Annotated in this window: 112 protein-coding genes and 2 pseudogenes (1 of these 114 only partly in view); 45 read left to right on the plus strand and 69 right to left on the minus strand. The window is 62.4% G+C overall.

Annotated features, from left to right (window positions below; all coding sequences use genetic code 11):
• Positions 1-266: 266 nt before the first annotated feature.
• A complete protein-coding gene (locus tag GGD53_RS20780; RefSeq protein ID WP_184458756.1) occupies positions 267-788 on the minus strand; it encodes an Lrp/AsnC family transcriptional regulator in 522 nt (173 codons plus the stop codon).
• A gap of 97 nt (positions 789-885) precedes the next feature.
• On the opposite strand from GGD53_RS20780, the gene GGD53_RS20785 reads away from it, so the two are divergent.
• Positions 886-1788 carry a DMT family transporter gene (locus GGD53_RS20785; protein WP_184458757.1) on the plus strand — a complete coding sequence of 301 codons (903 nt, stop codon included), beginning with the start codon at positions 886-888 and terminating at the stop codon, positions 1786-1788.
• A gap of 75 nt (positions 1789-1863) precedes the next feature.
• On the opposite strand, the gene GGD53_RS20790 is transcribed toward GGD53_RS20785, so the two are convergent.
• Both GGD53_RS20790 and GGD53_RS20795 read right to left on the minus strand, forming a co-directional pair.
• A complete protein-coding gene (locus tag GGD53_RS20790) occupies positions 1864-2478 on the minus strand; it encodes a L,D-transpeptidase (RefSeq protein WP_184458758.1) in 615 nt (204 codons plus the stop codon).
• A gap of 135 nt (positions 2479-2613) precedes the next feature.
• Positions 2614-4278: an electron transfer flavoprotein-ubiquinone oxidoreductase gene (locus tag GGD53_RS20795; protein ID WP_184458759.1), complete on the minus strand. Its 1665-nt coding sequence runs from the start codon at positions 4276-4278 to the stop codon at positions 2614-2616.
• Between the two features lie 242 nt (positions 4279-4520).
• Between GGD53_RS20795 and GGD53_RS20800 the strand changes: the two genes are divergently transcribed.
• Complete coding sequence (locus GGD53_RS20800) at positions 4521-5309, plus strand: SDR family oxidoreductase (protein WP_184458760.1); 789 nt, start codon at positions 4521-4523, stop codon at positions 5307-5309.
• A gap of 6 nt (positions 5310-5315) precedes the next feature.
• Here the strand turns inward: GGD53_RS20800 and GGD53_RS20805 are convergent, their stop codons facing one another.
• The gene (locus GGD53_RS20805; protein ID WP_184458761.1) at positions 5316-6197 is read right to left on the minus strand and encodes a phosphotransferase family protein; all 882 of its coding nucleotides are present in this window, start codon (positions 6195-6197) and stop codon (positions 5316-5318) included.
• Between the two features lie 276 nt (positions 6198-6473).
• On the opposite strand from GGD53_RS20805, the gene GGD53_RS20810 reads away from it, so the two are divergent.
• From GGD53_RS20810 to GGD53_RS20835, 6 genes are all read left to right on the plus strand, one after another.
• On the plus strand, positions 6474-7781 hold the full coding sequence (locus tag GGD53_RS20810; RefSeq protein ID WP_184458762.1) for an efflux RND transporter periplasmic adaptor subunit: 1308 nt from the start codon (positions 6474-6476) through the stop codon (positions 7779-7781).
• On the plus strand, positions 7778-10897 hold the full coding sequence (locus GGD53_RS20815; protein WP_184458763.1) for an efflux RND transporter permease subunit: 3120 nt from the start codon (positions 7778-7780) through the stop codon (positions 10895-10897). The genes GGD53_RS20810 and GGD53_RS20815 overlap by 4 nt, the downstream gene beginning before the upstream one ends.
• Positions 10898-11104: 207 nt before the next feature.
• Entirely contained in the window at positions 11105-12397 is a 1293-nt protein-coding gene (locus tag GGD53_RS20820; RefSeq protein WP_184458764.1) for an Hsp70 family protein, read from the plus strand.
• 68 nt (positions 12398-12465) lie between these two features.
• On the plus strand, positions 12466-13359 hold the full coding sequence (locus GGD53_RS20825) for a uracil-DNA glycosylase (RefSeq protein ID WP_184458765.1): 894 nt from the start codon (positions 12466-12468) through the stop codon (positions 13357-13359).
• A 132-nt stretch (positions 13360-13491) separates the two neighbouring features.
• On the plus strand, positions 13492-13683 hold the full coding sequence (locus GGD53_RS20830; protein WP_184458766.1) for a hypothetical protein: 192 nt from the start codon (positions 13492-13494) through the stop codon (positions 13681-13683).
• Positions 13684-13782: 99 nt separating this feature from the next.
• Entirely contained in the window at positions 13783-13941 is a 159-nt protein-coding gene (locus GGD53_RS20835; protein WP_184458767.1) for a hypothetical protein, read from the plus strand.
• Here GGD53_RS20835 and GGD53_RS20840 read toward each other — a convergent pair whose 3' ends face one another.
• Positions 13942-14814, minus strand: a complete 873-nt coding sequence (locus tag GGD53_RS20840; RefSeq protein ID WP_184458768.1) for a hypothetical protein — start codon at positions 14812-14814, stop codon at positions 13942-13944.
• Between the two features lie 227 nt (positions 14815-15041).
• Positions 15042-15980, minus strand: a complete 939-nt coding sequence (locus tag GGD53_RS20845) for a DMT family transporter (protein ID WP_184458769.1) — start codon at positions 15978-15980, stop codon at positions 15042-15044.
• 355 nt (positions 15981-16335) lie between these two features.
• On the opposite strand from GGD53_RS20845, the gene pepN reads away from it, so the two are divergent.
• Positions 16336-18984, plus strand: coding sequence for an aminopeptidase N (gene pepN, locus GGD53_RS20850; protein ID WP_184458770.1), 2649 nt, complete (start codon positions 16336-16338; stop codon positions 18982-18984).
• Positions 18985-19175: 191 nt separating this feature from the next.
• Positions 19176-21479, plus strand: coding sequence for a PAS domain-containing sensor histidine kinase (locus tag GGD53_RS20855; protein ID WP_184458771.1), 2304 nt, complete (start codon positions 19176-19178; stop codon positions 21477-21479).
• Here the strand turns inward: GGD53_RS20855 and GGD53_RS20860 are convergent.
• From GGD53_RS20860 to GGD53_RS20920, 13 genes are all read right to left on the minus strand, one after another.
• The gene (locus tag GGD53_RS20860; RefSeq protein ID WP_184458772.1) at positions 21476-24433 is read right to left on the minus strand and encodes a bifunctional [glutamine synthetase] adenylyltransferase/[glutamine synthetase]-adenylyl-L-tyrosine phosphorylase; all 2958 of its coding nucleotides are present in this window, start codon (positions 24431-24433) and stop codon (positions 21476-21478) included. The two genes, GGD53_RS20855 and GGD53_RS20860, sit on opposite strands and share 4 nt — an antisense overlap.
• 130 nt (positions 24434-24563) lie before the next feature.
• On the minus strand, positions 24564-25976 hold the full coding sequence (locus GGD53_RS20865; protein ID WP_184458773.1) for a sensor histidine kinase: 1413 nt from the start codon (positions 25974-25976) through the stop codon (positions 24564-24566).
• Entirely contained in the window at positions 25973-26728 is a 756-nt protein-coding gene (locus GGD53_RS20870; RefSeq protein ID WP_425350133.1) for a response regulator transcription factor, read from the minus strand. Before GGD53_RS20870 ends, GGD53_RS20865 begins: the two co-directional genes overlap by 4 nt.
• Positions 26729-26795: 67 nt before the next feature.
• Complete coding sequence (locus GGD53_RS20875) at positions 26796-28397, minus strand: Do family serine endopeptidase (RefSeq protein WP_184458774.1); 1602 nt, start codon at positions 28395-28397, stop codon at positions 26796-26798.
• A gap of 178 nt (positions 28398-28575) precedes the next feature.
• On the minus strand, positions 28576-29037 hold the full coding sequence (locus tag GGD53_RS20880) for a cytochrome c-type biogenesis protein (RefSeq protein ID WP_184458775.1): 462 nt from the start codon (positions 29035-29037) through the stop codon (positions 28576-28578).
• 179 nt (positions 29038-29216) lie between these two features.
• The gene (locus tag GGD53_RS20885; protein WP_184458776.1) at positions 29217-31211 is read right to left on the minus strand and encodes a heme lyase CcmF/NrfE family subunit; all 1995 of its coding nucleotides are present in this window, start codon (positions 31209-31211) and stop codon (positions 29217-29219) included.
• Positions 31208-31690 (minus strand): cytochrome c maturation protein CcmE, encoded by a 483-nt coding sequence (gene ccmE / locus GGD53_RS20890; protein ID WP_184458777.1) that lies wholly within the window; start codon positions 31688-31690, stop codon positions 31208-31210. The genes GGD53_RS20885 and ccmE overlap by 4 nt, the downstream gene beginning before the upstream one ends.
• Positions 31687-32817: a c-type cytochrome biogenesis protein CcmI gene (gene ccmI / locus GGD53_RS20895; protein WP_184458778.1), complete on the minus strand. Its 1131-nt coding sequence runs from the start codon at positions 32815-32817 to the stop codon at positions 31687-31689. Before ccmI ends, ccmE begins: the two co-directional genes overlap by 4 nt.
• Positions 32818-32913: 96 nt before the next feature.
• On the minus strand, positions 32914-33339 hold the full coding sequence (locus GGD53_RS20900; protein WP_184458779.1) for a hypothetical protein: 426 nt from the start codon (positions 33337-33339) through the stop codon (positions 32914-32916).
• Positions 33340-33457: 118 nt separating this feature from the next.
• On the minus strand, positions 33458-34861 hold the full coding sequence (locus GGD53_RS20905; protein WP_183840761.1) for a sensor histidine kinase: 1404 nt from the start codon (positions 34859-34861) through the stop codon (positions 33458-33460).
• On the minus strand, positions 34851-35522 hold the full coding sequence (locus GGD53_RS20910) for a response regulator transcription factor (RefSeq protein WP_085777499.1): 672 nt from the start codon (positions 35520-35522) through the stop codon (positions 34851-34853). Before GGD53_RS20910 ends, GGD53_RS20905 begins: the two co-directional genes overlap by 11 nt.
• Before the next feature lie 53 nt (positions 35523-35575).
• The gene (locus GGD53_RS20915; protein ID WP_184458780.1) at positions 35576-35824 is read right to left on the minus strand and encodes a hypothetical protein; all 249 of its coding nucleotides are present in this window, start codon (positions 35822-35824) and stop codon (positions 35576-35578) included.
• 3 nt (positions 35825-35827) lie between these two features.
• Complete coding sequence (locus GGD53_RS20920; protein ID WP_184458781.1) at positions 35828-36220, minus strand: hypothetical protein; 393 nt, start codon at positions 36218-36220, stop codon at positions 35828-35830.
• Positions 36221-36248: 28 nt separating this feature from the next.
• On the opposite strand from GGD53_RS20920, the gene GGD53_RS20925 reads away from it, so the two are divergent.
• Complete coding sequence (locus tag GGD53_RS20925; RefSeq protein ID WP_432443135.1) at positions 36249-37511, plus strand: MFS transporter; 1263 nt, start codon at positions 36249-36251, stop codon at positions 37509-37511.
• 109 nt (positions 37512-37620) lie between these two features.
• Here GGD53_RS20925 and GGD53_RS20930 read toward each other — a convergent pair whose 3' ends face one another.
• Positions 37621-37959, minus strand: coding sequence for a Dabb family protein (locus GGD53_RS20930; protein WP_184458782.1), 339 nt, complete (start codon positions 37957-37959; stop codon positions 37621-37623).
• Between the two features lie 13 nt (positions 37960-37972).
• Positions 37973-38667 (minus strand): annotated as a pseudogene (locus GGD53_RS20935) (hypothetical protein).
• Positions 38668-38824: 157 nt separating this feature from the next.
• Between GGD53_RS20935 and GGD53_RS20940 the strand changes: the two are divergent.
• Positions 38825-38986 carry a hypothetical protein gene (locus GGD53_RS20940; RefSeq protein WP_184458784.1) on the plus strand — a complete coding sequence of 54 codons (162 nt, stop codon included), beginning with the start codon at positions 38825-38827 and terminating at the stop codon, positions 38984-38986.
• 9 nt (positions 38987-38995) lie between these two features.
• On the opposite strand, the gene GGD53_RS20945 is transcribed toward GGD53_RS20940, so the two are convergent.
• The 4 genes from GGD53_RS20945 to GGD53_RS20960 all read right to left on the minus strand — a co-directional run bounded on the left by GGD53_RS20945 (position 38996) and on the right by GGD53_RS20960 (position 41718).
• The gene (locus GGD53_RS20945) at positions 38996-39556 is read right to left on the minus strand and encodes a TetR family transcriptional regulator (protein ID WP_184458785.1); all 561 of its coding nucleotides are present in this window, start codon (positions 39554-39556) and stop codon (positions 38996-38998) included.
• A gap of 20 nt (positions 39557-39576) precedes the next feature.
• Positions 39577-40038, minus strand: a complete 462-nt coding sequence (locus GGD53_RS20950) for a DUF1348 family protein (RefSeq protein WP_184458786.1) — start codon at positions 40036-40038, stop codon at positions 39577-39579.
• A gap of 77 nt (positions 40039-40115) precedes the next feature.
• Complete coding sequence (locus GGD53_RS20955) at positions 40116-41048, minus strand: pyridoxamine 5'-phosphate oxidase family protein (RefSeq protein ID WP_184458787.1); 933 nt, start codon at positions 41046-41048, stop codon at positions 40116-40118.
• Positions 41049-41106: 58 nt separating this feature from the next.
• Positions 41107-41718 carry a glutathione S-transferase family protein gene (locus tag GGD53_RS20960; protein WP_184458788.1) on the minus strand — a complete coding sequence of 204 codons (612 nt, stop codon included), beginning with the start codon at positions 41716-41718 and terminating at the stop codon, positions 41107-41109.
• A 132-nt stretch (positions 41719-41850) separates the two neighbouring features.
• Between GGD53_RS20960 and GGD53_RS20965 the strand changes: the two genes are divergently transcribed.
• The gene (locus tag GGD53_RS20965; RefSeq protein WP_184458789.1) at positions 41851-42744 is read left to right on the plus strand and encodes a LysR family transcriptional regulator; all 894 of its coding nucleotides are present in this window, start codon (positions 41851-41853) and stop codon (positions 42742-42744) included.
• A gap of 2 nt (positions 42745-42746) precedes the next feature.
• On the opposite strand, the gene GGD53_RS20970 is transcribed toward GGD53_RS20965, so the two are convergent.
• On the minus strand, positions 42747-43115 hold the full coding sequence (locus GGD53_RS20970; protein WP_064801332.1) for a DUF983 domain-containing protein: 369 nt from the start codon (positions 43113-43115) through the stop codon (positions 42747-42749).
• Between the two features lie 198 nt (positions 43116-43313).
• On the minus strand, positions 43314-44717 hold the full coding sequence (locus tag GGD53_RS20975; RefSeq protein WP_184458790.1) for a PLP-dependent aminotransferase family protein: 1404 nt from the start codon (positions 44715-44717) through the stop codon (positions 43314-43316).
• Positions 44718-44932: 215 nt separating this feature from the next.
• Between GGD53_RS20975 and GGD53_RS20980 the strand changes: the two genes are divergently transcribed.
• The 4 genes from GGD53_RS20980 to GGD53_RS20995 all read left to right on the plus strand — a co-directional run bounded on the left by GGD53_RS20980 (position 44933) and on the right by GGD53_RS20995 (position 47105).
• Positions 44933-45838 carry a S1C family serine protease gene (locus tag GGD53_RS20980; RefSeq protein ID WP_064806038.1) on the plus strand — a complete coding sequence of 302 codons (906 nt, stop codon included), beginning with the start codon at positions 44933-44935 and terminating at the stop codon, positions 45836-45838.
• Between the two features lie 162 nt (positions 45839-46000).
• A complete protein-coding gene (locus tag GGD53_RS20985) occupies positions 46001-46381 on the plus strand; it encodes a VOC family protein (RefSeq protein ID WP_184458791.1) in 381 nt (126 codons plus the stop codon).
• Between the two features lie 202 nt (positions 46382-46583).
• Entirely contained in the window at positions 46584-46901 is a 318-nt protein-coding gene (locus GGD53_RS20990) for a hypothetical protein (protein ID WP_184458792.1), read from the plus strand.
• Between the two features lie 39 nt (positions 46902-46940).
• Complete coding sequence (locus GGD53_RS20995) at positions 46941-47105, plus strand: hypothetical protein (protein ID WP_176439425.1); 165 nt, start codon at positions 46941-46943, stop codon at positions 47103-47105.
• Here GGD53_RS20995 and GGD53_RS21000 read toward each other — a convergent pair.
• Positions 47096-48010 carry an SDR family oxidoreductase gene (locus GGD53_RS21000; protein ID WP_184458793.1) on the minus strand — a complete coding sequence of 305 codons (915 nt, stop codon included), beginning with the start codon at positions 48008-48010 and terminating at the stop codon, positions 47096-47098. The genes GGD53_RS20995 and GGD53_RS21000 overlap by 10 nt on opposite strands.
• 106 nt (positions 48011-48116) lie before the next feature.
• Between GGD53_RS21000 and GGD53_RS21005 the strand changes: the two genes are divergently transcribed.
• Entirely contained in the window at positions 48117-48677 is a 561-nt protein-coding gene (locus GGD53_RS21005) for a TetR family transcriptional regulator (protein WP_184458886.1), read from the plus strand.
• Between the two features lie 7 nt (positions 48678-48684).
• Here GGD53_RS21005 and GGD53_RS21010 read toward each other — a convergent pair whose 3' ends face one another.
• Entirely contained in the window at positions 48685-49161 is a 477-nt protein-coding gene (locus GGD53_RS21010) for a YcgN family cysteine cluster protein (protein WP_184458794.1), read from the minus strand.
• 194 nt (positions 49162-49355) lie between these two features.
• Here GGD53_RS21010 and GGD53_RS21015 point away from each other — a divergent pair, with 194 nt between their 5' ends.
• From GGD53_RS21015 to GGD53_RS21030, 4 genes are all read left to right on the plus strand, one after another.
• A complete protein-coding gene (locus tag GGD53_RS21015; protein ID WP_184458795.1) occupies positions 49356-51542 on the plus strand; it encodes a PBP1A family penicillin-binding protein in 2187 nt (728 codons plus the stop codon).
• A gap of 217 nt (positions 51543-51759) precedes the next feature.
• Entirely contained in the window at positions 51760-52698 is a 939-nt protein-coding gene (locus GGD53_RS21020) for an IS110 family transposase (protein WP_184458796.1), read from the plus strand.
• Positions 52699-52991: 293 nt separating this feature from the next.
• Complete coding sequence (locus GGD53_RS21025) at positions 52992-53579, plus strand: DUF1214 domain-containing protein (RefSeq protein WP_184458797.1); 588 nt, start codon at positions 52992-52994, stop codon at positions 53577-53579.
• On the plus strand, positions 53572-54123 hold the full coding sequence (locus GGD53_RS21030) for a DUF1254 domain-containing protein (protein ID WP_184458798.1): 552 nt from the start codon (positions 53572-53574) through the stop codon (positions 54121-54123). Before GGD53_RS21025 ends, GGD53_RS21030 begins: the two co-directional genes overlap by 8 nt.
• Before the next feature lie 52 nt (positions 54124-54175).
• Here the strand turns inward: GGD53_RS21030 and GGD53_RS21035 are convergent, their stop codons facing one another.
• Positions 54176-54343 (minus strand): hypothetical protein, encoded by a 168-nt coding sequence (locus tag GGD53_RS21035; protein WP_184458799.1) that lies wholly within the window; start codon positions 54341-54343, stop codon positions 54176-54178.
• Between the two features lie 352 nt (positions 54344-54695).
• Complete coding sequence (locus GGD53_RS21040; RefSeq protein WP_184458800.1) at positions 54696-55076, minus strand: hypothetical protein; 381 nt, start codon at positions 55074-55076, stop codon at positions 54696-54698.
• 108 nt (positions 55077-55184) lie between these two features.
• Between GGD53_RS21040 and GGD53_RS21045 the strand changes: the two genes are divergently transcribed.
• A complete protein-coding gene (locus tag GGD53_RS21045; RefSeq protein WP_184458801.1) occupies positions 55185-56234 on the plus strand; it encodes a hypothetical protein in 1050 nt (349 codons plus the stop codon).
• A gap of 19 nt (positions 56235-56253) precedes the next feature.
• Here GGD53_RS21045 and GGD53_RS21050 read toward each other — a convergent pair whose 3' ends face one another.
• The 4 genes from GGD53_RS21050 to GGD53_RS21065 all read right to left on the minus strand — a co-directional run bounded on the left by GGD53_RS21050 (position 56254) and on the right by GGD53_RS21065 (position 60708).
• Positions 56254-56598 carry a DUF1491 family protein gene (locus tag GGD53_RS21050; RefSeq protein ID WP_184458802.1) on the minus strand — a complete coding sequence of 115 codons (345 nt, stop codon included), beginning with the start codon at positions 56596-56598 and terminating at the stop codon, positions 56254-56256.
• Between the two features lie 57 nt (positions 56599-56655).
• A complete protein-coding gene (locus GGD53_RS21055) occupies positions 56656-58104 on the minus strand; it encodes a methyl-accepting chemotaxis protein (RefSeq protein WP_184458803.1) in 1449 nt (482 codons plus the stop codon).
• Between the two features lie 134 nt (positions 58105-58238).
• Entirely contained in the window at positions 58239-59195 is a 957-nt protein-coding gene (locus GGD53_RS21060; RefSeq protein ID WP_184458804.1) for a peptidoglycan-binding domain-containing protein, read from the minus strand.
• Entirely contained in the window at positions 59167-60708 is a 1542-nt protein-coding gene (locus GGD53_RS21065) for a sensor histidine kinase (protein WP_348647444.1), read from the minus strand. The genes GGD53_RS21060 and GGD53_RS21065 overlap by 29 nt, the downstream gene beginning before the upstream one ends.
• Positions 60709-61159: 451 nt before the next feature.
• Here GGD53_RS21065 and GGD53_RS21070 point away from each other — a divergent pair, with 451 nt between their 5' ends.
• Positions 61160-61648 carry a DUF5330 domain-containing protein gene (locus GGD53_RS21070; RefSeq protein WP_184458805.1) on the plus strand — a complete coding sequence of 163 codons (489 nt, stop codon included), beginning with the start codon at positions 61160-61162 and terminating at the stop codon, positions 61646-61648.
• A gap of 497 nt (positions 61649-62145) precedes the next feature.
• Entirely contained in the window at positions 62146-62568 is a 423-nt protein-coding gene (locus GGD53_RS21075; protein WP_184458806.1) for a SufE family protein, read from the plus strand.
• A 377-nt stretch (positions 62569-62945) separates the two neighbouring features.
• Here the strand turns inward: GGD53_RS21075 and GGD53_RS21080 are convergent, their stop codons facing one another.
• Together GGD53_RS21080 and GGD53_RS21085 are read right to left on the minus strand one after the other, a co-directional pair.
• Positions 62946-63377, minus strand: a complete 432-nt coding sequence (locus tag GGD53_RS21080; protein ID WP_010060045.1) for a MucR family transcriptional regulator — start codon at positions 63375-63377, stop codon at positions 62946-62948.
• A gap of 457 nt (positions 63378-63834) precedes the next feature.
• Positions 63835-64050 (minus strand): hypothetical protein, encoded by a 216-nt coding sequence (locus GGD53_RS21085; RefSeq protein ID WP_184458807.1) that lies wholly within the window; start codon positions 64048-64050, stop codon positions 63835-63837.
• 187 nt (positions 64051-64237) lie between these two features.
• Here GGD53_RS21085 and msrB point away from each other — a divergent pair, with 187 nt between their 5' ends.
• Entirely contained in the window at positions 64238-64648 is a 411-nt protein-coding gene (msrB, locus tag GGD53_RS21090) for a peptide-methionine (R)-S-oxide reductase MsrB (RefSeq protein WP_184458808.1), read from the plus strand.
• A gap of 179 nt (positions 64649-64827) precedes the next feature.
• On the opposite strand, the gene GGD53_RS21095 is transcribed toward msrB, so the two are convergent.
• The 4 genes from GGD53_RS21095 to GGD53_RS21110 all read right to left on the minus strand — a co-directional run bounded on the left by GGD53_RS21095 (position 64828) and on the right by GGD53_RS21110 (position 66548).
• Complete coding sequence (locus tag GGD53_RS21095; RefSeq protein ID WP_184458809.1) at positions 64828-65193, minus strand: SPW repeat protein; 366 nt, start codon at positions 65191-65193, stop codon at positions 64828-64830.
• Between the two features lie 16 nt (positions 65194-65209).
• On the minus strand, positions 65210-65455 hold the full coding sequence (locus GGD53_RS21100; protein ID WP_184458810.1) for a hypothetical protein: 246 nt from the start codon (positions 65453-65455) through the stop codon (positions 65210-65212).
• A 64-nt stretch (positions 65456-65519) separates the two neighbouring features.
• The gene (locus GGD53_RS21105) at positions 65520-66029 is read right to left on the minus strand and encodes an Hsp20/alpha crystallin family protein (RefSeq protein WP_184458811.1); all 510 of its coding nucleotides are present in this window, start codon (positions 66027-66029) and stop codon (positions 65520-65522) included.
• A 42-nt stretch (positions 66030-66071) separates the two neighbouring features.
• A complete protein-coding gene (locus tag GGD53_RS21110) occupies positions 66072-66548 on the minus strand; it encodes an Hsp20 family protein (RefSeq protein WP_064801297.1) in 477 nt (158 codons plus the stop codon).
• 214 nt (positions 66549-66762) lie between these two features.
• On the opposite strand from GGD53_RS21110, the gene GGD53_RS21115 reads away from it, so the two are divergent.
• Positions 66763-66984 carry a hypothetical protein gene (locus GGD53_RS21115; protein ID WP_184458812.1) on the plus strand — a complete coding sequence of 74 codons (222 nt, stop codon included), beginning with the start codon at positions 66763-66765 and terminating at the stop codon, positions 66982-66984.
• Between the two features lie 38 nt (positions 66985-67022).
• On the opposite strand, the gene GGD53_RS21120 is transcribed toward GGD53_RS21115, so the two are convergent.
• The 5 genes from GGD53_RS21120 to groES form a co-directional block, all read right to left on the minus strand.
• On the minus strand, positions 67023-69233 hold the full coding sequence (locus GGD53_RS21120) for an amylo-alpha-1,6-glucosidase (protein WP_184458813.1): 2211 nt from the start codon (positions 69231-69233) through the stop codon (positions 67023-67025).
• A 14-nt stretch (positions 69234-69247) separates the two neighbouring features.
• Complete coding sequence (locus GGD53_RS21125; protein WP_184458814.1) at positions 69248-70342, minus strand: glycosyltransferase family 4 protein; 1095 nt, start codon at positions 70340-70342, stop codon at positions 69248-69250.
• An 84-nt stretch (positions 70343-70426) separates the two neighbouring features.
• Positions 70427-70849 (minus strand): hypothetical protein, encoded by a 423-nt coding sequence (locus GGD53_RS31475; RefSeq protein WP_210303294.1) that lies wholly within the window; start codon positions 70847-70849, stop codon positions 70427-70429.
• A gap of 93 nt (positions 70850-70942) precedes the next feature.
• On the minus strand, positions 70943-72571 hold the full coding sequence (gene groL, locus GGD53_RS21130; RefSeq protein WP_184458815.1) for a chaperonin GroEL: 1629 nt from the start codon (positions 72569-72571) through the stop codon (positions 70943-70945).
• A 50-nt stretch (positions 72572-72621) separates the two neighbouring features.
• A complete protein-coding gene (groES, locus tag GGD53_RS21135; RefSeq protein ID WP_184458816.1) occupies positions 72622-72936 on the minus strand; it encodes a co-chaperone GroES in 315 nt (104 codons plus the stop codon).
• A 279-nt stretch (positions 72937-73215) separates the two neighbouring features.
• On the opposite strand from groES, the gene GGD53_RS21140 reads away from it, so the two are divergent.
• On the plus strand, positions 73216-73488 hold the full coding sequence (locus GGD53_RS21140) for an usg protein (protein ID WP_184458817.1): 273 nt from the start codon (positions 73216-73218) through the stop codon (positions 73486-73488).
• 66 nt (positions 73489-73554) lie between these two features.
• On the opposite strand, the gene GGD53_RS21145 is transcribed toward GGD53_RS21140, so the two are convergent.
• The 4 genes from GGD53_RS21145 to GGD53_RS21160 all read right to left on the minus strand — a co-directional run bounded on the left by GGD53_RS21145 (position 73555) and on the right by GGD53_RS21160 (position 76280).
• Positions 73555-74256 carry a pentapeptide repeat-containing protein gene (locus GGD53_RS21145; protein WP_184458818.1) on the minus strand — a complete coding sequence of 234 codons (702 nt, stop codon included), beginning with the start codon at positions 74254-74256 and terminating at the stop codon, positions 73555-73557.
• A gap of 174 nt (positions 74257-74430) precedes the next feature.
• Positions 74431-74982: a GNAT family N-acetyltransferase gene (locus GGD53_RS21150; protein WP_184458819.1), complete on the minus strand. Its 552-nt coding sequence runs from the start codon at positions 74980-74982 to the stop codon at positions 74431-74433.
• A 76-nt stretch (positions 74983-75058) separates the two neighbouring features.
• The gene (gene trhA / locus GGD53_RS21155) at positions 75059-75727 is read right to left on the minus strand and encodes a PAQR family membrane homeostasis protein TrhA (RefSeq protein ID WP_184458820.1); all 669 of its coding nucleotides are present in this window, start codon (positions 75725-75727) and stop codon (positions 75059-75061) included.
• A 133-nt stretch (positions 75728-75860) separates the two neighbouring features.
• Complete coding sequence (locus GGD53_RS21160) at positions 75861-76280, minus strand: universal stress protein (protein WP_184458821.1); 420 nt, start codon at positions 76278-76280, stop codon at positions 75861-75863.
• Between the two features lie 279 nt (positions 76281-76559).
• Between GGD53_RS21160 and GGD53_RS21165 the strand changes: the two genes are divergently transcribed.
• Positions 76560-77420 (plus strand): VOC family protein, encoded by an 861-nt coding sequence (locus GGD53_RS21165; protein WP_246717846.1) that lies wholly within the window; start codon positions 76560-76562, stop codon positions 77418-77420.
• A 7-nt stretch (positions 77421-77427) separates the two neighbouring features.
• Here the strand turns inward: GGD53_RS21165 and GGD53_RS21170 are convergent, their stop codons facing one another.
• On the minus strand, positions 77428-77811 hold the full coding sequence (locus GGD53_RS21170) for a hypothetical protein (RefSeq protein ID WP_184458823.1): 384 nt from the start codon (positions 77809-77811) through the stop codon (positions 77428-77430).
• 214 nt (positions 77812-78025) lie between these two features.
• Between GGD53_RS21170 and GGD53_RS21175 the strand changes: the two genes are divergently transcribed.
• Together GGD53_RS21175 and GGD53_RS21180 are read left to right on the plus strand one after the other, a co-directional pair.
• Entirely contained in the window at positions 78026-79192 is a 1167-nt protein-coding gene (locus tag GGD53_RS21175) for an AI-2E family transporter (RefSeq protein ID WP_184458824.1), read from the plus strand.
• Positions 79193-79210: 18 nt separating this feature from the next.
• Positions 79211-80503 (plus strand): FAD-dependent oxidoreductase, encoded by a 1293-nt coding sequence (locus GGD53_RS21180; RefSeq protein WP_184458825.1) that lies wholly within the window; start codon positions 79211-79213, stop codon positions 80501-80503.
• 54 nt (positions 80504-80557) lie between these two features.
• On the opposite strand, the gene GGD53_RS21185 is transcribed toward GGD53_RS21180, so the two are convergent.
• Together GGD53_RS21185 and GGD53_RS21190 are read right to left on the minus strand one after the other, a co-directional pair.
• Positions 80558-81343, minus strand: coding sequence for a polysaccharide deacetylase family protein (locus tag GGD53_RS21185; protein ID WP_184458826.1), 786 nt, complete (start codon positions 81341-81343; stop codon positions 80558-80560).
• A gap of 101 nt (positions 81344-81444) precedes the next feature.
• Positions 81445-81834: a DUF930 domain-containing protein gene (locus tag GGD53_RS21190; RefSeq protein WP_184458827.1), complete on the minus strand. Its 390-nt coding sequence runs from the start codon at positions 81832-81834 to the stop codon at positions 81445-81447.
• Positions 81835-82076: 242 nt separating this feature from the next.
• Here GGD53_RS21190 and GGD53_RS21195 point away from each other — a divergent pair, with 242 nt between their 5' ends.
• Positions 82077-84185, plus strand: coding sequence for a S9 family peptidase (locus GGD53_RS21195; RefSeq protein ID WP_184458828.1), 2109 nt, complete (start codon positions 82077-82079; stop codon positions 84183-84185).
• A gap of 36 nt (positions 84186-84221) precedes the next feature.
• Positions 84222-84746, plus strand: a complete 525-nt coding sequence (locus GGD53_RS21200; protein WP_184458829.1) for a DUF1697 domain-containing protein — start codon at positions 84222-84224, stop codon at positions 84744-84746.
• 85 nt (positions 84747-84831) lie between these two features.
• Here GGD53_RS21200 and GGD53_RS21205 read toward each other — a convergent pair whose 3' ends face one another.
• Positions 84832-86277: an MFS transporter gene (locus GGD53_RS21205; RefSeq protein WP_184458830.1), complete on the minus strand. Its 1446-nt coding sequence runs from the start codon at positions 86275-86277 to the stop codon at positions 84832-84834.
• 260 nt (positions 86278-86537) lie between these two features.
• Here GGD53_RS21205 and GGD53_RS21210 point away from each other — a divergent pair, with 260 nt between their 5' ends.
• Both GGD53_RS21210 and GGD53_RS21215 read left to right on the plus strand, forming a co-directional pair.
• Positions 86538-88040, plus strand: coding sequence for a protein adenylyltransferase SelO (locus GGD53_RS21210; protein ID WP_184458831.1), 1503 nt, complete (start codon positions 86538-86540; stop codon positions 88038-88040).
• 139 nt (positions 88041-88179) lie between these two features.
• Positions 88180-90519, plus strand: a complete 2340-nt coding sequence (locus GGD53_RS21215) for a glucose/quinate/shikimate family membrane-bound PQQ-dependent dehydrogenase (protein WP_184458832.1) — start codon at positions 88180-88182, stop codon at positions 90517-90519.
• 210 nt (positions 90520-90729) lie between these two features.
• On the opposite strand, the gene bla is transcribed toward GGD53_RS21215, so the two are convergent.
• From bla to dmeR, 3 genes are all read right to left on the minus strand, one after another.
• The gene (bla, locus tag GGD53_RS21220; RefSeq protein WP_184458833.1) at positions 90730-91635 is read right to left on the minus strand and encodes a class A beta-lactamase; all 906 of its coding nucleotides are present in this window, start codon (positions 91633-91635) and stop codon (positions 90730-90732) included.
• Positions 91636-91785: 150 nt separating this feature from the next.
• Entirely contained in the window at positions 91786-92823 is a 1038-nt protein-coding gene (gene dmeF / locus GGD53_RS21225; protein ID WP_184458834.1) for a CDF family Co(II)/Ni(II) efflux transporter DmeF, read from the minus strand.
• 19 nt (positions 92824-92842) lie between these two features.
• Complete coding sequence (dmeR, locus tag GGD53_RS21230) at positions 92843-93115, minus strand: Ni(II)/Co(II)-sensing transcriptional repressor DmeR (protein ID WP_184458835.1); 273 nt, start codon at positions 93113-93115, stop codon at positions 92843-92845.
• A 278-nt stretch (positions 93116-93393) separates the two neighbouring features.
• Between dmeR and GGD53_RS21235 the strand changes: the two genes are divergently transcribed.
• Together GGD53_RS21235 and GGD53_RS21240 are read left to right on the plus strand one after the other, a co-directional pair.
• Positions 93394-93888, plus strand: coding sequence for a GNAT family N-acetyltransferase (locus GGD53_RS21235; RefSeq protein ID WP_184458836.1), 495 nt, complete (start codon positions 93394-93396; stop codon positions 93886-93888).
• Positions 93889-93930: 42 nt separating this feature from the next.
• Positions 93931-94560, plus strand: a complete 630-nt coding sequence (locus GGD53_RS21240; RefSeq protein ID WP_184458837.1) for a glutathione S-transferase family protein — start codon at positions 93931-93933, stop codon at positions 94558-94560.
• A 24-nt stretch (positions 94561-94584) separates the two neighbouring features.
• Here GGD53_RS21240 and GGD53_RS21245 read toward each other — a convergent pair whose 3' ends face one another.
• The 3 genes from GGD53_RS21245 to GGD53_RS21255 form a co-directional block, all read right to left on the minus strand.
• Positions 94585-95499 carry a c-type cytochrome gene (locus tag GGD53_RS21245; RefSeq protein WP_184458838.1) on the minus strand — a complete coding sequence of 305 codons (915 nt, stop codon included), beginning with the start codon at positions 95497-95499 and terminating at the stop codon, positions 94585-94587.
• A gap of 86 nt (positions 95500-95585) precedes the next feature.
• Positions 95586-96026: a c-type cytochrome gene (locus GGD53_RS21250; RefSeq protein WP_184458839.1), complete on the minus strand. Its 441-nt coding sequence runs from the start codon at positions 96024-96026 to the stop codon at positions 95586-95588.
• A gap of 129 nt (positions 96027-96155) precedes the next feature.
• Complete coding sequence (locus GGD53_RS21255; RefSeq protein ID WP_184458840.1) at positions 96156-96791, minus strand: LysE family translocator; 636 nt, start codon at positions 96789-96791, stop codon at positions 96156-96158.
• A 129-nt stretch (positions 96792-96920) separates the two neighbouring features.
• On the opposite strand from GGD53_RS21255, the gene GGD53_RS21260 reads away from it, so the two are divergent.
• Entirely contained in the window at positions 96921-97613 is a 693-nt protein-coding gene (locus GGD53_RS21260; protein WP_184458841.1) for a helix-turn-helix transcriptional regulator, read from the plus strand.
• Between the two features lie 259 nt (positions 97614-97872).
• Here GGD53_RS21260 and GGD53_RS21265 read toward each other — a convergent pair.
• Both GGD53_RS21265 and GGD53_RS21270 read right to left on the minus strand, forming a co-directional pair.
• A pseudogene (locus GGD53_RS21265) lies at positions 97873-98715 on the minus strand (metallophosphoesterase); the annotation flags it as partial.
• Positions 98716-98817: 102 nt separating this feature from the next.
• Positions 98818-99420 carry a superoxide dismutase gene (locus GGD53_RS21270; RefSeq protein ID WP_085777444.1) on the minus strand — a complete coding sequence of 201 codons (603 nt, stop codon included), beginning with the start codon at positions 99418-99420 and terminating at the stop codon, positions 98818-98820.
• Positions 99421-99634: 214 nt separating this feature from the next.
• Between GGD53_RS21270 and GGD53_RS21275 the strand changes: the two genes are divergently transcribed.
• From GGD53_RS21275 to GGD53_RS21285, 3 genes are all read left to right on the plus strand, one after another.
• On the plus strand, positions 99635-99961 hold the full coding sequence (locus GGD53_RS21275) for a hypothetical protein (protein WP_184458843.1): 327 nt from the start codon (positions 99635-99637) through the stop codon (positions 99959-99961).
• Between the two features lie 198 nt (positions 99962-100159).
• The gene (locus GGD53_RS21280) at positions 100160-100813 is read left to right on the plus strand and encodes a class I SAM-dependent methyltransferase (protein ID WP_184458844.1); all 654 of its coding nucleotides are present in this window, start codon (positions 100160-100162) and stop codon (positions 100811-100813) included.
• 59 nt (positions 100814-100872) lie between these two features.
• The gene (locus GGD53_RS21285; RefSeq protein ID WP_184458845.1) at positions 100873-101604 is read left to right on the plus strand and encodes a sulfite exporter TauE/SafE family protein; all 732 of its coding nucleotides are present in this window, start codon (positions 100873-100875) and stop codon (positions 101602-101604) included.
• Between the two features lie 15 nt (positions 101605-101619).
• Here GGD53_RS21285 and GGD53_RS21290 read toward each other — a convergent pair whose 3' ends face one another.
• Positions 101620-101961, minus strand: coding sequence for a nuclear transport factor 2 family protein (locus GGD53_RS21290; RefSeq protein ID WP_184458846.1), 342 nt, complete (start codon positions 101959-101961; stop codon positions 101620-101622).
• Positions 101962-102069: 108 nt separating this feature from the next.
• On the opposite strand from GGD53_RS21290, the gene GGD53_RS21295 reads away from it, so the two are divergent.
• Entirely contained in the window at positions 102070-103332 is a 1263-nt protein-coding gene (locus tag GGD53_RS21295; RefSeq protein ID WP_184458847.1) for a multidrug efflux MFS transporter, read from the plus strand.
• Here the strand turns inward: GGD53_RS21295 and GGD53_RS21300 are convergent.
• Positions 103294-103911 carry a TetR/AcrR family transcriptional regulator gene (locus tag GGD53_RS21300; protein ID WP_184458848.1) on the minus strand — a complete coding sequence of 206 codons (618 nt, stop codon included), beginning with the start codon at positions 103909-103911 and terminating at the stop codon, positions 103294-103296. The genes GGD53_RS21295 and GGD53_RS21300 overlap by 39 nt on opposite strands.
• A 116-nt stretch (positions 103912-104027) precedes the next feature.
• Here GGD53_RS21300 and GGD53_RS21305 point away from each other — a divergent pair, with 116 nt between their 5' ends.
• The gene (locus GGD53_RS21305; protein ID WP_184458849.1) at positions 104028-104699 is read left to right on the plus strand and encodes a glutathione S-transferase N-terminal domain-containing protein; all 672 of its coding nucleotides are present in this window, start codon (positions 104028-104030) and stop codon (positions 104697-104699) included.
• 12 nt (positions 104700-104711) lie between these two features.
• Here GGD53_RS21305 and nadE read toward each other — a convergent pair whose 3' ends face one another.
• From nadE to GGD53_RS21325, 4 genes are all read right to left on the minus strand, one after another.
• Positions 104712-105545, minus strand: coding sequence for an ammonia-dependent NAD(+) synthetase (gene nadE / locus GGD53_RS21310; RefSeq protein WP_184458850.1), 834 nt, complete (start codon positions 105543-105545; stop codon positions 104712-104714).
• Between the two features lie 267 nt (positions 105546-105812).
• Positions 105813-107018: an adenylate/guanylate cyclase domain-containing protein gene (locus GGD53_RS21315; protein WP_184458851.1), complete on the minus strand. Its 1206-nt coding sequence runs from the start codon at positions 107016-107018 to the stop codon at positions 105813-105815.
• A gap of 20 nt (positions 107019-107038) precedes the next feature.
• Complete coding sequence (locus GGD53_RS21320) at positions 107039-108658, minus strand: DHA2 family efflux MFS transporter permease subunit (protein ID WP_184458852.1); 1620 nt, start codon at positions 108656-108658, stop codon at positions 107039-107041.
• Positions 108659-108777: 119 nt separating this feature from the next.
• Positions 108778-110010, minus strand: coding sequence for an HlyD family secretion protein (locus tag GGD53_RS21325; protein ID WP_184458853.1), 1233 nt, complete (start codon positions 110008-110010; stop codon positions 108778-108780).
• 135 nt (positions 110011-110145) lie between these two features.
• On the opposite strand from GGD53_RS21325, the gene GGD53_RS21330 reads away from it, so the two are divergent.
• Positions 110146-111048, plus strand: a complete 903-nt coding sequence (locus GGD53_RS21330) for a LysR family transcriptional regulator (RefSeq protein ID WP_184458854.1) — start codon at positions 110146-110148, stop codon at positions 111046-111048.
• Positions 111049-111082: 34 nt separating this feature from the next.
• On the opposite strand, the gene GGD53_RS21335 is transcribed toward GGD53_RS21330, so the two are convergent.
• The gene (locus GGD53_RS21335) at positions 111083-112471 is read right to left on the minus strand and encodes a tetratricopeptide repeat protein (RefSeq protein WP_184458855.1); all 1389 of its coding nucleotides are present in this window, start codon (positions 112469-112471) and stop codon (positions 111083-111085) included.
• An 86-nt stretch (positions 112472-112557) separates the two neighbouring features.
• Between GGD53_RS21335 and GGD53_RS21340 the strand changes: the two genes are divergently transcribed.
• Positions 112558-112680 carry the beginning of a nickel-binding protein gene (locus GGD53_RS21340; RefSeq protein WP_184458856.1) on the plus strand. 153 nt of this gene lie beyond the right edge of the window, so the window shows 123 of its 276 coding nt (coding positions 1-123); its start codon is at positions 112558-112560; its stop codon lies beyond the right edge, outside the window.

The raw sequence follows: 112680 nt of genomic DNA on the forward strand, positions 1-112680 counted from the left end.
GGCCGATGAGGCCTAAAGCAGCACACACGACAGAATGAAAACTGTCAGGTATCATCCCGGTCCAAAATGTCGACCATCAACCCGGTCGTTCACGGCTAAGACCCCTCCCCAACCCCTCCCCACAAGGGGGAGGGACTTAAACTGCCGCACCCGCATTCCAAATATCTGCCTTTCGGGAGGAGCGAGACGGTGCCCCAGGTTAGTCCCTCCCCCTTGTGGGGAGGGGTTGGGGAGGGGTTTTACCAGCCGAGAAAAAGCATTGGAGATCATCTTCCCTCGGGCAGCTTCAACGGCCCATGCGTCTTGATGCTGCGGATGGCGAAGTTCGAGCGAATGTCGCTGACGTTCGGCAAGGTCAGCAGCGTTTCTGTCAAGAGCCGCTCATAGGCAGCGAGATCCTCCACCACCACTTCGGCCAGGAAGTCGGCCGTACCTGAGATCAGAAAGCAGGAGACGATCTCGGGAATGGCGAGCAGCGCCTTCTGTTGCGCCTCGGAATTTTCGCGGCTGTGATGCACCACCTTGAATTCGACGAAGACCGTCAGGCCGAGACCGACCTCCTTGCGGTCAATATCGGCGGTGTAGCCGCGGATGATGCCCGAACGTTCGAGATTGCGGATACGGCGCAGGCAGGGCGACGGCGAGAGGTTCACCTTCTCGGCGATCTCGACATTGGTGGCGCGGGCATCCTCCTGCAGGCATTTCAGGATGGCAATATCGAATTTATCGAGATTTGGCATTTTCGGAATTTCCATCAGCATGATTTGGCAGAAGATTGCGTGTATCATGATTTTCAAGCCACAGATAGCAAGGACATGCCCCTGCTTCCGGCGCTAATCTCTTCCTCAACCGGACAGGATCCGGATGGAGGAAAGGATTGGAACGATGAGCACGATCGCATTTTCAAACGACAAATCACCATCTCAGAGCCTCGGTTATGCCGCCGGCACCATCACCGTACTGATCTGGGCGACCTGGTTTCTGGCGACCCGCCACAGCGCCGCGACCTCACTCGGCTCGATCGATATCGGCCTCATCCGCTTCGGCATCCCGGCGCTGGCACTTTCGCCCGTCTGGCTTCGCATCGGTCTGCTGCCGAAAGGCGTGCCGCTCCATCTGCTGGCGATCATGGTCGCCGGCTGCGGCGCAGTCTTCTTTCTGGTGACGACGCTTGCCATCCACTCCACACCGGCCGCATCCTCCGGCATCCTGCTCGGCGGCTCCATGCCGCTTGCCACCGCATTGATCGGCATTCTCTTGTTTCGGGAGCGGCCGGATGCCACGCGCATTGCCGGGCTGGCCGCCATCGTCGGCGGCGTGATGATCCTGCTCGCCCGCAGCCTTGCCGATGCCTCCCTGCCCTGGACAAGTTTTGTCATGCTGCCGGCTGGCGCCGTTCTCTGGGCAAGCTACACCCATGCCTTCCGCCGCTCGGGGCTGACGGCCATTCAGGCGAGCGCGCTGATTGCCGCCTGGTCCTTCCTGATCATGGCCGTGCTCGCCCTCGTCTTCGGCATCTCGCTGCCGCAGGCCCCGCTTGCCGAAATCGGCCTGCAGGTGTTGAGCCAGGGCATTCTGTCAGGCCTCGTCGCCATGGTCGCCTATGGCACGGCGGTCCGCATCCTCGGCGGAACCCAGGCCGCCGCCTTTACCGCATTGACGCCTGTTCTTGCGACGCTCGGCGGCGGTTTCCTGCTTGGCGAAACGATCGGTCTTGCCGAAATCAGTGCCGCAGTGATCACCGGCATCGGTGTCGCACTTTCGACGGGGATTGCCGCGCGACGCTGACCATCAGCCGCGACCGACAATATGAAGCCGCCGACAGCCATTGCTGCGGCGGCTTTTCAGTGTGCTCTCGGTCGTTCAGGCCTGGATGACGACGACCCTGGCGCCGACCTCGACGCGGCTATAGAGGTCGATCACATCGTGATTCATCATGCGGATACAGCCGCTCGACATGGCAAGGCCGATCGATTCCGGCTGATTGGTGCCATGAATGCGGAAATGCGTGTCGTTACCGCCGCGATAGAGATACATCGCCCGCGCCCCGAGCGGGTTGTTCAGGCCCCCCGGCATGCCGCCGGCAAGCCTGCGATAGCGTTCCTCGCGGCGCTGCATGTTTTCCGTCGGCGTCCAGCTCGGCCACTCGGCCTTGCGCCCGATATAGGCGTTGCCGGCAAATGCCAGTCCCTCGCGACCGACACCGACGCCGTATCGCATCGCCCTGCCGTCGCCGAGGACGTAGTAGGCGCGACGCGCCGGCGTGTCGATGACGATCGTGCCCGGCGCATGCGCGCTTTCATAGGCGACTTCCTGGCGGCGAAGTTCCGGCTTGATCTTGTCGATCGGCACCTGCCTCAGCGGAAACTTTTCATCCGGGAGCGCGGCATAATTCGTCTGGCTGTTCAAGCCGGTCGAGGAGCAGCCGGCGACAAAAAGCGGCAGAGCGATCAGAAAACCCCGGCGGGAGATCGTCATGAATGTGTCCTTAGTGCGTCAACAAGATGTCGCAAGCTAAGGAATTTATGGTTAACGAACGGCTAACGGCCGCCGTCGAAAGGCGATCACGAAGACGTCACCGGTCGAAATCACCGCCGATGTCGGCGATGCGCCTCACATATTCGGATAGACCGGCCCCTCGCCGCCCTGCGGCGGTACCCAGTTGATGTTCTGGTTGGGGTCCTTGATGTCGCAGGTCTTGCAGTGCACGCAGTTCTGGGCGTTGATGACGAAGGTCTTGTCGCCATCCTTCTCCACCCATTCGTAGACGCCGGCCGGACAGTAGCGCGTCGACGGGCCGGCATAGATGCCGAGCTCGGAACTCTTCTGCAGCGCCATGTCCTTGACCTGCAGATGCACCGGCTGATCCTCCTCGTGATTGGTGTTCGACAGGAACACCGAGGACAGACGGTCGAAGGTCAGGACGCCATCCGGTTTCGGATAAGCGATCGGCTTGTGGTTTGCGGCCGGCTCCAGCGACTGCGCATCCGTCTTGCCATGCTTCAGCGTGCCGAAGAAGGAGAAGCCGAACAGCGTGTTCACCCACATATCGAGACCGCCGAGCGCCACGCCGACGGCAGTGCCGAACTTCGACCACAGCGGCTTGACGTTTCGCACCCGCTTCAGGTCGCGGCCGATGTCGGTGGCGCGCCATTCATTCTCGATCTCGACCACCTCGTCATGGCTGCGGCCCGATGCAATCGCCGCCGCCAGCTTCTCAGCCGCCAGCATGCCCGACAGCACCGCATTGTGGCTGCCCTTGATGCGCGGCACGTTGACGAGACCGGCCGAACAGCCGATCAGAGCCCCGCCGGGGAAGGAAAGCTTCGGCACCGACTGATAGCCGCCCTCGGTGATCGCGCGCGCGCCATAGGACAGCCGCTTGCCGCCCTCGAAAGTTCCGCGGATCGCCGGATGGGTCTTGAAGCGCTGGAACTCCTCGAAGGGGTAGAGATAGGGGTTATTGTAGTTCAGGTGGACAACGAAGCCGACGGCCACCAGATTGTCTTCGAGGTGATAGAGGAAGGAGCCGCCGCCGGTTTTCATGCCGAGCGGCCAGCCGAAGGAATGCTGCACCAGACCGGGCTTGTGATTCTCCGGCTTGACCTGCCAGAGCTCCTTGATGCCGATGCCGAACTTCTGCGGCTCGCGGTCCTTCTGCAGATCGAACTTGGCGATCAGTTGCTTGGCGAGTGAACCGCGCACCCCTTCGCCGATCAGCGTGTATTTGCCGCGCAGCTCCATGCCGCGGGTATAGTTCGGGCCGGGCTCGCCATTCTTCTCGATGCCCATGTCGCCGGTGGCAACGCCGATCACCGCGCCTTTGTCATCGTACAGCACTTCGACGGCAGCAAAACCCGGATAGATCTCGACGCCGAGTTCCTCGGCCTTCGTCGCCAGCCAGCGACAGACATTGCCGAGCGAGACGATGTAGTTGCCGTGATTGTTCATCAAGGGCGGCATCAGCACATTCGGCAGACGGATCGAGCCGGCGGGACCGAGGACAAGGAAGTGATCTGCCGTCACCTCCGTCTTGAACGGATGGTCGGCATCCTTGCGCCAGCCCGGCAGCAGCCTGTCGATGCCAATAGGATCGACGACGGCGCCGGAGAGGATATGGGCGCCGACCTCGGCCCCCTTCTCCAGCACCACGACGGACAGTTCCGGATTGACCTGCTTCAGCCGGATCGCCGCCGCCAGACCGGCAGGACCGGCGCCGACGATTACAACGTCGAATTCCATGCTCTCGCGTTCGGGCAGCTCAGTCGTCTCGGTCATTCATTCGTCTCCGCTTGGCCAGTGGCCATCATCCCATGGCACTGTCTTGTCAAAACCGCGAAGCATTGTCGAGCCGGGATGCGACAGCCAATCCTCAATTCGCACAAAGACATTTCAGCCGATGCGAGACTTACAACAACGTTTACGTTAACGTCAATTGTGAAACCCGCGAGACCACGGCCCTCCCTTTCCTTTTTCGTCGCCCGCGCCTTATACATCCCTCGAAGACATCGGAGGAAATCATGGATCTCGGTATCAAGGGCAAACGGGCGCTCGTTCTCGCCTCCTCGCGCGGGCTTGGCCTCGGCATCGCCACAGCACTCGCGCGCGAAGGCGCAAACGTGCTGCTTTGCGGACGCAGTGGCGAACAGCTGGAGGCCAATTGCGCGGCGATCAACAGCGAAGGCAATGGCCGGGCCGACTGGATCTGGGCCGATCTTGGCGATGAGCGCTTCGTCGAGACGGCAACGACGGCGGTGAAGGAGAAGTTCGGCGGCATCGACATCCTCGTCAACAATACCGGCGGACCAACCCCCGGCACGACGGAGGAGATGACGGCCGAAAAGCTCGAAACCTATTTCCTTTCCATGGTCGCGCGGGTGATCACCCTCACCAATGCGCTGCTGTCTGATATGAAGGCGCAAGGCTGGGGCCGCATCCTGACGGTCGCCTCATCAGGCGTGATCGAACCGATCGCCAATCTGGCGCTGTCGAACACGCTGCGCCCGGCGCTTGCCGGCTGGAGCAAGACGCTTGCCTCCGAAGTGGCGAGCTTCGGCATCACCACCAACCTGCTTCTGCCGGGCAGCATCCTGACGAGGCGGCTCGACGACCTCGACGGCGCCGCGGCAAAGCGGACGGGCAAAAGCCTCGAGGAAATTCGCGCCGACAAGGAGGCGCGCATTCCCGTCGGCCGCTATGGCAGGGTCGAGGAATTTGCCGCAACGGCCGCCTTCCTGTGCAGCCAGCCGGCAAGCTACATTACCGGCTCGCTGATCCGCTGCGACGGCGGCGCCGCACGGTCCGTCTGAAGCCGCTCAGGCCGCACGGGCCGCCGCGGCGGCCCAGGTCGCCGCGCTCCGGATCATCTGTTCGACATTGGCCGGATCGTCGGCAAGTTCGGCCAGTTCGGAAAGCCGATGGAAGCCCGTCAGAATCGCAATGCGCCGCCGGTCAAGCCTGCGTCCGGTCAGGATTTCATAGGCCGAGACAATGCGCGCGGTCAGATCGGGCGAGATGAAGTTCGAATAGATGAACTCCTGATGCAACGGACCGAAACCTGAATCGGCGAAATCGTAAATGCCGTTCAGCCTGCGTTGCCGATAGTCGAAGGCCATGTTCCAGCCGTGGCCGTCGAAGAAGCCGTAGACGTTGCCGTAGGGATCCGGCGGCAAGGCTTCGAAATCCGAGACGACGGCCTCGGCAAAGCGCTTGATATCGGGCGGCAGCAGCGGCAAAGCCTTCGTCCGCACTGCCTCCGGCGATTGCCATGGCTGGATTGCTTCGGCGCCGGCCGACCGTAGGCGATCGGCATCGAGCGCGTGCAGTTCGGCGTAGAAACGCGCGAGGTCCTCCGCCAGGTGCTGGCGGTCGCCCTGCCCGAGCGCATCGTAATCTTCGGCAATGAGATGTTCTCCCTCGAGCTTGGCGTGGCTGGAGAAGATCGGCGGCCCGTCGTGAATGCGCATGTCGGGTACCGCCATCGACAGCGAGGGTCGAACGATATCGAGCAAGGCGGCTTCCTTCACGAGCGCTCTTTCGGCGCCGAGATGGCGGGGAAACTTGAAGATCAGCGTGTCGTCGACGTCGACCGCCATCGAATCCCAGCCCTTTGCCGCGAGCTTGAAAACGGAGGCCGTCAGTTCCGGAAATACACTTGTGATGAGAGAGCGAAATTCGCTGACGTTCAACTCTGTCATGACGACCTGCCTTTTCTGTTTTCACCTGTTCTTTGGGTGCAGCCGAGCAGCATCGGCCCGTCGGGAACCGCCGGCGTGCAGCCGCCGAAGCCGCGCCACGTGGCACCCGCACTATATTAGTATAATTTGAATATTACGGAATATTCATTACAAAAATTTAAGCCGTTATAACCACTTAGTGATCGCGACACCGGAATTATGTCTTTTTTGCGCCGCAATATAAGCGGCTCAATCAAAGCATAAATTTGCACCCTTGCTCAAACCCCGGTCTCACCCATGAAGAAATTTTGGATCACCGTCAGCTTTGTCGCAATCGCCGCGGTCGGCGTTTGGCAATTCGGGAATCTGGTCCCTTATGCCGCGCGCATTCCCTACCTCTCCGAGCTCATCAAGCAGCCGGCCGGCGGCAATGGGGGCAGCAGGCAGGCACAGGGCGATCAGACGCAGGCCAATCAGGCCGAGAATGGCGGGCAACACCAGGGTGGCGGGCGCAGACGCGGCGGCGGTCCAACTGTCGTCAAAACAGTCGCTGCGGTGAAAACGACGCTGCCGACGGATGTCACCGCGTCCGGCTGGGCCGATGCCGACGACAATACGACCATGGCCGCACAGGAACAGGGCCTGATCGTCAGCATCAATGCGCAGGACGGAGCCACCGTCAAAGCCGGCGACCTGATCGCCAAGCTGGACGACCGGACGGCGAAGGCGGCGGTCGACAAGGACAATGCGATGATCGTCCGGGATACGGCGACGCTTTCGGAAGCGGAGACGGCGCTGGTTCGCGCACAGGACCTGTTCGACCAGAAGGCCGGCACCCAGCAGAGCCTCGACCAGGCAAGAGCTGCCCGCGACACCGCCGCGGCCACGGTCGAGGCCGACAAGGCCACCCTCGCCTCGGATCAAGTCATCCTCGAGAATACGGATATCCGGGCGCCCTTCGACGGCCGGCTCGGCGATATTGCCGTCAGCAAGGGCGCCTTCCTCAATGCCGGCTCGGCAATCGTCACCATCGCGAAATACGATCCGATCTATGTGAAATTTCACCTGCAGGAACGTTATCTGCGCGTCCTGAAGAAGGCGCTGGCAGTCGGTCCGGTCGAAGTCAGCACAGTTCCCGCTTCCACCAAAGGGCAAGTCCGCAAGGGCGAAATCAGCTTCTACGACAACACGGTCGACACCGCCTCGGGCACGATCTTAGCCAAGGCAAAGTTCGAGAATGCCTCCGGTGCGCTCTGGCCCGGCCAATCGGTCAATATCATCGCGCATTTCAACAACGACCAACAGCAGGTGGTGGTGCCTACGGTTGCCGTCAGTCCCGGCCCGGACGGTTTCTTCGCCTTTGTCGTCAAGGACGGCAAATCGCATCTGACGCCGGTCACCGTCGCCCGCGCCAATGGCGGCTTCACCGCTATCGAATCGGGTCTTCAGCCGGGCGACCATGTCGTCATCGAAGGCCAGGGCCAGCTCAGCGACCAGCAGGCGATCAACGAGCAATTCGACGAAAAGACGCTTGATGTCGCCGCCGCCGAAGAGCCTCGGCAACCGCAGCAGTCCGAGACGATCGCGGTGGGAGCTCAGCAATGATCCCGAATTTCTGTATCCAGCGCCCCGTCGCGACGACGCTGCTTGCCATCGGCGTCATTCTGGCAGGCCTTGCCGGCTACCGGCTCGTGCCGGTTGCAGCCCTGCCGCAGGTTGATTTTCCGACGATCAACGTTTCGGCCCAGCTGAGCGGCGCCTCGCCGCAGACCATGGCGACCTCGGTTGCCACGCCGCTGATCAAGCAGTTCGAGACCATTCCCGGGATCAGCGAAATCAGCGCCTCGAGCTCGCTCGGCAGCACCAGCATCGTGCTGCAGTTCGACCTCAACCGCGATATCGACGCGGCTGCTGCCGACGTGCAGGCGGCGATCTCGCACGCGACGCGGCAGCTGCCCGACAACCTGACGACACCACCGAGCTATCGCAAGACCAACCCGGCCGATGCGCCTGTGATGCTGCTCTCCGTGCAGAGCAACACCATGCCGCGCAGCAAGCTCGACGAGATCGCCGAGGACATCATCTCGCCGTCGCTTTCCACCCTCCCCGGCGTCGCCCAGGTCAGCGTTTACGGCGCGCAGACCTATGCCGTGCGTGTCGAGGTCGACCCCAACAAACTGCTCACCCGCAGCATCGGCATCGATACCGTCAACAAGGCGCTCTCTGCCGCCAACAGCCAGCAGCCAGTCGGCACGCTGCAGAACAATTCGCAGAGCATGACCATCACCGCGAATACGCAACGCACCAATGCCGACCAATTCCGGTCACTCGTCATCGCCAATCCGAACGGAGCGCCGATCCATCTGGGCGATGTCGCCGATGTGGAGGATGGGGTCGAGAACCAGTATACCGGCAGCTGGTATGACGGCCAGCGCGGCATCATCCTCGCCATTCAGCGTCAACCCGATGCCAATACGGTCGATGTCGTCGATGCGATCAACGCCAAGCTGCCGCAGCTGCACGCCGAAATTCCGGCCTCGGTGACGACCGTGGTCATGAACGACGCCGCAAAACCCATTCGCGCCGCCATTGCCGACGTGAAGTTCACACTGTTCCTGACGATCGGCCTCGTCGTTCTCGTCATCTACCTCTTCACCGGCCATGCGACCGCGACGATCATTCCGGGACTTGCCGTTCCGCTGTCGCTGATCTCGACCTTCGGGATGATGTATGTGCTCGGCTACAGCATCGACAATATCTCGCTGTTGGGGCTGACGCTCGCGGTGGGTCTGGTGGTGGACGATGCGATCGTCATGCTCGAGAACATCCTGCGCCACGTCGAAGAAGGCATGCCGGTACGCGAAGCGGCGATCAAGGGGGCGGGCGAAGTCAGCTACACCATCATTTCCATGTCGGTTTCGCTAATCGCCGTCTTCATCCCGATCCTGCTGATGGGCGGCGTCGTCGGCCGCGTGTTCAACGAATTCGGCATGGTCGTTGCCATCGCCATCATATCGTCGGCGATCGTCTCGCTGACGGTGACGCCGATGCTCGGCTCGCGCCTGTCGAACAATCACGGCCGCCCGCCGCTCCTCATTCGCTTCTTCGATGCCGGCTTCGAGCGGACGCTCAACGGCTACGACAGGGCAGTCGGCTGGTGCCTACGCCATCGTCTGACGATCCTCGGCGTCTTCCTGGGCTCCGTCGCACTGACGTTCTATTTCTTCATGACGCTGCCGACGAGCTTCTTCCCGCAGGAGGATATCGGTCGCCTGTCGATCAGCACGCAGGCCCGGCAGGACATTTCCTATTCCGCCATGGAGGCGCTGCAGCAGCAGGCGGCAGCCGTCGTCAAGGCGAACCCGGCGGTCAACCACGTGATGTCGACGATCGGCGGCAACCCGAACAAACCGCAGAACAACGGCTCGATGTTCGTCGAACTCAAGGACAAGAAGGAGCGTCCGCCGCTTGACCAGACGCTGCGCGAGCTGCGCACCGCGATCAACAAGATCCCCGGATTGCAGGCGTTCGTGACGCCGAACCAGAGCCTGCGCTTCGGCGGCCGCCAGACCGCCAGCCAATATCAGCTGGTCATCCAAGCGCTGAGCGCCGACCAGACCAACCTCTGGGCCGGCAAGATCCAGGCGGCGATGCGTGGTGACCGCGGGCTGTTCACCGATGTGACATCGGATGCCCAGAACAACGCCCTGCAGGCCAATATCGTCATCGATACCGAGCGGGCAGCCGCTTACGGCATCGACAATGATACGCTGCGCACGACACTGCAGGAATCCTTCAGCGGATATGCGGCGGCGGAAATCCAGTCGACCGGCGACAGCTACGACGTCATCGTCGAATACGACACCAGCAAACCCTGGGACGATCAGAAGCTGTCGGAGATCCGCGTCGCCTCCTCCAATGGCAGCCTGGTGCCGCTATCGAACTTCGCCCATGTGCAACGCACCACCGGCCCCGTGACCATCAACCAGACCGGCCAGCTCGTCTCGACCACCGTTTCCTTCAACCTGCCGGAAGGCGTCTCGCTCAGCGACGCGACGGCGGCGATCGACCAGATCAAGGAGGAGATCAGCCTACCGGCCGATGTCTTCACCTCCTATGGCGGCACGGCGGAGATCTTCCAGCAGTCGCAGGGCAATACGCCCTATCTGATCCTGGCGGCCATTCTGACCATCTATGTCGTGCTCGGCGTGCTCTATGAAAGCTTCATCCATCCGCTCACCATCCTCTCCGGCCTGCCGGCGGCGGCCTTCGGTGCGCTGCTGGCGCTTAAGATCATGGGCTTCGACCTGTCGATCATCGCCCTCATCGGCCTGCTGATGCTGATCGGCATCGTCAAGAAGAACGCGATCATGATGATCGACGTGGCGGTGGAGACCATGCGCACAACGGGCGAAAAGGCGACGGCGGCGATCCACGAAGCCTGCGTGCGGCGCTTCCGGCCGATCATGATGACGACCTTCTGCGCCCTGCTCGGCGCCCTGCCGATCGCGCTCGGCACCGGCGCCAGCTCGGAGCTGCGCCAGCCGCTCGGTATCGCCGTGGTCGGCGGCCTCGTCGTGTCGCAGCTGCTGACGCTGTTCATCACTCCTGTCATCTTCGTCGAGATGGACCGGTTCGGCCATTTCCTCGGCCGGCTGATGGGCCAGAAGAAGGTCGAGGAGCCGGTGCTGCAGGAGACAAGGGCGCTGGCCGCCGAGTAAGGCGTTCTGACGATACCGGGCCTTGCCTGTCCGCTTCTTGCCCCCCGAGCGGCGAAGAAGCGGACGCGGCAACGCGTCTCGGTCTTCAATCCACTTGAATGTGTCACGCCCCTGTGGCATCAACCGCCCTCCTTGATCCGGGCGTCCTTACGCCCTTGCGGAGCGCTGCTCCGTCTCCAGCAACAATCGGCATGAAGAGGTGCGGGCATGGCTCAGGCGCTGGGTTTCGACTTCGGCACGACGAATACGGTTCTCGCCTTTGCTGATGGCGGAGCAACGGGTTCGATGACGTTCACAAGCGCGGCCGGGACGACCGACAGCATGCGGACGGCGCTCTCCTTCATGAAGGACGCCCAGCTCGGCGCCTCGGCGCTGAAAGTGGAGGCGGGCCATGCGGCGATCCGGCAATTCATCGACAATCCCGGCGAATGCCGGTTCCTGCAGTCGATCAAGACCTTTGCGGCAAGCGCACTGTTCCAGGGCACGCTGATCTTCGCCAAGCGGCACAATTTCGAGGACCTGATGGAGATCTTCGTGCGGCGCCTGCGCAGCTATGCCGGCGACAGCTGGCCGTCTCACGTCAGCCGCATCGTCACCGGCCGGCCGGTGCATTTCGCCGGCGCCAGCCCCGATCCGGCGCTCGCGACCGAACGTTACAACGAGGCGCTGTCGCGCTTCGGCTTCCCCGAAATCCACTATGTCTACGAGCCGGTCGCCGCCGCCTTCTATTTCGCGCAGAACCTGAAGCAGGATGCGACGGTGCTGGTTGCCGATTTCGGCGGCGGCACGACCGACTATTCGCTGATCCGCTTCGAAACCGTCGCCGGCAGGCTGACGGCAACGCCGATCGGCCATTCCGGCGTCGGCGTCGCCGGCGATCATTTCGACTATCGGATGATCGACAACATCGTTGCGCCGCTGATCGGGAAAGGAAGCCATTTCAAGAGCTTCGACAAGATTCTCGAAGTGCCGTCCAACTACTATTCCAGCTTCGGCCGCTGGAACCAGCTGTCGATCTTCAAGACCACCCGCGAATTCGAGGATCTGAAGAAACTGGTGCGAACCAGCCTGGAGCCGGAAAAGCTCGAAATCTTCATCGACCTCATCGACCATGACGAAGGCTATCCGCTCTACCAGGCGGTGTCGGCGACGAAGATGGCGCTCTCGGCTGCCGACGAGGCGCTTTTCGACTTCGCGCCGCTCGGCCGCGGCGGACAGCGCAGCATCAAGCGCCGCGACTTCGAAGGCTGGATCGCCGAGGATCTCGCCCGCATCGAAGGCGCGCTCGACGAGGTGCTCGTCAAGACCGAGACGAAGCCTGCTGAGATCGACAAGGTGTTCCTGACCGGCGGCACCTCCTTCGTGCCGGCGGTGCGCCGCATTTTCACCGAGCGCTTCGAGCGCGACCGGATCGAAAGCGGCGGCGAGCTGCTGTCGATCGCCCACGGACTGGCGCTGATCGGCGAACGTGACGACATCGCGCAATGGACTGTGCAATAAAGCCGGCAAGCGCGGCCAATGTGCCGCCCGCCCTTTCAATGCCACGATCTCTTCGCTAGATTTGCCGCATGATCTCCGCCAACGACCTTTCCCCCGCCGAGCTTGCAGCGCTTCTGCATTTCCATGCGGATGCCGGCGTGGAATGGCTGCTGGAAGAAGAGGCGGTCGACCGCTTCGCCGAATTCGAGGCGATGAAGGCTGCGCGCCGTCCGCCCGCGCAAACGCAGCAGGAACCATCTCCCGCTGAGCAACGTCCGTCGCCTGGGCAGCGCCAGACATCGCCTCGTCCGAGTGCAGCAGCACGTCCAGCCCCGGCCTCCGGGCCGCAGCCGGCGATCCCGGACGGCGAGGCCGTGCAGCAGGCGCGTTTCGTCGCCGAAGCCGCGCGGTCGCTCAGCGAGCTGAAGACCGCGATCGAAGCCTTCAACGGCTGCAATCTCAAGCACAGCGCCCGTTCGACCATCTTTGCCAGCGGCAAGGCCGAAAGCGGCATCATGGTCATCGGCTCGGCACCGAGCGCCGAAGACGATCGGGAGGGCACGCCGTTCTCGGGGAAATCCGGCCAGCTGTTCGACAAGATGCTGGCGGCGATCGGGCTTGACCGTTCCAGCGTCCTGCTGACGCAGGTCATTCCCTGGCGGCCGCCCGGCAACCGTCCGGCGTCGCCGGCCGAAATGGATATCTGCCGACCCTTCATCGAGCGGCAGATTGCGCTCGCCGAACCGCAGGCGATCCTGCTGCTCGGCAATTTCGCGGCGCGGTTCTTCTTCGGAGAAAACGATACAATCCACGGGCTGCGCGGCCGCTGGAGAGAAATTGCCGTCGCCGGGCGCGTCATCCCCGCCATCGCCAGCCTGCATCCTCAGGATCTGTTAACCGCACCGGTCAACAAGCGGCTGGCCTGGAACGACCTGCTGGTCTTTCAAGCTAAGCTTAATGCACTCTCCTTGCTTAGAAATTAGCCGAAGTTAAATAATTCATGAAGTGTTCCATGCGTTTTTCGCATGGCTGCATCGCGTCACGATGCATTGCAGAATCGATGTTGCACTGCAATATAAAGGCGTGTCTTGGGAGGAATTACAGGAACCAAGGCCATGAACAAGCGATTTCGTCCTATCCATTGCGGGTTTGAAACCCTTCGCCTCGCCGGCGACCAGATTCGTTCCTCGCACGGCTATAGCCGTTTCGGCTTTGCCGCGAACGAGCAGATGGTTGCCCGCGGCACCGGCATCAACGGCCGCACGGCGCGTCCGAACGCGATTTTTTCCGACTTCCAGCAATATTGAGCGGCAGGTGCTGCAGCCCCGTGCGTCTTTTCGGAGGCGCAAGGGCTCCGATTTAAAGAATCGTGCAGCTGCCTGCCCTTCATGTCAGAGTAAGCCACCATGTCGACGATCCTGCTATCGCTTCTGCGCAACATCGAAACCTTCGAACATATCCGCGTCGCGGTCTGCGCCGCGCGGGAATATGAGCGCGAGCTGTCGGTCAGGCCTGCCGATTCCGCCTCGGATCTTGGCGCGGGTGCAGCGGCGATCGTTCTCTGATCAGACTGCCATCTCTTCGATCCGGGCTTTCGCCCATTCGAAGGCTTCGTCGACATAGGCGAACTTGACGGCCTGCCAGGCGCAATATTCTTCGACAAAATCCCGCGATATCCAGAGCCGCGTCTTGCGCGGCTCGTCACGCCAGCCGACGCAGCCGCGCTGCGCCGCCTTTGCCAAGAGCCTCTGCAGGTGCGTGCGCGACATCATGAAATCGGCGGCGAGCGCGCGGGTTTCGACGCGGCCGACGACAAACCTGTCGGACTCGGTGTTCTCGATATCCATTCGGCTGATGAAGTTGTCGACGACGAGGCCGCCGGCTTCCGTCCAGAGAAACTGTGCCACCTGCTCCGGCGGCTCCCGCCAGGCGGCATCTTCCAGGCAATGGCGGGCAATGCGCGGCTGAACGAGCTTCATCAATGCTGGATTTGCCTGGAAAAAGGTCGCCCTTTCGCCGCCATCGAGCAGGTCGAGAGCGGCCAGATTGGCGTGGATCCAGCCAAACATCGCCTGGTGGCTGACATTGGCCGGTTCGAAATGTCGTGGCCGGCGCCGCTCGTCACCAGGCGTGTGGGTGATGAAGCGGTAGGTATAGAGTTCTTCGATGAAGGCGAGCACGGTGTTACGGCTCGCCACCTTGTGTGCGGTGATGCGACCGGTCAGCCGAACGGCGGTGAAACCCGACGTCGGGTCGCGCGGATCATATTCCAGGTGAAGCGCATAGGCGGTCTGAGTCAGGAGCCAGCGCTGATGGGAGGCGAGCAGTCGCGCCAAACGCGGACCGGCGTCGAACATGCCGCGCGTCTGCCCAGCCAGAAAGCGGATGCTCATCAAAAAGGAGCAGTTCCCCGCCAATTGCTCCGCCGTGAACGCCATTATGCTTTTCTCCATCTCCGCTCGCAGGCCAGCGTTCGGAGCAGTAATATCGAAGCCGCAAACCGGCTCATTCAGACATGCATAGCATTGAATAAATGATAGTTTCTCATGTTCAACAATCACATTCCGCAGGTCGACGCCATCCCAAGAATTCGCCATTCTTTTCGCTCACCGGAAGCAAGCCGCGCACGACGGCAATCTCTGCGTTAAATAGGCCGGTCGGAACCTCAGGCTTGCGGCGTCGTCGCCTTGCGCGCCTCTCGCTGTTCGATGCCCAGCTGATGCTCGCGATAAATGATGAAGATACCGGCAGCAACGACGATGACGGTACCGATCAGCATGGTGACGGTCGGCACATCGCCGAACACGAAGTAGCCGACGATACCGCCGAGCAGGATCGAGGTATATTCGAACGGCGCGATGGTGGAGACATCGGCATGGCGGTAGCTTTCCGTCAGCAGAATCTGGGCAACGCCACCGCAAAAGCCGGCAGCGACCAGATAAAGCGCCGACGACCATGGCAGGACGAGCCAGCCGAAAGGAAGGGAAGCCAGCGAGAAGACCGACGCGGTGAGCGAAAAATACAAAACGATCGTCGCAGTCTTCTCCTCCTCGACGAGACGACGCACCTGGATCATCGCCATGCCGCCGAGAACGGCCGAGAGCAGCACGCAAAGCGCGCCGAGGGCCTGTTCGGCTTGCATGCCGCCGTCGCGCAACAGCGTCAGTTTCGGCCAGGAGACGATAGCGACACCGACGATGCCGACGAGGACGGCGCTCCAGCGATAGATGCGCACGGTCTCGCCGAGAAAAACCGCAGCGAAGATAACGGCGACGAGCGGCAAGGCGTAGCCGAGCGCGATCGCCTCCGGCAGCGGCAGATGCAGCAGTCCGTAAAAACCGAAAGCCATCGACAGGATGCCGATCGTGCCGCGCTTCAGGTGGCCGACCGGGTTGGCGGTGTGGAAGGCGGCGCGCAGCTGGCCGATATAGGCGAGATAGGCCATGATCGGGAAGAGCGCGAAGAAGGACCTGCAGAAGGTGACCTGGCCCGGCGGGATATCCGGGCCGGCCAGCTTGATGAAGGTCTGCATGGCCAGGAAGACCACGACCGACGAGACTTTCAGCGCAATGCCTCTCATCGGGTTTCTGAGAACCGAGTGCATGATCCTGGCTCTGATGCTGACTTAACAGGACGGGGAGACGCGTCCGACTCGGGGACGCGGCGAGTGACGTCTGTCATCGTAGCTAAAGAAAATCGAGATGGGCGAAAATTTATCGCTTTTCGCATCCAATCCGACCGGTCAGGCGGGAGAGCGGCGCTGCGGCGCTCGATCCGATATAGCGCCTTTCGGCCGACAGCCACGTCTATCCGCTTATATTTTGCCTGCGAACTTCGCGTTTGCCAGCAGTTTGCTTTAACTTTAGTTCAGACTTTAATGTAATCATGCCCGGCAATTTAGGCAGAGTGCGCCCGCCTCTGTATCCGCGGTTGTCAAATAACGGTCTTCAGGAAACACCATGCGAACAGATACCGGCCAGGTCATTCATCTGGCAGATTACCGTCCCACCGACTTCGTGCTGGAACGCGTGGACCTGACATTCGAACTTGATCCGACGGAGACGAAGGTCGAAGCGCGTCTCATCTTTCATCGGCGTCCGGGCGCCGACATTGCCGCGCCGATCGTGCTTGACGGCGACGAGCTGACGCTGGCGGGGCTGCTGTTCGACCAGGTGGAGCTTGACCCTTCACGTTATGACGCGACGCCGGAAAGCCTGACGGTGCGCGACCTGCCGGAGAGCGCTCCTTTCGAGCTGACGATCACCACGATCATCAATCCTGAAGCCAACACCCAGCTGATGGGCCTTTACCGCACCGGCGACATCTACTGCACGCAGTGCGAGGCGGAGGGCTTCCGCCGCATCACCTATTTCCCCGACCGGCCCGACGTGCTTGCTCCGTTCACGGTCAACATCATCGCCGACAAGGACGCCAACCCGCTGCTGCTGTCGAACGGCAACTTCCTCGGCGGCGCCGGCTACGGCCCCGGCAAGCATTTCGCCGCCTGGTTCGATCCGCATCCGAAGCCAAGCTATCTCTTTGCGCTGGTCGCCGGCGATCTCGGCGTCGTCGAAGATACCTTCACCACCATGTCCGGCCGCGAAGTGGTGCTGAAGATCTATGTCGAACACGGCAAGGAGCCCCGCGCAGCCTATGCTATGGATGCGCTGAAGCGCTCGATGAAGTGGGACGAAGAGCGGTTCGGGCGCGAATATGATCTCGACATCTTCATGATCGTCGCCGTCTCCGACTTCAACATGGGGGCGATGGAGAACAAGGGGCTCAACGTCTTCAACGACAGATATGTCCTTGCCGATCCCGAGACCGCGACCGATGCCGACTACGCCAATATCGAAGCGGTCATAGCGCATGAATATTTCCACAATTGGACCGGCAACCGCATCACCTGCCGCGACTGGTTCCAGCTGTGCCTCAAGGAAGGCCTGACGGTCTATCGCGACCAGGAATTTTCCTCCGATCAGCGCTCGCGCCCGGTCAAGCGCATCGCCGATGTGCGCCACCTGAAATCCGAGCAGTTTCCGGAGGATGGCGGCCCTCTGGCCCATCCGGTGCGGCCGACGACATATCGCGAGATCAACAATTTCTACACGCGGACTGTCTACGAAAAGGGCAGCGAAGTCACGCGGATGATCGCGACGCTCATCGGCAAAGACGACTTCAATAAGGGCATGGACCTCTATTTCGACCGCCATGACGGCCAGGCCGTGACGATCGAGGATTTCGTCAAATGTTTCGAGGATGCGAGCGGGCGCGACCTCACGCAATTCTCGCTCTGGTACCATCAGGCCGGCACGCCGCTCGTCACCGCATCGGGCGGCTATGATCCGGCTGCCGGCACCTTCACCCTGTCGCTCGAGCAGATGGTCCCGGCAACACCCGGCCAGTCGAGCAAGGAACCGATGCATATTCCGCTCAGCCTCGCACTCTTCGGCGAAAACGGCGGCAAGATCGAGCCGAGCTCGGTCAGCGGAGCGGAATATTCCGGCGAGGTGCTGCACCTCACCGACCGCGCACAGACGGCGATATTCCACGGCATCGGCTCGCGCCCGGTCGTCTCGATCAACCGCAGCTTCTCGGCGCCGATCAACCTGCATTTCGATCAGAGCCCGGCCGATCTTGCCCGCCTCGCCCGTTATGAGACGGATCACTTCGCCCGCTGGCAGGCGCTGACCGATCTGGCGCTGCCGAACCTTCTCAAAGCTGCCCGCGATGCGCGTGAGGGCAAGCCTGTCGCCTGCGAGGCGACCTTCGTCGAGACGCTGATTGCGGCTGCCGCCGACGAGAGCCTCGAGCCCGCCTTCCGCGCCCAGGCGCTGGCTCTGCCGAGCGAATCCGATATTGCCCGCGAACTCGGCGGCAATAACGATCCCGACGCCATCCATGCCGGCCGGCAGGCGATCCTGAAACAGATCGCCGATGCCGGAAAGAGCATCTTTGCCGACCTCTACGCTGCAATGACGAGATCAGGCAATTTCAGCCCGGATGCCAAAAGCGCCGGCCTGCGCGCGCTGCGCAATAGCGCCCTCACCTACCTCTCCTATGCCGAGCAGACACCGGTTCGCGCCAAGGCCGCCTTCGACGCGGCCAACAATATGACCGATCTCAGCCATGCGCTGACGCTTCTCGCTCATCATTTTCCCGAGAGTGCCGAGACGGGTCAGGCGCTTGCCGCCTTCCGCGACCGCTTCGCAGAAAACGCGCTCGTCATCGACAAATGGTTCTCCATTCAGGCCGGCATTCCAGGCGCCAAGACCCTGGAACGGGTGCGCGCCCTGATGGAGAATTCGCTCTTCAGGCGGACCAATCCGAACAGAATGCGGGCGCTGGTCGGCACTTTTGCCTTTGCCAATCCGACGGGCTTCGGCCGTGCCGACGGCGAAGGCTATCATTTCCTCGCGGGCGAAATTCTCGAAATCGACGAGCGCAACCCCCAGCTTGCCGCCCGCATTCTGACCTCGATGCGCTCCTGGCGCTCGCTGGAGCCGACGCGCGCCAATCACGCCCGCGCCGCATTGAGCAGGATCGAACAGGCGCCCAACCTTTCCACTGACGTCCGCGATATCGTCGAGCGCACGCTTAAAGGGTGATTTGCCGAACCGGCCGCCGCGCAGGACGTGACGGCCGGCCGGACCGCTGATTCGAATAGCGCAAAAAATACAGAAATTTAGATAGTTAACGGATTTTTACCTTTGCCTCTGGACAAGGCGAATCACCCGTGATTCTCTATGTCAGGTTCGAGCGAGCGGCGCGCGAATCACACGAGGGACAAGGCGAAGAGATGATGAACGTGCGGCGGGCAACCGTGGCCGGAGGACGGCTGCGTGTCGATTTTGACGGGCTGAAAGCCTGGCGAAACAGCCTTTCCGGTCATGCGACATCGGAACCGCTCCTTCGTCATCTGCCGAAGGCGGAGCTCGTCTTGAAGCGCACCATTCCGGCGCTGATCATTGCCTTCCTCTCCGTCGTCGCCGCCTCGCATTTCTTCGGCATGATGAATGAATATGCCCGGCTGGAGGCTTCCGCCCGCCATGCCACAGCGCTCTCGGCGGCGACTGCCTCGGCCGTGTTTGCCGATGCGGCCCAGATCTTCGACAGCGGCGATATCGGCCAGGCGCAGACGCGCCTCACCAAGTACCTGCCGCAGGACCGGCTGGACAGTGGCGCTTTCGTGCTGCTGGTGCAGGCCAGCGGCAAGGTTTTCGCCGCAACGACCGCCGGGCTTTCGCATGTCGGCAGCAATGTCGGCGATTTTTTCCCGGAGGTTTCGGCGATCCGGCGTTTCGGCGATCGGGCCGGCGTCATCGAGACCACGATCGGCGGCGTGCCGCACTATGCCGAGATCACTTTGATGGGCAATGCCGGGGGCTATATCGTTGCCGCCACCTCGCTTGAGGAGATCAGCCAGGTCTGGCGCGAGGAACTGGCGCTCAACGTCACGCTGTTTGCGGGCATATCGTCGATCCTGCTCGTCATCCTCTACGCCTATTACACCCAGGTGAAACGCGCCCGCGACGCCGACGATATCTTCCTAGAATCGAACCTGCGCGTCGAGACGGCGCTGTCGCGCGGCCGCTGCGGCCTCTGGGATTTCGACTTCGAGAACCGCGAATTCTTCTGGTCGCGCTCGATGTACGACATGCTCGGCCTGCCGGGTTCGGACAAGACGCTGGGCTTCGGCGAAGCCGCGCGGCTGATGCATCCGGATGATGGCGGTCTCTACGAGATCGCACGCGCCATCGCCAACGGCCATTCCGGCCAGGTCGACCAGATCTTCCGCATGCGCCATGCCGGCGGCCACTATGTCTGGATGCGCGCCCGCGCCCAGGTGATCCGCAGCAATTCCGGCCGCATGCACCTGATCGGCATCGCCATGGATGTCACCGAACAACACCGGCTCGCCCAGCGCTATGCCGAAGCCGACCAGCGGCTCGCCGACGCCATCGAATGCACCTCGGAAGCCTTCGTGCTCTGGGACAAGAACGACCGGCTCGTCATGTGTAACACGCATTTCCAGGAAGCCTACGGCCTGCCGGACAGCGTGCTGGTGCCCGGCACCGAACGCTCGATCGTCAATGCCGCCGCCGCCCGCCCGGTCATCGAGCGGCGGGTCGCCGATGCCGACGGCTCGGGGCGCACGACGGAGGTGCAGCTTGCCGACGAGCGCTGGCTACAGATCAATGAACGGCGCACGCGCGACGGCGGCCGCGTTTCGGTGGGTACCGATATCACGCTGATGAAACGGCATCAGGAGCGGCTGCGGGAATCCGAACGCCGGCTGATGGCGACGATCGGCGATCTCTCCGCCTCGCGCCAGACGCTGGAGCTCCAGAAGGCCGAGCTCTCGACGGCCAACGCCAATTATCAGGCGGAGAAGGAACGCGCCGAGGCCGCCAACAAGGCGAAGTCGGAATTCCTCGCCAACATGTCGCATGAGCTGCGCACCCCGCTCAACGCCATCCTCGGCTTCTCCGAGATTCTGCAGAACCAGATGTTCGGGCCGCTCGGCTCGCTGAAATACGACGAATATGCCCGCGATATCCATGACAGCGGCAAACATCTGCTCAACGTCATCAGTGACATTCTCGACATGTCGAAGATCGAGGCCGGCCACCTGAAGCTGCACCGCGAGCGCATCGACCTCGTGCCGCTGATCGAGGAAAGCCTGCGTTTCACCGCCATTCCGGCGGCCGAAAAGAACATCGTCATCGAACAGCGCATCTCGTCGGGCCTGACGCTGACGGCCGACCGCCGGGCGATGAAACAGGTGCTGCTCAACCTGCTCTCCAATGCGGTGAAATTCACCGACGATGGCGGCCGCATCGCCTTGCGCACGCGCCGCGTCGACGGCGCCGTCGTCGTCACCATCGCCGATACAGGCATCGGCATCCCGCGCTCGGCGCTGTCGAAGATCGGTCAGCCCTTCGAGCAGGTGCAGAGCCAGTACGCCAAGAGCAAGGGCGGCTCCGGCCTCGGACTTGCCATCTCCCGCTCACTGACTTCGCTGCATGGTGGGCGCATGAAGATCCGCTCACGCGAAGCAGTCGGGACAGTGATCTCGCTGCGTATTCCGGATGATGTCTAAGCTTTCACGGTATTGACGAATATCTTTCTCACTGCTTTCGAAAGCCGCTTCACCTCTCCCTCAAGTGTTCTGATGTCAGGGCAGTCGCCGGCACGGCAGACGAGCTCGATGAGGCCAGCAGGCGCGTCGTTCGGGTCGAAGTCGCTCTCGATGCAGAGCCGGATCAGCTGTGAAAGACTGGTGTAGAGCGCGAAGGCTTCGAGGCATGTGTCGAGGTCAGCTGCCGACATCAGCCGGTCGCCGAGCAGCTTAAGAGCCTCGCCGGTGCTCTTGCCGTTCAAGGCAATGCCGACGCCCCTGGTTGGCGCGATCAACGCCAGATATTGGGCAATGAATTCGAGATCGATGACGCCGCCGGGGATCTGCTTCAAGTCCCATGGGCCGGAGGGCGGCTTTTCCTTGTCGATCAGTTCGCGCATCTCGGCGACGTCATGCGCCACCTTGGCGATGTCGCGATCTGAAGTCAGCACCTCGCGGATGATATGTTCCGCCTCGGCGATCAGGCTTTCATCGCCCGAAATCAGCCGGGCGCGGCTGAGCGCCATATGCTCCCAGGTCCAGGCCTCCTCGCGCTGGTACTTGCCGAAGGCATTGATGCGGGTGGCGACCGGGCCCTTGTTGCCGGACGGGCGCAGCCGCATGTCGACCTCATAAAGCACGCCCTCGGCGGTCGGCGCCGACAACGCGGCGATCAGTCGCTGGGTAATGCGGGTGAAATAACGCGTCGCATCGAGCGGCTTCGGCCCATCGGATTCCGACGCCGCGTCGTCATAATCATAGAGCAGGATCAGATCGATGTCGGAACCTGCCGTCAGCTCGAAGCTGCCGAGCTTGCCCATGCCTGATATGGCGATGCGGCCGCCGGGATAATCGCCATGTGCGGCCCGCATCTCGCTCGTCACGGCATCGAGTGCGGCTGCGATGATGAGGTCGGCGAGATGGGTGAAGGCGCGAGCGGCCATTGCGCCATTGATTGCGCCGGTGAGCAGGCGGATGCCGATCAGGAAACGCTGTTCGGCGGCGAAGATGCGCAGCCGGTCGAGCACCTCCTCATAGTGGCGCGCCTGGGCAAGCGAGCCCTTCAGGCGTTCGCCGAGATAGTCGCGCGTCGGCAGCTCGGCCATCAGGCCGGGGTCGAGCATGCCGTCGAAGACATGTGGCCTGGCGGCGATCACCTCGGCCAAGCGGGGTGCTGAGGACATGATGTTGACGATCAGCGACAGGAGCGCCGGATTGCTGCCGAGCAGTGAGAAGAGCTGGATGCCGGCGGGAAGGCCGGAGATGAAACTGTCGAAGCGCAGCAGCGCCTCATCGGCGCGCTTGCTTTCGCCGAAGACGCGCAGCAGCTCGGGCGTCAGCTCCGTCAGCCTTTCGCGCGCCTCCACCGATTGCGTCGCGCGATAGCGACCATAATGCCAGGTGCGGATGACCCGGGAAATGTCGGATGGCCTGGTGAAACCAAGCTTCTTCAGCGTCTCCAGCGTGTCCGGGTCGTCGCCCTGACCGGTGAAGACGAGGTTTCCGGTTTCGGTCGAAAGCCTGGTCTCCTGCTCAAACAGGCGGGCATACCGCCGCTCCACCGTCTTCAGCACGCCGACCAGCCTTTCGGAGAAGCTCGGCGTGTCGGAAAAGCCCATCATGAAGGCGATACGCTTCAGGTCGGCATCGGTCTCCGGCAGAAGGTGAGTCTGCTCGTCGCGCACCATCTGGATGCGATGTTCGACGTCACGTAGGAACCAATAGGCCTCCGTCAGTTCGTCGCGCGTCTGCGCATCGATCCATTTCGCCTTGGTGAGTTCGCCGAGCGTCTCCTCCGTCGCCCGGCCGCGCAGCGCCGGCATGCGGCCGCCGGCGATCAGCTGCTGCGTCTGGACGAAGAATTCGATCTCGCGAATGCCACCGCGGCCGAGCTTGACATTATGGCCCTTGACCGCGATCGCACCATGGCCCTTGTGCGCGTGGATCTGCCGCTTGATCGAATGGATATCGGCGATTGCCGCGTAATCGAGATATTTGCGGAAGACGAAAGGGGCAAGCCCGCGCAGGAATTCCCCGCCGGCCGCAAGGTCTCCGGCCACGGCGCGCGCCTTGATGAAAGCCGCCCGTTCCCAGTTCTGGCCCCTGCCCTCGTAATAGATCATCGCCGCGTCGACGGAGATCGCCAACGGCGTCGAGCCGGGATCCGGGCGCAATCTGAGATCGGTGCGGAAGACGTAACCGTCGGCGGTACGCTCCTGCAGGATACGCACCAGCCGGCGCATCATCCTAGGAAAGATCTCGATCGCATCATCCGGGTCGGGCACGATTCCGGCTTCTTCGTCGAAGAAGACGACGAGATCGATATCGGAGGAATAGTTGAGTTCGCACGCGCCGAGCTTGCCCATGCCGAGCACGATCAGGCCCGAGCCCTCGCTTGGCTGCGCCGGATCGCGCAGCCTGAGCTTCCCGCCCTCATGCGCCGAAAGCAGCAGATGGTCGATCGCGGCCGCGACCGACGCTTCGGCAAGCCTGCTGAGCCAGGTCGTCGTCGCTCGTCCGTCGAAGATGCGCGAGAGATCGGCAACGGCAACGAGGAAAGCAGCCTTGCGCTTGATGATGCGCAGCCTGCTCATCACCACAGATTCCGCGGGTGCGGCGCCCTCGCCGTCCGGCCGCCAGCAGCCGCGCGCCTTGGCGATCAGCGCCTCGATCTGCGGCTCCAGCGGTTCACTGATGGCGCCGGCGAGGATGGCGGGATCGAGATTGACGATTTCGCGCAGGTAGGGCGACAGCGTCAGCGCGGCGGCGATAAAATCGCGCAGCCGCCCTTCCGTCTTCAGCATCGCCGCGACTGATGGCTCGCTTTTGCCCGCCTCCTGAAGATCGGTCAGCGCCAGCTTCAGCTCCGTCTGGCTCAGCGGACGCAGCAGCCCTTCGGCGACATCCTTCAGGCCATGCGTCGATTTCGTCAGCATGCGCTCTCCCTGGCTCGGCAAAAGAAGTGGCGATCACCGGAATCGCGGTCACCGCCTTCGTTCCGAGTTTAACTTAGGGTCCTGGCGGAAAACCGCCAATACGCGATTCAGCCTATCGTAATTCGGGACTTCAGGCAGCCTTGGTCGGGAAGATCATGCTGACGGTCAGTCCGCGCTGTTCGGGCTTTTCGGGATTGGTGTCGGAGAGCTCCAGCCGGCCGTTATGCAGCTCCATCACTGCTTCCACCAGCGAAAGTCCAAGCCCTGTGCCTGGCTTCGAACGGCTCTCGTCGAGGCGAACGAAGCGCTTCACCACATCGTCGCGCCGGTCGGCCGGAATGCCAGGCCCGTGGTCGGCCACCGACAGGCAGATGCCGTCCGGATGGCGGGCAAGCTTGAGCGACACTTCGCCCGCCCCTGCCGTATCGGAGGAATATTTAATCGCATTGTCGAGCAGATTGAAGATCGCCTGGCCGATCAACTCGCGATTGCCCTGCACCTCGACGCCCGGCTCGACGCTGGCGCTGAGGTCGAGACCAGCCTCCTCCGCCGCCGGTTCGTAAAGTTCGGCGCTGTCGGAAACGATGGCCGAAAGCTCGACCGGCGACATCTCCGCCGCGACCGATCCGGCCTCGACGCGGGAGATCATCAGCAGGGCGTTGAAGGTGCGGATCAGCTGATCCGATTCGGAAATGATGCCTTCCAGCGCCGCGCGACGCGTATCGGCATCCGCCATATCGAGGGCGTCGGAGGCCTTGTTGCGCAGCCGCGTCAGCGGGGTCTTGAGATCGTGGGCGATATTGTCGGAGACCTGCCGCAAGCCTTCGTTCAGCTTTTCTATGCGTTCGAGCATGGTGTTCAGCGACATCGACAGTCGGTCGAATTCATCGCCGGATCCGCCGACCGGCAGGCGCTGCGAGAGATCGCCTGCCATGATCTTCTTGCTCGCATCCGACATGCGGTCGATGCGTTTCAGCGCGTTGCGGCCAATGCCGAACCAGATGATGATCGCGCCGAGCCCCATGATTGCCAAAGCCACCATCAGCGCCTGGCGCACCAGCAGGCGGAAACGCTCGGGATCGCCGAGGTCTCGGCCGACCAGAATTCTCAAGCCGTTGTCGAGCACGAAAATGTTGGCGATCGCCTTGTGCCGGCGCTCGACACCACCACCGTCTGTATAACGCTGATAGGCGAAGGGAGCCGAGATCCAGCCGACCTCCTCGAAGACACCAGGCTGCACCGAAGCGACATTGCCGGCGAGAATATCGCCCGAGGGACCGGCAATGATGTAGAGATTGGCCCCGGGCTGGCGGGCACGCCGCTCCATCGTGCGCAGCAGAAGGTTCATGCCGCCGGTGTCATAGGCGCGCTGCACCTGCTCCACCTCCTGCCGGACGGCGTCGCGGATCTGGCCTGTCAACAGCCGCTCCGACATCGCCGTCACATAGAAGACGAGCGTCGCGGCGCAAATGGCGAAAAGCAGAATGTAGAGTGCCGAAAGGCGGACTGCAGTGGACTTGAAGAGAACCCTGAAGCGGCTCATCCCTCATCCTTGATCATATACCCCGCACCCCGAATGGTCTTGAGGAGCGGCTGGCTGAAATCCTTCTCGATCTTCGAGCGCAGGCGCGAGACGTGGACGTCGATGACATTGGTCTGCGGGTCGAAGTGATAGTCCCAGACATTTTCGAGCAGCATGGTGCGGGTTACCACCTGGCCGGCATTCTTCATCAGATATTCGAGCAGGCGGAACTCGCGCGGCTGCAGCGGGATTTCCTTCCCGCCGCGGCGCACCTCGTGGGACAGCCGATCGAGCTCCAGATCGCCGACGCGATAGACGACATCCTGTTCCGGCGTTCCCTTGCGGCGGCCGAGCACTTCGACGCGCGCCAGCAACTCGCTGAAAGCGTAGGGCTTCGGCAGGTAATCGTCGCCGCCGGCACGAAGGCCGGTCACGCGGTCGTCGACTTGGCCGAGGGCGGAGAGGATGAGGACCGGCGTATGAATGCCCTTACGGCGCAACTCGCTGATGACCGAAAGTCCGTCCCGGCGCGGCAGCATGCGGTCGATGACGATAACGTCGTAGGCGTTCTCCGATCCCATGAACAAGCCGGCCTCGCCGTCGCTGGCGTGATCGGCGACGATGCCCGCCTCGCGAAAGGCTTTCGTAAGGTAGGCCGCGGCTTCGAGATCATCTTCGATGATGAGAATCTTCATGCGGCCGACATTACCCACCGGCTGCGTTTCGGCAAGGCTCAAAGCATCTTGCTGCGGGGCGGCGCTCATCGCGATCATCCTTGAAAGATCAGAAGAAACGAGCCGCGCGGACCTTGATCCGCACGGCTCCGATTTTCTTTGCGGATCAGCCCTGGCCATTGATCGGAAGCGCGACGAAACGGCTTCCTTCGCTGGACTGGATCTGGAACAGCGCGCGGGTGCGGCCGTCCTTCTTGGCCTGGTTCAGCACCTTGACGACATCGGCGGCGGTGGAGACCTCCTGATTGTTGACCGAGGTGATCTTTTCGCCTTCCTTGATGCCCTTGTCGGCGGCATCGGAGTCGGGATCGATGCCGGTGATCGCCAGGCCCTTGCCATCATCGGAAGGGCCGACGGTCAGACCGAGATCGGCAAGCGCCTTCTCGGAAGCCGGAGCCTCCGGCTGCTGCGGCTGATTGTTGTTGTCATCGGCATTGGCATCCTTCTGATCGGCCGGCAGCGTGCCGAGTTCGACCGTGAGCGACTGGGCCTTGCCGGCGCGCCAGACCGAAAGCTCGGCCTTGCTGCCCGGCTGCATCGCACCGATGCGGCGGCTGAGATCACGGGCATCCTTGATCGTTTCGCCATTGAGTGCCGTGACGACGTCACCGGCCTTCATGCCGGCCTTGTCACCCGGCGATCCGGGCTGCGGGGCGACAACGAGGGCGCCGCTCGGCTCGGAAAGGCCGATGGACTCGGCGATATCCTTGGTCACCGGCTGGATCTGGACGCCCAGCCAGCCGCGGGATACCTGGCCATCCTTCATCAGGTCGGCGACGACATCCTTGGCGGTCGAGGCCGGAATGGCGAAGGCGATACCGACGCTGCCGCCCGAGGGCGAGAAGATCGCGGTATTGATGCCGACGACTTCGCCATTGAGGTTGAAGGTCGGACCGCCGGAGTTGCCGCGGTTCACGGCCGCATCCACCTGCAGGTAATCGTCGTAGGGACCGGAACCGATATCGCGGCCGCGGGCCGAAATGATGCCGGCGGTGACGGTGCCGCCGAGCCCGAAGGGATTGCCGACGGCGACGACCCAGTCGCCGACGCGGACATTGTTGTCGTCGGCCCAGTTGACGTAGGTGAACTTCTTGCCCTTGCCGTCGACCTTCAGCACGGCGAGGTCGGTGCGCGGATCCTTGCCAATCAGCTTGGCGTCGAGTTCGGTGCCGTCATTCATGACCGCGACGAAGGCCTGGCCGTCGGAAACAACATGATTGTTGGTGACGATGTAGCCATCCTCGGAGATGAAGAACCCGGAGCCTTGCGCGACCGGACGCAGACGGCCCTTGCCGCCCGGACCGTTCGGCCCTCCCGGACCACCGGGGCCGTTCTGGCCGAAGCGGCGCTGGTGGCCCTGCTGGTCGTTCGGATCCTGGCCGAACTGACGGAAGAAGCGCTTCAGCGGGTGATCGTCAGGCAGATCGTCAAAGCCGCGGCCATTGAAATCGAAGGAGAAGCCGTCATTGTTGTCGGCAACGGGATTGACGCGGTTTTCGACCCGAACGGAAACGACGGCGGGCGAAACGGCATCGACGACATTGGCGAAGCTCGGGACGGCGGGGGCCTGAACCTTGACCGCTTCAGCGTAAGACCGGGTAATTTCGAGCGGACCGCCGGTTGCGAGCACAGCGGCTGCGATACCAGCGACGGTAGAAGCCTTGAGCACAGTGGCGAGGGACGGACGTCCGTTGAAATTCTTCAGCATTGGAGCACCTTCTCTTGTTCTTAGATCTTCAGACCGGCGACGCCGGATCAGTCGATGACTTAAGATATAGGACGCCGCACCTTACTGCGAACTGTCCGGCCAATGAAAAGTTGGTAATGTTTGTGATCTCTGCTTGCGCGAGCCCGAGCCATCGCGACGAACGATCGCTATTCAGACGTTACTTATCCAGAAGCTCGCTCAACCGCGCCTGCTCTTCCGGCGTCAGCTTGCTTCCGGTCGGCAGGCCTGTCCTCTTGCGCGCAAAAACGAGCAGCGACACGCCGCCGGCAAGGACCAGCAGCACCGGGGCGCCCCAGAGCAATACCGTCCTCACGCTGAGCCGAGGCTTCAGAAGCACGAATTCGCCGTAGCGCGAGACGATATAGTTGAGCACCGCCTCATCGCTGTCGCCGTTGCTGATGCGCTCGCGCACAAGCAAGCGGAGATCCTTGGCGAGCTCGGCATTGGAATCGTCGATCGACTGATTCTGGCAGACCATGCAGCGCAGTTCGGCCGACAGGGCGCGGGCGCGGGCCTCCAGCACCTGATCGGCCAGCACCTCATCGGGATTGACGGCGAAGGCCTGGACTGGCGCGAAGAGGAGGAAGAGAATGACGAGAAGCCTGGAGAGAAGCGGCATCCCTCTTCTCCCCTCGGGGAGAAGGTGCCCGACAGGGCGGATGAGGGGGCGATCCCTCGCAGCAATAACGACCTTTCGCTTGCGCTCAAAATCCTCGCGGCTCTGGCGCTCGGCCCCCTCATCTGCCCTTCGGGCATCTTCTCCCCGATGGGGAGAAGCGGAAAAAAGGTGCGAGCGCATCATTCCGCCGCCTCCATCACAGGCGCTGCCGGCTTTGCCTTGGCCTTTCTCCGCGGTGCGCCTACGCGCAGACGCCGGTCGGAGAGCGAGACGAGGCCGCCGGCGGCCATGATCAAGGCGCCGCCCCAGATGCAGAGGATGAACGGCTTCCACCAGATGCGCACGACAATACCGCCGTTGCTGGTGGCGTCGCCAAGCGAGACATAGAGCTGGCTGAGACCGAAGGTCAGGATGCCGGCCTCCGTCGTCGGCATCTGCCGGGCGGTATAGAGCCGCTTGGCCGACCAGGTATCGGCAATGGTGACACCGGCGCGGCGGATGGTGAAGTGGCCGCGCTCCTCGGTATAGTTCGGTCCCCTGCCCGACCGCATGCCGTCGAACTCAAGGCTGTAGCCGCCGGCTTCGACCGTAGCGCCCGGCTTCATCTCGACGACATGTTCGCTCTGGAAGGTGGTGACGGCGACGATGCCGAGCACGCTGACGCCGAGCCCGGCATGGGCGAGCGCCGTGCCGAAGGCCGAGCGCGGCAGACCGCTCAGGCGGCGCCAGGCGATGCCGCCCGCCACCTTGCCGATGCCGGCCCGATACCAGAGATCGGCAATGGCGCCGAAGATCAGGAACAGCCCGGCCGCCAGCCCGAGCACCGAGAGCACCGGCCCGCCATGTTGGAGATAGAAGAAGACCAGAGCGGCGGCGAAGGCGAGGCCGGCTACGGCATAGAGCCGCTGCAGGGCGCCGAGCAGATCGCCGCGCTTCCAGGAAAGCAGCGGCCCGAACGGCACAATGACGAGCAGCGGCGCCATCAGCAGGCCGAAGGTCAGGTTGAAGAAGGGCGGCCCGACCGAGATCTTGTCGCCGGTCAGCGTCTCCAGCAGCAGCGGATAGAGCGTGCCGGTCAAGACCGTGCCGCAGGCGACCGTCAGGATCAGATTGTTGAGGACGAGCGCGCCTTCTCGCGAGATCGGCGCAAACAGCCCGCCGGCCGCAAGCTTCGGCGCCCGCAGGGCAAACAGCGACAGCGCCCCGCCGATGAAGATCAAGAGGATCGACAGGATGAAGACGCCGCGGGTGGGATCGCTGGCGAAGGCATGCACCGAGGTCAGCACGCCGGAGCGCACCAGGAAGGTGCCCATCAGCGACAGCGAGAAGGTCAGGATGGCGAGCAGTACCGTCCAGATCTTCAGCGCCTCGCGCTTTTCCATGACGAGGGCCGAATGTAAGAGCGCGGTGCCGGCCAGCCACGGCATGAAGGAGGCGTTCTCCACCGGGTCCCAGAACCACCAGCCGCCCCAGCCGAGCTCGTAATAAGCCCAGTAGGAGCCCATGGCGATGCCCAATGTCAGACAGGTCCAGGCTGCCAGCGTCCAGGGCCTGACCCAGCGGGCCCAGGCGGCATCGATGCGGCCTTCCAGGAGAGCTGCGACGGCAAAGGAGAAGCAGACGGAAAAGCCGACATAACCGAGATAGAGCAGCGGCGGGTGGATGGCGAGACCAATATCCTGCAGCACCGGATTGAGATCGCGGCCCTCGGCCGGCGCCGGATCGAGCCGCAGGAAGGGATTGGAGGTCAACAGGATGAACAGGGTGAAGGCGAGCGAAATCCAGGCCTGGACGGCAAGCACATTGGCCTTCAGCGTCTCCGGCAGGTTGGCGCCGAAGATCGCGACCAGCGCGCTGAACAGCGCCAGGATCAACAGCCAGAGCATCATCGATCCCTCGTGATTGCCCCAGACGCCGGAATATTTGTAGATCAGCGGCACCAGAGAGTGCGAATTCTCCCAGACGTTCTCGACCGAGAAGTCGGAGACGACATGGGCATAGGTCAGGACGGCGAAGGCAAAGGCGACGAGCCCAAACATCACCAGCGAACCGACGCTCGCCACATCCATCATCGCCGGATCATGGCGGCGGGCGCCGATCACCGGCACGATCGAGACGATCAGCGCCGTCGCCAGCGCCAGCACCAAAGCGTAATGTCCGATCTCGATGATCATGGCGTCGCTTTCGCCTCCTGCCCCTTGCCTGCTCCCCCTTGGTCTTCCTGCCACAGCCCCTGCTGTTTCAGCTTGTCGGCCACCTCCTTCGGCATATAGGTCTCGTCATGCTTGGCCAGCACGGTGTCGGCGGTAAAGATGTTGCTGCCTGGGGCAAACTTGCCCTCGGTGACCACACCCTGGCCCTCGCGGAACAGATCGGGCAGGATGCCGGTATATCTGACCTTCACCGCATTGGCGCTGCCGTCGGTGACGGAAAACTCCACCTTCGAGCCGGCGCCGCGCACGACGCTGCCCGCCCCGACCAGGCCGCCGAGCCGGATGCGGGTCTCCGGCGCCACCGGCGTCTTGGCGAGATCGGCCGGCATGTAGAAATAGGCCACCGACTGGCTGAAGGCGAACATCACCAACAACACCGCCGCAAGGATGAAACTCATCCCGCCGGCAATCACCGCAAGGCGCTTCTGCTTGCGCGTCATTGCGTCATTCCCTCCGTGGCTATGCCAAGCTCCCTGGCAAGCGCCAGCAATTGCCGGCCCCGCTCGCCGGATGGCGGAAAGGCGGCCAGGCCGCGCTTCAGGGCGTCGGCTGCGCGATTCTTATCGTTCAATACGGCGTAAGAGCGGACGAGCCGCATCCATCCCTCGAAATTGTTGGGATCCTCGCTGAGCTTGGCATCGAGGCTTTCAACCATGCCGCGGATCATCTGCTGACGGTCGCCGACGTTCATGTTTTCAGCAGCCGCCACATCTTCCGACGTCGGTCCGCCGGGCGCCGCCGGCGGGGCGACCGCGCCGCCGTTCTTGGCGATATGTTCATTGACCAGCGGCAGCCAGGGCGCATCGGCCGGCGATTGCTGCGCCAGCGCCTCGAAGGCCCGGCGCGCCTCGTCGGCTCGTCCCGCCTGCTCCATGCTGAGCGCGATGTAGAAGCGGGCACGCGGATTGTCGGGCTCCAGCGTCAGCGACTGCTCCAGCGCCTGGCGCGCTTCCTCCGTCACGACGCCGTCGGAGACCACCATCAACGTCTCGGCAAGACCGTCGAGCCGGATCGGGCTCGGGCCGAGAAGCCGTATCGCGTTGCGGTAGGCGACCTCAGCATCGGCCACCCGCATCGTGCGGAAATAGATCGGCGCCAATACGTCCCAGCCCTTGCCATCGTCGGGATTCTGAGCCAGATGCCGTTCGGCCTTGGCGATCAGCACCGCCACATCGTCGCCGGGATTTTCCAGCCGCGCTTCCAGCGGCTGCGACGGCAGATCCGGCCTGCCCGTCGTCAAATAAAGACAGAGCCCGAGCGCCGGCAGGATCAACAGGACGAAGACTTCGGTGAGACGATGATGCCGTGCGGGTTTGTCTATCGTCTCCGGCTCGCCGGCAGAGACGGCGATCAGCCGCCGGCCGATTTCGGCCCTGGCGTAATCAGCCTCCTCAGGCGTGATCAGCCCGCCAGCAAGGTCTCGGTCGAGTTCGCGCAACTGGTCGCGATAGACTGCCGCCTCGCCGGCGCGACTGTTCTGCGCCGCCTTCGCACCACGCAGAAGGGGGTAGAGCAGGATGACGGCGACGGCTGCCGTCAGAACGGCAACGAGAATCCAGAACAGCATATCGGCCCAAATACGTGAAGCGCACGCCTATTCCAACTGCCAAAGCCGGAATGACGAAGATTTGAGGCTATTCGCCGCAATTCAGGCTGAAAACACTCAGCCGAGCGGCGACCAGCTGCCATCCTCGTTGCGGCAGGCTGCACCCCGCGCCACGGTTTCCTTGCCGTCGACGGTCAGCGTATGGGTATATTGCCGGCAATTCTGCGAGCCGACCTGATACGGCGCGGCCGCCACGACCTTGCCTGTGACGTCCTTGCCGCTCCAGACTACCGGCTGGCCGACCGCCGCCCCTTCCAGCGCCCGATACTCCGCCTCGAGCGCCCGCTGCTTGTCGCTATCGCTCAAGCTCACGCCGCTGCGGCCGACGATGCCGCCCTGCAGCGCGGTGATAAAGGCGGCCGACGCGGAGGGTTTGCTCGAAAAAATGCCGCGCGAAACAGCGCCCTTCGTCGTCGTGCAGCTGGTGAGCGCGACGGCGAGAAGAAGGATGGAAACCATCATGCCTTGCGAGCGTAGAATCATTGCGTCGAACCACGATCAGAGGTCAAATTCAGCCGATCGAAGTGCAGCGTCCCCGTGTCAGCATTGTGGCAAAACATGCTATACATTTGCCACTATCCTTGTGACATCAAGCAGTTGGTCATGCAACATCCTTTGTGACGCCGGGCAGGATAAGCTTCGCCTTCAACCCGCCCCATTCGCCGCGGGACAGTTCGAGCCTTCCCTGGTATTCGTTGGAAATCTCGGTGACGATCGAAAGGCCCAAGCCGGTTCCAGGCTTGCTTTCGTCGAGCCTGCGGCCACGCTTCAGCGCTTCGCGGATCTGGTCGGGCTCAAGGCCGGGCCCGTCATCCTCGACGGCAAGCTCCACCCAGCGCCGGCGGACGCTCGCCTCCGCTCCTTTCACGTCCTCGCCGGCTTCGACGGCCGAAAGCCGCACTCTGCTCTTGGCGAAACGCGCCGCATTTTCCAGGAGGTTGCCGACGGTTTCCTCGAGATCCTGCTGTTCCATGGCGACGGCAAGATGCGGCGGCGAGACGACGAGATCGAATTCGGTATCGACGTTCAGCCGGCGCATGACGCGCACCAGCCGCTCCAGCGCCGGCTCGGCGTCGGTGCGGGCGAGCACGGATTCGCGCTGGGCGGCGATGCGGGCCCGGTTGAGATAGGATTGCACCTGCCCCTGCATCGATTCCGCCTGACTGCGCACCAGTTCGCCATGGGATTTCTCGAGCACCCGCGCCTCGTTCAGGAGAACGGCGATCGGCGTCTTCAACGAATGGGCGAGATTGCCGACCTGCATGCGCGCCCGCTCGACGATGCGGCGGTTGCTGTCGATCAGCGCGTTCACCTCGTTGGCGAGCGGCAGGATCTCCCGCGGGAAGTCGCCCTTTAACTGCTCGCTCTCGCCGGCGCGAATGCGCTCCAATGCGGCACGCGCCTTGTCGAGGGGCTTCAGGCCGTAGAGAATCGCCAGCGCATTGACGATCAGGCTGCCGACGCCGAAACCGGCGAGCGCCAGATAGAGGCTGTGGGAAAAGGTGCGGACATCATCTTCGACGACGTCTACATTGCCGGTGACGCGGAAGCGCGCCGCGCGGCCGTCGGTGTCGAGCACCACTTCGGTCTCGGCCACCTGCACGCGGTTCCCGGAGGCATCCGTCACCTGGTAGTAGCGCTCGTAATTCTTGTCGAAAGGCGCCTCGACGACGGAGGGTACCGGAATGAGCGCCGAGCCGAGCGAGGGCGAGACCAACGGCGCAGTCGTATAGGTGCCGAGCGGCTCCACCACCCAATACCAGCCGGTCTTCGGCTGAGCGAACCGCAGATCACCGAGCTGCGGGCTGCCGCTCAACGCCCCCTGATCGCCGATCGTCACGGAATTGATGACGTTATAGAGCTGCGCCCGCAGCAGATCCTGGAAACCGCGTTCGGCGCTCTTGCGGTAGAGCGTCGAGATCAGCAGGCCGATCACCACCAGGGCCACCGTCGACCAGACCGTGGTCAGCAGCAACACGCGTGCGGTGAGCGACTTAATTCGCATGTTTCGGCGCTTGAATGCGATAGCCGAGACCGCGCACCGTTTCGATCAAGTCGACGCCCATTTTCTTGCGCAGACGGCCGACGAAGACCTCGATCGTGTTGGAATCGCGGTCGAAATCCTGATCGTACATGTGCTCGACGAGCTCGGTGCGCGAGACGACCTCGCCCATGTGATGCATGAGATAGGCGAGCAGGCGATATTCGTGCGAGGTCAGCTTCAGCGTCGTGCCGTTGACCGTCGCCTTCGAGGATTTGGTGTCGAGCCGCACCGGCCCGCAGACGATCTCGGAGGAGGCATGGCCGGCCGCGCGACGGATCAACGCCCGAATGCGCGCCAGAACTTCCTCGACGTGAAAGGGCTTGGTGACATAGTCGTCGGCGCCGGCATCAATGCCGGCGACCTTGTCGCTCCAGCGGTCGCGCGCCGTCAGGATCAAAACCGGCATGCCGCGGCCGGCGCCGCGCCATTTTTCCAGCACGGTGACGCCGTCCATCTCCGGCAGGCCGATATCGAGGATGATGGCGTCATAGGGTTCGGTGTCGCCGAGGAAATGGCCCTCTTCGCCATCGAACGCCTGGTCGACGACATAACCCGCCTCCTTCAGCGTGTCGGTCAGCTGCCGGTTCAGGTTGACGTCGTCTTCGATTACCAGGATGCGCATCGGTCCGCCTTCGTCCGCTTCAAATCGATCGTGTTTGAATAGACCGATTCCGCTTACATCGGAACCTTTACCGTTACCTTGCGTGGACGCTGGCCATTGCCCGACACCAGAACGGTAATGATGCAGCTATCGCCCACCGGTTGCACGGACAGGAGCTGCCCGCCCGTCTGCTCGACGACCTGGGCGGCGGCGGCGCTGCAATCGCCGGCCACACGCAGGACGAGGGCGCCTGCGCCATCCGGTGAGGGCGCCGATGCCACCAGTCCGGCGGCCACTACTGCGACGCTCAGAGGAAAGGCCATGTCTTACGCTTTCAAGGTAATTCCAACTTGCTGCGAATATGTACTCAAGCGACCTGAATGGCAAATGAATGCGCTGTAATACAGGGCATTTAGAACCGTTCTCGCCTGTTCGGCACAGTCGATTCCTGCCGACGGAAGCCGCCCTCGCAGCAGCCGGAGGCGGCGCTTTCCCCGCTCCGCAAATGCCGTTCCCCAGGCGGGATCAATGCCTTTTTCATCGCGCTGCGAGCAGGTCGGCGGTGATTGGCGATTCGGCCACAGCGTTTCGATGAAAGCGGCGGCATGGCGGCCGATATCGTCAGCTTCCGTGCGCAGCAGGTCGTCCTGAAATTGTACCGGCCTATCTTTTTTCCCGCCGGAGAAAAAGCGCCGGGCCGCAGTCCGAATCGATGGCACCTGCTTTCACCGGTCGATCGAAACTGTTATGTCTTTGCCGCTTCCATTTCAGGCCGTTCCAGCACCGATGCTCATTTCCTACCGCTTCCGCTCGGCGCAGACGGTCACCGTCCTCGCCGTCACCCAGCTGATCGGCTGGGGCACGACCTTCGACATGCTCGGGGTCATGGGCCGCATCGTGGCGCCCGATCTCGGCATTGCGAACGAGGTGGCGTTTGCCGGCCTGACGATCATGATGATGGTCAGCGCCGTCGTCGGTCCGATGACCGGCGGCTGGCTTGCCCGTTATGGCGCTGCCCGGGTGCTTGCGGCGGCTTCTCTGACCTTTGCGCTCGGTCTCTCGCTGCTTGCTGCCGCAAACGGCGTCATTCTCTATGCCGCCGCCTGGGTGGTGATCGGCATCGGCGGCGCGCTCGGCCTGTCCGCGCCAGCCTATACTGCCGTCGTCGAACGCGAAGGGATAAACGGCAAGCGCGTCATCACCATCCTGATGCTGTTCACCGGGCTCTCGAGCGCCGTCTTCTGGCCGATCCTCAGCCTGCTCAACGATGCCTTCGGGTGGCGCCTGACTTTCCTCATCTGCGCCGCGCTGCAATTCTTCATATGCCTGCCGCTGCATCTTTTCGCCCTGCCCAGGCCGATCGCGGCCCTGCTCCACGGCGGCGCGGCCGACATCGCCCCGGTGCCGCTGTCGAAGGCGGCGCAGCGCAAGGCCTTTCTGCTGATCGCCACCTCGACGACCATCACCACCTTCATCACCTTCGGCATCTCGCCATCGCTGCTCGAGATCTTCCGTCAGTCCGGCGCCTCGCCGGCTTTCGCGCTGCAGCTCGGCTCGGCCCGCGGCATTCTCGGGATCTCGGCACGGTTCCTCGACATGCTGCTCGGCCGGCGCGGCAATCCCATCGTCAGCGCTGCTATGGGCACCGGCCTGATGCTGACGAGCTTCCTGATGATGCTGATCGTCGGTCCTTCGACGCCGCTGCTCGTCAGCTTCATCCTGCTCTACGGCTTCGGCGCCGGCGTCATGACCGTCGCCCGCGCGCTTCTGCCGCTCGTCCTGTTTTCGCCGCGCGAATTCGGCCTGCAGTCGGCCCGATTGTCGCTGCCGCAAAACCTTGCCAATGCCGTCGCCCCCGTCGTCTTCACCGCCATTCTCGATCGAGCCGGCACCGGCCCGGCGCTCTTTGCCGCAGCCGTGCTCGCGGCATTGTCGCTAACCTTTGTGATGATGCTAATGACGCTGGTGCGCGGCGCACAGGCATCACAGCCGAGCACCGCCACCTCGTGAGATATGGATCCAGGCCGTTCTCCGGCTCATGATCAACAGGCGCATTTGGCGAATCTTTTGAATCGCTTGCGGCGGCTTTTTCGAAACTCGCGTTCAGGGGCTCAGAAGTTCATTCAACTGGGCGGCTCGAATCCGGAAGATCGCTTAGCGGCCGCGTCACCGCCGTGCGGCTGTCGTAATCGGCGGCGATGCGCTTTTCCCGGAGCGGGCGCACGCGCTCGATCGAACGCTGGTACTCGGGGTGCGCCTTATAAGCAGCGAGAGCCGCCTCATCGTCGAATTCGCCATAGACCACGAAATCAATCTCGGTGCCGAGCTGATCGGTCTTCACATTGGTGCCGATTTCAAGCAGCCGCGCGTATGGAATGGCGGTCAGGATCGAAAGACCCGCCCTCACCTCCTCCAGATGTTCCTCCTGCACGGTGAAGAAGACGATATGGCGGATCACGCGGAAGCTCCTGTCAGATTCCAGAGGGGTTGGCCCGCGCGATAACACGCGCGCCGCGAGCCTTCAACCGCGCGGCCTGCCCTGCGCGGCATCCGGACGCAGCGCCGCATGGAAGGTCATGGCGTAACCCGCGAGCTTCTCGGCCCGGTCGGTACCGTTGACGATGCGGCGTGCATTGACCCAATCCTCGGTCGTCGCATTCAGATGATCGGCAAGTTTGTGACCGGTAAAGCTGCCCTGCAGCATGCCTTCTATCAGGATCGTCACCGCCGCATCCATTTCCATCGCCCGATCGGGATCGGCAACCAGATCGATGCCCGTCAGCACGCTCATCGCCTCATAATTCCGTTTATGGGTGAGCTGCACCAGGCCGCGCCCGAGCCAGCATCGGCCATCCTCGTCCGGCCGCCAGTAGGGCGTCTTCACCCAAGAGAGCCGGCCTGCGGCAAAGGCTGCCTCGAGGATCTCGACCGCGCGCACATCGCTTTCAGCCAGCGTCTCGCGCACCGGCTGCATCGTATAGGCGGTCTCATGAAAGGCGGTAGCGAGGATATAGGCGAGCCACCGGCGGTCGGCCTCAGCGAACCGCTTTTCCCAGGCATCGACAATCGCCGTCATACCCACCACCTGAGGCTGAGTCAGCTCTCCTTTGAAGAGCTCTTGCCGCACCGCATCAAAAAAGAATACCCGGTCCATGTGGACAACCATTCCGCGCTTCCCCTGAACCTTGTGGTTAAAACCGCCTTAATCGATTAAAATAAACTTAATCGTTTGAAGTGTCTAAGCCCCTGATTTACACGCCTTTTGTCTTGTGCAATGCATTTTTCACGCCCTGAAGCCTTACCACCACAAGAGGAGACTTCCGATGCAGACGCCGGCCAACACTCAGACCACCATTCCCCAGCATGTCGTCGACCAGATGGAAAATGAGTGGCGCCAGATTCGCCTTGAGCGCGAGAATACCCGCCCGGCACCGGCAGCCTCAACACCAGCGCTGAGAGATACAGGCAAAGCGGTGCAGATGTAAGGCCTGCCCTCATCGCGTCGCAGCCTCAAGCCGGTTCGCCAGCGTTTTCAGCGACCGGGTGAAGACCGTTCCATCTCTGAGCGCGCGCGACAGCACCAGCGCGCCTTGAATGCCGCAGACGCCTTCCTCAGCAAGCGTCTGCGCTTCCGTCTCAGCACAGCCAGCCCGCATCAGCGCCGAACGCAACGCCTCGATCCAGCGGATGAAATAATCGGCGATCCCAGACGAAAACCGCTCGCGAGTGTCGTCGAGCGCGAAGGCGCCGACAAGGCAGATGCGGCCGCCGGCGCGAAAGTAGTCATTGACATTGACCCACATCGCCGCAATCGCCTGACGGGCGTCATCATTCCTCAGCGGCCGATAGATCGCCTGTTCGAACCAGGCATCGATATCGGCGAGCACGGCGCCGGCCATCTCCTCCTTGCCGCCAGGGAAGAAGTGATAAAGGCTGCCCTTGCCGATGCCGGTGCGTTCGGTGATGCGGCTGAGCGTAGCGCCCTCATAGCCGAGCTCGCGGAAGGTTTCCGCGAACACCGGTACGATGTCGGCGCGTTCATAGACGGTCTTCACCGGCCCAAGTTCATCCTATTCTAGAGGCCGAGCTCGGTCAGGCCGGGATGGTCGTCCGGCCGCCGACCGAGCGGCCAGTGGTATTTGCGCTCCGTTTCCCGGATCGGCAGATCGTTGATGCAGGCAAAACGGCGCTGCATCAAGCCGGTGGCGTCGAATTCCCAATTCTCATTGCCGTAGGAGCGGAACCAGTTGCCGCTGTCATCGTGCCATTCATAGGCAAAGCGCACGGCGATGCGATTATCGGTAAAGGCCCAGATTTCCTTGATCAGCCGGTAATCCAGTTCCTTGGCCCATTTGCGGGTAAGGAAAGCGACGATCTCGACGCGGCCGGTGATGAATTCGGCGCGGTTGCGCCAGCGGCTCTCCGGCGTATAGACGAGCGAGACGCGCTCGGGATCACGGCTGTTCCAGCCGTCCTCGGCAAGACGGACTTTCCTCGTGGCGGTCTCAAGGGTGAAAGGCGGAACGAGGCTGGACATGATCTTCTCCTGTACCGATCCGTCTCTGCTGTACCGATCGGTATATCAATCTGCAAGCGGCCTGATGAGGCGTCTTCTCAGCGGTCGAGATTGCGGCTCCAGCGCAACGGCAGTGCGTCCGGGCGAAACACGATGTGTTCAGGCGTAAAACGCCACAGCCTTTCGGCCCTTTCAAAGCTGGCGATCTCAGGTGAAGACAGCGATATTTCAGCTCTTCCGGTCATCTGCAGCATGTCGCCGGTTTCGAAATCGACGAAGACCAGCCCGGCCTTCGGATTGACGAGAAGATTGCCGAGCGTGTTGAAGAACCGGTTGCCGGGAAAATCGGGGATGGTCAGCACGCCGTCGGCGCCGAGCCGCACGAAACCGGCATTTCCGCCGCGATGAGACACATCGACCTGCCGCTCGCCATTATCACGATCGACATGGGAGGCGACGAAAAACGTATCGGCGTTCTCGACCATGCGCCTCGCCCGGTCGTCGAGGTTGACGGAGTGAACCGGCCGCATCGCGGCGGGTTTATCGGGATCGCGGACAAAGGCGGCCGCCCGCGGCTGGATATATTGCGGGCAGTTGCCGAAGCTCTGGCCGACCCGCAGGCGGAAAGCCTCGGCATCCGTCCTGCGGATGACGCCGTTCAGCCGATTGCGCCTGCGGGTCTCGAGCTGGATGCCGAGCAGCGCGATCGCGTCTCCATCTTCCATGCCGGCTTCGGCAGGATCGTCCGGATCGCGCCGCAGATCGACGTCGAGAGCCTCCGGCACCGGCGAGGACATGAACCCCGGGCGCCCCGCGCGCATCGTCGCCCAGACATCGCCCTTGGCGTCGACTGCGCCGAGCACGACGAAAGGCAGCATCGGGAAGAAGGCGCGGTGCTGTTCGGGCATGGCCTTGCGGATGAAATTGCGCCCCGGCCCGTCCATGCGTTCGACGACGCCGATAATACGCTGCATGGCAAGTTCGCCCTCATGCCAGGGCGATGCGGTATCCTGACCTGTCTCGTTCAGCATCATGGGCTCCTTGTGGGATCATCGGCAGGCCGGGACGACAATCCGCCCCGGCGGCTCATCATGCGGCAAGGCCGATCTTCGTCTTGCGAAAGCCGACGAAACCCGGCAGCGCCTCAACGCGCGCAAGCCATGCGCGAACACTCGGATAGACCGAAATATCGACATTGCCCTCGGGCGCGTTGGCGACGTAGCTGTAAAGCGCGATGTCGGCGATCGTCGGCCGGTCACCGAGCAGAAAACTACGGCCGCCGAGCTCCGCCTCGAGCAGTGCGAGGATGCGGTGCGCCCGCGCAATCACCTCCTCCGTGCGGAAATCGACGCCGAAGACGGTGATCAGGCGGGCCGCGCACGGTCCGTAGGCAATCTCGCCCGCTGCGACCGACAGCCATTTCTGGATCCGCGCCGCCGCAACCGTCTCCTCCGGCAGCCAATCGGTGCGGCCGTATTTGCGGGAGAGATAGACGAGGATGGCGGAGGAATCGGCAATGACCGTGCCATCATCATCGAGAACCGGCACCTGGCCGAACGGATTGAGCTTGAGGAAATCCGGCGTCTTGTGGGCGCCTGCCGCCAAGTCGACCTCGACCAATTCATAGGGCACACCAAGCAGCGACAGGAAAAGATGGGCGCGATGTGAATGGCCGGATAGCGGGTGATGGTAGAGTTTCATGACGGCTCCTCTGGGAACGAAGGCGATTGGCGATGGCTGCTCGGAACCATCGGCAGTGAATCTACGGCCTTCCACTCAGATGCAGTAGAGTGCTAATCTGAAAGACAGATTTCCAATTTATGGAAGGATAGGATGGACCGCCTCGAAGCCATGACCGTGCTTCTCACCGTCGTCGAACAAGGCAGCCTGTCGGCCGCCTCGCGGCATCTGCACTCGCCGCTTGCCACCGTCAGCCGCAAGGTTTCGGAACTCGAAGCACATCTGGGCGCCCGGCTCCTGCAAAGGACCAACCGGAAGATCGCGCTGACGGAGGCCGGCCGCTCCTTTGTCGAGGCGGCGCGGGAAATTCTCGACCGCGTGGAAGAGGCGGAACGGACGGCGGCCGGCGAATACAGCGCGCCGAAGGGCGAGCTGACGATGACGGCGCCGATCGTCTTCGGGCGGCTGCATGTCCTGCCTGTCGTGGTGGACTTCCTGAAGGCCTATCCCGATATCAATCTGCGGCTGATGCTCGGCGACGGGCTGGCGAACCTCGTCGAGGATCATATCGACCTGGCGCTCAGGATCGGCAACCTGGCCGACAGCAACCTGATCGCCACAAGGCTCGGCGCGATCCGCCGCACGGTCTATGCAAGCCCGGATTATATCGCCCGGCACGGCGCAAGCCGCCACCCCAGCGATCTTTCCGTGCATGACTGCATCACCTTCGAAGGCATGGCCTCGACGCAAAGCTGGACATTCGTCGAGGGCAAACGCGACCTTGTCGTGCCGATCCGATCACGGCTTGCGGTCAACACCGCCGAGGCGGCCGTGGATGCCGCCGTCGCCGGTCTCGGCATCACCCGCGTGCTCTCCTACCAGGCCGCGCGCGCCGAGAAGGCAGGCCTGCTGGTGCCGCTGCTTGCCGCTTTCGAACCGCAGCCGGCGCCGGTGCATCTCGTCTACCCGTCGCAGGGGCTGGTGCCGCTGAAACTGCGCGCCCTTATAGATTTCGCAACGCCGCGCCTGCGCGCAACGCTGAAATAGCGTCACGCAAGCCTGCCTTCTTCCGCCTTGTAGAAATACTGACTGGCGACCAGCCAGCCCTTCAGCGGCCGGAGCGGAGGAATGCAGGTGGCGAGCATGAAGGGACCGGTGACCAGAAGCTGCACCCAGATCGGGGCCGAGAATGCCACCTCCAACCAGACGCCGAGCAGCACGCTCGGAATGCAGGCGAAGCAGATCACGAAGAAGGCCGGGCCGTCAGCCGGATCGGCGAAGGAATAATCGAGGCCGCAAGCCTCGCATTGCGGCTGCAGCGTCAGGAAGCCCTTGAACATATGGCCTTGGCCGCAGCGCGGGCAGCGTCCCCTGATGCCGGTCTGCATCGGAGGAAGCGGGGGATATTCAGTGTCCATGATGATGCCGTCCTATCTTGCGGCTCATTCAATGCCGCGCAATGTATGCATTCAATATAGATACATTACATGGGAGATGCCGATCAATCTGTCAGATTGCCGCAGAATACACCCGCCGGCCAAGGGCCGGTCCCAGCTTGCCGCTAACCCGTTCGAGGGGCGGCTCCGCCTGCCAGACTCAGATGCGATACGGACGGGTCAGAAGAACGAACCTGCCATTTCCGGCGGACCTTCAAGCGCATGGGCCATAAACTCCAATGCGCCCTGCAACTTCGCCCGTTCGATCGGGCCTCCGAGGCAGACCCGCACAGCCTCGGGCGCGGCGCCTTCGACCGTGAAGGCATCGCTTGCCACCACGCCAATGCCGGAGGAATGCATATGGCTGCCGAAGGTGGAACGGGTCCAGCCCTTGGCCAAAGGCAGCCAAATATTGAAGCTGATCGAATCGGCGCGGTAGCTGCCGGCCGGCAGGACGGCGACGACCATCTGCTGGCGGGCGCCCGCCTCTGCGCGGATGAAGCGGAGGATCGCATCGGCCGTGCCGTCCTCGATCCAGCGGGTGGCGAGCGCCATATTCAACGGCGAGGCCATGACAGTGTTGGCGCGCATGGCGCTGACGAAGGGCCACACTGCCCTGGTGTCTGGAGCCACGACATAAGCAAGGCGCAGGCCAGCGCCGAGGCATTTCGCCAAGCCGGCGATGTGCCAGGTCAGCTCGGGCGCCGTTGCCGCAAGCGGCGCAGGCCCTTCCTGCGGAATGAAGCCGTAGGCATCATCCTCGACGATCGGCAGATGATATTTGCGGGCGACGGCTGCGATTTCCTCGCGGCGACCGGCGGGAACCGTCAGGGTCGTCGGGTTCTGCAGCGTCGGATTGAGATAGAGCGCCTTCGGCTTCAACCGCTCGCAGGCAGCGGCCAAAGCGTCCGGCCGGATCCCGTCCCCGTCCATTGGAAGGCCGGCAAGATTGAGCCGCAACTGTGCTGCGATCGAGCGCATGCCGGGATAGGTGACGATTTCGGAAAGCACGGTCTCGCCGGGCTTTGCCAGCAGGCTGAAGATTGCCAGAAGGGCCGGATGGGCACCCGGCGCGACGAAGATCCGCTCCTGCGAAGGCATGAGACCACGGCGGCCGAGCCAGGCGGCGGCGGCCTCCTTGTCCATGCCGGAGCCGCCGAAGCCTTGATAACGCAGAAGCGGGATCAGGCTCGCCGCCACCGCCGACATGCCCTCACGCATGCGGGCGATCAATTCCGGATCGTCCGGTTCCGGCGGCAGGTTCATCGAGAAGTCGACAACTGATGTACGGCGGGGATCGGGCGCGGCATCGGCGCTCAAATCCTGGCGCGGCCCGACCGCAGCGCCGGTGACGAAGGTGCCTCGGCCGACATGGGAATCCACCAGGCCGCGCTTCTGCGCCTCGACGTAACCTCTCGCCACCGTGGTGAAATCGACATTCAACCGTTTGGCGAGTTCGCGCTGCGGCGGCAGCCGGTCACCTGCCGTCAGGTGACCGCTGCGCAGATCCATTTCGATCAGATCGGCGATGGCCATGTAACGCGGACTGCTGCTGCGGCTGAGATCGGGATGCCAGTCCTTCATGTCGTGATCCGTGCACGTCTGATTCCTGGATTGACTGTATATTGTTGCGCAGCGCCCTACCACCCCCGCATATTCCGGTATTCCTCCACTTCAGGAGATGCGGTGGCAGAAATTCCCGCCGCTCCAACCTTGCCGCCGCCCCTTCATCTCCTTACCTATGAAAGGAGAAGTGCCGACTTTTGGCGTTGCGCGGCGGCGCCCATCGGGATGAAAGCATGAATATCGATCCGATCTTGCGGTCAGTCGTGGCCGTCCGTTCGACCATTCCGGAAGATGCCTTCACGGCGGAGACGCTGGGCACCGTCCGCGAGGGCAGCGGCGTGGTCATTCGCGACAATGGCCTGGTGCTGACCATCGGTTATCTCATCACCGAGGCCGAGGAAGTCTGGCTGACGACCCTTGACGGCCGGGTGGTTCCCGCCCATCCGCTTGCTTATGACCAGGAGAGCGGTTTCGGGCTGCTGCAGGCGCTTGGCGTCCTGAACGCGCCGGCGGTGGATTTCGGCGATGCGGCCGCAGCCAAGCCCGGCGATCCCGTCGTGCTTGCCGACGGCGACGGCGAATATGTACAGGCAAATATCGTGGCCCGGCAGGAATTCGCCGGTTATTGGGAATATCTGCTGGACGAGGCGATTTTTACCGCGCCGGCTCATCCGGCATGGGGCGGCGCAGCCCTGATCGGCGCGGACGGCAAGCTTCTCGGCATCGGTTCGCTTCGCCTGCAAATGAGCCAGGACGGCGAGGTCGCCGATATCAACATGATCGTTCCGATCGATCTTTTGCCGCCGATCCTGGACGATCTCTTGAATCGCGGCCAGGTCAACAAGCCGCCGCGGCCCTGGCTCGGCGCATTCTCCGCCGAAAGCAGTGGCGGCGTGGTGGTGATGAGCGTCGCCGAAGGCGGTCCGGCCGCCGAGGCCGGGCTGCGTCAGGGCGATATCATTTCGGAAATCCGCGACGAAGAGGTCGATGGCCTGGCCGATTTCTACCGCAAGCTCTGGAGCAGCGGCCCGGCCGGCGCCGAGATTCCGATGCGAATTCTGCGCAACGGCCGGGAAGCGTGGCTGCGGATCAAATCCGCCGACCGCAACAGTTTTCTGAAAAAGCCGCAACTGCAGTAGGGCCGCATCGCGTGACGGCCGTCGAAGGCTGAAATCACGGCCGGCTTCGCAGGCGGGGCCGGTCATCCGGCGCGCCTATGACGAGGCAAGTTCGTTCGTTGACTTGGAGCCGCCGTTGAAAGATGCTGCCGTCAATGCTGGGATGAACTGAGTTTGCGGTCCATGTTCGATCATATCTCCATCGGCGTCAAAGATCTCGAGAGAGCCCGCCGCTTCTACGACGCGGCGCTGGCACCGCTCGGATATGAGCGCCTGTCGAATTCCGACGGCATGATCGGCTACGGTTCGGAACAGGTCGGCCTCTGGGTGATGCAGGTTGCGCATCCCGTTGTCGCCGACATGCAATCCGGGCTGCATTTCTGCTTCGTCGCCCCGAACGAGGCCGCGGTCGACGCGTTTTATGCGGCTGCGATTGAATCCGGCGGCACAGATAACGGCGAACCGGGCATCCGACCGGATTACGGCCGCTTCTATTACGCCGCTTTCATCATCGATCCGGACGGCTACCGCCTCGAAGCCTATTTCCACAAAGGCGAGATATAACGGCCGTCAGGCCGCAGCTCTGGAGATCGCCATCACCTGCCTGCGGCTGCCGTCCGAGGGCAGCCCTCGCCTTTCCGCTAGCCGCAAAAATCCCGTTGCGTCGCCCCGGCGAAAGGCGCATTGTTTCAGCTTCGGCAGCCATCGCACGGGCGCTGCCGACTGAGGGTTTCATAACCCCCGCCCCGACGAAAGGAGGACTTCGATGTCTTCCACTTCCGATAAGCCCTATCTGACCTCATCCGATCTCGACATGCTTCAGGGCGTGCTCGATGCCGCCGGCTACAAAGCAAGAATCCCGGCCGGCGACGAACAGACCTGCAACGCCGCAGCCATGCTGCTGATCAAGCTGTTCCAGGACGGCGTCACCTCGCCGGCCATGCTCTTGCGGGCGCTCGAATACCATTTCGGCAAACCGAAGAAGCAACCGAAACCGGTCACCCCCGTCTGTAACCGCTATGCGATCCAGGGATTGCCACGTGAGCGCCGAACGAGGCGGCCAGGCAATTCCGCAGGCCGGTAGCGGGTGGCTTTCAATTCCGATCCAAAGGGAGATCCATCCATGGCAAAGGGACAGCTGAGAAGCAATCGCGAGGCCCGCAAGCCGAAGAAGGACAAGCTGGCGACGAAGCCGGAAACCAGCTTCGCCGGACAGATGAAGACGGCGGCCCAAACGGCGCCTCACGGCAGCAGCGCGCCCAAGGGCGGCGGTCAGCCTCACCGGTAGCCGGTTACGTCAGCCGGTTTGCCCGGCTCCTGCACTTCCACCAGGTAGCGCCAGCAATCCGGCCGCGAACCGTCGACATCGTCGAAACCATAGGCCTTGGCCATCCCGCCGCTCGACAGCGACTGGCCGTTCCAGCGGGCGCGGTCGGGATCGGCTGACAGGGCCGCGACCGCACGGCCGACGAAGCGCGGGGTTTCGGAAATGGCGAAATGCGGCTGCACCGTGGTCGCGTCGCGCCAATTCTCCTCGCGCACGCCATAAGCCTCCAGCATCATTTCGGAGCGCAGCCAGCCGGGCGTGATCGAAACGGCGGTGGCGCCGTGTTTGGCCAGGTCCTGCGCATGCGCCCAAGCCATGCGGGTGACGCCCGTCTTGACGAGGTCGTAGAAGGGCGAGAGCCGGTAATGCGTGCCATTGTATTCGGCCGTGCCGTCGGTTACCTCCACCAGCAGCCCGCCCGGCCGCTCGATCATCAGCGCCAGCGCGTAATGGGCCGTGATCAGGTGCGTCTCAATGCCGAGCCGCAGCATGCGCAGGCCCTTGTCCAGCGAATGCTCCCAGACCGCCTTGTCCCATTCGAACAGCTTTTCGCAGCCCCAAATGTCGTTGACGAGGATGTCGAGCCGGCCGGCTTCCGTCCGGATGCGCGCAACGAGCGCCTCGACCTCATGCGGAACGAGATGGTCCACCTGCACGGCAATGCCCTTGCCGCCAGCCGACGCCACCAGTTCGGCCGTTTCCTCGATCGTTTCCGGCCGGGCATAGTCGGACTGCTCGGCGCGGGTCGTGCGGCCGGTGACATAGACGGTGGCGCCGGCAGCACCGAGTTCGACCGCAATGCCGCGACCGGCGCCGCGCGTAGCGCCCGCCACCAGGGCCACTTTATCCCGCAAGTCCGCTGTCACGTCTCTATCCTCCACGCTAGAACCGAGAGCCGGCCGACTGCGACCGGCCCTAGTTGAATATAAACGAATGTTCGTTCATATTGAAAACGAACGCAAGAGGAAATTCATGCCGCGCCGCCGCACCCTTTCCGACGAACAACTTCTCGCCATGGTGCTGGCCCTGATCCACACCGAGGGACCGGATGCAGCAACCTTTGCGGCAGTGGCGAAGGCGAGTGGTCTTTCCGGTTCAACGCTCGTTCAGCGTTTCGCGACAAAGGCGGCGATGCTACGCGCCGCGCTGCTCTACGCCTGGGACCGGCTGGATGCGGAAACAGAGCGGCTTGCCGGCAGCGTGGCGAAAACACCGGAGGGCGCCGTCGCGCTGCTCGTCGGCCTGTCGCAGGATTACGGCGACGATGCCGCCGCCTATGGCGAGGGATTGCTGGTGCTGCGCGAGGATTTTCGCGATCCGGTGCTGCGCGCCCGAGGTGCGGCCTGGGGGACGGCGCTGACGGCGGCGATCGCACAATGTTTTGGCTCGGCGAAGGCGCCGGAGACGATTGCCCGGCTGATGCTGGCGCAATGGCAGGGTTCGCTCACCTGGTGGGGCTTTGGCGCAGGCGGTCCGGTGGCCGCCTATGTGGAGACGGAATTGCGGCGTTTCCTGTCAGCAGTGAAGTTCTGACCGCCGCTCACGCTTCTTCTTCATCCTTTTCCGCGCCCACGGTCAGCGGCCAGTCGACGACGTAATCCTCGAGATCGTCGATATCGATCTCGGTTTCATTGATCGTGCGGCCGCGGGCGGAAATGCCGGCGGCGTGGACGGTCTCGGGATCGCCCGAGACAAGCGGATGCCACCAGTAGAGATCGCGGCCCTCATTTATCAGCCGGTAGCCGCAGGTCGGCGGCAGCCAGGCGATCTCGGGCACATTCTCCCTGGTCAGTTGCACGCAGTCCGGCACGAAATCCCAGCGGTTCTCATAGCTGGTGCAGCGACAGCTTTGGCCATCGAGCAGTTTGCAGCGGACCGAGGTGAAATAGATATCGCCGCTCTCCCATTCCTCGAGCTTGTTGAGGCAACAGAGACCGCAGCCGTCGCAGAGGCTTTCCCATTCGGCGGTGGTCATTTCAGCAAGCGTCTTGCTCTTCCAGAAGGGCAGATCGTTCATCGTCCGTTTCTTGCAACAGCGGCCCGCAAATTCACGTGACCGCCACTCTATCTCTCTTGTTATCCGCGACAAAATCAATCAATTCTTCAGCATGCTCCTGGTATCGGAGAGCTTTCAGGCGATCGGGCCTCGCGCTTTCGTCGCTTTCCGGCGACCGGACATGAGGCAAGCGCGATCAGGCGGGAATACAGGACGTGCAGGATCCGGACAACCCTGAAAAAGGGCCTGAAAAGGAAGCAGACAAGCGAACCGGTGACGCGGCGGGCAGGCGGCCGACGAAGAGCCGCCATATTCTGCTGCGCATCGATTCGTGGATCGATTCGACCGTCTGGAACGCCGGCTTCCGCGCCGCCGAGATCTGGGAAGACACCACCATCTTCTTCCGTCGCTTTCGCGTGCGCGGCTGGAAACGCATGGTCTTCGAACTTGCCGGCGAAGGGCTGACCCTCGGGGCGGCCGGCGCGGTGCTGATGCTGGTGCTTGCCCAGCCTGCCTTCGAGGCGACCAAGGAGGACTGGCGCAATCGCGGCGATTTCGCCGTCACTTTCACCGACCGCTACGGCAACGTTATCGGCCATCGCGGCGTCATCCACCAGAATTCCGTGCCGATCGACGAGCTGCCGGATTCCTTGATCAAATCCGTCCTTGCGACCGAAGACCGGCGCTTCTTCGACCATTTCGGTATCGACGCGATCGGCCTCTTCCGCGCCATGGTCACCAACGCCCAGGCCGGCGAAGTGGTACAGGGCGGCTCGACCCTGACCCAGCAGCTCGCCAAGAACCTGTTCCTCTCCAACGAGCGCTCGATCGACCGCAAGATCACCGAGGCCTTCCTGGCGCTGTGGCTCGAAGCCAATCTCTCCAAGAAGGAAATCCTCTCCACCTATCTCGACCGTGCCTATATGGGCGGCGGCACCTTTGGTGCAGCGGCGGCGGCGCAGTTCTATTTCGGCAAGAACATCACTGATGTGAACCTTGCCGAGTCGGCGATGCTTGCCGGCCTGTTCAAGGCGCCGGCCAAATATGCGCCGCATGTCAACCTGCCGGCCGCGCGTGCGCGTGCCAACGAGGTGCTGACCAACCTGGTGCAAAGCGGACTGATGACAGAGGGCCAGGTGATCGCCGCCCGACGCAATCCGGCGACCGTCGTCGACCGCAACGAGGTGGAATCGCCGGATTTCTTCCTCGACTGGGCTTTCGACGAGGTGCAGCGGCTTTCGCCGCGCTTCCACCAGCATTCGCTGATCGTGCGCACCACGATCGACATGGGCATCCAGCAGGCGGCCGAGGATTCGGTCGAGACGTCGCTGCGCGAATATGGCGAGGCCTATCACGCCAAGCAGGGCGCCATGGTGATGATCGAGAACGGCGGCGCCGTGCGCGCCATGGTCGGCGGGCGGGATTACGGTGAGAGCCAGTTCAACCGCGCCACCAAGGCGCTGCGCCAGCCGGGCTCCTCCTTCAAGGTCTATACCTACGCGCTGGCGATGGAGAGCGGGATGACGCCGCAGACGACGATCGTCGACGCGCCGATTTCCTGGGGCAACTGGAGCCCGCACAATTACGCCAACCGCTATGTCGGCCGCATCACGCTGGAGACGGCGATCGCCCAGTCGATCAATACCGTGCCGGTGCGGCTTGCCAAGGAAAAGCTCGGCATCCAGCCGATCCGGGCGATGGCGAAAAACCTCGGCGTCGAAACGCCGATCCGGGACGACGTCACCATCCCGATCGGGACATCGGAGGTGACGGTGCTCGACCAGGCAACGGCCTATGCCACCTTCCCGGCCGGCGGCTATCAGTCGCGCCGCCACGGCATTACCCAGATCCTCGATTACGAAGGCGATGTGCTCTACGATTTCGACCGCGACGAGCCGGCGCCGAAACGCGTGCTGTCCGAACAGGCCGATACCTATATGAACCAGATGCTGTCGCGCGTCCCCTATGTCGGCACGGCGCGCAAGGCGGCGCTCGACAACGGCATCCTGACCGCCGGCAAGACCGGCACGACCCAGGCCTATCGCGATGCCTGGTTCGTCGGCTTCACCGGCAATTACACTTGCGCCGTCTGGTTCGGCAATGACGACTATACCTCGACCAACAACATGACCGGCGGCTCACTGCCGGCAATGACCTTCAAGCGCGCCATGGACTACGCTCATCAGGGCGTGACGTTGCGCCCCATCCCCGGCGTCGAAAACCCCCTGCCCTCGGAAAAGGATCTCGCCAAGACCGCCGCCGCCAAGCCGCAGGACGGACTGCCGCAGCTCATCCGGCCGCGCATGCTCTCGGTGCAATCGACAAACATCCTCAAGAAGCTCGGAGAGAAGCTGAAGGCCGCCGCGCCGCTGACGCCGCAGAAGGTGGCGAGCGCGGAGTAGACGGCCCGAAGACCAGATGCCCCTTGTATCTGCACGTTAGAGATTTCGTGCGATGAAGCGATTGAGCCTCTGGCCGGGTGGCCACCCGGCCAGAGGCGTGACGAAGTCGCCCGTTTCCCCCCCCGGTTACAACCGTGGATGAGCCTGGGATCTTCGTCATCGTCACGTACGACCGAATAGTCGCTTGGCTTCAACCGCACGCACAAGGCAGGTTACCGTGAACAGAGTTATATGTGGAGTGGATGTTTCGAAGGACTGGCTGGATGCGCATATCCGCCCGTCCGGGACGTTTGAGCGTTTCAGCAACGATGCGACCGGCATCGGCGCGCTGGCTGCGCTGTGCCGGGCCGAGACTGTCGAGCTCGTCGTCATGGAGGCGTCGGGCGGCTACGAACGGCAGGCCTTCCTGCTGTTGTGGGAGTTGGGGATCGCCTGCGCGCTTTCCAATCCGCGCCATGTGCGCCGCTTTGCCGAAGCCATGGGCTTTCTGGAAAAGACCGACCGCATCGATGCGGCGATGATCGCCCATTATGCCGAGACCAAGCGGCTGTCTGCCCTGTCGCCGCCGAAAGCCGCGCAGCTGCGCCTATCGGTGCTGATGACGCGGCTGTCCCAGGTCACGCGCGACCTGATCGTTCAAAAGCAGCGCCGCAGTGCGGCCGGCGATGGGGCGATCGTGGAAAGCCTCAACGAGGTGATCGCGCTGCTGACGCGTCAGGGCAGCAGGCTGGAAGGCGAGATTGCCTCAATGATCGACGACGATCCGCTCTGGGCCTGCCTCAACCGGGTCTTTCGCTCGGTCAAGGGTGTGGCCGACCGCACCGTCGCCCGGCTGATGGGCGAATTGCCCGAGATCGGCCGGATCTCCAACAAGGCGATCGTCAAGCTGGCTGGCCTGGCGCCGATTGCCAACGACAGCGGCAAACGCAGCGGACACCGACCGGTGCGCGGCGGGCGCTCCGGACCGCGTGGCATCCTGTTCCTGGTCGCCGCCACCGCGGCGAGACATGATCCGCATTTGGCTGCCTTCAGGCAAAGGTTGCAGAGCGCGGGCAAGCCGAAAATGGTCATCCGCATTGCCCTCGCCCGAAAACTGCTCGTCATCCTCAATGCAAAAGCACGAGATGCGCGAAGAGAATTCGAACATGCAACTTGACAACCCAGATAGTCGCTCATCCGGCTGCCGCCACCTTCTCCCCGCACGATAGGCCGCGCCCACTCTGTCCCTCGCCAACGTCCCGCAGGGCACGTCCCGTCTCCCCGTTTTTACGGGAAGAGGGTTAGGGTGAGGGGCACATCGCAAATCGAGCAACCGCGTCGCCCCGGGGCATCACCGCTGTGACGCATGCGGGATGACCCGAGGATCAATCGGCGCCTATGTCATGGCGCGGCATTCCACCCTGCCAGAATCAGTGCTAACCCTGTCATCCTGGTTTCCAAGGTCATGACGTGTTTCGATTCCCCCTTTTCATCCTGATCACGCTGATCGTCGCCTTCGGCGGCGGCATCATGATTTCGCTTTACGCTCTGGATGCGACACAGGGTTTCGGCGCGATCAAGCTCGGCGCCTGGGAGGCCTTTCCGGCGTTGCAGACGGTCGATGCCGATCCTTACGCCAAGTCGCACCGGGCACGCGCCGGCAAGCTGCTCTACGGCAGCGCCGAGGGCCTGACCTTCACGGCGAGCGTCGACGACGAAGGCGCACGGCTGAATGCCGGCTGCCGCTACCGCCTCAGCGGACAGACGCCGCCCGCCCGGCTCTGGACGCTGTTTACCGCCGACAATGGCGGCAATCCGGCGGCGGTGAAGACTGGGCTTCCGGCGGCGCTTAATTCCTGGACGGTGCTGCGCCAGCCCGACAGCAGCTTCTCGATCGAGATCTCCGCCGCCGCTCAGCCGGGCAACTGGGTGGCCTTGCCGCAGGCCGGCACCTTCCGGCTGGTGCTGACGCTGTTCGATACGCCGACCGCCGGCAGCTCCGGCGTAATCGATCTCGCCATGCCGAAGCTCACCAAGACCGGATGCGGCAATGCTTAGGATACTCTTCGCCATCCTGACCGGGCTTTTCGGTGCGGCGCTCTTGCATCTCGTCATCATCCTGTCGCTGCCGCATTTCACCGGCAGGGATGCGGCGACCCGCGTGGCGGCAGAGGGCGATCTCAACAATTTCTATCTGCTCGGCGAGCAGTACGACGAGGCCGGCCTTGCCAATGGCGACCCCTTCCTGCGGACCGCCGTCTGCTCCTTCGACGTCGAGGATGCGCCGGTGCATTTCACCGCCAAGGGCAATGTGCCCTTCTGGTCGATTGCCATCTACGACAGCGCCTCCAACGAGGTGTTCAGCATGAATGACCGGACCTCCGTCGGCGGCGCGCTCGACGTCCTAGCCGGCGGCCCGATTCAGTTGACGGACCTGCGCAAGAACCTGCCGAAGGAACTGGATCAAGCGATCCTGGTGGAAATGGCGCGGCCGGACGGTTACGCCGTGTTAAGGACGCTGGCACCGCAGGCAAGCTTCGACGAAGCAGCGCGCAACTTCCTGACGGAAGCGGGCTGCGAGCAATTCACCCCCGGCAATTAAGCGGGATGTCTGTTCTCAATTTCGGCATCATGCTCTGGGGTTGAAGAAGCGCTTACTTCTTCCTGGCGCGCGGCGCGGGCGCCGGACCATGTCTAGGGTTCTCGGCGAGCCGCTCGTAGCGGACCCCGGTGAACCAGAGGATCTTGGCTTCGCGCGGTTCCTTGTCCGGGCGACGCGGCGCCCGCGGCCGCCGATCCGCCAATGCGACTACTATTGCCATTCTCGTCTCCATGCACTGCCCGAGACGGATGAACTTGCGACGGATTTCACCCTGCCCGCCAATCTGCGGGCCGGCGCGTCCTGCGGTGCCGGCACGGCCGAACCGAGGGCATTCGCGCCTTTCCCACGGCACCTGACTGAAATACCGTGATGCGGAGTTTCGACGATCCAAACACTCAAATCGCGTCGTTCCTGTCCGAATTGAGACACATGACAGTTAACAGTTTACTAATATTCGGCGGCTGCCAAATACAGTTTCCGTAACTTCCTCTTCAACGCTTGAAGAGTCGATTTGGTTTCATGCCTCCGCGGAAAGTCCGGAAGGCGGCCGATAATATAAAATTGGAAACAATTCATATGGTTGACGGCTTCTGCCTGCCGCAGGCGGTGCCCGTGTTGCAAATATGCGGCACAAAAATATTCGTTGCGGCCGATCCGGAGCGGCTTTGGTTTGTCCTGCATCGGCCACGCGTTTCGGGAGAGGGCCCGATTGCAGTTCCCGCCATACTTGAAACGGCTGCAGCGGCCCGATTTTCATCTTTCTCGTTGCGGCATGTTCGAATCGCCGGACCCGATCCGGAGGGAGGAACGAGCTGTTTCAGCCGCCGCACCGGCAGTGGGAACTGCCGCAGCGCCCTTTCAAAATCGGTCGCCTTTCGATTGCCGGCTAACCATTCGCCGCTCATTCCGCAGGTATATTTCTGTATCATTTTAATAAAATCTTCAGCATCCATTAACCGTACCGGTGTAGGATTTGTTCATATCCGTGTGGTCCGAGAGGCGTCCCCGCCAGCGCTATCGGCCCGTGGTTTCCCTTGGTTCTGCGTTTTCAGGGTGTGCTTGTGCGTGACCGGTTTCGAGACCTAGAGGGCCCGTTGGCCGTCAGGAAAAAGGACGTGGTGTTAATGGCGACTGTGAGTAGTTTCGAGAGCCTGTCTCATCCGACACGATCCGAGCTGCGCCAATTCGCCGAGCTTTTCACACCGCTGTTCCAGGCTTCCTCCGACGAGGCCAAGCGCCAGGCAGTCGCCGCACTTTCCCAATGCGAGACCATGCCGGCAGCCGTGGCGCTGTTCATCGGCAATCAGCCGATTGAAATCGCCGCGCCTTTCCTTATCGCCTCGAAGGCCGTTGCCGACGACACGTTGATCACCATCGCGCGCATGCAGGGTGCGGCGCATGTCAAGGCGATCGTCAGCCGCGACTCGCTCTCGCCGAAGGTCATCGACGCGCTGGTGGCGTTGCGCCAGACCCAGCCGCGCTCCGCGACCGCTTCGGCGCCGATCACGGAATCGGTGGCCGTCCCGCTCTCGCCAGTCCAGGTGGAGAGCAATGAGGCTGAAGCGCTGGAGGAGCAGCGGATCGCCAATGAAGAAGCCTTGCGCGGGCGCATTCTGGATCTTGCCGGCCATCTCGGCCGTGACGATCAAGACAGGCTCGGCCTGCGCACCCTCACCGATATTCAGGAGGCGCTGCTGGTGCGCTTCGCCCGCTCGCACGAGGCGACGCATTTCGCCACCGCACTCGCCGATGCGCTTTCCGCCAGCCGCTGGCTTGCCGAACGCATCATGCTCGACCTCTCCGGCCAGCAGCTCGCCACGACGCTGACGAGCCTCGGCATGGGCTTTCTCGACGCCGTCTTCGTGCTGGAACGATTCTATCCGCATCTTGCCGAACAACAGCACAATGTGACGCGCGGTTGGATGGTGCTCGATGCGCTCGATCCGGAAGAATGCCACGAAAGAGTGGAAGCCTGGCGGCGCGCCGATCGCTACACTTACACGGCCGAGGTGCCCGATTCGCGCACATCTCGGGAAACGGAAACCCACCGCTTCGCCCGCCAGGCGCCGGTGCAGCGCGACATGCGCGCGCTGGGGCGGCGGTCGCGTTGAGTTGAAGAAGACCTGACCCTCAGCGATCCCCCGCCAAGGGGATCACGTCCCCCAATTCCTCCGCCTCCAGCTCGACGATCCAGAGATCGGGGTCGAAGCGGCGTTCGCGATCCAGCATCGCCCGCACCGCTTCCGGCTCGCTGCGCGCGAGACGGACTTCGAACAGCCGGTCGCGGATCTCGTCTTCACCGAAAGCGGTCTGCGGCGCCGGCGCATAGAGCGTTTCCAGACCGTCGCGAAAGTGCTGGCGGATAAAGATCGCGCCCGCCTCCTCCGCACCCTTCTTCTCCACGGCGGCGAAATCGCCGCTCGCGAAGACGCGGCGCAAAAGCGAGGAAACGAAGATGTCGGCGCGCAATCTCATCGAGGCGATATAGACCGCGCCGCGGGCGCCGGCAATCCGCAGATATTGACGAATGCATCAGACCTTGACCGCCAGCCGCAAGCCGCCCCAGTGGCGGCCCCTGACGGTGATCGGCGCGGAGATATCCTTCATCATCACGAAATTGCCGCCGCCCATGTCGCGCCGGTAGGTCTGGACGAGGAAAGGCGCGGTGCTGCGGCCGGCGGCAAGACCGACGCGATCGGCGAAGATGCGGCGATTGCGGCAATTGGCAGTGTTCCAGACGACGTCGCCCGGCCGCTGCGGCTGCGAAAACTTCCGGTTATGGGTCGGCAGATAGCCGTTTTCGTCGATGGCCGCGCAGAAGGCGACGCGCTCGTCCAGGGCAACGACGGGCTCCTGGATCGGCGGCAGCAGACGGTCGGTGAGCTCGGTGAAGGCGGCGACCATCTGAACCGGATCGGTGCCTGACATCGGCCAGTAACGACGGTCGAAAAGGGCGTCGAAGCCGATCTGACCCTCGGCGACGGCGCGTTCGAAAGCGCCTGATATCTGCCTTGCCACCGATTGCGCCTCCTCGATCCAACGGCTGTCGGCGGTCTTGACGCCGGCGCTCGCCGTCAGCTGGATCAGCGTTTCCGAGAGGCCGACGACGCTGTCGACGCGCTTTGCCGCCTGCTGCAGCCTGACATTCGAACCGGCGACCTCGCCGGACATCTCGCCGAGCTTCTGGACGAAACCGGCGCATTGCTGGTCGACCGCCTCGGTGGTGTTGGCCATGACGGTCGAACTGTCGAGAATGCGGGTGATGACGTGTTCCATGCTTTCGAAGGCGCCGCGCATCGCCTCCGACTTGTCGCGCACGCCGGCGGCACTGTGGCGGGCATCGCCGCCGACCGCCGACAGCCGGTCGATCTTCACCCGCAACTCATCCAGCGTATCCTGAATGGAGCCGGTCGCCTTCGACGTCTGCAGCGAAAGGGCGCGCACTTCGGCGGCGACGACGGCGAAACCCTTGCCTGCATCGCCGGCACGCGCCGCCTCGATCGCGGCGTTCAGCGCCAGGAGGTTGGTCTGGCGGGCGATCGTGCTGATCTCCTCGGCAATCTTGTCGACATCGGCCAGCGATTTGGAGAAGCCGGCGATTTCAGCGCCGATGACATTTGAGGACTGAACCATATGGCCGATCTCGGCAACGGAGCCGGACATGCGGTCGGCCGACTCCTTCAGCATCTGGCGGGCTTCGGCCGCCGTGCGGTCGGTCTCGCGCAGCGACAGGGCGACCGAGCGATTGGTCTCGGCAATCGAAAGGGCGGTACTGGTGACATGATCGAAGGCGGAGGCGTGGCGCGCCGACATCGCCGCCATGTCCTGGATGGCGCCGGCAATATCGACGAGATCGATGCCAAGAGTGGAGGCTTCTTCGGCAAGGCGCTGCAGGATATGGCGCAAAGCCTCGCGATCCAGGCTTTTCGCTTCGACCGCCGGTTCTCCGGCCTGATCGTCTATCGCCTTCAGCGCATGCATGACCGACAATCCCCCGCCGCAATTGGCAAAGCTTCGGACAACATGGTTAACAAGTTGCAAACGGCGCCGGCATCTTAGACTTAGGTTGTAGCACGACGACCGATACTGCGGCTGCGCCGCTTGGCGCGGACGCCTTAAATCGCGCCGATTTCCCTCAACTTCTTCAGCACCGCCTCGTTCGGCTCGCCATTTTCGGGGAGGTTATAGTGCTTCTGGAAGTGGCGGATGGCGGCGCGGGTCTGCTCGCCGGCCACGCCGTCGACGCCGACATTGGCATAGGCCATGTTGGAAAGACCCTTCTGAATCTTCAGCACCAGGTCAACGGTGGCGAGCTCGCTTGATGGGAGCTGCTTTGCGGCTGACGGAGCCGTCTTGACGGTCTTTTCGGCGCTGCGGATCGCAGCGGCGACCGGGTCTTCCGCCGCCGCCTTCGAGGTGACATCTTCAGGCGGTTTTTCCACGGGCACGGTCGAGGGGCCGGCGGCGTCGGTTCTCAGCGCGGCCAGCACCTGCGGCGTCGCTTCCCCAGTCTGGGCCATGCCGACGGTCTCCTGGAAGAACAGGATGGCGGCGCTGGTGCGGGGACCAATGATGCCGTCGGCGGTGCCGTTATAGAGGCCGCGGCGCACCAGCTGCTGCTGGATGTCCATGACGAGCTGGCTCGGCTGCTGAGCGGCTGCGGCCGGCGCCGGCGTCCCGCTGGTGGTGGCGGCGGCATCCTCCGGCCGTTCGATCCGGAAGGTGGTGACGTCAGCCGGCTGTTCGTCGGCTGGACGGCGCGCGCCGAGCACGTTTGGAGACTGCGGGTCGCGGGTGCGGAAAATCGGGTGCGGATGCAGGCCAGGCTGATACCAGAGCGCGTTGGCCGCAACGAAGGAGAAGATGACGAAGAAGGCGATCGTGCCGCCGGCGACCGACGGATTACGGCCGATGACGCCGCCGAGCGCAGATGCCCCCTGCAGCCCTAGACCACCCAGCGCGGATGCGCCCTGCAGGCCGAGGCCGCCGAGCGCGGCCGCACCGGACACGACAAGGCCCGGCTGCTGCCGCCGCTTCTTTCCCTTAGGCGATTTTCGCTTGCGCGCGGCCATCGAAAAGCCCCTCTTCCAATTCTGCTCCGGTACCGACCGCGTCCTTCAGCCGCGGCGGAAATTCGACGGTTGCGCCATGGCTGGCATTTTCGGCGCGCCGGACGCCCGAGCCATCCACCGCGATCTCGACGGTGATGATCGTACCTTCGCCCGGCTGGCTGGCAATGGCAAAATTGCCGCCATGCAGCGCCACCAGCCCCTTGACCAGCGAGAGACCGAGACCGCTGCCCTCGAAGCGGCGGGTGTAATCGTTCTGGATCTGGACGAAAGGCTGGCCGAGCATCGCCAGCTTGTCAGCGGCAATGCCGATGCCCGTATCGCTGACCGTCAGCTTCAGGATGCCGTCACGTGCCGCCGCATCGACAGAGACGACGCCGCCGGCTTCGGTGAATTTCACGGCGTTGCCGACGAGATTGATAAGGATCTGCTGGATGGCGCGCTGATCGGCGACGATCTCGCCAAGCCCGCGCTGAATCCGGCTGGTCAGCGTGACGCCCTTGGTCTTGGCTTGCAATGCCAGCATCGATTCGCAGGATCTGACGGAGCTTGAGATATCGAAGGCGTCGAGAATGAGCTCGTAGCGGCCCGCTTCGATCTTGCTCATGTCGAGCATGGTATTGACGACGGAGAGCAGATGCGCGCCGGATTCGCGGACGAGCCCGACATATTCACGCTGTCGGTCGTTTTCGAACTTGCCGAAATATTCGCCGATCAGAATATCGGAGAAGCCGAGAATGGCGTTCAGCGGCGTGCGCAGCTCATGGCTGACCGCGGCGAGGAAGCGCGACTTGGCATCGTTTGCCGATTCGGCGTCGGCCGCACGGTTCTGGGCTTCGGCCCGCAGCTGCTGCTCGACAGAGACATCGCGCAACTGGGCGATGACGGCGGCAAGCTCACCATCGGCATCACGTCGCGCCGTCATGTCCATTCTCAGATAGGCGAACTGGCGCTGATCGCGCGAGACCGAAGGCCGGTCGAGGCGCAGATCGACGCTTGCAGCATCTTCGCCGCGCCTGAGCTCATCGAGCGCCTGCAGGAACAGGATGCGGTCGGAGACATGCACCTGCTCCAGGAAACCCCTGCCCTTCGGATCCCGCATCCAGGCAAGGAAATCGCGCCGGTCGCGGCCGCCGATGGTGGCGACGCTGCCGTGCGGATCCAGGAAGAAGACGAGACCGGGGGTGACGGCGAGGAAGAAATCCTCGGCCGACTGTGTGGCAATACCGGCGGACGAGCCCTGGCGGGCCAGCGCGATGCTGCCGACGGCGGAAAAGAGGAAGGCGGCGCAGACCATGGCGACGCCGGCCGGCAGCGCGACGGCCGGGCTGGTGACTGCCGAAAGACCGACAGGCGCGGCAACGAGAGCGGCCGAGGAGAGCAGCACGAGGCGGCGCAGAATCGCAAGCTCGCGCTGGCGCACGGCTTCGCCGCCACCCGTCCGGGAAAGCCAGCTTGTCGCCGCCCGGTCTACGAGGGTCGTCACCCAGCCGCCAATGTCACTCAATACTCGCACGCAATACCCGCCCAGAGAGGCTGTCTGTCGATGCGGACAATAGGCCCCCGCGACTTAAGGAAAGGATAAGGCAAAGGCGCTGTTCACAGCCAGAAAGAGCAGAAATTCCCGTTTTGGAGCATCCGAGAGCTCCTTTGCTTTTTGTGGTTAATGGCCGGTAAGCGGCGGATTTCCTTCATATTTCAGCATCACGTTAACTCCTGTGGCAAGGCGAGCCGGCAAAAGCCCTGCAATTGCAGGCAGGTGCTGCCCTGATGCTTAACGACAATCGCTCGCATTCGACTTAAATGCCGCTCAAATGCGCTTCGCTAAAATTTGAATTAAATTTGCCGCAAATGCGCACGAGTTTCGAAAAGCGGCATTCGCAACTTGCCGATAGGGTGAAAGCACACCGGACAACCGGCCTGATTCGGCGACAGAACCGAACGGGAAAACAGGATGGGCAACGACAATGTGGTTTCTGATCAAAGGATCCTTCTGGTTTGGCCTTGTGCTCGTGCTTCTTTCCGTCTTCAGCACGGAGGGATCCGACAAGCTCGCCGGCGGCCCGCAGTTGCAGCTCTCCGATGCCTTCACGGCAGCGAGCGGTGCCTATGACTATCTCACCGGCATGTGCTCGGAAAAGCCGGAGGTCTGCGCTAAAGGCGCCGAGACCCTGACGGCGCTCGGCTACCGGGCCCGTGAGGGCGCCCGTGTCGCTTACGAACTTCTCGACAGCCAATTCACCGACGAACCGACGACGACCGCAAGCCCCGCCGAATCGGCAAACCGGGTGGCAGCCGCCGCGCCCTCCCTCGCCTCTCCTTCCGTCCAGGAGAAGGTGCGCGAGGCAAAGGCTGCGCTCAACCAGCCGATGCCTTACCGTCCGCCAGTCGACGATGAAGCCGAGACCGTGGTAACCGGCGCAATCCCGCTGCCGACGCCGAAACCGGCGATCTGACGAAATTGCGCGAGCAATCGGCCCGCCGCGCATAAGCAACGTTCGGACGCGAGACCGCGTCTCAATGGAATTCTAAAGCGCGGTGCTATCTTTGAGATTCGCCTGCCGCGCTTTAGGTCCTTGTTTTCCGCATGTCGTTCACGCAAAACCGCTGCACACTTTTGCGCGACATGCTTTAGAGCTTGCATCGGTGGTCCGCATGACGCGGAAATGCCCCATGCCTGACGTGCCTGCCCTGTTTAATTCAGCAGATTGCTGCGCCGTGAGGATGCCCATCCCTCACGGCGTTTCTTTTTGAGAGCGTGTGGCACCAGAATGTGCGGTGGTTTTCGATAGCGACATGCGTAAAAACAAAAGCTGGAGCGCGGCATCACTAAGATGGCGCGCTTTAGCGGTTCAAATCTGCAGGTCTATCACCTATATGCAGTTCTAAAGCATGTCCGGACGCAAAATTGCCGTGTCGTTTTGCCAGCATGCCAAAAGGTGAAAGGCTTTTTATGGCATCCCTCGACCAGATCATCCATGACTTCGCCTTCCTGGACGATTGGGAAGACCGCTACCGCTATGTCATCGAACTCGGCAGGGCGCTGCCCGAGCTCGCCGAGGAAAAACGCACCTCGGAGAACAAGGTGATGGGCTGCGCCAGCCAGGTGTGGCTGGTGACGCACACATCGGGCGATCCGGAAAACCCAATCATGAGTTTCGAGGGTGATTCCGACGCGCATATCGTGCGCGGCCTCGTCGCCATCGTGCTTGCCACCTATTCCGGCAAGCCGGCTTCCGAGATCGCTGCACTCGATGCCTTCGAGATCTTCTCGAAAATCGGTCTGGTGGAGAACCTGTCGTCGCAGCGCTCGAACGGGCTGCGCTCGATGGTGAAGCGAATCCGGGAAGAGGCGAAAGTCCGCGCCGCGGCCTGAACGCGATCGATTCGGTCGGCGGGCGCGGCCGATTGCGCATTTGCGGAAACGGCCAATCGACTATATTAACACTTTCTTATAGTATAGGAATACATTCTACGCCGCCCTCCCAAGCGTAAGAGGGGCTTCCTGATAATATCCCGTCTCCCCCGTGCATGACTTGCGATAGCGGCAGAATTGTCAGGGAGATTATTATCCTCGTTCAGAACAGGATGAACTCTGGGCCGTTCGGACCAAAGTCTGAATCCTGCTTTCATTTAACAGGCCGGGACAGCCAACGCCCCGGAAACGCTTCCGGTTTTCGGCATCATGTTTGCGGTACAGACAGAAAAGCCGGGCACAAGACCCGGCTTTTGTCGTTGACTGCTTCGAAAAGCTCAGCCGCGGCCGCGCTTGCGGCGCTGACCCAAGCCCATCTCCTTTGCCAGGCGCGAACGCGCTTCGGCATAGGCGGGCGCTACCATCGGGTAGTCGGTCGGCAGGTCCCATTTCTCACGGTATTCTTCCGGCGAGAGACTGTGATGCGTCATGAGGTGACGCTTGAGGGACTTGAAGTTGCCGCCGCATTCCAGGCACGTAATCTGCTCGTCCTGTACGGACTTGCGGACAGAGACTGCAGGCTTCTGCTTTTCGACGACGGCCGCAGCGGGCTGCGGTACGGACGTGTTGCTCAGTGCCGAATGCACGTCGGAAATCAGATTCGCCAGGTCGCTGACCGGGACAACGTGGTTGCTGACATAAGCCGCGACGATGTCGGCCGTCAGTTCCACAAGCAGCTCCGGCCCATTGCCGGTCGCCATATCCGTCATATTTTTTCTCCTGTTAGCATGCTCAAACGATCTTTGACTGTCACACCAAAGACCCGCCTCGTAGAAACGAACAGCAAAAGCACAGGAAGCAATCTTCTGTTTCGAAAAACGTGAAATCCACCCCTAGATTCCGAAGTCCGAGACCTGTTCTTATACTGCCTGACCGAAAACCACTACCGTCTTGCTCCAGGCGATGGCCCCAGTTAGACATTGAAAAATCAAAACTGAGGGACTTGGAAGCAGTACGATTGTAATTCACAATCAGAATTCTACTTGCATTTTCAAATACCATCGTTTGGCCGAAAGGCCAATTATTATTTGTCGTTTTTCTTGAGAAAAAATGGCTGATGAAGAATTATAGGACTTTAGGCCAAGCTTTACTCACAGCTTCCTGTGCATAAGTTCGGCATAAAACAGGTTAAGACGCCAATAGCATGGGCTCAGGGAGTTGCCGTGATCAGGCCAGCGAGCGGGAGAGACGCGTTAGCAGCCGGACGACCGAGCCGTGCAGGACGAAGAGCAAAAGCGTCAGCGGCCAGAGCAGGCAGGCGAGAAGTCCGGCGAGACGATGGAACGTCAAACCGGCATGATTGGCCCAGCCCTCCAGCAGCGTGACCGCCATAGCGGTCACGGCCACGAGGCCGTAGAGCAGGACGATTGCGGCTTCAAACACCAATGGCTCCTCAATGCACGTAACATTAACCCTAACAGAAAACCCTTAATAGATGTAAAAGCAGACGTCTTCCCTGATAGCTGCATGCCGCGATTCCCGAGGCCCGGCACCGGAGGCTTGATGAAACAAAGACGGCGCACCACATTTCTCGCGAACCGGAACCGCCCCTCGGCGAAAGGAGCACGTCATGTCCGAAACTGCAACCACCGCCAAGATCCATAAATCAGACGCCGAATGGAAAGAGCAGCTCACGCCCGAGCAATACCGCATTACCCGCCAGCATGGCACCGAACGCGCCTTCACCGGCCCCTACTGGGATTCCTTCGAGACGGGGCTCTACCGCTGCGTCGGCTGCAACGCGCCGCTTTTCCGCTCCGACACGAAGTTCGACGCCGGCTGCGGCTGGCCAAGCTATTTCGAAGCGGTCTCTCCGGACGCTGTGACCGAGCATCGCGACACGAGCTACGGCATGGTGCGCACAGAAATCCGCTGCGGCACCTGCGACGCCCATCTCGGCCACGTCTTCCCGGACGGCCCGCCGCCGACCGGCCTGCGCTACTGCATCAACGGCCATGCCATGGTGTTCGAGCCCGAATAGGCGCTGAACCAATGATCGGCTATCCGCCGCCCTCGCGCAGAGAGCCGCGCACCCATCAATGGCGATCACCGCGTCGCGCTCGTCAACCAGTCTGATCGGCCGCCAGGCCTCTCCTTCGGGGGCGGCTGGCGAAGAAATAAGGCGAACGGGCCCGGACGTCCGAGCCCGTTCGCACTCGGTCATGCGGCCGACAACGGATGGTTATGACTGAACCAGATGCTGCCCGCTGCAAGGGCAGCGACGACCAGGCCGACAATCACATGCGCCCACATGGCCGCTGTCACGGCTGAAAAGCCGAGGAGCCACGGAGCGATCACAGCCCATAGCCCGAGGACCAGGTTGCACCATTCCTCGGCCTCATAGAAAGCGTAGAGAGCGGCAACGGCGATCAGGGTAATGGCCGCGCCAACGATCCACGCATTCCAGGCGGCATAGGTCTCAGCGGCGAAACCGAACAGCCAGGGCGAGATGAAAAGGCCAAGACCGGCAACGATATTGACGATATCGAAAGCCGTCCGGTTGTTGGAAGACAGAGACTTCAGCATCGATCATTTCTCCTTCTTAGTTGGTTGCATCATCAATGGCCGCCTCCTGCGGGCAGAAGACGGTTGCGGCGGCAGCGTTTGAACCACCATCGCCGCAAAGCTCGGTCATCGTGTAGTGGGAAGCCAGAAATGAGATGCGGGCGACGCTGTTCCCTTGGAACTGCGGAACTGTGAAAGGAAGACGGCTGCGCCGATTGTCGTTCGAGGCGCAGAAGCGGGAGATCGGTGCTGTGTTTTCGCGTGTACGTCCGATAATCTTCATCGTTTATCCTTCCCAACCTGGTGAAGGATGAGCGGCGGCCGCCGGGTGGCGGCCGCCGCGCTCGTCAGCTTCTGATGGCGATGCGCTTGACCTGTGACTGCGCCTTTTCGGTCTTAGGCAGAGTGACGGTCAGAATGCCGTTCTTGAAAGTGGCCTCGACCTGGTCTTCCTTGACCTCGGTGCCGAGCGGGATGCGTCGCTCGAAGCGGCCATAGTAGCGCTCCGAAAACTGCTTCTCCTTGTCTTCCGTTTCCGAACGCTTCTCACCCTTCAGCGTGAGCACGCCGTCATTGAGAAAGACCTCGATGTCCTTTTCTTCAAGACCGGGTACTTCGGCCGTCACCTTGATTTGCTTGTCGGTGTCCGAAATCTCGACGCTCGGCCAGCCTGCACCGAAGCCGCCGGCGCCGCGATGTGACGGCAGGCCGGGGCCGAAGCCGCGAAAAACATCGTCGAACAGCCGGTTGACCTCGCGGTGGAGCGACAGGAAAGGATCGCGGTCGTCGTCGCGAAGGAGACTCGGCATCTGACTGCCGTTGTTGCGACCCCAGGGAATCAAATCACGAACACTCATGGCTTTACTCCTTTCTGGTGGTTCTTCGGCATACCTGAGGGCTTAGGCCGCCTGTGTCCCGCCCTCTATCTGCTTGGTCTCGGCCTTCGGCATCGCGTGACCAGTTCCGATCTCGATCTGGCGCGGCTTCATCTCTTCAGGAATTTCGTGCTTGAGATCGATGGTCAGCAGACCGTTGACCAGACCGGCGTCGACAACCTTGACATGATCGGCCAGCTCGAATCGGCGCTGGAACGAGCGTCCGGCAATTCCGCGATGCAGGTATTGAACATCTTCGCTGTCTGCCCTCTGCCCCGATACCATGAGCATGTTCTGCTCTTGCGTGATTGCCAGCTCGTCCTGCGAGAAGCCCGCCACTGCCATGGCAATGCGGTAGTCGTTCTCACCAGCCTTGACGATATCGTAGGGCGGCCAGTTATCGATTGTCTCGGCGCGGCCTGCAGCCTCAAGCGCGTTCAACATCCGCTCGAAGCCGATGCTCGACCGGAACAGGGGAGAGAAATCGAGGTTTGTCCTCATAGCCATATCCTCCTTGCAAGCAACATGGACACAAGGAGACGCCAAGAGCGACCGGCGTCTCCTGGACTTTGTGTCGATCCCTGTTGGGCGATCAACAATGCTAATATAATTCAGGGTCTTACGGTTTCAAGAGTATCGAATTTCTCGACGAGATAAATTGACCTTTTCGAAGGCGCCACCATATGGTTTGGAGCTTGAGCAAGGAGCAATGGTTATGACAATGACTTCACACGACGTCGTCGCCGTCCTTGGACCTGCCGACAAAACGCTTGTGGCCGAGATCATCGCGACAGGTGCAAGCCAAGCCGAGCTTGCCGAGGCGTTTGCATGGGCCAATAACGACGAGGCCCTGGTGGGTGAGGGCCGACATCTGCCGACCGGCAGGGTTGCTGCACTTGTTGACCTGCTGAGGTCGGACGAAGAGGAACCGGATTAGAAAAGGCGGTTGACCCGCCTTCCCTGCACCGTCCTTCATCAGGCCGTGGTGAGCACGCTGACATTGCCCTGTCGATTGATGACATCGACCACGACCTGGTGTCTCGACCGGCGGATGGCCACGTCAGCCGAGCCATTGCCGATCAGCAGGCGCCGCAAGATCACCTCATCGAGGAAAGAAGGAAGCCGCGGCACGCTGAAGCTGATCTGCAAACTATTCGGATCGAAGTCGAGGCCGAGGCAGGATTGCAGCAGCGACAAAGGGGCGGCTGCCGCCCATGCTTGCGGCGAGCAGGCAACCGGATAGGAGGTCGGTCCGCGTGCGCGTTGACGCGGCAGGCCGCAGAGGAGTTCGGGAAGCCGCCGCAGGTCGATATAGGTCGCAGCGGCAAACAGCCCCTCGAAGATTCGCGCGGCTTCGGCGCGATAGCCATAGCGGGCAAGACCACTGGCGATCATGGCATTGTCATGTGGCCAGATCGATCCATTGTGGTAGCTCATAGGATTGTAACGTGCTTCGGTCGAGGGAATGGTCCGGATGCCCCAGCCACAGAAGGACGAAGCATTCATAAGGGTGCGGGTCACCTGTGCGACCCGTTCAGGATAAGCAATACCGGTGAACAGAGCATGGCCCGCATTGGAGGATCGGACCCGGCAAGGCCGTTTATCCCCGTCGAGAGCCAGCACGTAGGTGCCGAGTTCCTCATCGAAGAAGCTCAAGTCGAAGGCGCGGCGCAGTCCCTCCGCGCGCGCGAGAAAGCTCGCCGCGCGTTCCGGCTTGCCCCTCCACCGGAAGATTTCGGCAGCACTTTGCCAAGCGCCGTAGACATAGGCCTGGACTTCGACGATCGCGATCGGGCCTCGGGCCAAGGTGCCGTCGGCATGGAAAACCGAGTCGTTGCTATCCTTCCACGCCTGATTGATCAGTCCTTCCTCGGTCAACCGCCCGTATTCGACGAAGCCGTCGCCATCGCGATCCCCATATTCGTCGATCCAGGTCAATGCCGCTTCGACATGAGGCAGGATACGGTCGATGGTCGCAAGATCACCGGTTCGTGTGAGATAGTCTCCGGCCAGCATCACGAAGAGCGGCGTCGAGTCGATGCTGCCGTAGTAACGCCGGAATGGAACTTCGCCGAGTTCAGCCATTTCGCCGCAACGCACTTCGTGCAGGATCTTGCCCGGCTCGGCATCCGAAGCAGGATCGACGTTCGTCGCCTGATTGGCTGCAAGATGACTGAGAACCCCGCGGGCGATCTCCGGATCGAGCCAAAGTGTCTGAAGCGCCGTGATCAGCGCGTCACGGCCGAAAACGGTGCTGAACCAGGGAATGCCGGCATAAGGATAGGGACCTTCCGGCTTGTCGGTGATCAGCATGTAGAGGTCGGAGGCGCTGCGTCGCGCGACTTCGTTGAAGATCTCGTTGGAGGTTGTGACCGACGCCGCGCGCGAGGAGGAGGCGCGCAACGCACGGCGGGCATCCCGCAAGGTAAGGAAGAAGGAAAGGCGGCTCAGCCGATCGGCGGAAGTATGGTCGCAGCCGATCTGGATGAAGAGCGATTTGGTCTCGTGCGGCTCCAGATGAAGGTCGTAAGTGACAAGATCGCTACGAATTTCGGCCGGTTGAGGCATGAAGGAAAGGCGCGTCGACCGCTTGCGATCGTCCAGGCCAATATAGGAAAGCAGGATCCAATCTTGTTCCACGACGGCGGGAAGATGGCGCCCTCGCCTTGCCCTTGCGGTGCCGCGGACTTCGAAAAGATCGGCGAAATCGGCCCCGAAAGAGATTTGAATGCGAACATGTTGCCGCCGCTCGTCATAATTTCTCACGGCCAGCCGTTCATAACAACAGGCATTCCAGAGAAAGCGCGATCTGCGCAGATGAATCACGTCATGACCCAGAACCAGCCTTCCCTTGTCATCGAACTGGTCAGGATTGGTGAGATCGCAGGTCAGCGTCGCGTTGTCATCCCGCAGCGTCGACGACAGGAGCATCGGCCGCTGTTCGTTGATCGTCAGGTAAAGATGCGAGAGGTGACGAGTGTCCCGGTGGAAAAGGCCCTCCGGGCTGCCGGGACCGGAAAGAGCATCGCCATTATGGTCGAAGACGGCGAAAGTATCGCCGTGCTTCAATGTACGCGGCCGGCGCTCCTGCAGCGATGCGGCGGCCGGAATGAAGAACTGAGCGACCGGCGTCGCCAGGCCTGACGATGCTGAGGCGGGGTTGCTCTCCGCAGTCACGTTTGACATGTCTCCTCCTTGCCTCAGGCGACAGCCTGCAGGTCGAGCGCTTGACCATTCGACCGGCGGATCGGCGCGGCTTTGGTGCGAACGCCAGGCAGTCTGCGATAGATGTCGAGATAATCGCACGCCATTCGCCGTGCGGTGAAGCGCTTTTCAAACGCGGCCCGCACCTTGCGCCGATCGAGGCGGAGTGCCCATTCGACGTTTTCGGCCGCCTCGGTGACGCTGTCGACCAGGATGCCGGAGATGCCGTTGTCAATGACCTCGGGAACCGAGCCACAGCCGAAAGCGATGACTGGCGTACCGCAGGCCATGGCCTCGATCATCACCAGCCCAAAGGGCTCCGGCCAGTCGATCGGAAAGAGCAGAGCGCCTGCATTTCCCAGGAAATCAGCTTTCTCACGTTCATCGATCTCGCCGATGAATTCTACATGTGAATGGCTCCTGACCATAGGCTCGATGACGGCCTTCCAATAGGCCTTGTCGGCATTATCGATCTTGGCGGCGATCTTCAGAGGCATTCCGACCTTTGCCGCGATCTGGATGGCGCGGTCGGGGCGCTTTTCCGGGGAAACACGACCAAGGAAGGCCAGGTAATTACCCCTAGGATTCTCCGTAAAGGGAAGAAGATCGGCCGGCAGACCATGATAGACCGTTCCGCGCCAGTCGACCGGTGGCATCGGACCGCGCTGATCATTAGAGATCGACACCAGTGGAATCTCGGGGAACGCCGCATAGAACGGCTTGAGATCCGGCAAGTCGAGTCGCCCGTGCAGCGTAGTCACCGTTCGATCGGCAAAATCGCGGATCAGCGGGAAATGCAGCAGGTCGATGTGGAAATGCAGCACGTCGAACTCATGCGCTCGCCGACGGATCTCCTCAAGCATCACGACCTGATGCGGCAGATGGTCCCTGACCGCCGGATTGAGCCGTAAGGCGACGTCCGCACACGACACGAGTGTCGCCCGGGTGACGGAATCGCCGCTGGCAAAGAGCGTGACCTCATGCCCCTGTGCCACGAGTTCTTCAGTCAGGTAGGAAACGATCCGCTCCGTCCCGCCGTAGAGTTTTGGCGGAACGCTCTCGGCGAGCGGCGCAATCTGAGCGATCTTCATCGGTAAAACCTCCTCAGTTGAGCAAAGAGCCGTCGGCCAAAATGCCTGCATCCTAGAGAGACACACGGCAGGCCAGACGGAGGGTCAGGTTTCGAACAGCGGTCGACGCCGTCCTCCTTTGCGGTAGCTGCACAAGCCAAGGCCCGGAAACCGGCGGGCGGGCGGTTTTCGACGACGGGTCCTATGGGAACTCAGGGAAGCGGACGTATCCTGCCTCGCGGATGGTCGATCGCCATTATCCAAAGCCTTCAGCGCTTCAAGGATCTCATCATAGGATACAGCTCTTTCGGCCCCGGGGTAAAGGCGGAGGGCTGGTACGGATTCGACTGTGAAGATATCGGATGCCCATGAGGCGAGAATTGCCCGCTTCTCGTCATTGTCGATCTCGGCGGCGGCAAGTACGTCACGCGGGTGACCGAAATGCTTCGCCGGATGAAGCAGATGTGCCGCGGTGATCGCTGCCACGGCATTCTGCTGTGTGGAATTGCTGATACTTTCCTTTCTCATAGCTTGGCTCCATTGATGTCGACCGATGAAACTTGTTTCATCGATAGTGCGTAGAACGGCCCGCCCCGATGGCGGAGCGGGCCGAGCGATCGCTTAGAAGTCCATACCGGCGCCGGCCGGCATGGTCGGAGCAGCTTCCTTCTTGGGCTTCTCGGCGATCATCGCTTCCGTCGTCACCAGCAGGCCGGCAACCGAAGCTGCGTCCTGCAGCGCTGTGCGAACAACCTTGGCCGGATCGATGACGCCCTGCGCATAGAGATCGCCATATTCGCCGGTCTGAGCATTCCAGCCATAGGAGAATTCGCTCTTTTCCCGCAGCTTTCCGACGATGATGGAGCCTTCCGCGCCGGCGTTTTCGGCGATCTGGCGAGCCGGGGCCTCGAGCGCACGGCGGACGATGTCGACGCCGACCCGCTGATCGTCATTGGCAGTCTTGATATTGTCTAGCGCTTTGACCGCGCGCAGCAGCGCCACGCCGCCGCCCGGCAGAATGCCTTCCTCGACTGCCGCGCGGGTGGCATGCAGCGCGTCATCGACGCGATCCTTCTTCTCCTTCACCTCGACTTCGGTCGAACCACCGACACGGATGACCGCAACACCGCCGGCGAGCTTGGCAAGACGTTCCTGCAGCTTCTCGCGGTCGTAGTCGGAGGTGGTCTCCTCGATTTGGGCGCGGATCTGAGCGGTGCGACCGTCGAGTTCCGTCTTCGAACCGGCACCGTCGATGATGGTGGTGTTTTCCTTTTCGATCGCCACCTTTTTCGCCCGCCCGAGCATGTTCAGCGTCACATTTTCGAGCTTGATGCCGAGGTCTTCGGAGATGACGGTGCCGCCGGTAAGGATGGCGATGTCTTCCAGCATGGCCTTGCGGCGATCGCCGAAGCCCGGAGCCTTGACGGCGGCGATCTTCAAGCCGCCGCGCAGCTTGTTGACGACGAGCGTTGCGAGCGCTTCGCCTTCGACATCCTCGGCGATAATGAGAAGCGGTTTGCCAGACTGAACGACGGCTTCGAGAACCGGCAGCATTGACTGCAGGTTCGACAGCTTCTTCTCATGAATCAGGATATAGGGATCCTCCAGTTCGACCCTCATCTTGTCCTGATTGGTGACGAAATAGGGGCTGAGATAACCGCGGTCGAATTGCATGCCCTCAACGACTTCAAGTTCGGTTTCGGCGGTCTTGGCCTCTTCAACCGTGATGACGCCTTCGTTGCCAACCTTCTCCATTGCTTCGGCAAGGTAGCGGCCGATCTCGGAATCACCATTGGCGGAGATCGTACCGACCTGGGCAATTTCGGAATTGTTGGAAATCTTGCGGGCGTTAGTTTTCAGTTCCGCGACGACAGCGTCGACGGCAAGATCGATGCCGCGCTTCAGGTCCATCGGGTTCATGCCGGAGGCGACCGCCTTGGCGCCCTCCTTGACGATTGCCTGGCCGAGCACCGTCGCAGTCGTGGTGCCGTCGCCGGCGAGGTCGTTCGTCTTCGATGCCACTTCGCGCAGCATCTGCGCCCCCATGTTTTCGAACTTGTCTTCGAGCTCGATTTCCTTGGCGACCGAGACGCCGTCCTTGGTGATGCGCGGCGCGCCGAAGGACTTGTCGATCACGACGTTACGGCCTTTCGGGCCGAGGGTCACCTTCACGGCATTGGCCAGCACATCGACCCCACGCAGCATGCGTTCACGGGCATCGCTATGGAATTTCACTTCTTTCGCAGCCATTCTTTCACTCCTTCAATAGGCAGCTTTTTTGACTCATGCGCGGACACGCCTCAGGCGGCGATCTTTTCGGCCGCCTGGGCTTCAATAATGCCCATGACATCGCTTTCCTTCATGATCAGCAGGTCCTCACCATCGATTTTGATCTCCGTGCCGGACCACTTGCCGAACAGGATGCGATCGCCGACTTTGACGTCGAGCGGCTGGATCTGGCCGGCATCGTTGCGTGCACCAGAACCGACGGCGATGACCTCGCCTTCCTGCGGCTTTTCCTTGGCGGTATCGGGAATGATGATGCCGCCCTTGGTCTTTTCCTCGGAATCGACGCGGCGGACGAGAATGCGATCATGAAGCGGTCGGAACGACATGTTTTCCTCCAATGGACAAACAATAGTGATGTTGTTCCCCTGGCCGGACCGGATGACCAGTCCGGGCGGGTGCAAACCTCTGTCGAGCATCTTGCGCGCAATGATCTGGTTTTGCGCTTTTTCGATTTCAAGAGGGCGCGGAGAAAAAATTAGCACTCCCCAAGAGCGGCTGCTAACACACTGAGAAGGAACAATAAACGCGGCCGCTACGTTGAGAAATTAGTTGATGGACGCAAAAATATGCGCCACCTTCTCGTTGTCGTGAAACGGAGATGAGGCATGCAATTTTCATCGGATCTGGAGCGTCAGCTCAGCGGTTACGGCCTTACCACTGCGCACATCCTCTACCGCATCCCCGACTTTGAATCCGTTCTCCAAACCTATGTCTGGCAGGATTACGATCTCGCCCCGGACTTTCCCGAAATGCATAAGTTCCTGGATTTCTGGCAGTCCACGCTCGACGGACCGCTGCATTCTGTCCGCTACACCCATCAGCGGCTGATCGGACCGAACGAATGGCGTCGCGTCATGGGCGAGTTCAAATTGCATTAGGTCGAAGCCCGCATTTTTAATCCAGCGGGGCGTGGTTGCCACAGGCGCACGGTGTCGCCCGGGTAATCACTCGTGCTCGGCAGGGCATGGCCAGGTCGCCGGCGTCGAGAGGCCGGGCGGCAGCTTGGTCGAGGCATCGCCGCACGCTAGGTCGATCTGCGCCTGTTCGAGGCCGGCGGCAGCCGAGAGGTCAAGGCCTTCGATGCGGGTCAGGAACATGAAGGCGCGCTCGAACGTCGCCGGGCCTTCGAAGATGGCATTGGAGAGATCGGCGCGGGAGAGATTGGCGAAAGAGAATTTCACCCCCGTCAGCACCGCCTTGTCGAAATCGGCGCGGCCAAGTTCGGCCTTTTCGAAGCTCGCGCCGGAGAGCCGGGCGCCGGCAAAATTGGCGCGCTGCAGCTCGGCGCCGGCAAAGGAAGCACCTTCGGCGGCAATATTGGCGAAGCTGGCACGATAGGCCTCGACCTTGGCGAAGTTGGCCCCTTCGGCATGTGACCCCTCAAGCGAGGCGCGCACCAAGCTCGCCTTTTCCAAATTGGCGGATTTGAAATTCGAACCGCTGAGATCGGTCAGCGAGAAATCGGTGCTGAAGAGATTGGCGCCTTGGAGGTCACTGCCCTGCAGCATCAGGTTCTTCTTCGTGCATTCCTGCCAGTCGAGCTTCGGCGAGGCCGTGCTGCCGCAATCGGCAGCACGCGAGGAAATCGGAGCAGCGGCGAGAAGAAGGAAGGCAAGGAGGCCGAGCGGCGATCTATGCATTGCCATTGAACTGTTGATCTCCATGACGCTTATCACGCCGCCTCTCGCGAAGCAGGCGGCCTCTCTTTTCTACACAGCTCAGAATACAATAAAAAGATAGCGACCGCTCCGGCAATGATTTGCCGGTTCACTCCGTGCGGCGAGCGCTCATCCTCCGTCGGCCTTGCCCGAGCGGGCAGGTCAATCGGCCCCGCCGGGCAGGCGAAGCTCCATGCAGGTGAGGTCCAGCCAACGGCCGAACTTGGTGCCGACCTCGGAAAATCTGCCGGCGATGCGGAAGCCGAGCTTCTCGTGCAACCGTATCGAGGCGGTGTTCTCGGCCTCGATGCCGGCGATCATCACATGGATATTGCCGGCCGCCGCACGCGCGATCAATTCGCGCATCAGGGCCTCGCCGATGCCGCCGCCGCGATGATCCTTGTCGACATAGACGGAATGTTCGACCGTATGGCGATAGCCCTCGAAGGGGCGCCAGTCGCCATAGGAGGCATAGCCCGCCACCTTGCCCGACTTCTCGGCGACGATGACTGGAAAGCCGCGGTCCTTGCGCGCGCTCAGCCATTCCCGTCGATTTTCGAGATTGACGAGCGTTTCGTTCCAGATCGCCGTCGTGTGCTCGACGGCGTGATTGTAGATATCCCGGATGGCGGGAAGATCGGCTTCGGTGGCGTCGCGGAGAAGGACGGCGTCTGTCATGGTGGCCCGGTTCGGATTGACTGCGCGGGTTGGCATACGCTGCGGTTCAAAAGATGTAAACGGCCGATGCAGCGGAGAAAGGCCTGCGGGACGGGCTCGGGCGGGCGGCAGCTCAGAAGTCTGGCGTCGGCAGACTGAAACAGGTGAAGACGGCGGAATAATGCACGGCCGCGGCGATGACGACGAAACCGTGCCAGATGGCGTTCTGGAAGCGCAGTTTCTCCCAGACATGGAAGATGACGCCGAGCGAATAGATGAGACCGCCGATGACGATCAGCAGCATCGAAGCGGAGGGAATGCGCGCGGCGACAGGACCCGCCACCAGCACGCCGCTCCAGCCCATGGCGAGGTAAAGCAGGATGGCGAGACGGTCGTAGCGCCCCGGAAACGCGCATTTCAGAACAATGCCGACGGCAGCGAACAGCCATATCGCCATCAACATGAAGAAGAGCAGCGGATCGTCGGCGCCGCGTTCGAGGAAGGGCGTATAGGTGGCGGCGATCAGGATGAAGATCGCCGAATGATCGAAGCGGCGCAGGAACCATTTGGTGCGCGAGACCGGCCAGACATTGTAGGAAAAGGAGATGGCAAGCGTCAGTACCAAGCCGACGCCATAGATCCAGGCGGCGGCGAGCGCGCCGTGGGAGCTCCAGACTGTGGCGTAGAAGATCAGAGCAGTGGCGCCGATCAGCGCCAGCACGAGACCGACGCCATGGACGATGCCGTCGGCGATCAGCTCATATCTGTCGTAAGCCCAGCGAATACCGTTGAACTCGGCCATGCACGCAACCCGTTTCATACCCGATCGCGATGGTCGCACCGAACGGGCGGGGGCGCAACTGCTGCGCATCGTGCGCGCGGTAAATCTTCGTGACAGGCCGCACAGGCCCCGCCCCCTCGACGGCGGCGCAGATTCAGATCTTATGCCGCTCGACCAGCACGGAGCACTTGGCGTGCCGCACAACGCGGTCGGCCGTGGCGCCGATAAAGTAGTTGGAAAAGTCCGGAATATGCGAGGCGAGGATGATGAGGTCGGCGCCGTGGCTTTCGGCGGCCGCGATGATGGCCTTGGCGGGCGGGCCGTTGCGGATGTCGATCGTTGCCGCGACCCCGGTTGCGGCGACCAGCGCTTCCAGCTTGGCGCGCCCGTCCTTCATGGCGTCATCGAGCATATTGGCCGGCAGTTCGATCGCGACATAGGTCGGTACATCCTCGACGACGTTGAGCGCGACGATCTGGCCGCCCGCGTCGAGCAGCGAGGCGGCCTTGCGGAGAATGTTCTCTCCCCTGTCGAGGCTGCCGAGCGCGATCGCCACGATGATTTTCCTGTACATGGCTTCCCTCCATGACTGAGATGCATAAGCTTGCTCTGATGAAGATATGCACGCATTGACTGCGATCAAGCCGGTGCAGGGCATCGTCAACATCTGCTCAACGCTTCATCCTCAAAAACAAGCCTTCTGTGAACAATCGGAATAGGCCATATAGTAATCAAGTATGGTACCGAGGAGATCAGGCGCATGAACCGGCGACACTTCCTCGGATTTGCCATGGGCGGCATGGTTGCCGCCACCGCCGGTACGCCTTTAGCTGCAGAGGCAGGAGATCCATTGATGACGACAGAACCATCCTATGCGCTGACGCGGCCTGCCTATATCGACCAGTCGCATCTCGTCGTTACCGACCTCGGCCTCGTTTCCGGCTTCTATCAGTCGATGCTCGGCCTGAAGGTCATCGAGAAGACGACGAGCGGCGAAGTACTAGGGGTCGGGGGGCATCCGCTGTTGACGCTGACGACGGCAAAGGACGCGGCAGTCGCGCCACGGAATGCCGCAGGCCTTTTCCACACGGCCTTCCTGATGCCCGACCGCACGGAACTGGCACGCTGGCTGCGGCACGCCGCCCACAACAACGTCGTGCTCGACGGCGCCTCGGACCATCTCGTCAGCGAGGCGATCTATCTTTCCGACCCCGAGGGCAACGGCATCGAAATCTATGCCGACCGGCCGCACGAACAATGGAAATTCCACCAGGACGGCATGGTCGAAATGGCGACGCAGCGCCTTGACCTGCAGGCACTCTATAACAGCGCATCGGAGGATCGCTGGGACGGCATGGCTGAGGGAACGGCGATCGGCCATCTGCACCTGCAGGTGGGCGATATCCCGCAGGCCGACGCCTTCTACCGGGACGTGCTCGGCCTCAAGCTGATGGCCCGTTATCCCGGCGCGAGCTTCTTTGCAACCGGCGGCTATCATCACCATCTTGCGGCCAACATCTGGAACAGCCGGGGTGCCACTGCTCGCGCCGACAATATGACCGGGCTGTCGGACTACCGGATCCGTTTCAACGACAAGGCGACGCTCGACGCGGCGGTCTCCAAGTTCGACGCGCTAGAGATCAACAGCGAGAAGCGCGACGGCGGCGTCTTCCTCAGGGATCCTTGGGGCATCGGCCTGACGCTTTCGGCCTGAACCTGCACTATTGGACCTTCTCGGTTCCTGAGGGCGTCGTCACCTGCGTCGGTCCGCTGCCGTTTCCGCTCGGCGTTGGCGACCGGTCTGTCGCTTCGGGCGGCCGTGCAGGGCCGGAGGCCGGGTCGTTGTTGAAGGCACCGGGACCGGAGGGCTGCGTGTTGATCGGATCCGGCTTGGTCGAAGCCGTCGCCGTCGGATCATTGTTGCTGGGATTGGGCCAGATCGCAACGCTCACGCCGGCAATGATGAGAACTGCCGCGCCCGCCACAAGAACGGTCCAAATCCACCAACGCCGCTGATCGGTGGCTTTCAGCCTCGCCTCGTCCGCATAGGGGGGATCGGTCGAATAGGTCTCGGTGGTTTTCTTCTGATAGGGATCTGCAATCATGAGCACTCTCCTTCCGAGGTCGAACGCCAGCGACGGCGAGGTTGTTCCGACGGCAGGATCAAATCGGCGGACGAGCCGATGAAAAGGCGGACGCTTTAGCTCCCTTGTCCGCAGGCGAAATCATGTCTTTACGACGGCGCCACAGGCCGGCGGAACCGGAACCGCATCAGCGCGTTTTTGTGGCGAAGCAATGGGGCTTCGGGGACCTCACCGCATGGGCATCGCCAACGGCATCCGCAAACACGCAAAGAAGATCGCCATCGGCGAACGCCAAACCAGCGCCTGGGCTAAGTCGTTGCAAGAGGCCGCGGAGGAACTGCCGTCCCCGCCGGTGCATCGGCTTGAGAAGGACGGGCTCGACATCAGCATGGCCTGGGCGATCATCGGCATCTTCGCCATCCTCGGCCTTGCCGCCGTCTATACGATGTCGCTGATCCTCATTCCGGTGACTCTTGCCGTCGTCGTCGGCATGATCCTCGGCCTTGCCGCGGAAAATCTCAGCAAAATGGGTGTGCCGAGGCTTGCCAACGCTTTCCTTCTGTCAAGCAGCGTCGCTTTGGTCATCGTTCTGCTGGTCACTTCGCTTGCCGATCCGCTGACGACGCTTGCCAACGAAGCCCCGGCTTTCGTCGAGCGGACGATCAGCCGCATCATGCCTTACCTGGAGCGCATCGAATGGCTGCACATTACCCCGGCGACGTTCGAAAGCGGGCCGATGTCGATCGGCGCGCTGCTCGAAAATACCGGTAGCGTCCTGCATGTGGTGACAACAAGCCTCACGCCGGCGCTGATACAGGGGCTGATCTTCTTCGCTGCGCTGCTGCTCTTCCTCGCCAGCCGGGTCAATCTGCGCAAGACGATCATCATGACCTTCCGCACCCGCACGCAACGTCTGGCGGCAATCCGCGTCATCAATGCGGTCGAGCAGGTGCTCGGCTTCTATTTCGCCACAGCCTCGCTGATCTATGTCGGGCTTGGCGTCGTCATGACGATCATCGCCTATGCGAGCGGGTTGTCGTCACCTGCGCTCTGGGGCTTCTTCGCCTTCCTGTCGAGCTTCATTCCCTATCTCGGCATCACGCTGATGACGCTTTCCGTCGCCATCGCCGGCATCATCACCTATGACGGCTTCATCGTCGGCCTGGTGCCGGCGGCAGCCTTCTTCACCGTGCATCTCGTCATGGAGAACCTGATCTTCCCGGCGGTGATGGGACGGCGACTGGAAATCAATCCCTTTATCGTCTTCCTCGCCATCCTGTTCTGGACCTGGATGTGGGGCGCCGTCGGCGCCATGCTGGCGCTGCCGCTGTCGCTGATCGTCATGACGATTATCGAGGAACTGCTGATCGAGGAAAAACCGCAGCCGCAATTGCCGAAGTGATCAAGCGAGGAGACATAAGTGGCGTCCGATCTCGATCTCGACGAATCCGATCATGACCAGATGGTCAGCGGCCGTTCGCTCTGGGGGAGGAATGCCATACGTCCGCAATGGCGGCCGATGGCGCGGAGCTTTTCGACCGATGTCGCGGTGATCGGCGGCGGCATCACCGGCGCGCTGATCGCAGATCATCTGACGGCGCGCGGCTTTTCCGTTGTTATCATTGACCGGGAGGAGCCGGGCTTCGGCAGCACCGCGGCCAGCACCGCGATGCTGCAATGGGAAATCGACAGCACGCTCACGCAACTCGAGGCCTATTACGGCTTCGAACGAGCGGCCGGAATCTATCGCCGTAGCGCCGCTGCCGTCGCCGGTCTTTCGAAGCTGATCGCAGCAAACGGAATCGCCTGCGGCTTCCGGCCGCGCAACACGCTTTATCTCGCCTGCAACCTGGAAGGCGCCCGCGACCTCAGTCAAGAGCGCCAGCTTCGCCGGCGGGCGGGGCTGCCCGGCGTCTATCTCGAACATCCCGATCTCTTCACGCAATTCGAGATCGATCGGGATGGGGCGATCTATTCGCCGGGTTCGGCGGAAGCCGATCCGCTGCTGCTCACCTGGGCGCTGATCGCGATGGCCGTCCGGCGCGGGGCGCAACTCGTCAGCGCTTCCGTGACCGCGCTGCACAGCGAAGGCGATCGCGTCACGGCGGAGACGGAGGGCGCCTATGTCATCGAGGCGCGGCATGTCGTGCTGGCGACCGGCTATTCGATGCCGGGCTTCGATATGCCGAAGCTGCACCGCACAAGTTCGAGCTGGGCCTTCGCCACCGTGCCACAGGATCCCGCCACTTTCTGGCGCGACAGGGCTTTGCTCTGGGAGGACAGCCATCCCTACCTCTACATGCGCACGACTGCGGACAATCGCATCGTCGCCGGCGGCGAGGACGACGGTACCACCAATGCCGCGGCGCGGGATCGAAAGCTGCCGGCCAAGATCGGCGCTGTCCGGGAGAAGATGAAGCGGTTATGGCCGAGAGCGGATACCCGCATCGCCCATGCCTGGGGCGGAACCTTCGGCGAAACGGCCGATGGCCTGCCGCTGATCGGCCCGACGCCCGGGATGCCGCATGTCTTCGCCGCCCACGGCTATGGCGGCAACGGCATCACCTTCTCCTATCTCGCCGCCCAGATGATCGGGGCGATGATTGCCGGGATCTACCGCGACTGGTTCGAGGACTTTGCGCTCGATCGGGAAGGACCAGGGATACGGCGGTTTGGAGACGATAGGTTGGGAGCTGGGGATGCGTTGCGGTAGAGGCTTCGCTTTGGCTATTGTGCCGTGCCACACGGCACAGCTTCAGCCGCAGCCCTACTCGGTCGTCTTGTCGTCGCCCACATCCTCGACATCCTTCAGACGAACGAACGCCGTGCCCTTCATCTTGAGATCGACCAGTGCCTTCGCCACTCCCTCGCCCGCCGCATGGGTGGGCTGGTTGATGTGGGAGATGACGACATCGCCGTCCTTGGCCGAGGCGATGCGTTTTTCGGTGATCGCTGCACCGAGCAGTGAGCCGCCGTCGCCGTTTACCGAGTAGCCGGCGATGCGATAGCCCATGGTGCGGATCTCGCCGATCGCGGAAAGATCGTATTTGGCCGTGGAGCCGCGGAACCAGTGCGGCGCGGGAATGCCGGCTGCGACCATGGCGGCGGCGCCGCCTTCGACCTCCTGCTTTACCGCCTGCGGCGAGCCGGCCGAGGCAATGCCATAGACGAGCGTCGGCGTATCGACGGCCGGAATATGGTTCTCGCCGTGGTTTTCGAGCTCGAAGAGATCCGGATTCTGCAGGAAGACGGCAAGGGCTTGCGGGTTGCGCTTCAGCCAGCGGGCGGTGATGAAGATCGTTGCCGGAATGCGCTCGCGCACCAGAGTCGAAAGGATGCGTTCGTCCGCCTGGCCCATGCAGGCGTCGAAGGTCAGCGCGATGCGGGCATGGCCCGCTATGTTGGAACGGGCGATATGCAGATGCGGTTCGACGAGCTTGATCGCCGGCGCCTTCGAGAGCGGCGCAGCCGGCGGCGCCAACGACAACTCGTCCGCCGATGCGGCTGAGATCGCGGCCAGAAGGAACGCCGAAGCGACGAGGATGCGGTTCATATCAGGGCTTCTGAGGTTCGGTCCGGCGATTCTAGCGGGTACTTTTGCATGGCGCCATGTGGCCGGATGTCACCGCAGCCGCCCGGACACATGCAACAGCATCAATCGTAGAGATAATATTTGTCCCACTTCTCGCGCGGCACCTTCTCGCCGATCTGATAGTCGAGTTCGCGCACGTTGATATGTTGTGGGCCGGTGATGCAATTGTAGGAGAGATGATACCAGTCGCCCTTGCTGCGGAAGACCGCGCCCGGCGCCTGCAGCGAATTGTCGCCGGCGATCGGATCCTTGAACGTATAGGCGATGACCTTGTCGGGCTTGAAGCCGGTACTGTCCTTATTGATGCGACTCATCGCTTCCGTGTCGCAGCTCTGTTCCAGGCGGGTCGAAGGATCGAGTTTTTCCAGCTGCTTCTTGATGGCCGGGTCGACGGCAAAAGCGGGGGCAGCCAAGCCGGCCAGGGATACAAACAGGAGCAGACGTTTCGGCATTGCGAAGGAAATCCCTTACTGTTGTACAGTCTTCATCCTGCCACCGGCGGCTTGCCGGGGGCTGGGCACGTGCAAAATTCGCTCTGTGATAGCGGACCTCCTTAAATATTGTGGTGACATCAAGGCAGGGCGGGCGGTGCCGTCTCCTCGACTGTGGACGGTCGCCTGCACCCTTGGCGCTTGATCCGGCGGCGGCGCGCCTCTATCTCTTGCCAACCCGACATTCCACCGGAGCCAATTCCTTGTCCGTTTTCAAGAGCCTGCCGACACCGCCCGCCGCACCGAAAAAGCCCCTCTCCGATACGCGCCACGGCATTACCCGCACGGACGACTATGCCTGGCTGCGCGCCGACAACTGGCAGGCGATGTTCAAGGATCCGTCGATCCTCGACCCCGAGATCCGCCGGCATCTCGAAGCCGAAAACGCCTATATGAACGCGGCGATGGAAGACACCAAGCCGCTGCAGAAGGCGCTGTTTTCGGAGATGCGCGGCCGCATCAAGGAAGACGACAGCTCGGTACCGATGAAAGATGGCGCCTATGCCTACGGCACTTTCTTTGTGACCGGAGGCGAACAGCCGCGCTATTTCCGCATTCCCCGGGACGGCGACGTCGCCGACGAGGCGATCCGCACCGTGCTGCTCGACGGCGACAAGGAGGCATCAGGCAAAGCGTATTTCCGCCTCGCCGGCCTCGACCATTCGAGCGACCACAGCCGCGGCATCTGGGGCTATGACGACAAGGGATCGGAGTTCTTCACGCTGCAGGTGCGCGATCTCGCGACCGGTGAAGATCTTGCGGACCGGATCCAGAATACCGGCGGCGGCGGCGTCTGGGCGCCAGACGGCAAGAGCTTCTTCTATTCGGCGCTCGACGAAAACCACCGGCCCTCCAAGGTGTTCCACCACATCCTCGGCCGGCCGCAGTCGGAAGACCGGCTGGTCTATGAGGAAGCGGATGCCGGCTTCTTCATGGGCGTCGGCGGCTCGCTGCTCGACGACTTCATCTATATCGACATTCACGACCACGAGACCAGCGAATACCGGCTGCTGTCGACCAAGGATCTGACGGCCGAGCCGAAGCTGGTGGCGGCGCGCGAGGAAGGCATCGAATATTCGCTGACCGAGGGCGGCGACGTCTTCTACATCCTGACCAATGACGCCGGCGCCAAGGATTTCAAGATTATGGAAGCGCCGGTCAACAATCCGGTCAAAGAGAACTGGCGCGAAGTCGTCGCCCACAAGCCCGGCACGTTGATCATCAGCCATATGGCCTATGCCCGTCATCTTCTGTGGCTGGAGCGTAAGGATGGACTGCCGCGGATCATGATCCGCGATCGGGCGACCGGCGAGGAACATGCGATCGCCTTTGCCGAGGAGGCCTATTCACTCGGGCTTTCGGGCGCGGCGGAATACGACACCGACGTCATCCGCTTCTCCTATTCCTCGATGACGACGCCGTCGCAGCTCTACGACTACAATATGGTGACGCGCGAGCGCACATTGCTGAAGACGCAGGAGGTTCCCTCCGGCCACAATCCCGACGACTACGTCACCCGCCGCGTCTTCGCCCCGGCATGGGACGGCGAGACGGTGCCGGTCACGCTGCTCTATCGTAGGGATACACCGCTCGACGGCAGCGCGCCCTGCCTGCTTTACGGCTACGGCGCCTACGGCATCACCATTCCGGCCGGCTTCAACACCAATTGCCTGTCGCTTGCCGACCGCGGCTTCGTCTATGCCATCGCCCATATCCGCGGCGGCAAGGACAAGGGCTTTGCCTGGTACGAAGACGGAAAGATGGGCAAGAAGACGAATAGCTTCAAGGACTTCGTCGCCGCGGCGGACTATCTGAATCAACAGAAGTTCACCTCTTACGCGAAGATCATCGCCGAAGGCGGATCGGCCGGCGGCATGCTGATGGGCGCCGTCGCCAACATGGCGCCGGAGAAGTTCGCCGGCATCATCGCCGCCGTCCCCTTCGTCGACGTGCTCAACACGATGCTTGATGACACGCTGCCGCTGACCCCACCGGAATGGCCGGAATGGGGCAATCCGATCGACAGCCGCGAAGAATACGAGCAGATCGCAGCCTATTCGCCCTATGACAATGTCGAGGCAAAGGCCTACCCGCCGATCCTGGCGCTCGGCGGCCTGACCGATCCGCGCGTCACCTATTGGGAGCCGGCCAAGTGGGTGGCGAAACTGCGCGACAAGACAACCGGCGAGGCGCCGATCCTGCTCAAGACCAACATGGACGCCGGCCATGGCGGGGCGTCGGGACGGTTCCAGCGGCTGGAAGAGATTGCGTTCGAGTATGCATTTGCGATCAAGGTGGCTGGGAAGATGTGAGGTGGCGGCGACGGCACAAGATCGAGCGAGAGAGAAATGCCAGTCTACATCGCCCTCCTCCGCGCGATAAACGTCGGCGGCACCGGCTCGCTGCCGATGGCTGAACTCAAGGTGATCTGCGAAGGCCTCGGCTTTACCGACGTGAAAACCTACTTCCAGAGCGGCAATGTGCTTTTCCGCTCTGACGAGACTGAGAAGGCGGTCGCGGAAAAACTCGACGCCGCGCTCGGACAAAAGATGGGCAAGCGGCCGGGCGTGATGGTGCGCAGCCGGAAAGAGCTCGAGGCGATTGCCGCCAACGCGCCCTTTGTCGATGCCAAGCCGAATTTCCTGCTCGTCACCTTCCTGCCCGAAAAGGCGTCCGGCGATGCGCTCGATAAAATGGTGGCGCCCGATGGCGAGGAGGCGAAGCTCGCCGGCCGGGAGATCTACGTGTACTACCCCAACGGGTCCGGCCGCTCGAAGCTGAAGCTGCCTGCGCTTAAATCAGGCACCTCGCGCAATCTCAATACCGTGCGCAAGCTTGCGGAAATGGCCGCTGACATGGAGAACAAGATCTGAGAACAAGGATTAAGAACGGCTGCGTCGCGCGGAATTTGATTCAGGCGAAGCGCCTCAAGTGCTTGTTTTCATGGCGCCGCTTTTCTCAAGAAGCATCTTTGGCCCGCTTGGCCTTGTAGCCGCTAATCTCCTCGCCCGCCGTCGCCGAGAAGCGCAGATTCCAGACGGTCGCGGTGATCGAGATGAGGGTGACGACAATGAAGGCAGTAGAGAAATCGTCCAGCGACGGCGTTTCGACATTGTTGAAGGCCATGGAACCGTGCAGCGCCAAGGCCCCGATGCAGATACCGAGCGACAGCATCAGCTGCTGGATCGTGGTGTAGAAGCTGGTGGCCGAGCTCATCCGCTCCTTGTCGATCTCGTCATAGGCGATGGTGTTGTAGGCGGTGAACTGGAACGACAGGAAGAAGGCGCTGAGCACCAGGACGACGAAGATCAGCGGCGTCGGCCAGTCCGGCCGAAAGGCGGCGCAGAGGGCATAACCGGCCGTGCCGAGGATGCCGTTGAGGACCAAGCTTCGGCGGAAACCGAGCCGGCTGAAGACGAACCGCGCCATCGGCTTCATGGCGAGCGCGCCGAGCGCGGTTGATATGACGATCTGGCCGGCCGCGGCGGCGGAGAGGCCGAAGCCGATCTGGAAGAGCAGCGGCAGCAGGAAAGGCTGGGCACCCTGGGTGATGCGCGTCAGCGAACCGGCGATGACCGAGGTGCCGAAACTCGGCACCTTCATCAGCGAAAAATCCATGATCGGCGACGGATGCCTGCGGGCATGCCTCAAATAGCCGATGCCGAAAATGAGGCCGAGGGCGATCAGGAAAATCGAGAAAGCGCCCTCGCCCTCATGGCTCGACATTTCGAAGCCGAAGAGCAGCGAGCCGAGCGAGATGCCAGAGAGGACGAAGCCGACCATATCGAAGGGGCCGGCCGCCTTGCCTTTGACCTCGTCGATATAGATCGAGACGAAGATCACGCCGATAATGCCGATCGGCACGTTGATGTAGAAGATCCAGCGCCAGTCGAGATAGGTGACGATGAAGCCGCCGAGCGGTGGGCCGACGATCGGGCCGATCAGCGCCGGCACCAGCAGCCAGGACATGGCGCTGACCATATCCTTGCGGGCGACGCTGCGCATCAGCACCAGCCGGCCGACCGGCATCATCATTGCGCCGCCCATGCCCTGCAGCAGCCGGGCCAGCACCAGGAAGGGCAGCGTCGGCGCGAGCGCGCAGAGGATAGAGCCGATGACGAAGACTGCTATGGCGGCACGGAAAACGGTGCGCGAGCCGAAACTGTCCGCCATCCGGCCGCTGGCCGGAATGAAGATCGCCAGGCTGAGGAGATAGGAGGTCAGTGAGATCGACATCGCCGGCGCGCTGACGGCGAAATCGCGCGCCATGGTCGGCAGCGCGGTCGCCAGCACGGTCGCATCGATATTTTCCATCAGCATCGCACTCGCGACGATCATCGCGATCACGCGGAAATTGGGCGCGGCGCGCCGCACCATCGGCGCCTGGTAAATCTGATCCGACATCGTGCGGAATCACTCACGGTGGCGCGGCGGAGCAGAGAAAGCAGCAAGGCCGCGGGGATGACATGGCGCAGGGCCAAGGGGAGACGATCTGCTATACGCCCGAGATCATGGCGAGGCTATGTCCTTTATGGCAAAGCAGCTTTGACGAGAGGTAAAAGCGGATCACGATTCCTTGCATCGGCGCGATCTGCGTGACAGCCGATCGATCCAGCGCGCAAGGCCGGCTTGCGCCCGCGTCACCCCGGCCCTACCTATGAACAATGACCTCGACCCCGCAGAAAATCCGGTCCGGTGCGGCCTTTCCGTTCGACAACAGCTATGTCGGCTTGCCCGAGCGCTTCTTTGCGCCGCAAACGCCGACGCCGGTGAGCGAGCCTTGGCTGATCAAGTTGAACGAACCGCTGGCCGCCGAGCTCGGGCTTGACGTCGAGGCGCTGCGACGCGATGGCGCGGCGATCTTTTCCGGCAATCTCGTTCCCGAAGGGGCCGAGCCGCTGGCGATGGCCTATGCGGGGCATCAGTTCGGCGGCTTCTCGCCGCAGCTCGGCGATGGGCGGGCGATCCTGCTCGGCGAGGTGGTCGACCGCAGCGGCAAGCGCTTCGACATCCAGCTGAAGGGCGCGGGGCCGACGCCTTTTTCACGCCGCGGTGACGGGCGGGCGGCGATCGGGCCGGTACTCAGAGAATATATCATAAGCGAGGCGATGTTCGCGCTCGGCATTCCCGCCACACGGGCGCTGGCGGCGGTGACGACGGGCGAACCGGTCTATCGCGAAGAGGTACTGCCGGGCGCGGTCTTCACCCGGGTCGCGGCAAGCCATATCAGGGTCGGCACCTTCCAGTATTTCGCGGCACGGGGCGACACCGACGGTGTTCGGGCGCTCGCCGATTACGTGATCGACCGGCACTATCCCGCGCTGAAAGAGACCGAGGCACCCTATCTCCGCCTGTTCGAGGCAGTTTCGGAGCGCCAGGCTGCGCTGATTGCCCGTTGGCTGCATGTTGGCTTCATCCATGGCGTGATGAACACCGACAATATGACGATCTCCGGCGAGACGATCGATTTCGGTCCCTGCGCCTTCATGGATGCCTATAATGCGGCAACCGTCTTCTCGTCAATCGACCAGCACGGCCGTTATGCCTATGCCAACCAGCCGGCCATCGGCCAGTGGAATCTTGCCCGGCTCGGCGAGACGCTGCTGCCGTTGATCGACGCCGAGCCGGACAAGGCGGTCGACAAGGCGAATGTGGTGATCCGGGCCTATGGCGAACGGTTCCAGGCGCATTGGCTGACCGGCATGCGGGCAAAGATCGGCCTTGCCGGGCAAGAGGATGGCGATCTCGACCTCGTCCAGGCGCTGCTGTCGCTAATGCAGGTGCAGGGCGCCGATTTCACCCTGACCTTCCGGCGGCTCTCCGACCTTTCCGGTGATGACGGCGCAGAGCCTGCCTTTGCCGAGAGCTTCCGGGAGCCGGAGGCCTGTCGCCCTTGGCTCATGCAGTGGCGCGAGAGATTGTCGCGCGATCCGCAGACAGCGGCCGAACGCGCCAGCGCCATGCGCCGCGTCAACCCAGCCTTCATTCCCCGCAATCACCGGGTCGAACAGGCGATCAAGGCTGCGGTCGAGCACGGCGATTTCTCGCTGTTCGAGGCGCTGCTCACCGTGCTGTCGAAGCCCTACGAAGACCAGCCGGATTTCGCCGCATATATGGAGCCGCCGAAGCCGGAGGAACGGGTGCTGCAGACTTTCTGCGGGACGTAAGCGGCTTAACACAACCGTACCGTGACGTCCGGCTGCGGCAAGTGCGGCCGTTGAAAGGCATCCCCCTCGCTCTATCTGCCTGACCGGCGGCCTTTCCGCCGATCCCCCACCCCGGCTAGCCCAAGCGGGAGACAGCCTTATGGCGCTCGTCATCACCTCCATTCTCTTCATCATCATCGGGGTTGCGCTCGGCGGTGGCGGGCTCTGGCTCGTGACGCTCGGCGGCAGCATCTTCTATCTGTTTGCCGGCCTGATGTTCCTCATCACCGCAGTACTGCTTCTGATGCGCAAGGCGGTGGCGCTCTGGGTCTATGCGGTGCTCGTCGTCGCCGCACTCGCCTGGGCGATCTGGGAGGTGGGCTTCGACTGGTGGCAGCTGGGCCCGCGCGGCGGCGTCATCATCCTGCTCGGCCTCTGGCTGCTGACGCCCTGGATCCGCCGGCCGCTCGGCTTTCGCAGCCCGACCGGCATTGTCTACGGCGCCAATCCCTGGCCGCTCGCCGTGCCCGTCATTCTCGCCATCATCGTTGCCGTCTATTCGATGACGACGGATCCGCACGATCTGGCCGGCGATCTGCCGAAGGATGCGGTCGCCGCCAATCCCGCCTTCGGTGGCAGCGTGCCGGACGGCGAATGGCACCAGTATGGCCGCACGCCCTTCGGCCAGCGCTACTCGCCGCTCGACCAGATCAATGCCGAGAATGTCTCCAGCCTGAAGGAAGCGTGGCGATATCAGACCGGCGACGTCAAGCGGCCGGAGGATATCAGCGAAACGACCTATCAGGTGACACCGCTCAAGGTGAAGGACACGCTTTATCTCTGCACGCCGCATAACTGGGCGATCGCACTCGACGCCAAGACCGGCAAGGAGAAATGGAAATACGACGCCAATTCGGGCATGAATCCCAACCGGCAGCACCAGACCTGCCGCGGCGTCACCTATTATGCCGATCCTGATGTCGCCGCCGGCCAGCCCTGCGCCGAACGCGTCTACCTGCCGACCTCGGATGCCCGGCTGATCGCCCTCGATGCGGCCGACGGGAAGGTCTGCACCAGCTTTGCCGATCAGGGCGTGCTGCATCTGGAAACCGGCATGCGCTTCAATCCGGCCGGCTATTATTATTCTACCTCGCCGCCGGTCGCGGTGGCGGGCAAGATCATTGTCGGCGGGGCGGTGAACGACAATTATTCCACCGAGGAGCAATCCGGCGTCATCCGGGCCTTCGACATCAAGACCGGCGCGCTGATCTGGAACTGGGACTCCGGCAATCCGGACGTGACGACGCCGATCGCCGACGGCCAGACCTATACGACCAATTCACCAAACAGCTGGTCGGTCTTCAGCGTCGACGAGGCGCTCGGCATGGTCTACATCCCGCTCGGCAACCAGGTGCCCGATCAGCTCGGCATCGGCCGTAGCGACAATGTCGAGAAATTCTCTTCTTCGATCGTCGCGCTCGACATCGGCAGCGGCCAGTTGCGCTGGGTGCGCCAGACGGTACATCACGACCTCTGGGACATGGACGTGCCGGCGCAGCCGGCGCTCATCGACCTGACCAAGCCTGACGGCAGCGTGGTTCCCGCCCTCGTCGGCCCCACCAAGCAGGGCGATCTCTATGTGCTCGACCGGCGCAGCGGCGAGCCGATCATCCCGGTCAAGGAGATTCCGGCGCCCGGCGGCGCGGTCACCGGCGATCGTACGTCGCCGACGCAGCCGATCTCCGATCTCACCTTCTCGCCCGAGCCGCTCAAGGAAAAAGACATGTGGGGCGTGTCGCTGTTCGACCAGCTCCTCTGCCGCATCGACTTTCACCGCTACCGCTACGAGGGTCGGTACACGCCGCCGTCGCTGAAAGGGACGATCGTCTATCCCGGCAATTTCGGCACTTTCAACTGGGGCTCGGTCGCGGTCGATCCGGAGCGGCAGATCATGTTCGGCATGCCGACCTATCTCGCCTTCACCTCCCGCCTGGTGCCGGCCGCCGACATTCCGCCGCGAGGCCAGGACGAGAAAGGCAGCGAACAGGGGCTCAACCGCAATGACGGTGCCCCTTACGGCGTCTTCATGGGCCCCTTCCTCGGGCCGATGCAGATCCCCTGCCAGGCGCCGCCATGGGGCTATGTCGCCGGCGTCGACCTGCGCACCGGCAAGATCGCCTATATGCACAAGAACGGCACCGTCCACGACATGACGCCGCTGCCGCTGCCCTTCAAGGTCGGCGTGCCCGGCATCGGCGGCCCGATGCTGACCAAGGGCGGCGTCGCCTTCCTCGGTGCTGCGGTCGACAATTATCTGCGCGCCTATGATGTAACCAACGGGCGGGAACTCTGGCGGGCGCGGCTTCCGGCCGGCGGCCAGGCAACGCCGATGACTTATACGACCGACGACAACAAACAATATGTCGTCATGGTCGCCGGCGGCCACGGCTCGGTCGGCACCAAGCCCGGCGACTATGTGATTGCGTATACGTTGCCTTGATGGGGAAGCTGCCGCTCCTGAGAGAAAAACCCCTCCCCGACCCCTCCCCACAAGGGGGAGGGACTAACCTGCGGCTGCGTCTTGCCCCAGCAACGCTTGAGCATGCCGGACCGTTAGAGGCGGAGGGCGACAAGCGCCGCACGGCTGCCCCTCCCCGGAGGGGTTGGGGAGGGTTTTCCGCGCGAGCTGGACAGCTGTCGCTTTCCTGCGTCACACCATCTCGGTGATCATCTTGCCGACTTCCGCAAAGATCGGGTTGAGCTCCTTCGCCGGCGCGGTCGCCTCGGCGATATAGACGGCCGCGACGATCGGGCCGCGGTCGGGCGGCCAGATAACGGCGATGTCGCCCAGGGAGCCGTTTTGGCCGGTGCCGGTCTTGTCGCCGACCTTCCAATCGGCAGGCAGGCCGGCCCGCAGCCGCTCCTTGCCCGTGGTGCTCGCCACCAGCCAGGCGATCAGCCTCTCCGAGGAGGGTCCGGCAAGCACCGAGCCGAGCGTCAGGTTGCCGAGCGTGTCGAGCATCGCATCCGGTGCCGTCGTGTCGCGCGGATCGTCTTTCCGGCCCTCGTTCAGTGTCGGTTCGGTGCGGTCGAGACGGGTCGTGCCGTCGCCGATCGAGCGCAACCAGTCGGTCAGCGCCGGCGGGCCGCCGAAACTTTCGAGCAGCAGATTGCCGGCCGTGTTGTCGCTGACCGTCACCGCCGCCTCGCAGAGTTCGGCGATCGTCATGCCGTCGGCACCGGCGTGTTTTTCGCTGAGCGGGGAATAGTCGACGAGCTTGTCCCTGCCGTAGGTCACCCGCCGCTCGAGGCTCTCCTGCCCCTTGTCGACGCGGGCAAGGACGAAGCCTGCCGCCAGCGCCTTGAAGGTGCTGCACATCGGAAAGGCCTCGCTGCCGCGATAGCCGAAGGAAATGCTCGTCTGGGTGTCGAGCACCGAGACGCCGAGACGGCCGCCGGTGCGCTTTTCCACCGCGGCCAGACGATGCTCGATATTGTCGTCGCCCTCCCCGGCAGTTTCCTGCGCATTGGCGGCAAGCGCCGGCGTGGACAGGCTCAAAGCAGGCAGGCAGAGTGCCGAGCCGATCAGCGTGCGGCGAGTAAGGCTGAGATCCATGAATTCCTCCGACGATTCGGAGAATAGAGCTAAGGCCCGATTGCGGCGGCATCTCGTCCCCGCTGCAACTTGTTGTCAGCTGCTGCAACCCTGTTGTCAGCCGCTGCAACCTTGTTGGGCGGCGCCGATTTCGTGCTCCGCCGCAGCCGATCAGGCGGCGCGCGTGACCTCGACCGTCACATGCGCCAATTCCTGGAGCGCCGAAAGCCTGCCCTTGTAGAAGGCCGGCTCGCGCGGTTGCGAGCTGATGACGGCGACGATTGCCGCATGATGGCCAGGGCCGACCTGCCAGATATGGAGGTCGGTGATCCGATCCTCCTCGGTCTCGATCGCCTGGCGGATTTCGCCCGGCAGAGTCTCGCCTTCGGGCATGACGTCGAGAAGAACGCCGCCGGAGGATTTCAGCAGGCTCCAGGACCAGTTGGCGATCACCAGGCCGCCGACGATGCCCATGATGGGATCGAGCCAGAGCCAGCCATAGAGGCTGCCGAGGGTGAGCGCCGCGATGGCGAGCACGGAAGTGAGCGCATCGGCCATCACATGCAGATAGGCGGCGCGGATATTGTTGTCGCCGGCCTCGCCGTGGTGGGCATGGTCGCCGTGGCTGCTGTGGCCGTTATCGTGCGCATGCTGGCCATGGGCGTCATGACCATGATGGGTAAGGGCGTGGTGCGCGTCATGGCCATGATGATGCGCGTGATGGCCGTGCGCGGCATGACCGCCGCCGGCCAGCAGCCAGGCGCTGGCGAGATTGACGGCAAGGCCGATGACGGCGACGGCGATCGCCTGGGCAAAACCGATCGGCACCGGATTGGACAGGCGCAGCAGACTCTCCCAGGCCATCAGCAGGGCGACCAGGGCAAGGACAATGGCGCTGGCGAAGCCGGCGAGGTCGCCGAGCTTGCCGGTGCCAAAGGTGAAGCGCGGATTGCGCGCCTGCCGGCGGGCAAAGAGATAAGCGAGCGCGGAAATCAAAAGCGCGCTGGCATGGGTCGACATATGCCAGCCGTCAGCGACGAGGGCCATGGAGCCGTAGACGGTGCCGGCGGCGATTTCCGCCACCATCATCACCGTGGTCAGCGCAATCACCAGCCAGATGCGCCGCTCGTTGCGCAGATGATCGGCGCCGAGGAACACATGATCGTGTTCGAGGGCTTTCACTTCGACTTTCCCGATCCCGGCATTCATTCCCAGGGTCCTTCTCTCATCAGCGGATATAGGTCCTCAGCACTTCAGATATTTCTTCGACCGCCTCGGCCCGGGCCCTGTCGTCCTCGGCATTGAGCACGTGCTCGCGCAGGTGATCATCCAAAACCTCGCCGGTCAGCCCGGTCAGCGCGCCGCGGATAGAGGCGAGCAGTTGCAAGATGTCGCCGCAGGGGCGTTCAGCCTCGAGCGCCCGCTCGACCGCCTCCAGCTGCCCCTTCAGGCGGCTGACGCGGGCAACGAGCTTCTTCTTCTGCAGGGTGGTATGGGACATCGCAGACCTTTGTTTAGTATAGGGTGGTATCCTATTGACGTTCTCAGCCGGATTCAAGGGTCTGACATGTTTCAGCGTCAGGCGCTCACGCCATTGACAAATGCCGCGTTTACGGCGATGGATGCTGCATGATCGAAAACGTGCACCAGAGCCGCTCGTATTTTTGGCTGTACCTGTAAAGGGCGGCCGGACAGATCATATTGTCAACAAGCCGCCGTCAGGCGGCTTTGTTGTATCGGCAGCGTCCTGACGGCAGATTATCAAAGGACGCGAAGACCATGACCGAAATCGAAGACAGCGAAATTTCACTGATGCGCCCATCGGTGGTGACGATCCGCGCCGCCAAACCGCGCGATCTGCCCGAGCTCAACGACATGATCGCCCTGCTTGCCGCCCATCACGGCGATGCGGCCGCCACAACGCCGGAACAATTGGAGCGCGACCTGTTCGGCCCGCTGCCGTGGATTACCGCGCTTGTGGCCGAGACCGGCGAAGGGCTGATCGGCTATGCCATTCTCGTGCCGCTCTACAGGGCGCAGGAAGGAAAACGCGGCATGGACCTGCATCATCTCTTCGTGCGCGACGGCCATCGCGGCCACGGCACCGGCCAACTGCTCGTCGACCGGGCTCGCGAGACGGCGCGCAATGCCGGCTGCGGCTACCTTTCCGTCAGCGCCGCGACCGGCAATGTGCTCGCCCACCGCTTCTACGAACAGATGGATTTCACGCCGAGGCCGGTGACCGGCATGCGTTACATGCAGTCGATCGCTTAACCGCGCCGCAGATCTAAGTCTTTGTTGTTTTGAGGAGATTTCATGCCTGACTTCAAACTCCATTGCTTCGCTCTCTCGGGGAACGCCTACAAGGCCGCCCTCTTCTTTGCCCTTGCCGGCATCGAGTGGGAGAGCATTTTCGTCGATTATCTCGGCGGCGAAACGCGAACCGAACAATGGCGCGAAACCATCAACGAACAGGGCGAGGCGCCCGTGCTCGAACATGGGGAAACGAAGATCAGCCAATCGGGAGTCATCCTCGACTATTTGTCAGAGGTGACAGGGCGGTTTGGGGCGCAGACAGCCGAAGAACGGCGCGAGATCATGCGCTGGATCCTTTTCGACAACCATAAATTCACGAGCTATTACGCGACGTTGCGGTTCATTTACGGCCTCCAGAAGAGCGGCGAGACACCGGTCGTCGAGTTTTTGAGGCTGCGGGCCAAGGCTGCCTATGCAATCGTCGACGGCCACCTGGCCGACCGGGCCTTTATGGTCGGCGACCGGCTGACAATCGCAGACCTGTCCTTGGCAGGCTACGTCTTCATGCCGGAGGAAACCGGGATCGATCACAGCGCCTATCCGGCGATCGCAGCCTGGAAAGACCGGATCAGCAACATGCCCGGCTGGCGCCATCCCTATGATCTGATGCCGGGCCCCACCTCCCTGTAAAGAGGCGTCGGTTTTGCAAAGGTGCTAACGCCCCGGCACGACCTTCAGATAGGCAGCGATCGCCTCCCGGTCGGCAGCCGGCAGGCGGGCGATGTTCCGCTGCACATCGACCATCGAACCGCCGACGGAATCGAAATCGGGCGTGAAGCCGGTTTCGAGGTAGTTGGCGATATCCGCCTCGCTCCAGCCGCCGATGCTGTTGGAGGCCGGGGTGATATCGGGGATGCGGCCCTTGCCTTCCGGATTGGGCGCGCCGGCAAGCCACTGATCTGCCTGGAAGCCGCCGAGCCCATTGCGCGGCGTGTGGCACTCGCCACAATGGCCGGGGCCTTCGACCAGATATTGCCCGCGCTTGATCTTGTCGTCGTTCTTGGCGAGCGCGGCGCGCGGCTGATCGTTGAAATAGAGGAATTTCCAGCCGCCGAGCGCAAGGCGGATGTTGTAAGGAAAGGGCAATTCATGCGGGGGCGTGACGTTGGCGCTCTTCGGCAGGGTCTTCAGGTAGGCGAAGAGATCGTTGACGTCCTTGTCGCTCATGCGGGAATAGGAGCCATAGGGAAAAGACGGGTAAAGATGCTCCCCGCCCGGGCCGACGCCGCGCTTCATCGCATTGCCGAACTGGGCAAGCGTCCAGGCGCCGATGCCGGCCTTTTCATCCGGCGAGATGTTCGGCACATGGAAGGTTCCGAAAGGGCTCTTCAGCGCCAGACCGCCCGACAGCGTCAACCTGGCATCGCCTTCGGAACCGGGTGCCGAATGACAGCTGACGCAGCCGCCCGCCCAGAAGACCATCTCACCGTTTGCCGGATCCGGCGCGCCGAGACCGGCCCAATGGCTCTCCGGCAGCGGATCGGGCGCGGTAAGGAGATAGAATGCGCCGCCGCCGAGAACGGCGACGCCGATCAGACAGAGCAGTAACCGGATGAATCTGCGGACCATGCGCCGCCTCCCCTGTTGCCGACGTGACCCGCCGTCGATCGCAAATCAGGCGATCCGCGCCGGCGGAAATTGCTCAGGCCGGCTTATCATTCCTTGATACGATAGGCCTTGTGACAGCCGCCGCAATTGGCGCCGAGCGTATTGAGCGCGGCACCGACGGCGGCGGCATCGGCCGGGAGCTGAGCGAGGGCGGTTTCCGCGTCGGTCGAGAGCTTTGCGGCCCGCGCCTTGAAGTCATCCATGTTTTCCCAGACCTTGGGGCTGACCTCGGGATCGTTCATATCGCTGCCCGGCTTGAACTGATCGGGGAAGACCTTGGCCGTTGCGGCGATCGTCGTCAGCGCCGACTTTACCGTCTCGGCATCATAGGGCTTCTCGCCCTTGGCGATGGCGGCCATGGCGCCCGCCGAACCGCCGATCTTCTTCATCAGCGCAATGCGCGAATCATGGGTACCATCGGCGGCGGTCACCGAACCGAAGGCCATGGCGGCGATCGCTGCGGCGGCAGCTACTGCTTTCCAATTCATATTTCCTCTCCGTTTTCTTGAGGCCAAGGCGGCCGCTGGCCAATCTGCACCGGGAGCATGACAAAATCCATGCGTCCAGGCAGTCACGTTTTGCCGGAGGGTCATAAAAACAATGTGATAACCGGCGCCTCAGGCGGTTTTCCAACCTTGCCAGAGGCTGAAGGCAGAGACCGCAACCAGAAGCAGTCCGGCGCAGCGGCCGACAAAGGCCGTCGCGTCGGGATTTGCCACCAGCAGATCGCGGCTGCGGCCTGCCGTCATCGCCAGCGTTCCATAAACGGCGAACTGCGTGACGACAGTCATGGCGCCCATGATCAGACCCTGCATCCAGACAGGTCCATATTCAGGCCGCAGAAACTGCGGGTAGACGGCGAACATGAAAATATAGGCCTTGGGATTGACGAGACAGGTGACGGCGCCTTGGCGGAAGGCGCGCCAGCCGGATCGCGCCGTCGCCGGTCCGACCGCCTCGACGGTGATCGAACTGCGCATCAGCGAAACGCCGATCCAGATCATATAACCGACGCCGGCAAAGAGCAGCAGGTTGAAGAGCTGCGGCAGCATGGTGACGAGGACGCCGACGCCGGCCGCGCCATAGGCCGAATGCACGGCGCCGCCCGCCATGATGCCGCCTGTTGCCGCCAACCCGCGCCTGATACCGCCAGTGAGCGAATTGGCAAGCACGAAGAGCATGTCCATGCCCGGTACGATGATGATGCCGAAGAGAAGGGTGAAGAAGAGCCAGAGGTTTTCATGGTAATTCATGTCAGTTGCCACCTTCAGTTCCGCGGGCCATCTTCAAAAGACCCCGATTGATTTCAATCCGATAGGCGGCTCTATACGCAAACCCAACTGACAGTGTATTGTCAGGAGCGTGAGGATGGAGATGCAAAAATGCGCAAGGCCTCGCGGCTTTTCGAGATCATTCAGATCCTGAGGCTCGCCAGAAAACCGATGACGGCGGCTGTCATGGCCGAGACGCTCGAGGTGACCGTGCGCTCGATCTATCGCGACATCGCCGCCCTCCAGGCAATGCGGGTGCCGATCGAAGGCGGGCGCGGCATCGGCTACATCATGCGACCTGGCTTCGACCTGCCGCCCTTGATGTTCTCGATCGAGGAGATGGAGGCGATCGTTCTGTCGCTGGCGCTGCTCGAACGCACAGCCGACGAGGAGCTGAAGCAGGCCGCCCGCCGCGTCAACCAGAAGATATCAGGCGCCGTGCCGGCGCCATTGCGTGAGGCGATGAACAACAAGGCGCTTTATGCCTGGGGCTCGATCGCGCAGCCGGCTGCCATCGACCTTGCGGTCGTGCGCCGGGCGATCCGCGACGAACGCAAGCTGCTGCTCGCCTACCGCGACGAACTCGGCCGCGCCAGCGAGCGGACAATCCAGCCGATCGCGCTGATCTATTATTCGCAGACCGCCAATATCGTCGCATGGTGCGAGTTGCGACAGGCGATCCGCAATTTCCGCAGCGACCGGGTGGAGCAGTGCGCGGCGAGCGAGGATTTCTTCAAGGGCGACGGCGACCGGCTGCGGGATTTGTGGACGAGCGGGTGGACGCAGAAGGCTGTGTCTGCGTGAAATCAGCCACATGGCCGATCATCGACGCTCACATGCGCGTCGACGTGCCCCTCATCCGCCTGCCGGCACCTTCTCCCCGTAAACGGAAGGGGATATGCCGCGGCCCCTCCGTTCCTCACCAACCTCTGGTATGGCACGTCCCCTCGCCCCGTTTACGGGGAGAGGGTTAGGGTGAGGGGCAGCTATTGCACGGATCTGATGGCAGAGTGGCACAAGCCTGAGCAGGATGAAAAGACGTGCCGGCCCCGGTCGCAGCCTGATAAACCAGCGTGCGGCTCTCCTCGCGACCGAAGCCGCGGATCTCAATGCTGTCAGCATGCACCTCGACAATGGCGAAGGCGTTCTGCTTTTCGGTGTCGACCACGCCCTTGAAGTTGACGAAGTGGCAGGCGCCGGCCTTGCCGTAATTGCCGGCATGGTCGTGGCCGTTGAGATAGGCGATGACATGGGGCTGCGAGGCGAGCAGCGCGACGACGCGCTCGCTGTCCCACATGCCGTGCTCACCCGGCGGATACACCGGATAATGGTTGATGACGATGACCTTCTCGCCGGCGGCAGCCGCATTGGCGATCTCGTTGCCGAGCCAGGCGAATTGTTCGTCGCTCAGCGCCCCGTTCCAGTGATGGGCATTCGCCGCCTCTTTGGCCTGCAGCTCCGCCAGCAGCCGTGCGGCAAGGGCGCGATGAGGATGGCCTTCGAGCGGCGCGAAGGTGCTGACCTCGTTGCCGTCGAGCACGATGAAGCGCCAGCCGTGACGGGAAAAGCTGTAATAGGGCGACGGCATGCCAAGGCGGGCGGCGACTTCGGAAAGGTGCCCGGCGGAGACGGAGAAATCGTGATTGCCGAGTAGGAAGAGCGCCTCGTGCCTCAGCTTGCCGTAGACCGGCAGGATGTCGTCGAAGCTGGCGAAGCTGCGGTCGATGACGTCGCCGAGCGTCATGACGAAGCTCAACTCCTCGCCGTTGAAGATCTCGATCGCCTCGGCGACTTTGGTGAGGCTGTTGGCGTAATAGCGGTCCATGGCCGCGTGTGGGGCGACCGCCGCATATTGCGGGTCGGCGATGATGCCGAAGCGGAACAGGGGAACAGCAGAGGACGACATGGGGCGGGCTTAAGAGCGGCCGATGACAGGGCTGTGACGGCTTCATGCGAAAAGAAAACACCCGGCGTTTGCGGCGCCGGGTGTCGAATTGGGCGAAGTCGCTTACTTCGTGGCTGCTTCGTAGCGCTCCAGGACGTAGTCCCAGTTGATCAGGCTATCGATGAAGGCTTCGAGATATTTTGGACGCGCGTTGCGGTAGTCGATGTAATAGGAGTGTTCCCAGACGTCGACGCCGAGGATCGGGGTGGCGCCGTGAACGAGCGGGTTTTCGCCGTTCGGGGTCTTGGAGATTTCGAGCTTGCCGTTCTTGACGGAAACCCAGGCCCAGCCGGATCCGAACTGGGTGGCGCCGGCATTGGCGAAATCGGCCTTGAACTTGTCATAGCCGCCGAGATCGGAGGCGAAGGCCGCTTCGAGCTTGCCCGGCAGCTTGTTGCCGCCGCCGCCCTTCTTCATCCACTTCCAGAAATGGATGTGGTTGTAGTGCTGGGCAGCGTTGTTGAAGAGCCCGGCATTCGTGCCGAAAGACTTCTTCACGACCTCTTCGAGCGAGAGATCCGAAAGGCCGGCTTCGGCGGCGAGCTTGTTGCCGTTGTCGACATAGGCCTTGTGGTGCTTGTCGTGGTGAAACTCCAGCGTTTCTTTCGACATGAAGGGGGCAAGCGCTTCGTAATCATAGGGAAGTTCAGGCAATTCGAAAGCCATGTCAGATCTCCTCTTGGCAATAGATTGCGTCATCGGCAGGTGAGGCGGAACATAGGAGGGGAAAGGGGGAGAGGCAACCGGCGAAATATCAAAAAACGACTGGACGGAGGAAAATTTGCCTCAGCTTCAGGGCGGGATTCGGGCGTGCAAATCGCCCGGCATGCCGCCCCGAAAACGGCTTTCACCGGTGACCGACATCCACGGAGATCCCGATATGAACAGGAATATAATCCCGCATCTCGCCATTGCCGCGCTTCCGTTTCTTGTCACTGCGGCGCATGCCTCTTCGGACGAGGCCTGGAAACAGCTGGCCGCCGACGTGGAAGACAAGTGCAGGAAGGCGGCGGTCGCAATCGAGAAGCCCGATGCCGTCGTCGATCCCTTCGGCACCTTGCATTACGGGCTGGCCTTGGTGAAGGGAAAACCTAAAGGGGCCAAGGGGCTCATCGTCCAGATCTGCGTCTATGACAAGCAGGAGAAATCGGTCGAGATCGGCAGCGAGATGGATGTCGAGAAGCTCGGGTTCACGCCGGCGAGATAGCCGGCCACCGTGGCGGTTTGTGACTTCAGTCACATTCCGATCGGAAACACGAACCCACCCTCAGGAGTTGAAGTTCTCAGTTTTTAGAGCGCGGCGCCTCTGTGAGAGGCGTCAGGGCGCTCTATGTTTGCGATAAACGCATGATCTTTTCCGAGAATCGATTCCAATTCTCAGGTTCATGCGCAGGGAGGTTCAGGCATGTCGGCGCTTCGCAACAGGGCGGAAGATCAGCAGAAAATCTATCAGCGCTGGGCACCGGTCTATGACCGCGTCTATCGCGGCATCCTGCGGGACGGCCACCGCAAGTTGGCCGCGCTTGCCGCCGCAGCCGGCACTGATATTCTTGAAGTTGGTGTCGGCACCGGTCTTACGCTCACCCACTATCCCAGCCGCTGCCGGGTGACCGGCATCGACATTTCCGAACATATGATCGCACGGGCGCGAGAAAAGGTACGTCGCGAAAACCTGCAGCATGTGCAGGCGCTCGAGGTGATGGACGCCCATGCGCTGCGCCTTGCCGACAAATCCTTCGACGTGGTCTGCCTGCCCTTCGTCATCACGCTCATTCCCGAGCCTGAGCGGGCGCTGGACGAATGCGCACGGGTGCTGCGGCCGGGCGGCGAGATCATCCTGGCAAGCAAGCTCGGCGACGGCGCCGGTCTGCAAGGCGTGATCGAGGCGGCGGTGGCGCCGCTGGTGCGTCACATCGGTTGGTCGTCCGCCTTCCGCATTCACCGCATCGTCGCCTGGGCCGAGCGCCGCGGCGATTTTTCAACGACCGATATTCTGCCGGTTTTTCCGAACGGCTTTTTCAAGATCGTCCGCCTGAAGCAGCGCGGCTTTTCCTCCTGAGACCAAAAGTTTTTTCCGCATCGCCGATTCTGATGCTACCGTTCGCCTGAGGGGACTGCATGACATCGGATATCTTCTTCTTCATCGTTGTCGGCTTCTGCGCGCAGATCGTCGACGGCGCGCTCGGCATGGCCTTCGGCGTGCTGTCGACGACGAGCCTCTTGGCCTTCGGGGTGTCGGCGGCCAATGCCAGCGCTATGACGCATGTGACGGAAATGTTCACGACAGCGGCGTCAGGCCTGTCGCATGCCTATCATCGCAATGTCGACTGGCGTCTGGTGGCGCGGCTCGCCCCGGCCGGCATGATTGGCGGCGCGATCGGCGCCACTCTGCTTGCCAATATCGACGGCAAGGTGATCGAGCCCTTCGTATCGGCCTATCTGATCGCGATTGGCCTCCTGATCCTCTACAAGGCCTTCCGACCGCAGAACAGGCGCGAGGTGCGGGACTGGGCGGTGCCGCCCGTCGGCTTTTGCGGCGGCGTGCTCGATGCGATCGGCGGCGGCGGGTGGGGCCCCGTTGTCACCAGTACGCTGGTCGGGCGCGGCCATGATCTGAAACGGGTGATCGGCTCGACGAATTTCACCGAATTCGCAGTGACGCTGACGATTTCGATCACCTTCGTCGTGACGCTCGGCTGGTCTGAGCTCAATTCGGCGATCGGCCTGATCATCGGCGGCGTCATCGCCGCCCCTTTCGGCGCCATCCTCGTCAAGCGGCTGCCGGTGCGGGCGCTGATGGTGGCGGTCTCGATGGTCATCATCACGACGTCGGCGATGCGGATCTTCTAAAGCCGTTTCGGCGGGTCAGAGATTGCGGCCGAAATAGACCTCCACGGCGGCGATCCTGTCGCCGCGGAAACGAAGGCTTTCCATATTGGCGAAGCTCGTGCCGTCCAGTTTTTCGGCGCGATAGCGAACGACAGCCTCGTCGCCGTTTACCGCCAGGAATTCGATATAGATCGCGCGGAAGAGCGGATCCTTCGGCCAGCAGCGCTCGAAATAGGCGGCCCTATCGATATGATCGTCGCGCGGACTGGAAAAGGTGAAATCCTCCGTCAGCATGGCACCGGCAATATCCTTGCGGTCGGCGAGATAGGCGGCGTAGAGATCGCGGACGGCCTGTTCCCTCGGGATCACTGCGTTCATGGCATGTCCTCCATAACCGATTGCATCGCGCAATCGGTTATGTCCTAGCACTTTTCCCTGAGATGATCCAGATTGCGGCGCGATTGCGCTACAGGATCGATGCAAGGAATGACAGACACACAATGGGACGCCGGGGTTAAGCTTGGCTCGATCTACTGGAAGCGCAACCTTGCCGTCTCGCTGATCGGTTCCTTCACCACGATCGTGGCGATGACGCTGCTGCTTCCCTTCCTGCCGCTCTATGTCGAGGAACTCGGCGTGACGGAGCACGCGGCGATCGTGCAATGGTCGGGCATCGCCTATGGCGCCACCTTCCTTGCCGCCGCCCTGGTCGCGCCGCTCTGGGGGCGGCTCGGTGACATCTACGGCCGCAAGCTGATGCTGGTACGCGCCAGCCTCGGCATGACGCTGGCGATCTCGCTGATGGGCATGGCCGGCAATGTCTGGCAGCTGGTGGCGCTGCGCCTATTCGTCGGGCTTGCCGGCGGCTACTCCTCCGGCTCGATGGTGCTGGTGGCGACGCAGACGCCGAAGGACCGCTCCGCCTGGGCGCTCGGCGTCCTCTCCTCCGGCATCATGGCCGGCAATCTCGTCGGGCCGTTGATCGGTGGAGCGCTGCCGCCGCTCATCGGCATCCGCGGAACGTTTCTCGCCGCCGGCGGCATGATCTTTTTCGCCTTTCTCGCCACCACCCTGCTGATCAAGGAGGAGAAGTCGCCGGACCGCCGCCAGGCGGCCAAGGCGAGCGGCGGCTGGAAATCCATAGCCGACAAACGGCCCGTCATTGCCATGCTTGCGACCGGCATGCTGCTGATGCTCGCCAATATGTCGATCGAACCGATCATCACCGTCTATGTCGCCGAGATCATGCCCGTCGAGGCGCAAGTGACGGTGATCTCCGGTCTCGTCATGTCGGCTGCCGCCCTCGGCAGCATTCTTTCGGCCTCATGGCTCGGCAGGCTCGCCGACAGGATCGGCCACTGGCCGGTGATCTCGGGCGCGCTCGTAGTCGCCGGGCTGCTGCTGATACCGCAGGCTTTCGTCACCAGTTCCTGGCAGCTGATCATACTGCGTTTCCTGATGGGTGCAGCCCTCGGCGGACTTCTGCCCTGCATCGCCGCCGTCATCCGTCACAGCGTGCCGGACAGTGCGGCCGGAAGCATTCTCGGGCTTTCCGTCTCCTCGCAATATGTCGGCCAGGTGGCCGGCCCTGTCCTCGGCGGCTTCGTCGGCGGGCATATCGGCATGCGGGCAGTTTTCCTCGGCACCGCGCTGCTGCTTGTGGCGGGTGGGGCCTATGCCTGGGCGGTGCGGCCGAGGGAGGCTGAGACATCAAACATGCGTGCTTCCGCAGATCAGCTCGACGCCTGAGCGGGCGATCGCTTCCAGCGTTTCGCGGCTGTCGCCGGCACGGGCGCGCACGGCAAGCGAATGCATGACGGCGGAAGCGAGCCTTGCCAGCGTCAGCGGGTCGGCGCTCTCGGCAAGCTCGCCGCTTTCCGCGGCAATGCGCATGCGCTTTTCGATCTCACCGTCGAAATCGTTGAGGCTGCGGCCGAGCACCTCCCGCACCCGCTCATGTTCGACCGCCTCGACCGAAGCGGTGCTGATCAGCAGACAGCCGCGGGCGGCGATTTCGCCATGCAGATAGATTGCCAAAGCACCGGCATAGACACGAGCGAGGTTGTCGCGCAGCGGTAGCGAGGGGTCGAGCGCTTGCTTCAGAACCTCCATGCCATCCTGGCGATACGCCTCCAGCGCCTCGAGATAGAGGGCTTCCTTGTCGCCGAAGGCGCCATAGAGGCTCGGGCGGTTGAGGTTGGTCGCGGCACTCAGGTTGTCGAGCGAGGCGGCACTAAAGCCCCTATCCCAGAAGACATCCCGCGCCTTATCAAGCGCTGCCCGGGCGTCAAAGCCCCTCGGTCGGCCGCGCTTCTTCTCGTCCTTCATATTGTGTACCGCTTCGCATTAAATTCTTGACGAAGGTCATTTTATGCGAAACAGTACAAATGTCCAAACATTATCGCCTAACGCATCTTGCCGCCTCCGCAGAAAGGGAACCGACGATGAAACTCTATATGCACGCCGCCGCCTGCTCGCTTTCGCCGCACATCATCTGCCGCGAGCTTGGGCTCGATATCGAGCTCGTCCAGGTCGACCGAAAAACGCACAGAACAAGCGACGGCGAAGATTATCTCGCCATCAACGGCAACGGCTATGTCCCGGCGCTAATGCTCGACGACGGCAAGGTGCTGACCGAGGGACCGGCGATCGTGCAGTTCCTCGCCGAAGGTTCGGCGCTGCAGCCCGAAATCGGCGACATCAAGCGCAACGAGGTTCAATCCTATCTCAATTTCATCACCGCCGAGCTGCACAAGCCGATGGTGCTGCTGTTCAATCCGACTTATGCCAGCGTGCACGGCGAGATCCGCGCGCTGATCTCGAAGCGGCTTGCCTGGCTGAACGACCGGCTTGCCGGATCCTATCTCACCGGCGAGGCCTTCACGGTAGCGGACGCCTATCTCTTCGTCTGCCTGAACTGGTCGCCGTGGACAGACATCGATCTGAAACAATGGCCTGATCTGCACGGCTTCATGGCTCGTGTGGCGGCGCGTCCCAAGGTGCGCGAGGCGCTGCAGGCGGAAGACCTCCAGGCCTTCGATGCCGACGGCGTCTATTTCGCCCCGCAGGCCTATCTTGCCTCGGCCGGACGCGTGGGCGAGCCGGTGCGGCCATAGCACCGGCCACGCTCAGAGAGTGTTGACCGCCACCGGCAGGGCGCGCTTATGCGCGGTCGCCCGATAGGCGGCAAGGATCCGGCGGCGAGCGATCTCGCCGACCGGCTTGCCTTCAAGAAAATCGTCGATCTCATCATAGGTGACGCCATAGGCCTCCTCGTCGGGACGCAGCGGCCGCTGATCCTCGAGATCGGCGGTGGGCACCTTGAAGACCAGATCGTCCGGAGCGCCGAGCCGCTTTGCCAGCAGGCGGACGCGGCGTTTGTTGAGCCCGGCAAGCGGCAGGATATCGGCGGCGCCGTCGCCGAACTTGGTGAAGAAGCCCATGACGGCCTCGGCGGCATGATCGGTGCCGATCACCAGGGCGCCGAGCGCGCCGGCAAGCGCGAACTGGGCGATCATCCGCTGGCGGGCCTTGATATTGCCGAGGATGAAATCCTGCCGGCCGGCATCGGCAAAGGCGAGGCCGCCGTTCTGCGCGGCCGCCAGCATCGCATCCGCCGGCTCCTTGATGTTGACCACCATCGAGCGGTCGGCACCGATCGTTTCCAGCGCCCGGTTCGCATCGGCCTCGTCCGCTTGGATCCCATAGGGGAGACGCACGGCGATGAACTCCGCCGCGTGGCCGCCATCACGCAGCTCACGCACCGCCTTCTGGGCGATCAGCGCCGCCGTCAGCGAATCGACGCCGCCGCTAATGCCGAGCACGTAGCCGCGCATGCCCGACGCCACGAGATAATCCTTGAGGAAGGCGGTCCGCCGCTCGATCTCATGCTCGGGATCGATCTCGGCGGCGACGCCGAGTTCCCTGATGATCTCACCTTGTTCGTCGGACAGCACTGTCATGGGATTCTCCTTTATGGGGTTCGCGGGCACTATGGCGGAAAGGTGCGGGAAGGTTAAGGTGGTGACTGTGTTGTACGTGTTCCGAGCGTAAGAGGCTCCCTCACAGCAAGAAAATGCCCCTCACCCTAACCCTCTCCCCGTTCTGACGGGGAGAGGGGACGTGCCCTGCGAGAGCTGAGCGAGGAACGGAGACGTTGCGGCATATCCCCTTCGCCCCGCAAGCGGGGAGAAGGTGCCGGCAGGCGGATGAGGGGCGGACGCGAGCGCCTAGCGCTCGATCGCAAACAGCTCCACCGGCTCCGCAAAGCCCTTCAGCCGATGCGCGCCGACGGAGGCGGCGTCCCCTGCCCCGGCCTCATCGCGGAACGGCGCCGACATCAGCAGAGCCTCGCCCAACTCGCTGCAGGCGGTCTGGATGCGGCTAAGCAGATTGACGTCGCGGCCGATCAGGGTGAAGTCGAGACGGTTGCCGGAGCCGATATTGCCGTAGCTGACCTCGCCGTAATGCAAGGCGATGCCGGCCTTCACGCCGATGCCTTGATACTGGAAATGGTCGATCTCATCGAGGATGGCGCGGGCCGAGGCGAGAGCGGCGCCGCAGGACTGGGCGGCATCGTAGCCCGGGAAGAAGGCGAGCACGGCATCACCCATGAATTTCAAGAGTTCGCCGCCCTCACGCGTGATGGCCGGCACGATCCTGTCGAAATAGGCGTTCAGCAGGCCGAGCACGGTGCTGCCGGGCAGCCGGTTCGACAGTTCGGTGAAGCCTCTGAGATCGCAGAGCAGCAGGGCCGCCTGCATCGATTCGATCTCGCCGCGGCGGATACGGCCGGCGAGGATCCTGCTTGCCGTCAGCGGGCCGATATAGGTATCGAGCAGACTGAGCTCGACCTGGCGCAGAATGCGCAACTCGCTGGTGTTGCGCAGCGCCGGCAGGATGCGCTCGATCAGTTGCTGCTCGGAGGCGGAGAAGCCGCCTGGCCGTCGAGTGGCGAAGACGGCGGCGCTGACCGGGCCGTCGACATTGCAGAGCGGCGCGATGACGAGCTGCATCAGGCCGCGGTCGGCAAAGACATCGATATGCTGCCAGCGGCCGTGCACGCTGTCGCCGGCCCCGACGACCAGCAATTCCCGCGTGTCCATGACCTTGCGCAGCGGTGTGTTCGATATCGCAACGCGCGCGCCGTGTTCACGGTCGTGGATCTCGACCGGTTCGCCCGGAGCCCAGGCGACGGTGCGCCCGATGAACTCGGGATGCAGCGTCATCAGATGCAGGGTCAGCCGGTCGACCGGCAAGCCAAGCGCCTGAAGCCTGCGGCCGAGGCCGGAGACGAGGCCGGCTTCGTCGAGCGCATGGCATTCGTCGCCGGAGAGCCATTCGATGATCGAGAGCAGCGCGCCGGTGCTGACGGCATTGCCGGCGGCCTGTGGCCGAAACCGGTCGGCTACGGGGGCATGGATCGCTGACGTCATGGTCTTCTCCTCCTTCATGCTTAATGGGCGCCGCCGCCGGAGAGTTGACCGGGTTTGCGAAGCAACAGGCTTGCCAGCAGGGCGACGACGAGGGCGACGCCGAGCAGGAAAAACGTGTCGCTGAAGGCCATGATATTGGCCTGCTTGCGGATTTTAAGTGCGATGGCGACGACAGCCTTATGGCTGGCGACCGCCTGATCGCTGACGCCGTGGTTCATGAAATAGGCCGTCAGCCTGGCGATGCGATCGCGGGTCGCTTCCTCGAAGACGGAGACCGAGTTGGTCAGGATGTTCGAGTGGAACTGATCGCGCTTCGACAGGAAGGTCTGCAGCGAGGCAATGCCGACCGCGCCGCCGAGGTTGCGCATCATGTTGAAGAGGGACGACGCCGAACCGGCATTCTCCTGCTCGATGCCTGACGTGGCGATCGCCGAAAGCGGTGTGAAGACGAGTGCCTGGCCGATGGCGCGGACGATGTTCGGCCAGAACAGCTGGTCGCTCGCGTAATCGCCGGTCATATGCACATTCATGAAATTCGAGGCGGCAAAGAGGGCGAAGCCAATGACGATCAGCAGGCGGACGTCGAACCGTTTCATCAGGCGCGGCACCAGCGGGATCAGCAGCAGCTGCGGGATGCCGGTCCATGCCAGCACCATGCCGATCTGCTCGGAATTATAGCCCTGGATGCGGGTGAGATAGATCGGCAGCACGAAGACCGAACCATAAAGCGCAATGCCGAGCAGGAAATTGGCGACGATACCGAAGCCGAAGTTGCGGCGCAGCAGCAGGCGCAGGTTCAAGAGCGGATGGGCAGTCCTCAGCTCGATGACGATGAACAGCGTCAGCGAGACGGCCGCAACAACCGCCAGGCGGAGGATGAAATCGGAGCCGAACCAGTCCTCCTTGTTGCCCTCTTCCAGCACGGTCTGCAGGGCTGCCAGACCGATCGCCATGGTGACGATGCCCGGCCAGTCTCCTTTGGCGAGCAGCTTCAGGTTCATCGGCGCCCGGTCGAGCGAAGCAAAGAGCATGCCGACCATCAGCGCGCCCGGCACCAGGTTGACGTAGAAGATATATTCCCAGCCCCAGTTCTCGGTGAGGTAACCGCCGATGGTCGGGCCGATCGCCGGCGCGAAAGTGGCCGACAGGGCAAAGAGCGCCAGGCCGATCGGCTGCTTGGCCTTGGGCAGCAAGGTGATGATGATGGTGAAGGCCATCGGGATCAGCACGCCGCCGGAGAAGCCTTGGATGGCACGCAGGATGATCATCTGCTGCAGATTGGCCGCGAAGGCGCAGGCGACCGAGAAGACCAGGAAAAGGATGGCATTGACCAGCAGATAGTTTCGTAGCGAGAAGACCCGCGTCAGCCAGCCGCTCAAGGGGATGACGACGATCTCGGCGATCAGATAAGAGGTCGAGATCCAGCCGCCGTCATCCGTGCCGGCGCCGATGGCGCCCTGAATATCGGCGAGCGAGGCGTTGACGATCTGGATGTTGAGCACCGCCATGAAGGCGCCGAGCGTGGAGCCGACAACCGCCATCCACATGCGCAGCGGGCTCATGGCAGTGGCTTGGGCCGGCGTTGCGGCGGCCGGACGCGCAAGCGAATTGCTGTTTGCGGCGATCTCAAGCGTGGCCATGACATATCTCCTTCCAGCTCTCGCGGGAACTTTCTCATGATGGGTCCAGGTGATCGTTAAGAGAACGATCGGGGATCATCCGGGGAATGATCGGGGTCATTCGCGGAAGAAGAGAAGAATCATCCAGCGGGGCTGGATAATCCCTGCTCGGAAGCAGTCTTGCGCTCGGCCGCTTCCGTCTGAGCGGCCTTGGTGTCGATCTCGGGCTCGACCGACATGCCGGAGCGCAAGAGGCCACTCAGCGCTTCATCGTCGATGACGATCTTGACCGGGATGCGTTGGACGATCTTGGTGAAATTGCCGGTGGCATTGTCAGGCGGCAACAGCGAGAATTCGAGGCCGCTTGCCGGCGAAAGACTGTCGACGTGGCCTCTGATCGCCGTGTCGGGAAAGCTGTCGACCTTGATCTCGACCGGCTGACCGGGGCGGACATGGGTGAGCTGCGTTTCCTTGAAATTGGCGACGACGTAAACGGCATGCAGCGGCACGACTGCCATCAACTGCGTCCCCGAGGTGACATACTGGCCGACGCGTATCGAACGGGCGCCGACCGTGCCGTCGACGGCGGCGACGATGTCAGTGTAGGAAAGGTTGATCTCGGCCTGGTGAACGGCCGCTGCCGCCCGGTCGCGCTGGGCAATCGTCTGTTCGCGCTGGCTTTGGAGAACCGGTACCTTGTTCTCAGCCGCCACAAGTGCGGCCCGGTCGCGCTCGACAGCGGCGGCGGCCTGATCGCGGGCCGACTGGGTCTGTTCGGCGCGGGACTGCGTGCCGGCGCCGCTGGTGATGAGGCGGGCCGAGCGGGCGGCATCGGAAACGGCAAAATCCAGCGAGGCCTGAGAGGCATCGATCGTTGCCCTGGCCTGGCCGATGACCGACTGCTGCAGGGCGATCTGTGCATCGATACTGGCAATGGCGGCTTCGGCCGCCTTGAGATCGGCCCTCGCCTGCGACAGCGCGGCCTGGAAGTCGCGATCGTCGATGCGGGCAAGAACCTGACCTGATTTGACCGCGTCATTGTCGTTGACCAGCACCTGCCTGATATAGCCGGCGACCTTCGGGGCGACCGTGGTGTAATCGGCCTTCACATAGGCATCGTCCGTGGATTCGATGAAGCGGCCGACTGTCCAATAGCGATAGCCGAAATCGCCCGACAGGGCGACACCGGTAAGCAGTGCTGCGGCAATGACGGCACGCTTGACGGTCCTGCGGCCGGTCCTCGCCGGAATTTCCGCAGCCGGAGCCTCGACGACAGGCGCTTCTGCCACCGGGGCGCTCGGCGCTTCGGCCGCAGGTGCGGCATCGGCCTGCGGGGCAGTGTCGAAAACGTCCTTGCGGGGCAACTCAACCATCGTGCTTCTCCTTCAATCCGGCCCCGTTTCAGAGGCGCTGTTCGATTGAAGGGAAAATGCACCCTGCCGTTCATTCTGATAATCTGCTTATATCGGGAAGGATCATCAACTCTCAGCGGATAATCCGAGGGCAATATGGATCGACTGACAAGCCTTGCCGTCTTCGGCCGGGTGGTGGAATGCGGCGGTTTTTCCGCCGCCGCGCGACGGCTCAACATGTCGGTCACCATGGTCGGCAATCACGTGCAATCGCTGGAGGAACGGCTCGGCGTGCGCCTGCTCAACCGCACGACTCGCAAAGTGAGCCTGACGGAAACCGGCAAATATTACTATGAACGCTCGTCGCAGATTCTCGCCGAACTGGAGGAGGCAGACAGGACGGCGGGTGCGCTGAGCACCACGCCGCGCGGTACGCTGAAGCTTTATACCAGCGGCGCGATCGTGCGCTTCCTGCTGCCGGTCGTCAGCGAATATATGGAACTCTATCCGTCGATCTCGCTCGATTTCAGCACCGGCGAGCGGATGGTCGACATGATCGAGGATGGCTACGATCTGGTGATCCGCACCGTGCCGCCGCCGGATTCGTCGCTCATCGCCCGCAAGCTGACGCCTTGGCGCCATGTGCTCGTCTGCTCGCCGGCCTACCGGGAAAGCCATCTGATGCCGCAACGGCCGGCCGAGGTCGCCGACCACAATTGCCTGCAATATGCCTATTACCCCTATGGCGAGGAATGGCGTTTCGAGGATGGCGAAGGCCGACAGGAAAGCGTTAAGATCGGCGGCAACGTCGTCTCAAACAGCGCCGAAATGCTGCGTTTCCTGACACTGAATGGGCAAGGCATTTTCCTGGCGCCGAGTTTCGTGGTGTTCGACGATATCGCCGAAGGGCGGCTGGTGAAGATCATGCCGGACTACCGGCCGGTCGAATTCAACATCAACGCCGTCTATCCCAACCGCAGCCATCTGGCGACGAAGGTGCGGCTGTTTATCGATTTGCTGGCCGAGAAATTTGCGGAGCATCGGAAGTGGATGACGTGAGGCGCGCGCGTCGGTCGCGCCCTGGCGAGCTGCATTAGCCACCGCTCCTCAATTCTTCAGCAAGCCGGAAATGGCGATTGGCCATTTCTGCGTCGCCCTTTGCCTGAGCGAGCAGAGCCAAATTGTAGTTCGCACCCGGGTCGTCCGGTTTCAACTGGAGAGCGGCGAGGTAATGGTGCTCTGCCGCGGGCAAGTCCCCGTTCTCGTGAAGCAGGACGGCGAGATTGTTATGGGCCTCCGCATAGTCCGGCCTCGCACGAATAGCGGCTCGGTACTCTTCCTCTGCCCTATGCTGGTCGCCCGGTTCGAGCAGCATCGCATAGTTGTAATGCGCCTCTGCATAATCGGGCTGATGCTCCAGCGCTCTTGCATAATGGGCTTCTGCGCTTGCTATATCTCCCATCCGCTCCAAGAAGACGCCGTAGTTGTTATTGGCCTCGGCGAAGGCGGGTCGGAGACGAAGGACTTCCCGGTACTGGCAGTCGGTCTGAACCGGATCGTCATTCGCCTCGAGAAGGCCCGCATATCGCAGCCGAGCATCCACAAAGTCGGGACGAAGGCGAATGGCGTTACGATAATGCGTTTCCGCGCCGCCGATATCGCCCATTTCCTCCAGAAGGATCGCATAATTATAGTGGCCTTCGGGATAATTCGGCCAAAGGCGGAGCGCCTCCTGGTAATGCTCAGCGGCTTCGACGGCGTCACCTAGCCTTTTCAGAAGAATTCCGAGATTGTTGTGAGCCTCCGGATATGTGGCACGGAGTTCCAGTGCCTTGCGATAGCAAAGCAGTTCGTCTTCCACCGCACCAGTACTTCGCGATCCCAACCCGACCCCTCTCAGGAACCAGTCCTCCGCGGTCATTTTGTCCTCGGGCCTTGCGGCAAGTGCGGCCTGGTCGACGGACACCATCCTGTAGAGCTGGCGACAGGCCAGAAAGTCGCCTTTGAGCTCGAAACTTCCAGCATCCTCGAAATTATAAACGGGAAGGTCGATAAGCTCGAGAATAGTCTGTGAGATAAACAACGAGTCCGGGTCGGCGCTCGCTTCCACGCGCTTCGCGATATTGATAGCCCGACCGATCCACGCGTCGTCGTCTGCAATCCGGTAGCATTCGCCGAAGTGGCAGCCCACCCGGATCGGAAGATCATGCCCGTACTGAGATGCGGCCAGAGAACGGCGGCGTTGTTTCCAATACGCGATGAGCTTCAGCGAGAAGTGAACCGCGACGTCCGCGGATTCGAAAAGAAAAAGGTGACCATCCCCGGTGAAGTTTTCATGCCGCCTGCCGTATTGGCTCGCAAGTGACTGCGACAGGTAGCGGTATTCCGTGACGATTTCCGCTGCCGCATCCCGTGAGACATTGTTCCAGACCGCCGAGTGGCGGACGAGATCGGTGAAGATAACGGCGAAGTAGATACCCATTTCGTTTACCGCCGATCGGCGCTATCATCTTACAAAGTGAGCGCATCGAGGTTGAACTTCATCCAGTACACAGAAGGAAACCCATCATGCCACAGTATATGGTCGAAAGACACTTGCCCGGCATCACTCCGCAGCAGCTTTCAGCCGCCGCGGCACGCGCAAAGGCCGTCACTGCTGAAATGACGTCACAAGGCAAGCCGGTCCGGTAT

Origin of the sequence: Rhizobium aethiopicum, from assembly GCF_014197535.1 — a bacterium.
In the GTDB taxonomy this organism is placed as follows: Bacteria; Pseudomonadota; Alphaproteobacteria; order Rhizobiales; family Rhizobiaceae; genus Rhizobium; species Rhizobium aethiopicum_A.

Excerpts from the sequence above, each read along its gene's own strand:
- GGD53_RS20780 (WP_184458756.1), bottom strand. The coding sequence starts at position 788 with ATGATACACGCAATCTTCTGCCAAATCATGCTGATGGAAATTCCGAAA.
- GGD53_RS20785 (WP_184458757.1), top strand. The coding sequence starts at position 886 with ATGAGCACGATCGCATTTTCAAACGACAAATCACCATCTCAGAGCCTC.
- GGD53_RS20790 (WP_184458758.1), bottom strand. The coding sequence starts at position 2,478 with ATGACGATCTCCCGCCGGGGTTTTCTGATCGCTCTGCCGCTTTTTGTC.
- GGD53_RS20795 (WP_184458759.1), bottom strand. The coding sequence starts at position 4,278 with ATGACCGAGACGACTGAGCTGCCCGAACGCGAGAGCATGGAATTCGAC.
- GGD53_RS20800 (WP_184458760.1), top strand. The coding sequence starts at position 4,521 with ATGGATCTCGGTATCAAGGGCAAACGGGCGCTCGTTCTCGCCTCCTCG.
- GGD53_RS20805 (WP_184458761.1), bottom strand. The coding sequence starts at position 6,197 with ATGACAGAGTTGAACGTCAGCGAATTTCGCTCTCTCATCACAAGTGTA.
- GGD53_RS20810 (WP_184458762.1), top strand. The coding sequence starts at position 6,474 with ATGAAGAAATTTTGGATCACCGTCAGCTTTGTCGCAATCGCCGCGGTC.
- GGD53_RS20815 (WP_184458763.1), top strand. The coding sequence starts at position 7,778 with ATGATCCCGAATTTCTGTATCCAGCGCCCCGTCGCGACGACGCTGCTT.
- GGD53_RS20820 (WP_184458764.1), top strand. The coding sequence starts at position 11,105 with ATGGCTCAGGCGCTGGGTTTCGACTTCGGCACGACGAATACGGTTCTC.
- GGD53_RS20825 (WP_184458765.1), top strand. The coding sequence starts at position 12,466 with ATGATCTCCGCCAACGACCTTTCCCCCGCCGAGCTTGCAGCGCTTCTG.
- GGD53_RS20830 (WP_184458766.1), top strand. The coding sequence starts at position 13,492 with ATGAACAAGCGATTTCGTCCTATCCATTGCGGGTTTGAAACCCTTCGC.
- GGD53_RS20835 (WP_184458767.1), top strand. The coding sequence starts at position 13,783 with ATGTCGACGATCCTGCTATCGCTTCTGCGCAACATCGAAACCTTCGAA.
- GGD53_RS20840 (WP_184458768.1), bottom strand. The coding sequence starts at position 14,814 with ATGGCGTTCACGGCGGAGCAATTGGCGGGGAACTGCTCCTTTTTGATG.
- GGD53_RS20845 (WP_184458769.1), bottom strand. The coding sequence starts at position 15,980 with ATGCACTCGGTTCTCAGAAACCCGATGAGAGGCATTGCGCTGAAAGTC.
- pepN (WP_184458770.1), top strand. The coding sequence starts at position 16,336 with ATGCGAACAGATACCGGCCAGGTCATTCATCTGGCAGATTACCGTCCC.
- GGD53_RS20855 (WP_184458771.1), top strand. The coding sequence starts at position 19,176 with ATGATGAACGTGCGGCGGGCAACCGTGGCCGGAGGACGGCTGCGTGTC.
- GGD53_RS20860 (WP_184458772.1), bottom strand. The coding sequence starts at position 24,433 with ATGCTGACGAAATCGACGCATGGCCTGAAGGATGTCGCCGAAGGGCTG.
- GGD53_RS20865 (WP_184458773.1), bottom strand. The coding sequence starts at position 25,976 with ATGAGCCGCTTCAGGGTTCTCTTCAAGTCCACTGCAGTCCGCCTTTCG.
- GGD53_RS20870 (WP_425350133.1), bottom strand. The coding sequence starts at position 26,728 with ATGATCGCGATGAGCGCCGCCCCGCAGCAAGATGCTTTGAGCCTTGCC.
- GGD53_RS20875 (WP_184458774.1), bottom strand. The coding sequence starts at position 28,397 with ATGCTGAAGAATTTCAACGGACGTCCGTCCCTCGCCACTGTGCTCAAG.
- GGD53_RS20880 (WP_184458775.1), bottom strand. The coding sequence starts at position 29,037 with ATGCCGCTTCTCTCCAGGCTTCTCGTCATTCTCTTCCTCCTCTTCGCG.
- GGD53_RS20885 (WP_184458776.1), bottom strand. The coding sequence starts at position 31,211 with ATGATCATCGAGATCGGACATTACGCTTTGGTGCTGGCGCTGGCGACG.
- ccmE (WP_184458777.1), bottom strand. The coding sequence starts at position 31,690 with ATGACGCGCAAGCAGAAGCGCCTTGCGGTGATTGCCGGCGGGATGAGT.
- ccmI (WP_184458778.1), bottom strand. The coding sequence starts at position 32,817 with ATGCTGTTCTGGATTCTCGTTGCCGTTCTGACGGCAGCCGTCGCCGTC.
- GGD53_RS20900 (WP_184458779.1), bottom strand. The coding sequence starts at position 33,339 with ATGATTCTACGCTCGCAAGGCATGATGGTTTCCATCCTTCTTCTCGCC.
- GGD53_RS20905 (WP_183840761.1), bottom strand. The coding sequence starts at position 34,861 with ATGCGAATTAAGTCGCTCACCGCACGCGTGTTGCTGCTGACCACGGTC.
- GGD53_RS20910 (WP_085777499.1), bottom strand. The coding sequence starts at position 35,522 with ATGCGCATCCTGGTAATCGAAGACGACGTCAACCTGAACCGGCAGCTG.
- GGD53_RS20915 (WP_184458780.1), bottom strand. The coding sequence starts at position 35,824 with ATGGCCTTTCCTCTGAGCGTCGCAGTAGTGGCCGCCGGACTGGTGGCA.
- GGD53_RS20925 (WP_432443135.1), top strand. The coding sequence starts at position 36,249 with ATGTCTTTGCCGCTTCCATTTCAGGCCGTTCCAGCACCGATGCTCATT.
- GGD53_RS20940 (WP_184458784.1), top strand. The coding sequence starts at position 38,825 with ATGCAGACGCCGGCCAACACTCAGACCACCATTCCCCAGCATGTCGTC.
- GGD53_RS20950 (WP_184458786.1), bottom strand. The coding sequence starts at position 40,038 with ATGTCCAGCCTCGTTCCGCCTTTCACCCTTGAGACCGCCACGAGGAAA.
- GGD53_RS20955 (WP_184458787.1), bottom strand. The coding sequence starts at position 41,048 with ATGCTGAACGAGACAGGTCAGGATACCGCATCGCCCTGGCATGAGGGC.
- GGD53_RS20960 (WP_184458788.1), bottom strand. The coding sequence starts at position 41,718 with ATGAAACTCTACCATCACCCGCTATCCGGCCATTCACATCGCGCCCAT.
- GGD53_RS20965 (WP_184458789.1), top strand. The coding sequence starts at position 41,851 with ATGGACCGCCTCGAAGCCATGACCGTGCTTCTCACCGTCGTCGAACAA.
- GGD53_RS20970 (WP_064801332.1), bottom strand. The coding sequence starts at position 43,115 with ATGGACACTGAATATCCCCCGCTTCCTCCGATGCAGACCGGCATCAGG.
- GGD53_RS20975 (WP_184458790.1), bottom strand. The coding sequence starts at position 44,717 with ATGAAGGACTGGCATCCCGATCTCAGCCGCAGCAGCAGTCCGCGTTAC.
- GGD53_RS20980 (WP_064806038.1), top strand. The coding sequence starts at position 44,933 with ATGAATATCGATCCGATCTTGCGGTCAGTCGTGGCCGTCCGTTCGACC.
- GGD53_RS20985 (WP_184458791.1), top strand. The coding sequence starts at position 46,001 with ATGTTCGATCATATCTCCATCGGCGTCAAAGATCTCGAGAGAGCCCGC.
- GGD53_RS20990 (WP_184458792.1), top strand. The coding sequence starts at position 46,584 with ATGTCTTCCACTTCCGATAAGCCCTATCTGACCTCATCCGATCTCGAC.
- GGD53_RS20995 (WP_176439425.1), top strand. The coding sequence starts at position 46,941 with ATGGCAAAGGGACAGCTGAGAAGCAATCGCGAGGCCCGCAAGCCGAAG.
- GGD53_RS21005 (WP_184458886.1), top strand. The coding sequence starts at position 48,117 with ATGCCGCGCCGCCGCACCCTTTCCGACGAACAACTTCTCGCCATGGTG.
- GGD53_RS21010 (WP_184458794.1), bottom strand. The coding sequence starts at position 49,161 with ATGAACGATCTGCCCTTCTGGAAGAGCAAGACGCTTGCTGAAATGACC.
- GGD53_RS21030 (WP_184458798.1), top strand. The coding sequence starts at position 53,572 with ATGCTTAGGATACTCTTCGCCATCCTGACCGGGCTTTTCGGTGCGGCG.
- GGD53_RS21035 (WP_184458799.1), bottom strand. The coding sequence starts at position 54,343 with ATGGCAATAGTAGTCGCATTGGCGGATCGGCGGCCGCGGGCGCCGCGT.
- GGD53_RS21040 (WP_184458800.1), bottom strand. The coding sequence starts at position 55,076 with ATGGATGCTGAAGATTTTATTAAAATGATACAGAAATATACCTGCGGA.
- GGD53_RS21050 (WP_184458802.1), bottom strand. The coding sequence starts at position 56,598 with ATGAGATTGCGCGCCGACATCTTCGTTTCCTCGCTTTTGCGCCGCGTC.
- GGD53_RS21055 (WP_184458803.1), bottom strand. The coding sequence starts at position 58,104 with ATGCATGCGCTGAAGGCGATAGACGATCAGGCCGGAGAACCGGCGGTC.
- GGD53_RS21060 (WP_184458804.1), bottom strand. The coding sequence starts at position 59,195 with ATGGCCGCGCGCAAGCGAAAATCGCCTAAGGGAAAGAAGCGGCGGCAG.
- GGD53_RS21070 (WP_184458805.1), top strand. The coding sequence starts at position 61,160 with ATGTGGTTTCTGATCAAAGGATCCTTCTGGTTTGGCCTTGTGCTCGTG.
- GGD53_RS21075 (WP_184458806.1), top strand. The coding sequence starts at position 62,146 with ATGGCATCCCTCGACCAGATCATCCATGACTTCGCCTTCCTGGACGAT.
- GGD53_RS21080 (WP_010060045.1), bottom strand. The coding sequence starts at position 63,377 with ATGACGGATATGGCGACCGGCAATGGGCCGGAGCTGCTTGTGGAACTG.
- msrB (WP_184458808.1), top strand. The coding sequence starts at position 64,238 with ATGTCCGAAACTGCAACCACCGCCAAGATCCATAAATCAGACGCCGAA.
- GGD53_RS21095 (WP_184458809.1), bottom strand. The coding sequence starts at position 65,193 with ATGCTGAAGTCTCTGTCTTCCAACAACCGGACGGCTTTCGATATCGTC.
- GGD53_RS21100 (WP_184458810.1), bottom strand. The coding sequence starts at position 65,455 with ATGAAGATTATCGGACGTACACGCGAAAACACAGCACCGATCTCCCGC.
- GGD53_RS21105 (WP_184458811.1), bottom strand. The coding sequence starts at position 66,029 with ATGAGTGTTCGTGATTTGATTCCCTGGGGTCGCAACAACGGCAGTCAG.
- GGD53_RS21110 (WP_064801297.1), bottom strand. The coding sequence starts at position 66,548 with ATGAGGACAAACCTCGATTTCTCTCCCCTGTTCCGGTCGAGCATCGGC.
- GGD53_RS21115 (WP_184458812.1), top strand. The coding sequence starts at position 66,763 with ATGACAATGACTTCACACGACGTCGTCGCCGTCCTTGGACCTGCCGAC.
- GGD53_RS21120 (WP_184458813.1), bottom strand. The coding sequence starts at position 69,233 with ATGTCAAACGTGACTGCGGAGAGCAACCCCGCCTCAGCATCGTCAGGC.
- GGD53_RS21125 (WP_184458814.1), bottom strand. The coding sequence starts at position 70,342 with ATGAAGATCGCTCAGATTGCGCCGCTCGCCGAGAGCGTTCCGCCAAAA.
- GGD53_RS31475 (WP_210303294.1), bottom strand. The coding sequence starts at position 70,849 with ATGAGAAAGGAAAGTATCAGCAATTCCACACAGCAGAATGCCGTGGCA.
- groL (WP_184458815.1), bottom strand. The coding sequence starts at position 72,571 with ATGGCTGCGAAAGAAGTGAAATTCCATAGCGATGCCCGTGAACGCATG.
- groES (WP_184458816.1), bottom strand. The coding sequence starts at position 72,936 with ATGTCGTTCCGACCGCTTCATGATCGCATTCTCGTCCGCCGCGTCGAT.
- GGD53_RS21140 (WP_184458817.1), top strand. The coding sequence starts at position 73,216 with ATGCAATTTTCATCGGATCTGGAGCGTCAGCTCAGCGGTTACGGCCTT.
- GGD53_RS21145 (WP_184458818.1), bottom strand. The coding sequence starts at position 74,256 with ATGGCAATGCATAGATCGCCGCTCGGCCTCCTTGCCTTCCTTCTTCTC.
- GGD53_RS21150 (WP_184458819.1), bottom strand. The coding sequence starts at position 74,982 with ATGCCAACCCGCGCAGTCAATCCGAACCGGGCCACCATGACAGACGCC.
- trhA (WP_184458820.1), bottom strand. The coding sequence starts at position 75,727 with ATGGCCGAGTTCAACGGTATTCGCTGGGCTTACGACAGATATGAGCTG.
- GGD53_RS21160 (WP_184458821.1), bottom strand. The coding sequence starts at position 76,280 with ATGTACAGGAAAATCATCGTGGCGATCGCGCTCGGCAGCCTCGACAGG.
- GGD53_RS21165 (WP_246717846.1), top strand. The coding sequence starts at position 76,560 with ATGACGACAGAACCATCCTATGCGCTGACGCGGCCTGCCTATATCGAC.
- GGD53_RS21170 (WP_184458823.1), bottom strand. The coding sequence starts at position 77,811 with ATGATTGCAGATCCCTATCAGAAGAAAACCACCGAGACCTATTCGACC.
- GGD53_RS21175 (WP_184458824.1), top strand. The coding sequence starts at position 78,026 with ATGGGCATCGCCAACGGCATCCGCAAACACGCAAAGAAGATCGCCATC.
- GGD53_RS21185 (WP_184458826.1), bottom strand. The coding sequence starts at position 81,343 with ATGAACCGCATCCTCGTCGCTTCGGCGTTCCTTCTGGCCGCGATCTCA.
- GGD53_RS21190 (WP_184458827.1), bottom strand. The coding sequence starts at position 81,834 with ATGCCGAAACGTCTGCTCCTGTTTGTATCCCTGGCCGGCTTGGCTGCC.
- GGD53_RS21200 (WP_184458829.1), top strand. The coding sequence starts at position 84,222 with ATGCCAGTCTACATCGCCCTCCTCCGCGCGATAAACGTCGGCGGCACC.
- GGD53_RS21205 (WP_184458830.1), bottom strand. The coding sequence starts at position 86,277 with ATGTCGGATCAGATTTACCAGGCGCCGATGGTGCGGCGCGCCGCGCCC.
- GGD53_RS21210 (WP_184458831.1), top strand. The coding sequence starts at position 86,538 with ATGACCTCGACCCCGCAGAAAATCCGGTCCGGTGCGGCCTTTCCGTTC.
- GGD53_RS21215 (WP_184458832.1), top strand. The coding sequence starts at position 88,180 with ATGGCGCTCGTCATCACCTCCATTCTCTTCATCATCATCGGGGTTGCG.
- bla (WP_184458833.1), bottom strand. The coding sequence starts at position 91,635 with ATGGATCTCAGCCTTACTCGCCGCACGCTGATCGGCTCGGCACTCTGC.
- dmeF (WP_184458834.1), bottom strand. The coding sequence starts at position 92,823 with ATGAATGCCGGGATCGGGAAAGTCGAAGTGAAAGCCCTCGAACACGAT.
- dmeR (WP_184458835.1), bottom strand. The coding sequence starts at position 93,115 with ATGTCCCATACCACCCTGCAGAAGAAGAAGCTCGTTGCCCGCGTCAGC.
- GGD53_RS21235 (WP_184458836.1), top strand. The coding sequence starts at position 93,394 with ATGACCGAAATCGAAGACAGCGAAATTTCACTGATGCGCCCATCGGTG.
- GGD53_RS21240 (WP_184458837.1), top strand. The coding sequence starts at position 93,931 with ATGCCTGACTTCAAACTCCATTGCTTCGCTCTCTCGGGGAACGCCTAC.
- GGD53_RS21245 (WP_184458838.1), bottom strand. The coding sequence starts at position 95,499 with ATGGTCCGCAGATTCATCCGGTTACTGCTCTGTCTGATCGGCGTCGCC.
- GGD53_RS21250 (WP_184458839.1), bottom strand. The coding sequence starts at position 96,026 with ATGAATTGGAAAGCAGTAGCTGCCGCCGCAGCGATCGCCGCCATGGCC.
- GGD53_RS21255 (WP_184458840.1), bottom strand. The coding sequence starts at position 96,791 with ATGAATTACCATGAAAACCTCTGGCTCTTCTTCACCCTTCTCTTCGGC.
- GGD53_RS21260 (WP_184458841.1), top strand. The coding sequence starts at position 96,921 with ATGCGCAAGGCCTCGCGGCTTTTCGAGATCATTCAGATCCTGAGGCTC.
- GGD53_RS21270 (WP_085777444.1), bottom strand. The coding sequence starts at position 99,420 with ATGGCTTTCGAATTGCCTGAACTTCCCTATGATTACGAAGCGCTTGCC.
- GGD53_RS21275 (WP_184458843.1), top strand. The coding sequence starts at position 99,635 with ATGAACAGGAATATAATCCCGCATCTCGCCATTGCCGCGCTTCCGTTT.
- GGD53_RS21280 (WP_184458844.1), top strand. The coding sequence starts at position 100,160 with ATGTCGGCGCTTCGCAACAGGGCGGAAGATCAGCAGAAAATCTATCAG.
- GGD53_RS21285 (WP_184458845.1), top strand. The coding sequence starts at position 100,873 with ATGACATCGGATATCTTCTTCTTCATCGTTGTCGGCTTCTGCGCGCAG.
- GGD53_RS21290 (WP_184458846.1), bottom strand. The coding sequence starts at position 101,961 with ATGAACGCAGTGATCCCGAGGGAACAGGCCGTCCGCGATCTCTACGCC.
- GGD53_RS21295 (WP_184458847.1), top strand. The coding sequence starts at position 102,070 with ATGACAGACACACAATGGGACGCCGGGGTTAAGCTTGGCTCGATCTAC.
- GGD53_RS21300 (WP_184458848.1), bottom strand. The coding sequence starts at position 103,911 with ATGAAGGACGAGAAGAAGCGCGGCCGACCGAGGGGCTTTGACGCCCGG.
- GGD53_RS21305 (WP_184458849.1), top strand. The coding sequence starts at position 104,028 with ATGAAACTCTATATGCACGCCGCCGCCTGCTCGCTTTCGCCGCACATC.
- nadE (WP_184458850.1), bottom strand. The coding sequence starts at position 105,545 with ATGACAGTGCTGTCCGACGAACAAGGTGAGATCATCAGGGAACTCGGC.
- GGD53_RS21315 (WP_184458851.1), bottom strand. The coding sequence starts at position 107,018 with ATGACGTCAGCGATCCATGCCCCCGTAGCCGACCGGTTTCGGCCACAG.
- GGD53_RS21320 (WP_184458852.1), bottom strand. The coding sequence starts at position 108,658 with ATGGCCACGCTTGAGATCGCCGCAAACAGCAATTCGCTTGCGCGTCCG.
- GGD53_RS21325 (WP_184458853.1), bottom strand. The coding sequence starts at position 110,010 with ATGGTTGAGTTGCCCCGCAAGGACGTTTTCGACACTGCCCCGCAGGCC.
- GGD53_RS21330 (WP_184458854.1), top strand. The coding sequence starts at position 110,146 with ATGGATCGACTGACAAGCCTTGCCGTCTTCGGCCGGGTGGTGGAATGC.
- GGD53_RS21335 (WP_184458855.1), bottom strand. The coding sequence starts at position 112,471 with ATGGGTATCTACTTCGCCGTTATCTTCACCGATCTCGTCCGCCACTCG.